General features: G+C 72.5%; 72 protein-coding genes and 1 riboswitch (1 of these 73 cut by a window edge). Of the genes, 37 read left to right on the forward strand and 35 right to left on the reverse strand.

The genetic code is table 11. The features are described from left to right. Positions 1 to 819: the 5' portion of an isoleucine--tRNA ligase gene (ileS, locus tag ACGFI8_RS16270; protein ID WP_392805165.1), read on the reverse strand. Its footprint begins 2,313 nt before the window's first position; the window shows 819 of its 3,132 coding nt (coding positions 1-819); the start codon lies at positions 817 to 819; the stop codon falls past the left edge of the window. Positions 820 to 1,099: 280 nt separating this feature from the next. Between ileS and ACGFI8_RS16275 the strand changes: the two genes are divergently transcribed. Continuing rightward, positions 1,100 to 2,074 carry a hypothetical protein gene (locus ACGFI8_RS16275; protein WP_392805168.1) on the forward strand — a complete coding sequence of 325 codons (975 nt, stop codon included), beginning with the start codon at positions 1,100 to 1,102 and terminating at the stop codon, positions 2,072 to 2,074. Positions 2,075 to 2,078: 4 nt separating this feature from the next. Here the strand turns inward: ACGFI8_RS16275 and ACGFI8_RS16280 are convergent, their stop codons facing one another. The 3 genes from ACGFI8_RS16280 to ACGFI8_RS16290 all read right to left on the reverse strand — a co-directional run bounded on the left by ACGFI8_RS16280 (position 2,079) and on the right by ACGFI8_RS16290 (position 5,302). Further along, positions 2,079 to 2,444, reverse strand: a complete 366-nt coding sequence (locus tag ACGFI8_RS16280) for a hypothetical protein (protein ID WP_392805171.1) — start codon at positions 2,442 to 2,444, stop codon at positions 2,079 to 2,081. 18 nt (positions 2,445 to 2,462) lie between these two features. Continuing rightward, positions 2,463 to 4,238: a hypothetical protein gene (locus tag ACGFI8_RS16285; RefSeq protein WP_392805173.1), complete on the reverse strand. Its 1,776-nt coding sequence runs from the start codon at positions 4,236 to 4,238 to the stop codon at positions 2,463 to 2,465. 101 nt (positions 4,239 to 4,339) lie between these two features. Then, positions 4,340 to 5,302, reverse strand: coding sequence for a hypothetical protein (locus tag ACGFI8_RS16290; protein ID WP_392805175.1), 963 nt, complete (start codon positions 5,300 to 5,302; stop codon positions 4,340 to 4,342). Between the two features lie 125 nt (positions 5,303 to 5,427). Between ACGFI8_RS16290 and ACGFI8_RS16295 the strand changes: the two genes are divergently transcribed. From ACGFI8_RS16295 to ACGFI8_RS16310, 4 genes are all read left to right on the forward strand, one after another. Further along, positions 5,428 to 6,210: a hypothetical protein gene (locus ACGFI8_RS16295; protein ID WP_392805177.1), complete on the forward strand. Its 783-nt coding sequence runs from the start codon at positions 5,428 to 5,430 to the stop codon at positions 6,208 to 6,210. Between the two features lie 82 nt (positions 6,211 to 6,292). Further along, a complete protein-coding gene (locus ACGFI8_RS16300; protein WP_392805179.1) occupies positions 6,293 to 7,021 on the forward strand; it encodes a class I SAM-dependent methyltransferase in 729 nt (242 codons plus the stop codon). 88 nt (positions 7,022 to 7,109) lie between these two features. Beyond that, positions 7,110 to 7,637 carry a sigma-70 family RNA polymerase sigma factor gene (locus ACGFI8_RS16305; RefSeq protein WP_392805182.1) on the forward strand — a complete coding sequence of 176 codons (528 nt, stop codon included), beginning with the start codon at positions 7,110 to 7,112 and terminating at the stop codon, positions 7,635 to 7,637. Next, entirely contained in the window at positions 7,637 to 8,425 is a 789-nt protein-coding gene (locus tag ACGFI8_RS16310) for a hypothetical protein (RefSeq protein ID WP_392805185.1), read from the forward strand. The genes ACGFI8_RS16305 and ACGFI8_RS16310 overlap by 1 nt, the downstream gene beginning before the upstream one ends. Positions 8,426 to 8,530: 105 nt before the next feature. On the opposite strand, the gene ACGFI8_RS16315 is transcribed toward ACGFI8_RS16310, so the two are convergent. Genes ACGFI8_RS16315 through ACGFI8_RS16325 form a run of 3 tightly spaced genes read right to left on the reverse strand, consistent with a single transcriptional unit; the run spans position 8,531 to position 9,606 of the window. Continuing rightward, positions 8,531 to 8,962, reverse strand: coding sequence for a hypothetical protein (locus tag ACGFI8_RS16315; protein WP_392805188.1), 432 nt, complete (start codon positions 8,960 to 8,962; stop codon positions 8,531 to 8,533). Between the two features lie 21 nt (positions 8,963 to 8,983). Further along, positions 8,984 to 9,244 (reverse strand): hypothetical protein, encoded by a 261-nt coding sequence (locus ACGFI8_RS16320; RefSeq protein ID WP_392805191.1) that lies wholly within the window; start codon positions 9,242 to 9,244, stop codon positions 8,984 to 8,986. Beyond that, a complete protein-coding gene (locus tag ACGFI8_RS16325; protein WP_392805194.1) occupies positions 9,241 to 9,606 on the reverse strand; it encodes a DUF2089 domain-containing protein in 366 nt (121 codons plus the stop codon). Before ACGFI8_RS16325 ends, ACGFI8_RS16320 begins: the two co-directional genes overlap by 4 nt. Before the next feature lie 713 nt (positions 9,607 to 10,319). Here ACGFI8_RS16325 and ACGFI8_RS16330 point away from each other — a divergent pair. After that, complete coding sequence (locus ACGFI8_RS16330) at positions 10,320 to 10,523, forward strand: cold-shock protein (protein WP_259865589.1); 204 nt, start codon at positions 10,320 to 10,322, stop codon at positions 10,521 to 10,523. 267 nt (positions 10,524 to 10,790) lie between these two features. Here ACGFI8_RS16330 and ACGFI8_RS16335 read toward each other — a convergent pair whose 3' ends face one another. After that, positions 10,791 to 14,138: a DUF4132 domain-containing protein gene (locus ACGFI8_RS16335; protein WP_392805197.1), complete on the reverse strand. Its 3,348-nt coding sequence runs from the start codon at positions 14,136 to 14,138 to the stop codon at positions 10,791 to 10,793. Between the two features lie 122 nt (positions 14,139 to 14,260). On the opposite strand from ACGFI8_RS16335, the gene ACGFI8_RS16340 reads away from it, so the two are divergent. Continuing rightward, positions 14,261 to 15,301, forward strand: coding sequence for an LLM class flavin-dependent oxidoreductase (locus tag ACGFI8_RS16340; protein ID WP_392805199.1), 1,041 nt, complete (start codon positions 14,261 to 14,263; stop codon positions 15,299 to 15,301). Between the two features lie 38 nt (positions 15,302 to 15,339). On the opposite strand, the gene ACGFI8_RS16345 is transcribed toward ACGFI8_RS16340, so the two are convergent. Continuing rightward, a complete protein-coding gene (locus ACGFI8_RS16345; RefSeq protein ID WP_392805201.1) occupies positions 15,340 to 16,044 on the reverse strand; it encodes a Crp/Fnr family transcriptional regulator in 705 nt (234 codons plus the stop codon). 101 nt (positions 16,045 to 16,145) lie between these two features. On the opposite strand from ACGFI8_RS16345, the gene ACGFI8_RS16350 reads away from it, so the two are divergent. Then, the gene (locus tag ACGFI8_RS16350; RefSeq protein WP_392805203.1) at positions 16,146 to 16,814 is read left to right on the forward strand and encodes a TetR/AcrR family transcriptional regulator; all 669 of its coding nucleotides are present in this window, start codon (positions 16,146 to 16,148) and stop codon (positions 16,812 to 16,814) included. A gap of 23 nt (positions 16,815 to 16,837) precedes the next feature. Here the strand turns inward: ACGFI8_RS16350 and ACGFI8_RS16355 are convergent, their stop codons facing one another. From ACGFI8_RS16355 to ACGFI8_RS16365, 3 genes are read right to left on the reverse strand one after another with little or no spacing between them, the layout of a single operon-like run. After that, positions 16,838 to 18,349 (reverse strand): precorrin-2 C(20)-methyltransferase, encoded by a 1,512-nt coding sequence (locus ACGFI8_RS16355; RefSeq protein WP_392805205.1) that lies wholly within the window; start codon positions 18,347 to 18,349, stop codon positions 16,838 to 16,840. Then, entirely contained in the window at positions 18,346 to 18,987 is a 642-nt protein-coding gene (locus ACGFI8_RS16360; protein ID WP_392805208.1) for a precorrin-8X methylmutase, read from the reverse strand. The genes ACGFI8_RS16355 and ACGFI8_RS16360 overlap by 4 nt, the downstream gene beginning before the upstream one ends. Further along, entirely contained in the window at positions 18,984 to 20,084 is a 1,101-nt protein-coding gene (locus tag ACGFI8_RS16365; protein ID WP_392805211.1) for a precorrin-3B synthase, read from the reverse strand. The genes ACGFI8_RS16360 and ACGFI8_RS16365 overlap by 4 nt, the downstream gene beginning before the upstream one ends. A 78-nt stretch (positions 20,085 to 20,162) precedes the next feature. Further along, a riboswitch (cobalamin riboswitch) is annotated at positions 20,163 to 20,295 on the forward strand. Positions 20,296 to 20,354: 59 nt separating this feature from the next. Between ACGFI8_RS16365 and cobN the strand changes: the two genes are divergently transcribed. Further along, the gene (gene cobN / locus ACGFI8_RS16370; protein WP_392805213.1) at positions 20,355 to 23,945 is read left to right on the forward strand and encodes a cobaltochelatase subunit CobN; all 3,591 of its coding nucleotides are present in this window, start codon (positions 20,355 to 20,357) and stop codon (positions 23,943 to 23,945) included. A gap of 3 nt (positions 23,946 to 23,948) precedes the next feature. Here cobN and ACGFI8_RS16375 read toward each other — a convergent pair whose 3' ends face one another. Further along, complete coding sequence (locus ACGFI8_RS16375; RefSeq protein WP_392805215.1) at positions 23,949 to 24,749, reverse strand: class I SAM-dependent methyltransferase; 801 nt, start codon at positions 24,747 to 24,749, stop codon at positions 23,949 to 23,951. A gap of 52 nt (positions 24,750 to 24,801) precedes the next feature. Between ACGFI8_RS16375 and ACGFI8_RS16380 the strand changes: the two genes are divergently transcribed. After that, entirely contained in the window at positions 24,802 to 25,383 is a 582-nt protein-coding gene (locus ACGFI8_RS16380) for a TetR family transcriptional regulator (RefSeq protein WP_392805217.1), read from the forward strand. A gap of 204 nt (positions 25,384 to 25,587) precedes the next feature. Next, complete coding sequence (locus ACGFI8_RS16385) at positions 25,588 to 26,706, forward strand: lytic polysaccharide monooxygenase (RefSeq protein ID WP_392805220.1); 1,119 nt, start codon at positions 25,588 to 25,590, stop codon at positions 26,704 to 26,706. Positions 26,707 to 26,719: 13 nt separating this feature from the next. Here ACGFI8_RS16385 and ACGFI8_RS16390 read toward each other — a convergent pair whose 3' ends face one another. Both ACGFI8_RS16390 and ACGFI8_RS16395 read right to left on the reverse strand, forming a co-directional pair. Next, positions 26,720 to 27,556, reverse strand: coding sequence for a histidinol-phosphatase HisJ family protein (locus tag ACGFI8_RS16390; protein WP_392805222.1), 837 nt, complete (start codon positions 27,554 to 27,556; stop codon positions 26,720 to 26,722). A gap of 95 nt (positions 27,557 to 27,651) precedes the next feature. Then, positions 27,652 to 28,452, reverse strand: coding sequence for a methyltransferase domain-containing protein (locus tag ACGFI8_RS16395; RefSeq protein WP_392805225.1), 801 nt, complete (start codon positions 28,450 to 28,452; stop codon positions 27,652 to 27,654). Positions 28,453 to 28,588: 136 nt separating this feature from the next. Between ACGFI8_RS16395 and ACGFI8_RS16400 the strand changes: the two genes are divergently transcribed. After that, a complete protein-coding gene (locus ACGFI8_RS16400; protein WP_392805226.1) occupies positions 28,589 to 29,176 on the forward strand; it encodes a cysteine hydrolase family protein in 588 nt (195 codons plus the stop codon). Continuing rightward, positions 29,173 to 30,114: a GlxA family transcriptional regulator gene (locus ACGFI8_RS16405; RefSeq protein ID WP_392805228.1), complete on the forward strand. Its 942-nt coding sequence runs from the start codon at positions 29,173 to 29,175 to the stop codon at positions 30,112 to 30,114. Before ACGFI8_RS16400 ends, ACGFI8_RS16405 begins: the two co-directional genes overlap by 4 nt. A 109-nt stretch (positions 30,115 to 30,223) precedes the next feature. On the opposite strand, the gene ACGFI8_RS16410 is transcribed toward ACGFI8_RS16405, so the two are convergent. After that, positions 30,224 to 34,519 carry a discoidin domain-containing protein gene (locus ACGFI8_RS16410; RefSeq protein WP_392805231.1) on the reverse strand — a complete coding sequence of 1,432 codons (4,296 nt, stop codon included), beginning with the start codon at positions 34,517 to 34,519 and terminating at the stop codon, positions 30,224 to 30,226. Positions 34,520 to 35,308: 789 nt separating this feature from the next. On the opposite strand from ACGFI8_RS16410, the gene ACGFI8_RS16415 reads away from it, so the two are divergent. The 3 genes from ACGFI8_RS16415 (at position 35,309) to ACGFI8_RS16425 (ending at position 37,835) form a co-directional block, all read left to right on the forward strand. Continuing rightward, positions 35,309 to 36,586, forward strand: a complete 1,278-nt coding sequence (locus ACGFI8_RS16415) for an ROK family protein (protein WP_392805234.1) — start codon at positions 35,309 to 35,311, stop codon at positions 36,584 to 36,586. A 63-nt stretch (positions 36,587 to 36,649) separates the two neighbouring features. Further along, positions 36,650 to 37,279, forward strand: a complete 630-nt coding sequence (locus ACGFI8_RS16420; RefSeq protein WP_392805236.1) for an alpha-ketoglutarate-dependent dioxygenase AlkB — start codon at positions 36,650 to 36,652, stop codon at positions 37,277 to 37,279. Between the two features lie 178 nt (positions 37,280 to 37,457). Beyond that, positions 37,458 to 37,835 (forward strand): STAS domain-containing protein, encoded by a 378-nt coding sequence (locus ACGFI8_RS16425; RefSeq protein WP_392805239.1) that lies wholly within the window; start codon positions 37,458 to 37,460, stop codon positions 37,833 to 37,835. Positions 37,836 to 37,859: 24 nt separating this feature from the next. Here ACGFI8_RS16425 and ACGFI8_RS16430 read toward each other — a convergent pair whose 3' ends face one another. After that, the gene (locus ACGFI8_RS16430; protein ID WP_392805242.1) at positions 37,860 to 39,251 is read right to left on the reverse strand and encodes a PLP-dependent aminotransferase family protein; all 1,392 of its coding nucleotides are present in this window, start codon (positions 39,249 to 39,251) and stop codon (positions 37,860 to 37,862) included. Here ACGFI8_RS16430 and ACGFI8_RS16435 point away from each other — a divergent pair. The 5 genes from ACGFI8_RS16435 to ACGFI8_RS16455 all read left to right on the forward strand — a co-directional run bounded on the left by ACGFI8_RS16435 (position 39,250) and on the right by ACGFI8_RS16455 (position 44,229). Further along, entirely contained in the window at positions 39,250 to 40,185 is a 936-nt protein-coding gene (locus ACGFI8_RS16435) for a DMT family transporter (RefSeq protein WP_392805244.1), read from the forward strand. The two genes, ACGFI8_RS16430 and ACGFI8_RS16435, sit on opposite strands and share 2 nt — an antisense overlap. Before the next feature lie 35 nt (positions 40,186 to 40,220). Then, entirely contained in the window at positions 40,221 to 40,796 is a 576-nt protein-coding gene (locus tag ACGFI8_RS16440) for an ArsR/SmtB family transcription factor (RefSeq protein WP_392805246.1), read from the forward strand. Continuing rightward, positions 40,793 to 41,683, forward strand: coding sequence for an SRPBCC domain-containing protein (locus tag ACGFI8_RS16445; RefSeq protein ID WP_392805249.1), 891 nt, complete (start codon positions 40,793 to 40,795; stop codon positions 41,681 to 41,683). Before ACGFI8_RS16440 ends, ACGFI8_RS16445 begins: the two co-directional genes overlap by 4 nt. A gap of 26 nt (positions 41,684 to 41,709) precedes the next feature. After that, the gene (locus ACGFI8_RS16450; protein WP_392805253.1) at positions 41,710 to 42,180 is read left to right on the forward strand and encodes an RpiB/LacA/LacB family sugar-phosphate isomerase; all 471 of its coding nucleotides are present in this window, start codon (positions 41,710 to 41,712) and stop codon (positions 42,178 to 42,180) included. Between the two features lie 279 nt (positions 42,181 to 42,459). Beyond that, positions 42,460 to 44,229, forward strand: coding sequence for an ABC transporter substrate-binding protein (locus ACGFI8_RS16455; RefSeq protein ID WP_392805255.1), 1,770 nt, complete (start codon positions 42,460 to 42,462; stop codon positions 44,227 to 44,229). Between the two features lie 229 nt (positions 44,230 to 44,458). Here the strand turns inward: ACGFI8_RS16455 and ACGFI8_RS16460 are convergent, their stop codons facing one another. After that, positions 44,459 to 45,106: an NAD(P)-dependent oxidoreductase gene (locus ACGFI8_RS16460; protein ID WP_392805257.1), complete on the reverse strand. Its 648-nt coding sequence runs from the start codon at positions 45,104 to 45,106 to the stop codon at positions 44,459 to 44,461. Between the two features lie 77 nt (positions 45,107 to 45,183). Here ACGFI8_RS16460 and ACGFI8_RS16465 point away from each other — a divergent pair, with 77 nt between their 5' ends. Then, the gene (locus tag ACGFI8_RS16465) at positions 45,184 to 45,753 is read left to right on the forward strand and encodes a TetR/AcrR family transcriptional regulator (protein ID WP_392805259.1); all 570 of its coding nucleotides are present in this window, start codon (positions 45,184 to 45,186) and stop codon (positions 45,751 to 45,753) included. Between the two features lie 16 nt (positions 45,754 to 45,769). On the opposite strand, the gene ACGFI8_RS16470 is transcribed toward ACGFI8_RS16465, so the two are convergent. After that, a complete protein-coding gene (locus tag ACGFI8_RS16470; protein ID WP_392805261.1) occupies positions 45,770 to 46,858 on the reverse strand; it encodes a hypothetical protein in 1,089 nt (362 codons plus the stop codon). 64 nt (positions 46,859 to 46,922) lie between these two features. Between ACGFI8_RS16470 and ACGFI8_RS16475 the strand changes: the two genes are divergently transcribed. The 6 genes from ACGFI8_RS16475 (at position 46,923) to ACGFI8_RS16500 (ending at position 54,286) form a co-directional block, all read left to right on the forward strand. Beyond that, entirely contained in the window at positions 46,923 to 47,624 is a 702-nt protein-coding gene (locus tag ACGFI8_RS16475; RefSeq protein WP_392805264.1) for a hypothetical protein, read from the forward strand. A 201-nt stretch (positions 47,625 to 47,825) separates the two neighbouring features. Beyond that, a complete protein-coding gene (locus ACGFI8_RS16480) occupies positions 47,826 to 48,152 on the forward strand; it encodes a YciI family protein (RefSeq protein WP_392805267.1) in 327 nt (108 codons plus the stop codon). A 93-nt stretch (positions 48,153 to 48,245) separates the two neighbouring features. Further along, complete coding sequence (locus tag ACGFI8_RS16485) at positions 48,246 to 49,451, forward strand: RNA polymerase sigma factor (protein WP_392805416.1); 1,206 nt, start codon at positions 48,246 to 48,248, stop codon at positions 49,449 to 49,451. Between the two features lie 134 nt (positions 49,452 to 49,585). Further along, on the forward strand, positions 49,586 to 50,959 hold the full coding sequence (locus ACGFI8_RS16490) for an FAD-binding oxidoreductase (protein ID WP_392805270.1): 1,374 nt from the start codon (positions 49,586 to 49,588) through the stop codon (positions 50,957 to 50,959). Beyond that, entirely contained in the window at positions 50,956 to 52,302 is a 1,347-nt protein-coding gene (locus tag ACGFI8_RS16495; protein WP_392805273.1) for a class I SAM-dependent methyltransferase, read from the forward strand. The genes ACGFI8_RS16490 and ACGFI8_RS16495 overlap by 4 nt, the downstream gene beginning before the upstream one ends. An 817-nt stretch (positions 52,303 to 53,119) precedes the next feature. Next, positions 53,120 to 54,286 carry a S1C family serine protease gene (locus ACGFI8_RS16500; protein WP_392805276.1) on the forward strand — a complete coding sequence of 389 codons (1,167 nt, stop codon included), beginning with the start codon at positions 53,120 to 53,122 and terminating at the stop codon, positions 54,284 to 54,286. Between the two features lie 110 nt (positions 54,287 to 54,396). On the opposite strand, the gene ACGFI8_RS16505 is transcribed toward ACGFI8_RS16500, so the two are convergent. After that, positions 54,397 to 55,833, reverse strand: a complete 1,437-nt coding sequence (locus ACGFI8_RS16505) for a wax ester/triacylglycerol synthase domain-containing protein (RefSeq protein WP_392805279.1) — start codon at positions 55,831 to 55,833, stop codon at positions 54,397 to 54,399. Positions 55,834 to 56,006: 173 nt separating this feature from the next. On the opposite strand from ACGFI8_RS16505, the gene map reads away from it, so the two are divergent. Beyond that, complete coding sequence (map, locus tag ACGFI8_RS16510; RefSeq protein WP_392805282.1) at positions 56,007 to 56,786, forward strand: type I methionyl aminopeptidase; 780 nt, start codon at positions 56,007 to 56,009, stop codon at positions 56,784 to 56,786. 1,348 nt (positions 56,787 to 58,134) lie between these two features. Here the strand turns inward: map and ACGFI8_RS16515 are convergent. After that, entirely contained in the window at positions 58,135 to 59,862 is a 1,728-nt protein-coding gene (locus tag ACGFI8_RS16515) for a SulP family inorganic anion transporter (RefSeq protein ID WP_392805285.1), read from the reverse strand. 155 nt (positions 59,863 to 60,017) lie between these two features. Between ACGFI8_RS16515 and ACGFI8_RS16520 the strand changes: the two genes are divergently transcribed. Then, a complete protein-coding gene (locus ACGFI8_RS16520; RefSeq protein WP_392805288.1) occupies positions 60,018 to 61,349 on the forward strand; it encodes an RNA-guided endonuclease InsQ/TnpB family protein in 1,332 nt (443 codons plus the stop codon). Here the strand turns inward: ACGFI8_RS16520 and ACGFI8_RS16525 are convergent. Then, positions 61,241 to 62,539, reverse strand: a complete 1,299-nt coding sequence (locus ACGFI8_RS16525; RefSeq protein WP_392805290.1) for an endo-1,4-beta-xylanase — start codon at positions 62,537 to 62,539, stop codon at positions 61,241 to 61,243. The two genes, ACGFI8_RS16520 and ACGFI8_RS16525, sit on opposite strands and share 109 nt — an antisense overlap. A gap of 311 nt (positions 62,540 to 62,850) precedes the next feature. Between ACGFI8_RS16525 and ACGFI8_RS16530 the strand changes: the two genes are divergently transcribed. Beyond that, positions 62,851 to 63,402, forward strand: a complete 552-nt coding sequence (locus ACGFI8_RS16530; protein WP_392805293.1) for a hypothetical protein — start codon at positions 62,851 to 62,853, stop codon at positions 63,400 to 63,402. Positions 63,403 to 63,423: 21 nt separating this feature from the next. Here the strand turns inward: ACGFI8_RS16530 and ACGFI8_RS16535 are convergent, their stop codons facing one another. The 3 genes from ACGFI8_RS16535 to ACGFI8_RS16545 all read right to left on the reverse strand — a co-directional run bounded on the left by ACGFI8_RS16535 (position 63,424) and on the right by ACGFI8_RS16545 (position 65,433). Next, complete coding sequence (locus ACGFI8_RS16535) at positions 63,424 to 64,164, reverse strand: alpha/beta fold hydrolase (RefSeq protein WP_392805295.1); 741 nt, start codon at positions 64,162 to 64,164, stop codon at positions 63,424 to 63,426. 8 nt (positions 64,165 to 64,172) lie between these two features. After that, positions 64,173 to 65,105 (reverse strand): RNA polymerase subunit sigma-70, encoded by a 933-nt coding sequence (locus tag ACGFI8_RS16540; RefSeq protein ID WP_392805298.1) that lies wholly within the window; start codon positions 65,103 to 65,105, stop codon positions 64,173 to 64,175. A gap of 175 nt (positions 65,106 to 65,280) precedes the next feature. After that, positions 65,281 to 65,433, reverse strand: a complete 153-nt coding sequence (locus tag ACGFI8_RS16545) for a hypothetical protein (protein WP_392805301.1) — start codon at positions 65,431 to 65,433, stop codon at positions 65,281 to 65,283. Between the two features lie 125 nt (positions 65,434 to 65,558). Between ACGFI8_RS16545 and ACGFI8_RS16550 the strand changes: the two genes are divergently transcribed. Then, entirely contained in the window at positions 65,559 to 65,774 is a 216-nt protein-coding gene (locus ACGFI8_RS16550; RefSeq protein WP_392805304.1) for a hypothetical protein, read from the forward strand. Further along, complete coding sequence (locus ACGFI8_RS16555) at positions 65,767 to 66,375, forward strand: TetR/AcrR family transcriptional regulator (RefSeq protein ID WP_392805307.1); 609 nt, start codon at positions 65,767 to 65,769, stop codon at positions 66,373 to 66,375. The genes ACGFI8_RS16550 and ACGFI8_RS16555 overlap by 8 nt, the downstream gene beginning before the upstream one ends. A gap of 1,209 nt (positions 66,376 to 67,584) precedes the next feature. Here ACGFI8_RS16555 and ACGFI8_RS16560 read toward each other — a convergent pair. The 4 genes from ACGFI8_RS16560 to ACGFI8_RS16575 form a co-directional block, all read right to left on the reverse strand. Then, entirely contained in the window at positions 67,585 to 68,445 is an 861-nt protein-coding gene (locus tag ACGFI8_RS16560; protein ID WP_392805419.1) for a carbohydrate ABC transporter permease, read from the reverse strand. Further along, entirely contained in the window at positions 68,442 to 69,350 is a 909-nt protein-coding gene (locus ACGFI8_RS16565; protein WP_392805309.1) for a carbohydrate ABC transporter permease, read from the reverse strand. The genes ACGFI8_RS16560 and ACGFI8_RS16565 overlap by 4 nt, the downstream gene beginning before the upstream one ends. 3 nt (positions 69,351 to 69,353) lie before the next feature. Further along, positions 69,354 to 70,772: an N-acetylglucosamine/diacetylchitobiose ABC transporter substrate-binding protein gene (ngcE, locus tag ACGFI8_RS16570; protein ID WP_392805311.1), complete on the reverse strand. Its 1,419-nt coding sequence runs from the start codon at positions 70,770 to 70,772 to the stop codon at positions 69,354 to 69,356. A 78-nt stretch (positions 70,773 to 70,850) separates the two neighbouring features. After that, the gene (locus ACGFI8_RS16575) at positions 70,851 to 71,876 is read right to left on the reverse strand and encodes an N-acetylglucosamine kinase (RefSeq protein WP_392805314.1); all 1,026 of its coding nucleotides are present in this window, start codon (positions 71,874 to 71,876) and stop codon (positions 70,851 to 70,853) included. 54 nt (positions 71,877 to 71,930) lie between these two features. On the opposite strand from ACGFI8_RS16575, the gene ACGFI8_RS16580 reads away from it, so the two are divergent. Both ACGFI8_RS16580 and ACGFI8_RS16585 read left to right on the forward strand, forming a co-directional pair. Beyond that, entirely contained in the window at positions 71,931 to 72,842 is a 912-nt protein-coding gene (locus tag ACGFI8_RS16580) for a MurR/RpiR family transcriptional regulator (protein ID WP_392805317.1), read from the forward strand. Next, positions 72,839 to 73,729, forward strand: a complete 891-nt coding sequence (locus ACGFI8_RS16585; RefSeq protein WP_392805320.1) for an N-acetylmuramic acid 6-phosphate etherase — start codon at positions 72,839 to 72,841, stop codon at positions 73,727 to 73,729. Before ACGFI8_RS16580 ends, ACGFI8_RS16585 begins: the two co-directional genes overlap by 4 nt. Here ACGFI8_RS16585 and ACGFI8_RS16590 read toward each other — a convergent pair. Continuing rightward, positions 73,726 to 74,367 carry a hypothetical protein gene (locus ACGFI8_RS16590; protein ID WP_392805323.1) on the reverse strand — a complete coding sequence of 214 codons (642 nt, stop codon included), beginning with the start codon at positions 74,365 to 74,367 and terminating at the stop codon, positions 73,726 to 73,728. The genes ACGFI8_RS16585 and ACGFI8_RS16590 overlap by 4 nt on opposite strands. Before the next feature lie 227 nt (positions 74,368 to 74,594). Here ACGFI8_RS16590 and ACGFI8_RS16595 point away from each other — a divergent pair, with 227 nt between their 5' ends. Together ACGFI8_RS16595 and ACGFI8_RS16600 are read left to right on the forward strand one after the other, a co-directional pair. Next, positions 74,595 to 75,923, forward strand: coding sequence for a C39 family peptidase (locus tag ACGFI8_RS16595; RefSeq protein ID WP_392805325.1), 1,329 nt, complete (start codon positions 74,595 to 74,597; stop codon positions 75,921 to 75,923). Positions 75,924 to 75,934: 11 nt separating this feature from the next. After that, positions 75,935 to 77,935 carry an N-acetylmuramoyl-L-alanine amidase gene (locus ACGFI8_RS16600; protein WP_392805328.1) on the forward strand — a complete coding sequence of 667 codons (2,001 nt, stop codon included), beginning with the start codon at positions 75,935 to 75,937 and terminating at the stop codon, positions 77,933 to 77,935. Here the strand turns inward: ACGFI8_RS16600 and ACGFI8_RS16605 are convergent. The 5 genes from ACGFI8_RS16605 to ACGFI8_RS16625 all read right to left on the reverse strand — a co-directional run. Next, entirely contained in the window at positions 77,909 to 78,901 is a 993-nt protein-coding gene (locus tag ACGFI8_RS16605) for a LysR family transcriptional regulator (RefSeq protein WP_392805330.1), read from the reverse strand. The two genes, ACGFI8_RS16600 and ACGFI8_RS16605, sit on opposite strands and share 27 nt — an antisense overlap. Then, a complete protein-coding gene (locus ACGFI8_RS16610; RefSeq protein ID WP_392805333.1) occupies positions 78,898 to 79,974 on the reverse strand; it encodes a (Fe-S)-binding protein in 1,077 nt (358 codons plus the stop codon). Before ACGFI8_RS16610 ends, ACGFI8_RS16605 begins: the two co-directional genes overlap by 4 nt. Next, a complete protein-coding gene (locus ACGFI8_RS16615; protein WP_392805335.1) occupies positions 79,971 to 81,368 on the reverse strand; it encodes an FAD-binding oxidoreductase in 1,398 nt (465 codons plus the stop codon). The genes ACGFI8_RS16610 and ACGFI8_RS16615 overlap by 4 nt, the downstream gene beginning before the upstream one ends. Then, complete coding sequence (locus ACGFI8_RS16620) at positions 81,365 to 82,375, reverse strand: ROK family protein (RefSeq protein ID WP_392805338.1); 1,011 nt, start codon at positions 82,373 to 82,375, stop codon at positions 81,365 to 81,367. The genes ACGFI8_RS16615 and ACGFI8_RS16620 overlap by 4 nt, the downstream gene beginning before the upstream one ends. Further along, a partial coding sequence (locus tag ACGFI8_RS16625; protein WP_392805341.1) for a class I mannose-6-phosphate isomerase occupies positions 82,372 to 83,296 on the reverse strand: 925 nt, incomplete at its 5' end. The genes ACGFI8_RS16625 and ACGFI8_RS16620, both read right to left, overlap by 4 nt.

Here is an 83,296-nt window from a genome sequence, read left to right on the forward strand (position 1 = left end):
CGCCCAGCCCTCGCCGAGCGCCTTGGCCAGCAGCGGCTCGGCGACCACGAGCGACTCGGTGCCGTCGGTGGCCACGACGTACGTCACGTCGGGATGCACCGCGACGGCCGTGTTGGACACCAGCGTCCACGGCGTGGTCGTCCACACCAGCAGCGCCGCGCGGCCCGCGAGGGGCCCGGAGACGAGCGGGAACCGGACGTACACCGAGGGGTCGCTCACGGTCTCGTAGCCCTGGGCCAGCTCGTGGTCGGACAGCCCGGTCTGGTCCCGCGGGCACCACGGCGCCACCCGGAAGTCCTCGACGAGCAGGCCCTTGTCGAAGATCTGCCGCAGCGACCACCACACCGACTCGATGTACTGCGGATCCATGGTCCGGTAGGCCCGGTCCATGTCGACCCAGTAGCCCATGCGCTCGGTGAGCCGGCCGAACGCGTCGGTGTGCCGGGTCACCGACTCGCGGCACTTCGCGTTGAACTCGGCGATGCCGTACGCCTCGATGTCCTGCTTGCCGGAGAAGCCGAGCTCCTTCTCCACGGCCAGCTCCACGGGCAGCCCGTGGCAGTCCCACCCCGCCTTCCGCGCGACGTGGAAGCCCTTCATGGTTTTGTACCGCGGGAAGACGTCCTTGAACACGCGCGCCTCGATGTGGTGCGCGCCGGGCATCCCGTTGGCCGTCGGCGGGCCCTCGTAGAACACCCACTCCGGCCGCCCGGCAGACTGTTGGAGGGTGCGCGCGAAGATGTCGCGGTCCCGCCAGAACTCCAGCATCCCGTGCTCCAGCGCGGAGAGGTCGACCTGGGCGGGAACCGATGCGTACATGGGGTCAGCTTCGCATCTCCGGCGTCCGGACGAGACGCATTAATTTAACGCGTAGCGGTCGCCTCGTCGGCCTGGCCAATGCGGGCCGAACGGACGAACGCGTTCCGGGATGTGATGGGCGCCCGCTCCCGTACGCTCGATGCACGGATCGACCGCGGTGAGCCGAGGGGGCCGTCCTGTGGAATGTCCCTACTGCGGTGCGGATGCGGCCGACACGCGTGAACGGTGCGCCCGATGCGGCCACCGATTGCGCCAGGAGTACACCCGGCCGATCCCGGCCGTGCGTGACGAGGCGGACGACGAGGACGAGCCGGTGCCCGCCGCGTCCACTATGGACAGACCGCAGGGGCTCGGCGAGCACGTGGTCGACGGGGCCGTGTGCGTGGGGCTGCTCGCCGTCACGTTCGTGCTCGCCACAACGATCGCGGACCGGCGCACCGACTACGGCCTGTACGCCGTGGCCGACGGCCTGTCCTGGCTGCACCTGGGCGTCGCGGCGGCAGTGGTTGCCTCGTATTTCGTCCTCGGCCGGTGGTTCCTCGGCGGCACGTTCGGCCAGCGCCGTTCCCGGGCCGCGCCGCGGCGGGGCTCGGCGGTGCAGGTCGCGCCGGTGTTGTGGGCCGCCGCTGTCGCTGTCGTGGCGGGGGCGTTTCTCGTCGGCTTCACCAGCGACCCGTGGTCCAGCACCGCCGGACCGGGCGCCGGAGCGGGTGCCGGGCCGACGTCGCCGGTGCCTACCACGGACCGACCGACCGGGGACCCGGCCCAGACCCGTGCCGGGACGTTGAGCCCGACCCTTGGTGGGACGCCGAGCCCGAGCGGGGACCCGCGCGGCCAGGCGCAGGCCGTCGACGACCTCCTGGCCCGCAGTAAGGCCAGCCGTGGCAGCCTCGGGCCGGCCCTCGACAGGGTGTGCCGCGACCCGGGCGGCGCGGAGGGCACGATCCGGCAGATCGCGTCCGAGCGCGCCACCGAGCTTGACCAGGCCAAGGCGCTGCAGACGGCCGCGCTTCCCCGCGGCACCGAGGTGTATACGTACCTCGTCGCGGCGCTGAGCGCGTCGTTGGAGGCGGACAACGCCTATCTGGCCTGGGCGCAGGACGCCCGGTCCGGCAACTGCCGGGCCAACCCCCACCAGGCCGACGGCGACGCCGTGTCCCGGCAGGCGACCCAAGCCAAGCGGCAGTTCCTGGACGTGTGGAACCCGATCGCCGGAACCTACGGCCTGCGGCAGTGGGTGGAGAGCGACATCTGACGGGTCAGATGTGCAGCAACTGGCGGACCTTCTCGACGCTGGCGACGATCGCGGCTACCGCCGCCGATCGCTTGACGATCCTGTCGAGCGCGGCGTCGATGCGGTCCCGGTCGCGCTCGGCGGGCGGCAGCGCCAGCTCGCCGGCAACTTCCGCGTGGTCACGCTCGACGCGCGCCGCCTCGGGCAGCCGGGGGCGGTGCTCGGCGATGAGCGCGGCGAGGCGGGCCAGCTCGGTCTGCACCATGGGGTTCACGTTCACGTCGCCGGCCACGTGCTGGATCGCCTGGGCCTGGTAGCCTGCCGCGAACGGCCCGCTGAACTGTCCCCCGGTGATGTGGATCTCGCTGTGCTGCGGCGGCTGCTGGGTCATGTCTGGTCTCCCTGTTCGTCAGGCCTGGGTGGCGACGGCGCCCGCCCCGGCGGCCACTGGGCCGGCGAAGGTGCCGCCGGTGATGATGACGCCGGCGTTCAGGACGGCGTTGGCCCTCGTCTCGTACTCGGTGGTGTCCACCTTCTGGTCGGCGAGGAAGTCGAGGATGGCGCCGGTGATTGCCCGTTCGACGAGCTTGTAGTACTTCTCGGCGTCAAGGGCCTGCAGGTAGCTGTCCGGCTCGGCGAGCGCGGCGAGCTCACGGATGCTGATCCGCGCGCCGTAGTCGTAGTAGCGGTACTGCCGGCTGGCCCGGTCGGCCCGGCGCATCCGGCCGCTGTAACCCGCGATCGTGGCCAGCGACCGGGTCAGGCCGTACGGGGCCGCCACGACCTCGGTGAACATCGCGCGCAGGGCCTCGCCGAACGCACGCACGGTCAGCGTCTCCGGCACCCAGCGGTCGATGACGAGATACTCGGTGCGCAGCGGCGGCATGACGCAGGCCACGAACTCGGCGTACAACATGCCACCCTCGACGGCCAGATACAAGAACGTCGACACGGCGATCTGCTGGTCCTGCCGCGACGCGACGGTCCGCCCGTCGGGGCTCATGATTTCGCGGCCCTCGCTGCCGACGACGGCCCGCAGGTAGTGCCGCAGCCGCCCCTGCGGCTGCCGGATGATCGCGTCGATCGCCTCGCGGTTCGCCACACTGTACGGCCGGAGGTGCCGCGGCTCGATGAGCTCGTCGTGTTCGCGCTCGCCCGCCCCGACGACGTGGTCGGACAGCACCAGGCCGGTGATCTTCTCCTCGTCGCGCAGCGTCTCGCCGTACATCTCGCGCAGCCGCTGCCGGACGTGCTGGTGCAGGGCGACGGGGTCGATCGGGATCCGCTCGCCACGGTGCGAGCCCTTGCCGGTCGGCCGCAGGTCGAGGGACATCGACCAGCTGTTCTGGACCGGTCCGGCGCCGATGAACGGGTTGCGGCCGGAGTGCAGGGCGATGTTGCCGTACTGCGCGGCGGCGACCTGCTCGACCCGCTCCCGCAGGCCGCGATAGGGCACATCGGGCGCCACGTGCTCGGTGTTGCCGCGGCCGAGGTCGACGGTCAGCACCCGGTAGACGGTGCGTTTGTACCAGAACAGCACGCCGAGAGCGAGGATGAGCACGACGCCGATGCGCAGCAGCAGGCCGCCGTAGCCGCCGCTGTCCTGAACCGGCAGCGCCGCCTCGCCGGGAACCGGGGCCGGCAGGTACCCACCACCGCTGCCGCCACCGAGCGCATCCTGCAGCCTGAGCATAGCGGCAAGGCCGGCGAAGCCGCAGGAGCACACCAGGTACAGCGCCACGATCGTGAGGATGATCGGCACCGCGCGGACGCGGCGCCTTCCCGCGACCAGGCGGCGCTCGCGCCGTCGGCGCAACACCGAGCGCAGCCAGCGAACCGCGGCGACGACGGCGCCGACCATCAGCCAGAGGGCGACGAACCCCGGCGCGAGCAGGCCGCCGACGGCGAGGACGGCGAGCAGGCCGATGTCACGGTACAGCCGGAGCTGCCGCGCCTGGACGCAGTGGCGCAACACCGGTTCGACGTCGTAGCCGACCGCCGGGGCGACCGCGCGGTGCTCGTCCTCGGCCAGCTCCGCGATGACGGCGTCGGCGAAATGCCTGTCCAGGTATGCGGCCGCGCACATGTACCTGGTGGCATCGGGCAGCTCGACGGGCTCCTCGGCCGCCCCGTCCCGGTGGAGTTGGAAGTGAGTGAAATAACCGGCCGAACCGGTCCGCGCCATGGCATCCCCATCGACCGCGACTGTGGTCTCTCGACCCTAGGGGCCCGGGATGCCCCGCACGAGCCGCCGTTCGGCCCCCGCGTTCCGGTTCGGAAGGTACGTCACCATCCGCCGTCAAAGAAAGCGAGGAGTGCCGGCGCGGGGTCTGCCGCGGAGGTCGTGTTCGCCACCGCGACAACGATCACGAGCAGCGACAACGACACCGAGAGAACACCGAACGCCCCCAGCACACGCCTCGTTCGCCTGTCGGACGACTCCGTACTCGCAAACCTCTTCCACAACACCACGCTCATGCCGATCAGGACGACCGCCACGATCGCGGCAACCACGGCCATCGCCACGTGATATCGGGCAAAGTCGCTGATCATCACCTGGAGGGCGGGCGGGGTTTGGCCACCCGCGTGCTGAGAGTCGGCCAGTCGCTGCCTGACCTGGGCCAGCGTATCGGCGAGCCTTTCGTCCGTTGCGCCGTCCGTCAGCATCGGCAACAGTGAGGCGAACGGCGCCACGGCACCCTGGACGTTGGCCATCACCGTCGTCAACGAGAGCAGCGCGAGCAGCGTGACAAGAACGCCGGCCGATGCGAGGGCGGCCCTCCTTCCCGCCCCGAGGCCACCGGCTCGCAGGAACGCCTTCCAGAGAAGAACGCCCAGGGCAATCAAGACGACCAGCAAGATCGCAGCGATCACGGCCTTGGCCACGTGGTACCGCAACCAGTGATCGACCACCCTCTCCAGACCCGGGGAGAAACCCCGGTCGCCGGAACGCCAATACTCGACGAACGCCTCGCGGAGGGCCTCGGTGAGGTGGCGCATGTCGGCAAAGCCGCCGCCCGACCGGTTCGCCGCCAGCGTGGGCGGGGCGACGACGAAGGCGGCGACGAGGACCGCAGCGAGGGCGACGAGCGTAGCGAGCGCGCGACCGGAGACGCCCGCGGATCGCGACGGGCGTGCGGGACTGTACAAGAAGACCCCTTCGACTCGATCGAGTGTGGACACGGCGCGCCGAGCCGCAGGAGGAACCTGGGCCGCATCACCGCCCCGAGCGGCGGTGGTCGACGTCATGCGCCCAAGCTAGGCGTAGGCGGCCGGCGCGAACCACAACGCTGGATTGACTCTTCTGGTAGTGCTGGCGATACCCGGCTTCCATGCGGGCCCGGGTGTCGCTTCTGTGGCTGTACGCTGCTGGGGTGCTCTCCGCGACCCTCGTCGGCACCGCCCGCCATCCGCGCTTGACACTCGGTGGCGCCGTAGCTGTCGCGGCGAGTCTTGTGGGATTGCAACTGCTGGCGCCATCGGACAGCAACACCAGATACGCGATACCGGCAGTGCTGTCCCTGCTGGGACTCGCGTCAGCCGGGATGGCACTCGTCGCCCTGACACGGCCGCGGCCGGCGGCGTTCGTTGTCGATGCCGATGCACCCGCGTTTCGTGCCCTACCGCATCCGGGCCATGTCTACAGCGCCGCCACGGCCGTCTTCATGACCGCGACCGAGGCCACGTTTCGTGTCATCCTCCCCGATGCGGACCGGGACACGGCATTCGACGATCCCGGCTGGCGCGTGATGACGGGGACGTTCGGCCTACTGACCATCGTGCTGGGTGTGCTGACGGTCCCGCTCATCGCGGCGGTGTGGCGCGACGTCGGTGTGCAACTGCGACCAAGCGGCCTGGTGGATCGAAGCGCACTCGGCACAGTAACCGTGCCGTGGGACGCCCTGTCGGCGAGCTCATTACCGCCAACCACACCGTCGGCCACGTCGGTGCGGCTTACCTACGCCAGGCCGGAACTGGTCCGCGTTCGCGGACTGCCCTTCAGCCGCCGACGAATCCGCACGGACGGCGTCAACGCGTTGTTCCTCGTGCACGCCATCAACCACTACCTCATGCATCCTCAGCGCCGCCAAGCCATCGGCACCGAAGCCGAATACGGCGATCTTCTCAGCGCACTGCATGGCGCGAGGCTGCCCTGAGTCGCGGCGCTGCATGACAGCGAAGCCTGTGGCGGCCGTATTCCTGTCGCCGGGACGCTTCCATGGTGGATATCGTCGCCGCGTGCCCGATGCGATCTTTGCCCACCCTCGCCTCGCACCGATCTACGATGCCTTCGACGCAGGGCGGGACGATCTGCCCGCCTACCTTGCGATCGCCGACGAGCTCGGCACCGGCCGCGTGCTCGATGTCGGTTGCGGCACGGGATCCCTGGCGATCCTGCTCGCTGGGACCGGCCGTGTCGTCGTGGGTGTTGACCCGGCAGAGGCGTCGCTTGAGGTGGCGAGGTCGAAGGATCAGGCTGGAAGCGTCACCTGGATCCACGGCGATGCGGCGACTGTGCCGGCGCTCGATGCCGACCTCGTGACGATGACCGGCAACGTGGCGCAGGTCTTTCTCACCGACGACGACTGGGCGCAGGCGCTGTGTGGCATCCACGCCGCCCTCCACCCGAACGGCTATCTCGTGTTCGAGACCAGACGTCCCGAACGGCGCGCCTGGGAGGAATGGGCCGCGGACACCGACCCCGTCGTCCTCGACATTCCGGACTGGGGACCGGTAGAGCAGCGCCGTGAGGTCACCGACATCAGCCTTCCGCTGGTCTCGTTCCGGTACAGCTACCGGTTCCTGGCCGACGGCGCGGTAGTGACGTCGGACTCGACCCTGCGGTTCCGGAATCGCGACGAGTTGGAATCGAGCCTGATCGCCCGGGACTATCGGGTGCTGGATGTGCGAGAGGCGCCGGATCGACCAGAACGCGAGTTCGTGTTCATCGCCAGGCGTGCTACCTGAGGCGCGGGCTCCGCGGCACACCGAACGACATGCTGAGGCAACCCGCCCGGGCGCCGCACCGGTCTAGGACTGGTGAAAGGGGGTGCCTGTGAACCCAGAGATCGAGTCCGAGCTGCACGAGTACGTCGAGACCCGATACGTACACCTGCGCCGTACCGCATTCCTGCTGTGCGGTGAATGGCACCGGGCCGAGGACCTCGTGCAGACCGCGCTGGCCAAGGTCGTGGTGGCGGCGCGGCGCGGGCGGGTGGAGAGCCTCGACGCATATTCCCGCCAGGTCCTGCTCCGGGTCTATCTGGACGACAACCGGCGCGGGTCGCGGCGGCGCGAGCGGAACTGGGCGGACCCGGCGGGCGCGGCCGAGCCGCCGGCGGCGGCCGGTGACCAGGCCATGGCGCTCACCGTGCTGGCGGCGCTGCGCACCCTGCCGGCCAGGCAGCGCGCGACCGTCGTGCTGCGCTATTGGGAGGACCGCAGTGTTGAGGACACCGCGGCCGTGCTCGGGGTCAGCGAGGGCACGGTGAAGAGCCAGTCGGCCAAGGGTCTGGCCGCGTTGCGCCAGATCTTCGCCGGAAGTCTTGTGGAGCTCATGTTCAGCGATGGAGGTGTGGTCTGATGCCGCTCGATGAACTGCGTACGGCGCTGCGCCAGGCGGTGGAGCTCGACGAGCCTCCGGTCGGTGCCGGACCGGTCGCGGTGTTCGCCCGGGCCGACCGGGTTCGGACCCGGCAACGGTTCACGACGTTGGTCAGCGGGATCGCGGTGCTGGGCGTCGCGATCGGCGTCGCTGCGGTGGCCGTCGACCGATCGGGCGGAGCATCCACGGTCGGCCAGGGGCCGGCGGTGTCGGTGGCCGCCTCGTCCGCCCAGGCCGGCGCGTCGGGCGCGCCCAGTCCGGGTGGTGCGCGGCGATCCGGCGTGCCGGCCGACGTGATGCTCGCGACCTTGCGGCGGCTGCTGCCAGCCGGTGTGGCCACGTCCGAACCGTCCAGTCAGGAGGGGTTCGCCGAGTTGGTCCTCGCCGACGCGGCCGGTAGTGGCAAGATTCAGATCAATGTGCAGCCGGACTTCAAGTCCGCCGTCACGCGTGGCCGCGTGGCTGGCAGCGACCCGATGGATCTGTTCTCCTGCGCCAAGCGGGGTATGCCGGCCGGCACCAGCTGCACCGAGTCGACACTGCCAGACGGCACGCTCGTCGTGCTTACCGACGGCCCGTCGGAGGACGCCGGTCACGACCGGATCAAGCTGCGCATGGCCGACGTCTACCGGCCGGACAACGTGCGCATCGTGATCGGCACCTGGAACGCGGTGGACGAGAAGACCAACACCGCGACCCGGGCCGAGCCGCTGCTGACCGGCCAGCAACTGCAGGCGATCGCCACTGACCCGACCTGGCCGGTCTGAACTGCGGATCAGAAGGCTGGGGGTTCGAGGCGGGTTGCATGCCTGCGGCTGCCGGACGGCCGCCCGATCGCGTGGTCCGGGCGGGCGTCCGGCGCCGTGGCGGTGTCACTCGCAGAATACCTGCACCTTGGCGTCGGGCTGGTCGACGTCGATGGTGACGTCGTCGAGCTGCTCGATGAGTTCCTCGATGTGCTGTGGCTTGAGCTGGGTGAGGTCGATCGGTACCCCTGACTTGCTCAGCTCTTCGTTGACCTGGGTGAGTGCCTGCGGGGGGATGAGGCTGGTGAGCCGTACCCCGGCGCGCAGCAGCTGGAGCGGGACCCGGACGTTGACCCGGCCGGGCCCGTCGCCGCCGAAGTTGTCCGCCGAGCTCACCACCACGCGCAGGTACTTGGGCCGGGGTTTCGGGCGGGGCGCGGCTCCCGGCGGCGGCTCGGGCTGTTCTTGTTCGAGGGCGTCGATCAGCCGCTCGGCCTCGTCGGCGGTGATCTTGCCTTCGGCCAGCATCTGCAGGACCTGGCGACGTTGCTCGTTCATTGTCGTTCCTCCCTGTCTGACTCATCTGACGTTGACCAGCACGGCCGTTCGGCCCTGCTCGACCTCGATCTGAGTGCCGGGTAGCGCCCGCAGGAGTTGCCCGGTGCCGCGTAGCGCGCCGAGCGGGCTTACCCGGGTGGCGAGGCATGCGACCAGTCCGACCGGCACGGCGATCAGCAGCAGTGGCGAGAGCAGCAGCAGTACCGGCAGGACGGGGACGTGCAGCCGCAGCCAGCGGCCGTTGGGACGGCGATGGCGGACGGTCACCAGGTGCGGGATCATCGCGACCTCCCTAGCTCGGCCAGCGCCTCCTGGACGCTGATCTCCCCCCGCCGCAGGCGGTCAACGACGTCGGCGCCGGTGGGTGCCGGGTCGGTGTCGACGAAGTCGAGGCGTTCGGCGATTCGGTTCAGCCGGGACTTGATCGTCGGGTAGCTCACCCCGAAGATCCGCTCCATCTCCTTGATCGAACCGTGTGACCGTACGAACGCGGCGACGAACACCTGGTCGTCGATGCTGAGCTGGGCCAGTTGCGGCGGCTCGAACTGGCCCTCGATCACGACGCCGTTGCTGGCGAGGCGGACCCGCTCGACCGTGAACGGTTGTCCATGCGTCAGGTCGGTCAGTTCCTGCCAGTCCACCATCGGCTCCTTTGCTCTCGGCGTCGTGCCCGCCAATTATTTGTACTTTCATTTTTTCAAGGCGTCAACGCATATTCCTTGATTTTCTTAATTTGATCTTGAATGTGCCGGGTCTGGAGACCGCTCTACGGAGAGGAGCCTGGGTCACGTCCCGGGAACCGCCTCGCCGAGTAGGAACCACGGCCGCGAGCCGGGCGACAAACTCGCCCTGACGTTCCGCAGCGGGCTGATCGTGGCGCCCTCGGCTCGACCGGCGACGAGCGGGTCGTGCCGACCCTGGAGCACCGCGCGCACGGGCCAGGCGTAGCGGCGGCAACCGTCGATTGCCGGGCCTGGCGGGCGTCTCGGCCTGGGTGAAACACGTCCGGTCGCCGGGTGGCCCATCCCCCGTGCGGCCGTACTGTGGCTGGCAGACGGCCCCTCGACTGGAGCCACGACACCCGATTGCGGCATGTCATGGCAGCGCGAGCATTTCCCGCTCGTCATGCCCGGCTCGGCGCCGTGGCCTGACTTGCCCGCCGCCGGAGCCCATGGCGAAGGTCGCAACCGGGCCGCGAACCTAGCCCTCCGGCGTGCGACCGGATGGTGGCCTCCGCAGCTGTTCGGGTGGGGAGCCTGCGACTACTTGCCCTCCCTAAGGGTATTGTCAGTACGGGTGGGAGTTTGTCGCCGGCGATTGGCGACGGACGGGGTCCCGCCATCATCAGGAGGAACGTGTGGCTCGCGGTACCGTCAAGTGGTTCAATTCCGAAAAGGGCTTCGGCTTCATCCAGCAGGATGACGGAGGAGCGGACGTCTTCGTCCACTACTCGGCCATCGCCAGCGGTGGATACCGTGAGCTCACGGAAGGCCAGAAGGTTGAATACGAGGTGACCCAGGGGCAGAAGGGTCCGCAGGCGGAGAACGTCCGCGGCGTCTGACCGGCCCCCGGCAGAACCCATAGCGAAGATTGAGCGCCCGCACCGTCTCGGTGCGGGCGCTCAGTCCGTCTCCGTCGTGACCAACGATCACGGCGAACCGCGCACGCTGGTCGCCGCGAATCGCACGCCTGAGGCCGTCAGGTCGCGCGCCTGTCCTATGAGTCGTTCTCCTTGGCGTCGACCACGACGACCGTGATGTTGTCTTGGTCGCCGGCCATGACGGCAAGGCCGATCAGCTGCCCGACCGCCCTGCGGACCCGCGGGTGTTCATCGCGTCAGGACCTCTGTCAGGTCGCGGAGGAGTTCTGAGGCGGTGACGGTGTCCAGGGTGGCGAACGGGCGGGTCGGGGTGCGTGGGAACCAGGTGCCTGCCGGGTGGTCGTTGATCCAGATGTGGGTGATCTCCTGGTCCGGCAGGGCGTCCACGGCGCCGACCGCGATGCCCGGGTCGAGGTCGAGCACGACGGCGCGGCCGTCCGGGGCCGGGCGCCACATCCAGCACTGGACGCCGGCGTCCTGGGGTGCGCCCCGGCGCCAGCCGCGGCGCTCCAGGGCCAGCAGCTTCGTGGTCGGGACGCTCCGGCCGCGGAACCGCGGCAGGTCGGCGGCGGCGCGCTCGGCGTCGTCCAGCTCGTGCACCGGGCGGGCCAACTGGGCGAACGGCTGCAGGATCTCGTAGTCGGCGAAGACTGCCGACCAGGCGGCCACCGCCTCGGGGCCGAGGCGCACCGGGTGCGCGACCCCGATGGCGGCGCTCGGCGACGGCTCGTAGGTCTCGTCGGCGGCGTCGGCGTAGGTGCGGTCCTCGGCGACGCGGAAGGCGACGGAGGCGGCGTCGCTGGGATCCGCGGTCCACACCAGGCGGCGGGCGATGTGGCCAAGCAGCGGGTGGGCCACGATCAGGTCGCGGAACTCGGCGGTCGTCCAGCACCGCTGCGCGACCATGGCGGCCTCGAGCCGGCGGATCTGGTCGGCGGCGATGGTGCGGACGTCCTTCTTCAGGCCGCCGAAGCGCCGGTAGGCGGCCGTGGCCAGGTGCTCGTTGTCGCGGGCGCCCGGCTTCGGCAGGTCCTTGCGCCGCGCGCCGGTGCCGTCGGTCACGAACGGCCGCAGCTGCTCGTCGAAGCCGACCACGAACCGGCGCGGGCCGTAGTCCAGGGTCAGCGAGCCGTCCGCGTCCAAGCCGAGGTCGGGCACGAGCCGGTCGGCGAGCTGCTCCGCGGTCAGGCCCAGGCCGGCGGCGACCTCGGCGACCTTCTGCGTCGCGCGGTCGCGCAGGCCCTTGAACTTCGCCTGCTGGGCGATGCCGTGCAGGTGCATCAGCGCCAGGTCGGTGCCGATGTCGGCGAGCACGTCCAGGCCGGCCACCGCCTTGGTGTGGCCACCCTCGCCCGGCCAGGCGCGGATCACCGGGGCGAGCCGCCGGACCGTCTCGTCGTCGCCGATCCAGCGCAGCGCGTGCAGCGGCCACGCCTCCTTCGGCGGCGCGCCGACGGCCTGCCATTGCCGGAACAGCGCCCACGCGAACTCGGCGAGCGAGGCGGGGTCGCACGCGGCGCGCGCGAGCCCGACGCCCGCATAGACCTCCCCGGGCTTGGACAGGGCCAGCATCGTGCACAGGTTTCGGGCCGGGCCGTCGCCGAGGGCCGCCGAGCGGTCCGCGAGCAGGATGCGCGGGAGCAGGCCGGGCTCCGCCCAGATCGGCAGCTGCGGGATGCGGGCCGGCAGCGTCTGCAGCGGGTCGGCGTCGAGCAGCGCCTCCAGCCCGGCCTGAGCGGCCGGACCGTAGGCGTCGCCGGCGGCCAGGACGGCGTCGCGGTGCCGCGCCGCGATCAGCCGCAGCGCCTCCTCGGCCGCCCGCCGCTCGGCGCCCGCCGGGCCCAGCGCCGCCGGCGCCAACGCCCGCGCCGCGTAGGCCGCGTGCCGCTCGAACCACGCCATCGCCACCGTGCGCAGCGACCTGAGCCGGGCCAGCGAGTCGGCCATGTGCGCGGCGATCTCGCCGGTGGCATAGGGCATCAGCAGCTCGGTGCCGGTCGTCGGCTGCCGGCGGGCCAGGTGCAGGGCCGCCGGCAGGGCGCCGAGCTCGTGCCGGGCGATGATCGGCGGCATCCACTGCGGACTGTCCCACATCTCGGGCCGCCAGCCGGCCAGCAGCGGCTCGACCACCTTGACCGGCCCGGTCGTCATGAGGACGAACGCGTCCCACGCCGGCAGTCGCCCGGCCCGCTGCAGCTCGGCCGCGACGTCGACCGGGAGGTCGAGCCGCCACTGCGACGCGTGCGCCGGCCGCTTCGCCGCCCACTCCTGCCGCTCGCCGGGCGCCCAGCGCAGGACCGGCCCGTCGGCGAACGCGAGGCCGGCCACCACGACCGGCTTGACCCGCTTCCGCGGCTGCGCCCACGGCGGCGCGACGAGCACCGGCGGGAGCGCCTCCGCCGGCGCCTCGGGCACCGCGTCCGCCACGGTCAGGATCGCCTCGACGCGCTCCCGTGCCGGTCCCGGCAGCGACGGCAGCTCGCCGGCGACGACGTCCCGGTTGGCCAGCACGTGGACCCGCAGCAGCTCGCGCGCGGCCGGCCGGTCGGCGCCGGCGAGCAGGCGCAGCGCGCGGCGCGGGAACCGCCGGGCCACCTCCAGGGCGACCGCCGGGACGTACTTGCGGTCGAGTCGCTCGACCAGCGCCGCGAACGCCTCGTCGGTCGGCAGGTGCGCGAGCGTGCCGAGGACCCGCTGCTGGGCCTCGGCGTCCAGGTTTTCGGCGTCGAACCACGCGACCAGGTGCGGTGCGATCGCGGGCCCGACGCCGTCAGCCACCGTGGCCAGCGCCGCGGTGTCGCGGGCGCCCCACCAGTCGTCGACATACCGCGCGGCGAGGGCCAGCTGTTCCGCTGTGCCGGCCGAGCACCACAGCAGCTTGCCCAGGTCGTGGTCGCCGCCGGCACCCAGCGCGGCACAGTCGGCGTCGACCCACTCGCTCCGGGTGGGCAGCAGGAACGACGTGGCCACCCGCCACTGCGCGGGCCCCCGCCGGAGTTGACCGAGCATGGCGGCGGCCGCGGCCCACTCGTCGTCTGGGGCGATCGCCAGGTGGGCACGGACCCGGCCGGCGAGCGCGACCCAGTGCGGGAAATAGCCCCAGCCCGGGCCGGTGCGCCGCACCACCCGCGGCTCGACCTGGCGGCCGTTGTTCCAATAGCCGCCGAACTCCAGCCCCGTTGCCCGCACCGCTGACTCGGCCGCGAAGACGACGCCGCGCGCCGCAACCCAGGCGTCGGCGAGCCTGGTCATCCGCTCGGTGTCGCGCCAGCCGATGTGGCACGAAATCAGCCCGGCGACGACGCCCGCGCCCGCCGGCGGCCCGGCGGCCGGGTCGTCGAGGTAGGCCCACGCGGCCGCCACCAGGTCGGCGTCGCTGCCCGGATGTGCGAGGCGGATCTCGATCGTGCCCTTCGCCGTCCGGACGAGCTCGGCGCCGCGCTCGGGGTCCACGTCGAGCGGCGGCCCGGCTGTCCCGCCGCGGCGAGGCAGGAACAGCTTGCGCCAGGCGGCGGGCAGGACGAACGCGTCCTCGTCCACCGCCACCGTCGTGGTGCCGTCCCGCCTGCCCGTCATCGCCGCCTCCCGGGTTCCTCGCGTCGACGGCACTGTACCGGCGGGGTACGACAGAAAATTGCCTAATTCATAGCTTACACGTAGGGTTAATGGGCAATTGGCTCGCGCATCCCGGAGGGACCATGAAGTTTCTGGCCATCACCCTCATCGTGTACGACGGGAAGAAGTCGCCGCGGGATCGCCTGCGCGAGGTCGTGGACAACGCCGTCCTCGCCGAGGAGCTCGGCTTCGACGGCTTCGGCGTCGGTGAACGCCACGAGCGGCCGTTCATCTCGTCCTCGCCGCCGGTCGTGCTCAGCCACATCGCGGCCCGCACCGCCACGATCCGGCTCTTCACCGCCGTCACCACGCTCAGCCTGCTCGACCCGGTCCGTGCCTTCGAGGACTACGCGACCCTCGACAACCTCTCGGACGGGCGGCTGGAGCTGATCGTCGGCAAGGGCAACGGCGCGGCGCAGGCGAAACTGTTCCACGTCACGGCCGAGGACCAGTGGGACCGCAACCGCGAGGGGTACGAGCTGTTCACCCGGCTGTGGCGGGAGGAGCGCGTCACCTGGTCGGGCCGGTTCCGCCCGTCGCTGGAGGACGCCGAGACCTGGCCGCGTCCGCTGCAGCAGCCGATCCGGATCTGGCACGGCAGCGCCACCAGCAAGGCCTCCGTCGAGCTCGCCGCCCTGTACGGCGACCCGCTGTTCTCCGCCAACGTGACCAACCCGGTCGAGCCGTACGCGGAGCTGGTCGAGCACTACCGCGAGCGCCTCGCCTTCCACGGCCACGACCCGGCCACGGCCCTGGTCGGCGCCGGCTCGGCCGGACTCTACGTGCACGAGCGCTCGCAGGAGGCGATCGAGACGTACCGCCCGATCTTCAACACCCGCCTGGAGACCTTCCGCCGCTTCGGCGTCGAGCCGGTCTTCCCGACGCTGGAGGACGCGATCGAGCGCAGCTCCATCCTGGTCGGCAGCCCGCAGCAGATCATCGACAAGGTCCACCGGTACCACGACCGCCTCGGCCACGAGGTCATGCACGTGCAGGCCGACGCCGACGGCCTGACCGACAAGCAGCACCGTGCGTCACTGGAGCTGTTCCAGGCCGAGGTCGCGCCCGTCCTGCGCCGCGAGATCCCCAGCCGCCCGTTCCCGGCCGTCCGGCCGTCACCCTGACCGCCGCGCGGTCCGTGCCGGGCAGCGAGGCGCCGTCGTCAGCGGCGGCGCTTGTGCTGGGCGCGGCGGGCCAGCGGGGCGTCGTCGAGGATGACGATGCACTTGTTCTCCAGCCGGACCCAGCCCCGGCTGGCGTACTGCGCCAGAACCTTGTTCACCGACTCCCGGGACGCGCCGACGAACTGGGCCAGCTCGGTCTGGGTGAGGTCGTGCACGACCCGCGTCGCGCCGTCCTCGACCACGCCGAACTGGTTGGCGAGCTGGATGAGCTGGCCGGCGACCCGGCCGGGCACGTCGGTGAAGAGCCGGTCGTGGACGGTGGCCCGGTTGCCGCGGATCCGGCGGGCGACGACCTGCAGCAGCTGCTCGGCGACGCGCGGGCGCTGGGCGATCCAGCGGTACAGGGCGGTCTTGTGCAGGCGGGCCAGCCGCGCGCCGGACACGACCGTCGCGGTGGTGACCCGCGGGCCGCCGTCGAGCAGCTCGATCTCGCCGAACTGGTCCGCCGGGCCGAGCAGCGCCAGTAGCCCCTCGCGGCCGTCGTGGGAGCGGCGGCTGAGCTTCACCTTGCCGTCCAGCAGGACGTAGAGGTAGTCGGCGGTCTCGCCCTCGCGGAACAGCACCGTACGGCGCGGGGCGTGGACGATCTCGAATTCGCGTTCGAGCGACTCGGCCTCGTCGGGGTCGGCGTACTCGAACAGCCCGGCCGTGCGCACGAGCTCGGGTGAATATGTCGGTGACATCGGCCCTCCCGGAGCGGCGCGGTACCAAGTACCGTTATGACGGTACTTGATCCCAGAGCGGCGAGGCAACAGCCAGTCCGACGATGCGCGAGGATGGCACGGTGACCGGAATCCCCGTACGAGAGCGCCTGGTCGACGCGGCGTTGGACCTGTTCGACGAGCGCGGCTACGAGCAGACGACCGCCGACGAGATCGCCGACCGCGCCGGCGTCGGCCGCACGACGCTGTTCCGGCACTACCGGTCCAAGGAGGACGTGATCTTCCCGGACCACGACCGGCTCGTCGCGGCCGTGCGTGAGCGCCTGGCCACCTCCAGCGCCGAGACCGCGCTCGTCGCGGTGACCGACGCGGTACGGCTGGTGCTGCTGCGCTACGTCGAGGAGGGCGACCGGGCCCGGCGCCGCTACGCGCTGACCAGCCGGGTAGCCGCCCTGCGCGACCGCGAGATCGCCAGCGTCGCGCGGTACCAGCGGCTCTTCCGCGAGTTCATCGCCGACTGGATGGGCCCGGCCCCCGGCGCGGCGCTGCGCGCCGAGCTGATGGCCGCCGCCGTGGTCTCGGCGCACAACCACGTCCTGCGCCGCTGGCTGCGCCGCGACGCCGCGGACCCGGCCGCCGAGCTGGACGCGGCCATGGCCCAGGTCGTCTCGCTGTTCACCCGCCCGGACGAGCCCGCGGGCGACGGCGGCTCCACGGTCGTCGTGCTGCGCGACCACCGCGACCCCGAGTACGTCGCGGCCACCATCCGCCGGGTCCTGCAGCAGCCCTGAGGCCTAGCCGGGTGGCGGGGGCCTCAGGCGGGGTAGCGGCGCGGGGTCCAGACCACCGGCGTCGCCGCGCCGCGGTCCTGCAGCCGCGTCTGTGACGAGCCGACGATGAGCAGGGTCCGCATGTCCACCTCGGCCGGATCGAGGTCGGCGAGGCGCACCACGCGGACCGACTCGGCCGGGCCGCCGACGTCGCGGCCGAGCACGACCGGGGTGTCGGCGGCGCGGTGGCGCAGCAGCAGCTCCCGGGCGGCCTCCACCTGCCAGGTCCGCGTGCGCGAGCCCGGGTTGTAGACCGCGATGACCAGGTCGGCGCGGGCGGCGGCCTCCAGCCGGCCGGCGATCACGTCCCACGGCTTGAGGCGGTCGGACAGCGACAGCACGCAGAAGTCGTGGCCCAGCGGGGCGCCGACCCGGCTCGCCACCGCCTGGGCGGCGGTCAGGCCGGGCAGGACCCGCACCGGCACGTCCTTCCAGCGCGGCTCGGCCGCCACCTCCAGCACGGCGGCGGCCATCGCGAAGACGCCCGGGTCGCCGGAGGAGACCACCGCGACCCGGCGGCCTTCCTTGGCCAGCGCCAGTGCGAACTCGGCGCGCTCGGCCTCGACGCGGTTGTCGGAGGCGTGCCGGCGCTGCCGCGGGTTGTCCGGGACCCGCGCCAGATAGGGGCCGTAGCCGACGAGGTCCTCGGCGGCGGCGAGCGCGGCCTGCGCCTCCGGGGTGAGCCAGTCGCGGCCGGCGGGCCCCAGGCCGACCACCACGACCTCGCCCTGCCCCGGCGCGGGGGCGGCCTCGGCGAGCGCGGCCGCGGTCTCCTCGTGCACGCGGGAGGGCAGCAGGGCCAGGGAGAAGTACGGCACCGTCGCCGGGTCCACCTCGGCCAGCGGGGCGATGCGCTCGCCGGGGGTGGTGGCGCGCTCGACGTACCAGGCGTCGCCGAGCCGACCGGCGCGCTCGAGCGCCTCGCGGACCGGGCCGAACGTGCGGCCCAGCTTCAGTACCGCCGCGGAGTCGGTGGCGGCCAGGCGCTCGGCGAGTTCGTCGGCGGGCAGCGTGCCGGGCAGCACGGTGAGGATCTCGTCGCGCTCGACGAGGGGGCGGCCCAGCACGGCCGACGCGCCGGACACGGACGTCACGCCGGGGACGACCTCGGTGGGGTACCGCCGGCAGAGCCGCTTGTGCATGTGCATGTACGACCCGTAGAAGAGCGGGTCGCCCTCGCACAGCACCACGACGTCGCGGCCGGCGTCGAGGTGCGCGGCGAGGCGGGCCGCCCACGCGTCGTAGTGCTCCTCGATGACGCCGCGGTAGTCGGGGGTGTCCTCGGTCGTCACCGGATAGACGAGTGCCTCCTCGATCTGGTCCGCACGCAGGTACGGCGCGGCGATCGAGCGGGCGATGCTGCGCCCGTGCCGGGCGCTGTGGTACGCGACGACCGGCGCCGCGGCGATGAGCCGGGCGGCCTTGACCGTCACGAGCTCCGGGTCGCCGGGGCCCAGACCGACACCGAAGAGCCTGCCGCTGTCCACCGTGGTCATTCCTTCTCGTCCGCGATCGCGTTGACGGCGGCGGCCGTCATCGCGCTGCCGCCCCGGCGGCCGTGCACCACCAGGTGTTCCAGCCCGGAGCCGGCCAGGGCCGCCTTCGACTCGGCCGCGCCGATGAACCCGACCGGGATGCCGAGCACCGCGGCGGGGGTGCCCGCGCCCTCGGCGACCAGCTCCAGGAGGCGGAACAGGGCGGTCGGCGCGTTGCCGATGGCGACGACGGCGCCGTCGATGCGGCCCCGCCAGAGTTCGAGGGCCGCCGCGCTGCGCGTGGTGCCGAGCCGCTCCGCCAGCCCCGGTACGCCGGGATCGCGCAGCGTGCACACCACGTCGTTGTCCCTCGGCAGCCGCGCGCGGGTCACCCCGGACGCGACCATCTCGGCGTCGCACAGGATCGGCGCCCCGCAGCGCAGCGCCGCGCGCGCGGCCGCGACGACGCCGGGGGAGTAGCCGACGTCGGCGGGCAGGTCGACCATGCCGCAGGCGTGGATCATGCGGACCGTCACCTGCGCCACGTCGGCGGGCAGCGCGGACAGGTCGGCCTCGGCCCGGATCGTCGCGAACGAGCGCCGGTAGATCTCCGCGCCGTCGCGGATGTACTCCGCCGGCAGGTCGCTGCGCTGCGTCATACGACCGCGCTCCGGTACCCGGCGGGCGTCGCGAGCATCTCCACGTGCCTTCCTCTCGGCGCGCCGCAGCGCCGTTCGCAGCCGACCCAGTGCACCGGCACCGCGCCGGGCTCCCGTGCGCCGGCGGCGGCCACGGCGGCCCGGGCGTCCGCGCGGACGTCGGCGAGTGCCTTGGCGCAGCCCGGCCGCCCGGCGCACGCCGTCACCCCGGCCCATGGCGAGGCGGGGTCGGCGGTGAGCCCGGCGGCGGCCAGTCCGGCGACGGTCGAGTCAGCTTCTTCCATCGGTACCGCGGGGACGACAACGGTCCGCCAGGGCGTGACGATCATCTCCTTCGCCGCGCCCGCCAGCGCCGCCGACTGGGCGCCCGCGAGCAGGCCCAGCGGCACGGCCACGACCACGCCGTGCGCGGACACGCCCGGCTCGACCGGCCCCGTCGCCGGGAGGTCCTCGCCCGTCAGCACGGCCCGCAGCCGGGCCGCGACCCGCGCGGGCCCGTCCGCCAACTCGGCCAGCCGCCAGGCCCGGGACCCCTGCGCGGCCCGCTCCGCCAGGAAGGCCAGGGCGGCCCGGACCAGCAGCTCGGCGCCGCCGGAGGCGCTGGTCGGGGCGCCGGCCAGGACCAGCCGCGAGCCGTGCAGCCCCACGTCGCCGAGCAGCGGGGTCACGTCGCCGCGGCCGTCGTCGATCGTGGCCAGGAACCGGCCCGGCAGGCCGGCCAGCTCGGGGGTCGCGCACAGCCCGGCGTCGAACGCCTCGACCAGCCGTTGGACGGCGGGGCCGCCCAACGGGGACGCGATGATGTTGCGCACACGTTCGTGCGACGCCGAGGGCAGCAGCCCGGCGTCGGTCAGCCGCGCCGCGAGCTCGTGCTCCGCGCCCGGACGCAGCGCCCTGACCTGCACGTTCCCGCGCGAGGTGAGCTCCAGCGCCGGGTCGCCCAGCTCCGCGGCGGCCGCGCGCAGCACCTCCAGCCGCGCGGCGGTGAGCCGCCCGCCGGGCAGCCGGACCCGCGCCAGCCCACCGTCGGCGGCCTCGTGCACCTGCACGGCGCCGGGGCACCGATCGGGGGCGTCACGTCCGTTGGCAGCCTGCACGGGCCGGATACTACCTGCGCTTGACGCGGCGCACGCTCGTCGCGCAGAGTTGGGCCTGCTGTACCACGGCGACGTGTGGAGGAACCCGGTGCGAATCCGGGACGGTCCCGCCACTGTGACCGGGGAGTGAGCCTCCAGCGACGACGGCCACCGGGGTGCATACCCCCGGGAAGGCCCGGGGGCGAGCGCCGATCCGGGAGCCAGGAGACTCTCCGCCGCCGGACCCATCCCGACCGACTTGGGGCGCGGACCCCGAGGGAGGACCCCGGCGTGATCCTGCTGCTGTCGACGTCCGACACCGACCTGCTCAGCGCGCGCGCCAGCGGCGCGGACTACCGGCTGGCCAACCCCTCCCGCACCGCGGTCGAGGACCTGCCCGGGCTCGCCGGCGGCGCCGACCTCGTCGTCGTGCGCTTCCTCGGCGCGTACCGCGACTGGCAGGACGGCCTCGACACGCTGCTGGCCACCGGCCTGCCCGTGGTGATCCTCGGCGGCGAGCAGGCCCCCGACGCCGAGCTGATGAGCCACTCCACGGTGCCGGCCGGCCTCGCCGCGCAGGCCCACGCCTACCTCGCCTTCGGCGGCCCGGCCAACCTCGCCGAGCTGCACCGGTTCCTCTCCGACACCGTCCTGCTGACCGGCCACGGCTTCGCCGCGCCGGTGGAGACCCCGGCCTGGGGCGTGCTGGAGCGCTCGGGCCGTCCAACTCCAGCCGGCGGCCCCGGGCCGGACGGCCCGACGGTCGCGGTCATCTACTACCGCGCGCACCACGTGGCCGGAAACACCGCGTTCGTCGAGCGCCTCTGCGACGCGATCGAGGCCGAGGGCGCCCGCGCGCTGCCGGTCTTCGCCGCCTCGCTGCGCACCGCGCCGCCGGAGCTGCTCGACACGCTGCGACGGGCCGACGCGCTGGTGGTGACCGTGCTCGCGGCCGGCGGCACCCGCCCGGCCGACGCCCAGGCCGGCGGCGAGGACGAGGCGTGGGACGTCGGCGCGCTCGCCGCCCTCGACGTGCCGATCCTGCAGGGCCTGTGCCTGACCAGCAGCCGCGACTCGTGGGATGGTAACGACGACGGGCTCTCGCCGCTGGACACCGCGACCCAGGTGGCGATCCCCGAGTTCGACGGGCGGCTCATCACGGTGCCGTTCTCGTTCAAGGAGATCGACGAGGACGGCCTCACCGTCTACGTCGCCGACCCCGAGCGCGCCGGCCGCGTCGCCGGGATCGCCGTCGCGCACGCACGCCTGCGCGGGCTGGCCGCCGCAGACAAGCGCGTGGTGGTCATGCTCAGCGCGTATCCGACCAAGCACTCGCGCATCGGCAACGCCGTCGGCCTCGACACGCCGGCCAGCGTCGTGCGGCTGCTCGAGGCGATGCAGCGGCAGGGGTACGACCTGGGCGAGGGCTTCCCCGCCGACGGCGACGCGCTGATCCACGAGCTCATCGCCGCGGGTGGCCAGGACGTCAACTGGCTGACCGAGGAGCAGCTGCGGGGCAACCCGGTGCGCATCTCCGCCGAGCGGTACGGCGCCTGGTTCGCCACCCTCCCCGAGGACCTGCGCGCCGCGATGGAGCGGCACTGGGGCCCGGCCCCCGGCGAGCTGTTCGTCGACCCCGCCACCGGCGACATCGTCCTGGCCGCGCTGCGCCGCGGCAACGTCGTCGTCATGGTCCAGCCGCCGCGCGGCTTCGGCGAGAACCCGGTCGCCATCTACCACGACCCCGACCTGCCGCCGAGCCACCACTACTTGGCCGCGTACCGCTGGCTTGCGGACTCGTCCGATGCTGGTTTCGGGGCGCACGCCGTCGTGCACGTCGGCAAGCACGGCAACCTCGAGTGGCTGCCGGGCAAGACCGTCGGCATGTCCGCCGGGTGCGGGTCCGACGCGGCGCTGGGCAACCTGCCGCTGATCTACCCGTTCCTGGTCAACGACCCGGGCGAGGGAACCCAGGCCAAGCGCCGCGCGCACGCCACGCTCGTGGACCACCTGGTGCCGCCGATGGCCCGCGCCGACAGCTACGGCGACATCGCCCGCCTGGAGCAGCTGCTCGACGAGCACGCCACGATCGCCGCGCTCGACCCGGCGAAGCTGCCCGCGATCCGGGCCCAGATCTGGACGCTGATCCAGGCCGCCCGCCTCGACCACGACCTCGGCCTCGCCGACCGGCCGCACGACGCCGAGTTCGACGACTTCCTGCTGCACGTCGACGGCTGGCTGTGCGAGGTCAAGGACGTGCAGATCCGCGACGGCCTGCACGTGCTGGGCCAGGCGCCGACCGGCGAGGCGCGCGTCGACCTGGTGCTGGCGATGCTGCGCGCCCGGCAGATGTGGGGCGGCCAGGTCGCCGCGCTGCCCGGCCTGCGCGAGGCGCTCGGCCTGTCCGAGTCCTCCGTGGATCGGCTGTCGGTGGATGCCGCGGAGGCCAAGGCCCGCGAGCTGGTCGCCGCGATGGAGGCACGGGACTGGGATACTTCGAACATTTCGGATCTTTCCGATAACCCGGACGTCGTCCGCGTGCTGCGCTTCGCCGCCGAGGAGATCGTGCCCCGGCTGGCGCGCACCACCGACGAGCTGACGATGGTGCTGCACGCTCTCGACGGCGGGTACGTGCCGGCCGGCCCGAGCGGATCGCCGCTGCGCGGCCTGATCAACGTGCTGCCGACCGGCCGTAACTTCTACTCCGTCGACCCGAAGGCGGTGCCGAGCCGGCTCGCGTGGGAGACGGGCCAGGCGATGGCCGAGTCGCTGCTCTCGCGGTACAAGACGGATCACGGCGAATGGCCGAAGTCCGTCGGCCTGTCCATGTGGGGCACCAGCGCCATGCGCACCGCCGGCGACGACATCGCCGAGGCGCTCGCGCTGCTGGGCGTCCGCCCGGTCTGGGACGACGCGTCCCGCCGCGTCACCAGCCTCGACCTCATCGACCTCGCCGAGCTGGGCCGCCCGCGCATCGACGTGACCATGCGCATCAGCGGCTTCTTCCGCGACGCCTTCCCGCACGTGGTGGCCCTGCTCGACGACGCGGTCCGGCTCGCCGCGAGCGCCGAGGAGCCCGCCGAGGACAACTACGTGCGCGCCCACGTGCAGGCCGACCTGAACGACCCGGCCGGGCACGGCGACGAGCGCCGCGCCACGCTGCGCGTCTTCGGCTCCAAGCCCGGCGCGTACGGCGCGGGCATCCTCCCGCTCATCGACAGCCGTAACTGGCGCGACGACCGGGACCTCGCCGAGGTCTACGCCGTGTGGGGCGGCTACGCGTACGGCCGCGGCGTCGACGGCGTCGAGGCGCGCGCCGACATGGAGGGCGCGTACCGCAGGATCAGCGTCGCGGTGAAGAACACCGACACCCGCGAGCACGACATCGCCGACTCCGACGACTACTTCCAGTACCACGGCGGCATGGTCGCCACGGTCCGCGCCCTGACCGGCCGGGCGCCGGCCGCCTACGTCGGCGACAGCACCAACCCCGACGCCGTGCGCACCCGCACGCTGAGCGAGGAGACCGCCCGGGTCTTCCGCGCCCGTGTGGTCAACCCCCGCTGGCTGGCCGCGATGCGCCGGCACGGCTACAAGGGCGCGTTCGAGCTCGCCGCGACGGTCGACTACCTCTTCGGCTTCGACGCCACCGCCGGCGTCGTGGCCGACTGGATGTACGAGAAGCTGGCCGAGTCCTACGTCTTCGACCCGGACAACCACAAGTTCCTCACCGACGCCAACCCGTGGGCGCTGCACGGCATCGCCGAGCGCCTGCTGGAGGCGGCCGACCGCGGCATGTGGGAGCACCCGGAGCCGGCCACGCTGGACGCCCTGCGCGAGGTCTACCTGCAGACCGAGGGCGACCTCGAGGACGACGCCTGACGGTCAGCTCCGCGCCGCGGTGACGGCGACGGTGGTGTACCGCATGGTGAAGGCACCGCCCGCCGCGTCGACGACGGCGCCGAAGCCCGCGAGGATCTCGGCCAGGGTGTCGCTCGGCAGGCGGCTCGCGCCGCCGGACGTCGGCACCTGGTCGAGCCACTCGTCGCGGGTGTACTCGCGCTCCCACGGGAAGCGCCGGTCCTCCGGCTCGCCGAACGCGCCGCCGGCCCGGATCGCCTCCGCCGGCCTGGCGGCGAGCTGCGCATAGTCGTCCCCGCTGAACGACCAGCGGTGCGTCATCGGCAGGTCGGGCACGACCCGGCGGCAGACCGCGGCGAAGCCCTCGGCCAGGTCGGGCGGCGGCTCGAACGCGTTCCAGAACAGCGCCAGCCGGCCGCCGGGCCGCAGCACCGCCGCCGCCTTCGCCGCGCCCGCGACCGGGTCGACCCAGTGCCAGGCCTGGCCGGCGACGAGCGCGTCGAAGCTGCGGCCGGCCGGCTCCCACGCCTCGATGGTGGCCACCTCGACGTCGAGCCCGTGCCGGCGGGCCTCCTCGGCCATGCGCGGATCGGGGTCGATGCCGAGCACCGTGCAGCCGGCCGCCTGGAACTGGCGCGCGACGATGCCGGTGCCGCAGCCGACGTCGAGGACGCTGCGGCCGGGACTCTCCGCGACGATCCGCTCGACCAGGGCATCCGGGTAGCTCGGCCGGGCGCGGTTGTAGCGCTCGGCGTCCGCGCCGAAGGACTCCGCTACCGTTCGAAGGCGATGGGGCTCGGCTTCGGGCGACGATGGAGTGGGCATGCGCCCACACTAGTGGGCAATCGCCCACTCTGCAACGGGAAGGGGCGCCGCCGTGCCGACGGGCATCGCCATCCGCGACGTGCGCGAGCAGCTGTTCGACGCCGCCGACCGCATCCTGCTGCGCGACGGGCCGAGTGGCCTGACCAGCCGCGCGGTCACCGCCGAGGCGGGCTGCGCCAAGGGCGTGCTGCACCGGCACTTCGAGGACTTCGACGCCTTCCTGGCGCAGTTCGTGCTCGACCGCGTCGACCGGATGGACGCCCAGGCCGCCGCCCTGCGCGGCGCCGCCGGCACCGGCACCGTCACGGACAACGTGAGCGGCGCGCTCGCCGCCGTGTTCGGCTCGGTCGCCGTGGCGATTGTCGCCCTGGTCACCTTCCGCGACGAGCTGCGCGCGCGGCTGCGCGAGACCTGGCCGGCCGGCGTCCCGGTGCTCACCGAGGCCGCCGTCATGTTCGCCGGGTACCTCGCCGCGGAGCGCGACCTGGGCCGCGTCGCCGCGGACGCCGACGTCGACACGCTCGGCGCCATGCTGGTCGGCTCCGGCCACCTGCTCTACGCCGACCGCACCGGCACGCCCCCGACCCCCGACGCCGTGCGCCGGGTCGTCGCCACCGTCCTGGCTGGTTGTTAGGCGGCCGGCCCGGGCCTCGAACAGCACGGGTGCGGCCGGCGCCACCATCACCTTGGGATATTCACATTCGTAGCTAAAACGGCTACCCTGCCCGCGGGAGCCGCGCGCGTTGACCGTTGTCCGATCCAGGTCCGATCGGACGTCAGCCGCGTCGCCGCCGCGCTCGGGAGCGTGGGCGGCGGGCGCGCATCCCGAGGAGTACCGATGCAACTTGCAACGACCGCCCGGCGGCTCGCCGTCGGGGCGCTGGTCGTCCTGACCACCGCGCTCGGCCTCGCCGTGCTCGACCGGCCGCAGCCCGCCTCGGCACACGGGTCGCTCACCGACCCGCCGTCACGCAACTACGGCTGCTGGGCCCGCTGGGGTTCGGACTTCCAGAACCCGCACATGGCCGACACCGACCCGATGTGTGCCCAGGCGTGGCAGGCTAACCCCAACACCATGTGGAACTGGAACGCCCTGTACCGCGAGGGCGTCGCCGGCAACCACCAGGCCGCCATTCCCGACGGCCAGCTGTGCAGCGGCGGCCGGACGCAGAACGGCTTCTACGCGTCGATGGACGCGGTCGGGCCGTGGGTCGCCGCCACGAAGCCGAACCGGTTCACGCTCACGCTGACCGACCAGGCCCAGCACGGCGCCGACTACCTGCTCATCTACATCACCAAGCAGGGCTTCGACCCGGCCACGCAGCCGTTGACGTGGAACAGCCTGGAGCTGGTCCAGCGCACCGCGCGGTACGCGCCGGCTGGGCAGTACCAGGCCCAGGTCGACGCCGGCACCCGCACCGGCCGGCACGTCATCTACACCATCTGGCAGGCCAGCCACATGGACCAGTCGTACTACCTGTGCAGCGATGTGATCTTCACCGGCCAGGGCGGCGGCGCGAGCGGCTCGCCGTCCGCGTCGGCCTCGCCGTCGCGCTCTTCGTCGCCGTCGGCGTCCGCCTCGCCGTCGCGCTCCGCCTCCGCCTCGCCCTCGCCCTCGCGCTCCACCTCGCCGTCGGCGTCGAGCCCGGCCCCGGCCGGCGGGTGCACGGCCGCGTACACCAAGACCAGCGAGTGGAACGGCGGCTTCGGCGCGGACGTGACCGTCACCGCAGGCTCGGCCGGGATCAGCGCGTGGACGGTGCGGATGACGTTCGCCAACGGCCAGACCATCACCAGCTCGTGGAACGCCACGCTGACCACGAGCGGGTCGACGGTCACCGCCACCAACGTCAGCTACAACGGCCGGTTGAGCCCGGGGCAGAGTACGAGCTTCGGCTTCAACGGCAGCTGGTCCGGCACGAACAATCCGCCGACCGTGACCTGCTCCGCCCAGTAGCCGGCCCGCCCGGTCACCGGATCCAGTGGTCGTAAGGATGCCGGCCCGGGCGGAACCCGGCGGACTCGGCCATGGTGGCGGCCTCGGCGAAACCGGCCGCCACCATGTCCGGGCGGTGGGCGTCGCTGCCGAAGCTCACTGCCGCGCCGCCCGCCTCACGCCACCAGCGCAGCAGGTCCGGCTCCAGGGTTCGGCGGGTGTTGACCTCCAGGGCGCGCCCGGTGCCGGCGAGGACGCGCAGCACCTCGCGGACCTCGTCCTCGAAGTCGGCGAGGCGGAACTCGTAGCCGGCGGGGAGGTAGCGCACCGGGTAGTCGAGGTGTGTCAGCGTCGAGAAGTCGCCGCACGTCTCGATCATGCGGATCGTCTCGGCGAAGTAGTCGCGCAGGACCTCGGGGACCCCGCGCAGCGCGTACTCGTCCTCGACCAGGCGGTGCTGGCCGTCGACGCTGAGGGAGTGCAGCGAGCCGATGACGCGCTCGAAGGGGGCGCTCGCGAGCAGCGCCGCGCTCTGCCCGGCGAACCAGTGCGGCTCGCCGAGCTCGACGCCGGTGATGATCTTCAGGGAGGGGTACTTCGCGCGGCACCGGTCGACCGCCTCCAGGTATCCGGCCACGTCCAGCGGCGGCGGGGCCAGGTGCGTGGGGTCGGCGAGGTGGCGGGTCAGGCGCTGCGGCAGAAGCGCCGCGTCGACGGTCCAGGACACGAAGTCGGTGTGCTCGGTGAACGCGATCGCCGGCAGGCCGAGCTCGACCGCCCGGGCGCACGAGCCGTCCATGTCCCCGGTCGTGGTGTCCCACGAGAACTGGGTGTGGGTGTGCAGGTCGGCGGGAAGTTGATCTCGGCTCACGGCGAGCATGGTGTCACGCCCTGGTGACCAGGCCCTCCTCGGGCACCCCGTACATCGGGGTCACCATCGCCCGGAACCCGCCGCCGTCGGCGCGGTCAGGCCACGGTAGGGCGGGCCAAGATCTCGCCGTGCAGTATGGACAGCCATCCGTCACCATCGGCGGCCCAGCGCCGCCAGCCGTCGGCGAGGCGGTCCAGCTCCTCCTGCGGTACACCGGCGTCCAGAGCCTGCCGGGCCATCGCCGAGGTGCGCACCCGGTCCGCCCACATGCCGCCCCACCAGGCGCGGTCCTCGTCGTCGGCGAAGCACCAGGTGCTCGACGTGGCGGTGACCTCGGTGAAGCCGGCGTCGCGGGCCCAGACCGCCAGCCGCCGCCCGGCGTCGGGCTCGCCGCCGTTGGCGCGGGCCATCCGCTGGTACAGCGCCATCCAGTCGTCCAGCTCGGGCACCCGCGGATACCACACGAACCCGGCGTAGTCGCTGTCGCGCGCGGCCACGTAGCCGCCCGGCGGCTTGCACACCCGGTGCATCTCGCGCAGCGCCAGCACCGGGTCGGCGACGTGCTGCAGCACCTGGTGGGCGTGCACGACGCAGAACGTGTCGTCGGGGAATGGCAGCGCGTGCACGTCGCCCCGCACGACCTCGGCGTTGCCGACCCCGGCCAGCCCGTCGCGGGCCACACCGACCGCCTCCTCGGTGACCTCCAGCGCGGTCACGTGGGCCACCCGGGCGGCCAGGTCGCGGGTGATCGTCGCCGGCCCGGCCCCGACGTCCAGGACCTTCATGCCGTCGTTGAGCACCGGCAGCAGGTAGGCGGCCGAGTTCTCGGCGGTGCGCCAGCGGTGGGAGCGCAGGACCGACTCGTGGTGTCCGTGGGTGTAGACGTTCGTTGGCATGTCCCGGACTGTAGTATTCGCTTCTCATCATTCGGTACAACAATCCCGTTTTTTGGGATCGTGAATGACCGGATCGGTCCGGTCGGCGGCCGGGGCCGGCCTGGTGCCGGGCCGCCGCCGGGCGCACTATCGGTGCATGCGAAGCGCACTGCTCATCATCGACATCCAGGAATCCTTCCGGCAGCGGCCCAACTGGGCGGCCGTGTCCAACCCCGGCATCGCGGCGACCGTCGCGCCGCTGGTCGCCGACGCCCGCGAGCGCGGCGACCTCGTGGTCTGGGTCCTGCACGCCGAGCCGGGCACCGGCAACGTGTTCGACCCGGCGGCCGGGCACGACTTCGTGCGGTACCAGGAGGGCCTCGAGCCCCGGCCCGGCGAGCCGCAGCTGGTCAAGACCTCCGCGAACGCGTTCACCACGACCGGGCTGCAGCAGCTGCTCACCACCGAGGGCATCCGGCACCTGATCGTGACCGGCATCCAGACCGAGCTGTGCTGCGAGACCACCACCCGGGTGGCCGGCGACCTCGGGTACGACGTCACGTTCGTCACCGAGGCGACCGCCACGTTCCCGATCGCCCACCGCGACGAGCGCGACCTGCCCTTCGCCGACATCCTCGCCAGCCCCCGGACCCTGAGCACGGCGGACGTCATCGCCCGCACGGAATATGCTCTGGCCGGCCGTTTCGCCACCGTCGCGACCGTCAAGGAGGTACTCGCCCGGTGAGGGTCGCCTTCCTGCTCGTGCCGCAGGTGCACCTGCTCGACCTGGCCGGACCCGCGCAGGTGTTCTCCACCGTGCGCGACCTCGGCCTGGGCTACGAGCTGCACTACGTGGCCGAGCGGGAGGAGGTGCCGACGGCGCAGGGCGTGCCGGTGCGCGCCCGCGTCGAGTGGCCCGCGCTGGCGCCGGAGGACCTGCTGCTGGTCCCCGGCTGGCGCGGCAGCCGGTTCGGCACCCACGGCGTGCTGACCGGATCGACCCGCGCCAGGATCGCCGAGCACCACCGTCGCGGCGGCACCGTGGCGAGCGTCTGCGCCGGCGCCGACGCGCTGGGGCAGGCCGGGCTGCTGGACGGGCGGCGCTGCACGACCCACCATGCGCTGCAGGACCATCTGGCCGAGCGCTATCCGGCCGCCCGCGTGGTGCGCGACGTGCTCTACGTCGTCGACGAGCGGGTCGTCACCTCGGCCGGCATCGCCAGCGGCATCGATCTGGCGCTGCACCTGGTGGCGACCCGGCACGGCCCCGCGGTCGCGGCCGGGGTGGCGCGCGAGATGGTGGTGTACGCCCGGCGCAACGGCGACGCGCCGCAGACCAGCGTCATGCTGCGCCACCGCGACCACCTGTCCGACGCGGTACACCGGGTGCAGGACCTCATCGACGGGCGCTTCACCGAGCGGCTGCCGCTGCGCGACCTGGCCGGCGCGGCGGGCGTGAGCGAGCGGACCCTGACCCGCGCATTCGGCGAGGCGACGGGCCTGACGCCGCTGCGCTACCAGCAGCTGCTGCGCCTGGAACGCGCCGAGCACCTGATCGGCCACGGCGCGACCGTGGAGGCCGCGGCGCGGGCGGCCGGCTTCGAGGACGCGCGGATGCTGCGGCGTTTGCGTTCAAGACATCAGGACTCCGGTCCGTGCAACGTGCGACCGTTCCTCCCGTGAGACACCGGTCGACGCTGGCGCGTCTTCCTGCCAGGTCCGCGGTGCCAAGAGCAGACAAACGGCGACGGCCGCCGGGCGGGTGCCCGGCGGCCGTCTGAGTTGGTGCGGGTTACGGGTTGATGGTGATCGTGAACGTGCTGGTGGTGTTGCGGATGTTCTCCGCGTTGTTGGACAGGGTGAGGTGGTTGAACGTCACCGAGCCGACCGCCGGGCCCTGGCCGGCCTCGGGCATCTCGTTGGCCCAGATGCCGATGCCGGACTTCGCGTCGAACGCGTCACCGCTGCGCTTCGCGCCGCTGATGCTCACGTTGGTGAACACCGTGTCGGTGATCGGGTTCTCCGGCGAGCTTCCGGTGTACTTCGTCTGGAACATGATGCCCTGGTAGGTCGGGTCGACGATGTCCACATCGGACACCCGGATGCCGCGGAACACCTTCGAGGCCGAGAAGCACCAGATCGCGCCGAATGCCTGAGCTCCCCAGAAGTGCCCGCCGTCGCGTACGAGCGAGACGTTCTGGATCGTCGTCGGCGTCGAGCCGGGGCCGAAGCCGACGAACGGGTAGCCGAAGTCCAGCGAGCTGATCGTGATGGCGGAGTACGTCAGCATGTCCGCGATGTACATGTTGCGGAACGTGTTGCTGTACCCGCCGTAGACCGCGAAGCCGGCCGCACGCCAGGTGAGCGTGGCGGACAGGTTCTCCCACAGGTTGTCGTGGTTGCCCACCGAGCCGCCGCCGTCGGTCGCGGAGAACAGCGCGAACGAGTCGTCACCCGTGGTACGGGCGTCGATGTTGTTCAGGTGGGTGTTGGTCGTGTCGTTGGTGAAGTTGATGCCGTCGGCGAACGTGTCACGGATGCGGCTGTTGCTGATGTTGATGCCGCTGTTGTGCACGCCCCAGTACATGCAGACGGTGTGCTCGACCCAGACGTTGTCGATCGTCAGGTTCTGGTTGTCCTTGAGCTCGCCCCAGACCTTCCCGGGCCCGTCGATGCGCTCGACGTAGTTGCCGAAGAACGCCAGGTTCTTGAAGGTGGAGCCGTTCGCCGAGGTCTCGACCCGGAAGCCCGCGTCGGTGTTCTGCTGGTCCTGCGGCGTGAAGAACTTCGTGTACCACGGCCCGGCCCCGACGACCTGCAGCGCCTTGCCGTAGATGCTGAACTTGCCGGTGGTGGTGTAGGTGCCCGCCGGCAGGTAGACGCCCACGGCCGTGCTGCTCTGCCGCGCGGTGTCGAACGCGTTCTGCACGTCCTGCTGCGTGAAGCCGGCCGGCGTGATGTAGGTGGCCGGGTTCGGGTTGGCGATCGGGGCGACCTGCTCCAGGTTGATGAAGTCGACCGCGAACGTGCCGCTGTTGGCGGCGTCCTTCTGCAGCTTGATCGTGTGGCCGGCCTGGACGGTGCTGTCCAGCATGATGTTGGCCTCGTCGTAGATGTGCCGCGGGCCGCTGCCGGGGGAGTTGGTCGGCGACGCCTCGTTGCCGTACAACCACGCGAACTTCGACGTCAGCGGGATCGCCTTGGCGAACGTCCCGTCGACGTAGATGTTGAGCGACGAGGTGGTGCCGTCCGGGATCGAGAACCGGACCACCAGCGTGTTGGTGCTGGCCCGGGTCGTCCACTGCACGTACGAGCCCGTCGAGTTCAGCGTGACGGCCTTGCGGCCGGACGCCTCGCCCGCGATGTCGCCGATGGTGCGGTTCGGCCCGACGACCTGCGCGCCGCCGCCGACGGTACCGTCCTCGGCCTCGTACATGTCGTACGGCATGTTCGCGCCGCGCCCGACGAACATCGAGTCGTCGGTGGTGTTATTGGCCTGCTTGACGGACAGCTCGTTGGTGTCCGCGGCGAGCACGGTGTGCACCGTGTACTTGCCGTTGACCGCGGTCCACGTGCCGAGCGTGATCACCGGCGAGCTGGCGCCCGCGTTGATCGTGCCGGTGTAGGAGCCGGTGAGCGTCTTGACCGTCGCGCCGGTCGAGTCCAGCACGGTCAGCGTCACGCCGTGCGCGCCGCTGCCCGAGGCGATGGTGCCCTGGTTCTTGATGACCACGGTGAAGGTGACCGTGTTGCCCGCCGACGGATTGCTCGGCGACCAGGCCACCGGCGCGGCGATCAGGTCGGAGCTCTGCACCGGCGCCACGACCAGGCTGGTGCTGCTGGTGAACGAGTTGTTGGTCTTGTCGGTCTCGATGACCAAGTTGCTCTCGTCGACCTTCGCGCTCACCGTGTACGTGCCCGCGGTGCGCGGGCCGATGTTCGCGGTGAACGTGTTCTGTGCGCCGGCCGCCAGGGCCGTCACGTTCGCGGTGCCGGCCAGGACCGTGCCCTGCGCGTTGGTGAGGTAGAAGTTGACGGTCGTCGCGCCCGAGGCCGCGGTCCCGCCGTTCTTCACCGTCGCGGTGAGGTTCACCGAGTCGGTCTCCACCGGCGACGCGGGCGAGGCCGTGATCCCGGTGATCAGCAGGTCGGGGTTGGGCGCCGCGGTACCGAAGACCTGGAACTCGGCGACCTGGCCCGAGGGGGCGCCGGTGTTGGAGTTGAACTTCAGCTGGACGTCGGCGACGCGGGCGGAGACGGTGATGTCCACCGAGTTGCCGGTCGCCGGGTCCCAGCGGTAGTCCGCCGCCGAGACCAGGTTGGTGAACCCGGTCGCGCTCTGCTCGCGGCCGAGCACCTGCAGGTTCTGGGTCCGGGCGCCCCACGCGCTGCTCGGGTCGAGCTTGAGCGTGATCTTGGTGATGTCCTGGTTGGCGCCGAGGTGGACGGTGAGGGTCGCCGGGTAGCCGGCCGCGCCCTCCCAGTAGGTGGTGACGCTGTTGTCGTTGGCGTTGGACGGCACGAACGTGAAGACCGAGCCGTTGGCGTCGATCGGCTTGCCCAGCGCCACGTTGGTGCCGGGGTTGCCGCCGCTGCCGGTGCGGGTGACCGTGTTGCTGGCCGCGGAGGCGTTGCCGGCGGCGTCGCGGGCCTTCACGTAGTACGACACCGTCGCCGTGTCCGGCTGGTTGTCCGTGTAGGTCAGCACGTTGCCCGCGACGCTGGCGCGCAGCGAGTTGTTCGCGTAGATGTCGTAGCCGGTGACGCCAACGTTGTCGGTGGAGGCGGTCCAGGTGAGCTTGATCTGGCCGCTGGCCGGCTGGGTGTAGGCGAGGTTGCCGGGCGCGGTCGGCGGCTGCGTGTCCGGCGTGGTGCCGGTGCGGGTCACCGTGTTGCTGGCCGGCGACTGGTTGCCGGCGGCGTCACGCGCGATGACGTAGTAGGAGACCGTCGCCGTGTCGGGCTGGCTGTCGGTGTACGTCAGCACGTTGCCGGCCACGCTGGTGCGCAGGGCGCTGTTGGCGTAGATGTCGTAGCCGGTGACTCCGACGTTGTCGGTGGAGGCGGTCCAGGTGAGCTTGATCTGGCCGCTGGCCGGCTGGGTGTAGGCGAGGTTGCCCGGCGCGGTCGGCGGCTGGGTGTCACCCGTCGACGGGCCGTAGACCTCCAGCTCGGAGATCTGCGCCGCTTGCCAGCCGGTGTTGGCCGTGATGTTGACCCGGATGTAGCGGGCCGTGGTCTGGGTGAACGGGATGGTCACGGTGTTCGCGCTGCCGGGAGCGAAGTTGTACCCCATGGAGGCGACGATGTCGGTGAAGGAGCTGCCGGTGGTGCTGCTCTGGACCGAGAGGGTCTCGGTGCGGGCTCCCCAGGAGGCGGGCAGCTTCAGCGCGACCGAGTTGACCGGCACCGCCGAGCCCAGGTCGACCTGCAGCCACTGCGGGAAGCTGTTGTTCGTGCCCTCCCAGTAGCTGTTCTGGTCGCCGTCGCCCGCGTTGGCCGCCACGTACTGGCCGTTGGCGCTGCTGGAGCTGAACGGCTTGCCGGCGGCCAGGTTGGTGGTGGAGGTCGACACGCCGTAGATCTCGAACTCGGAGATCTGCGCGGCCGGCCAGCCGGTGTTGGCGGTGAAGTTCAGCCGGACGTACCGCGTGTTCGTCGCGGTGAGGCCGATCGTGACCGTGTTGTGCGTGGCCGGGTTGAACACGTAGCCGGCCGAGCCGAGGATCGTGGTGAAGCTGGTGCCGTCGTTGCTGCCGGTGATCGACAGCGTCTGCGTGCGGGTCTGCCAGGAGGAGAGGTCGGGCAGCTTCAGGACGATCTGGTCGATGTTCTTGGCGCTGCCCAGGTCGATCTGCGCCCACTGGGGCCAGGAGTTGTTGGCGCTCTCCCAGTAGGTGGCCTGGTTGCCGTCGTTGATGTTGCCGATGCCGTTCGCGCCGTTGGTGCTGCTGGAGGTGGCGGTGCGGCCACTGGCGAGGTTGGGGCCGCCGGCGGCCTGCGCCGGCAGTGTCTGCGCCGTCACCGCGACGAGGGTGGCCACGGCGAACGCCGCGAGCACCCTTCGCGTCACGAGCCTTTTGCTCATCGGGTTCCTTCGTCGTGTCTGCTCATGCGTCCGAGCGGGGGTGTGGTGGTGCGGGGGCGTGGCGACGCGTGCGGACGGACGGTGACTCGACCTGCGACCCGCGATGACGGGGTTGGGCGCATCGGGCGAAGCTTTGGCGTGGGTCGGCGTCGGTTCGCCGGACGGCTTCCCCCACGGGTGGCGGAGGGGTTGGCGGTGCGGTCCGGCGGTGCGGTCCTGTGCGGTGGCGGCCACGTGAACACGGTCGATGGCGGTCGGGGTCTCACAGCGGTCGCGCGGGTGGTGCGCGACCGTGGGGCTGCAGGTGCCACTGCACAGGGGTTGGCCTCTCCGTAGGCGGAGGTGGTGGTGATCGAGCCGGTTGGCGGTACGGCTGCGATCGAGTTGCGGAGAGTAGCGTAAGTCTGTCGAGCAGTTGTAGGAATCTTGCACTGCGTTGCGCCAAATGTTGCAGACTCGCTACCGGCTCGTCAACGGTCTGGACGTTTCGAGTCGCGCGAACAGTGATATCGGTCTTTGGTTGTGTGCCATCCCGTGGGGTTGTTGCGTTGGATCGTGCGCGGCTGCTGTGGACTCGCGCGCCCACTTTCGAAACGTTCCTGATTCGTTGCCCGTAGGTCTGGTGTTGCCGGGATGTTTCGTGGTTCATTCGTCGGACGAACCGACGAATGAGGCGCGTCGATGCGGCTGATTCGCGGACTTTGTCGGAGCGGCCGGCCGGACTTTCGTCGGATCGCTGGAGAGGCGTCAATGCCGCTGCAGACGGCACGGCGCCGGGGGAGGGCTGCGATGGTGAACAAGGAGCGCGCCGGAGCCGGGTCCGCCGAGGAGCCGACCGACCAGCTCGCCCTCCGCCGGACCAACCTGGCCCGCACGCTGCGGCACATCCGCGCCAACGGGCCGCGCTCGCGGGCCGCGATCGCCGCGGCCACCGGCCTGCACAAGGCGACCGTGTCCAGCCTGGTCGACGAGCTGCTCGCCCGGCGGCTGGTCCGCGAGATCGGCGCCGAGCATTCCGGCGGGGCCGGGCGGCCCGGGCGCGGGATCGCGCTGAGCCCCGACGTCGGCGCCGTCGGCATCGAGATCAACGTGGACTATCTGGCCGTGCACGGCAGCGACCTGACCGGCCGTACCGTGATCGAGAAGCGGATCAGCTTCGACGCCATGCACCGCGACGTGGAGCGCTGCCTCGACGACCTGACCGAGGCGGCCCGGCGGTCCCTGGCGGAGCTGGTGCGCCGCGGGGTGACCCCGGTCGGGCTCACCGTCGCGGTGCCCGGCCTCGTCGACGTGGCGCGCGGGGTGGTCGTGCTCGCGCCCAACCTGGGCTGGCGGGACGTGCCGGTCGCCGCCCGGCTCGCGCACGGGCTCGCGCCGGGGCTGTGGATCGGCGTGGACAACGACGCCAACCTGGCCGCGCTCGCGGAGTACACCTGGGGCGTCGCGGCCGGGACCGACGACCTGGTCTACCTCACCGGCGAGGTCGGCGTCGGCGGCGGCGTGATCGTCAACGGCCGGCTGCTGCGCGGCGCCGACGGCTTCTCCGGCGAGGTCGGCCACCTGCCCGTCGAGCCCGGCGGCGACCCCTGCGGCTGCGGCCGGGTCGGCTGCTGGGAGACCAAGGTCGGCCTCGCCGAGCTGGTCCGCCGGGCCACCCCCGACGCCGCGTACGGCCCCGGCGACGGCCCGATCCCCGACCCGCAGGAGCGCATCGCCGAGATCTCCCGCCGCCTCGCCGCCGACGACCGCGCCGCGGCCGACGCCGTCGCCGAGGTGGGCCGCTGGCTCGGCCACGGCGGCGCGATCCTGGTCAACCTGTTCAACCCGCGGGTGATCGTGCTCGGCGGATACTTCGCCGAACTCGCCGACCACCTCATCCCGTCGGCACAGGCCAACCTGGCCCGGCTCGCGGTCGCCTCCACCGCCGCCCGCTGCCACTTCGTCGCCTCGCACCTGGGCTTCACCGCCGCCGCCCGCGGCGCCGCCGGCGTCGTCGTCCAGCGCATGATCGAAGACCCGACCGCCGTGACGCTGACCGCCCCACCCCCACTCGCCGGCGTCCGCTGAGCGGCGGACCCCTTTCGGCGTACCGGCTCGTACGCCTGTTCGAAATCGGGTAGACTTCGAGGCATGATTGACCTCGCGTACCAGCCGTCGATGTTCGACATCGCGGGCCCCTCCCTGGGGTCGCTCACCGGCCAGGTCACGCGCCATCAGCTGAGCCGCGGGGCCTGGGTCGATCACCTGCCGGGCTGGGTGCTCGGCTCCGACGCGATCCTGCAGACCCTGCTGCACGACGTCGACTGGCGCGCCGAACGCCGCAAGATGTATGACGACGTGGTCGACGTGCCGCGCCTGCTGCGGTGGTATCCGGCCGAGGAGACCCTGCCGCACCCGCTGCTCACCGAGGCGCGGCGCCGCCTGACCGTGCACTACGTCGAGGAGCTCGGCGAGCCGTTCATGACCGCCGGCATGTGCCTCTATCGCGACGGGCGCGACAGCGTCGCGTGGCACGGCGACACGATCGGGCGCGGGGCTCGGTTCGACACCATGGTCGCGATCGTGTCGTTCGGGTCGCCGCGGACGCTGCTGCTGCGGCCGCGCGGCGGGGGCGACAGCATCCGGTTCCCGCTCGGGCACGGGGACCTGATCGTGATGGGCGGGTCGTGCCAGCGAACGTGGGAGCACGCGATCCCGAAGACGGCTCGTCCGGTGGGTCCTCGGGTGAGTGTGCAGTTCCGGCCGGCGGGGGTGGCGTAGCGCGGGCCGGGGACCACACAGCCCGGCACCCCGGTCCATAACGCCCGGCGGCTGCTTGCCATCTGGGACATCGACAACCAGCGCCAGCCCGCTCAGAGGCGCGTCAGTTCACGGCGGGTGACTTGGCGGGTGAATGCCCGTATCGTGAGAGCGGCTCGGATCCTGGAAGGTGAGCCGCATGACCGTCGATCGTTTCGCCGTGTTTCCGGAGTTGCACGTCACCGTCGAGCCGTTGCCCGGCCAGGCGTTGCGCGTGCGGGCCGCGGGGGATGTGACGGTCGAGAACGTCGCAGAGCTGCGCAGCGTGCTGTTCCGGGCCATCGACGACGTGCGGGCGCGGGCCGTCGAGGTCGACCTCGGGCTCGTGACGTTCATCGACTCGACCGCGATCGGCAAGCTCGTCTCGGCGCGGGCGCACGCGATCAACAGCGGCAGCGACCTCTGGATCGTCAACCCCAGCCCGGGCGTGCGGCGGGTGCTGAGCCTGCTCGGGCTGCTGGAGACCCTGTGCACGCCGACCGGCACGAGCGGCTGGGCGCCGCCGAAGTCCGCCTGAGCCGCCGCCTGCCGTCGATCGGCGTCAGTCGCGCAGTGCCTGCGCCAGGCGGCGGACGCCTTCGTCGAGCTGGTCCGGGGGAGCGGCGGCGAACGTGAGGCGCAGGTGCGGGGCGTCGGGCTCGGCGGCGTACCAGGGGCGGCCCGGGAACACCACGACCTGGCGCGCGGCCGCCGCCGTCGTCACGGCCACGTCGTCGGCGCCGTCGGGGAGGCGGAGCCAGGCGTGGAAACCGCCGCGCGGTACCGCGGGCGGGGGCAGAGCCGGCAGGTGGCGGCGGATCGCGTCGAGCAGCGCGTCGCGGCGGGCGCGCAGCTGCGAGCGCAGCGTCCGCAGGTGGCGCGGCCACGCCGGGGACGTGACGAAGTCCAGCGCGGCCTGCTGCAGCGGGCCGGCCACGAAGAAGTCGTCGAGCACCCGGGCCGCGCGCAGCCTCGCCCCGGCGACGCCCCGCGCGCCGATCGCGGCCACCCGCAGGCCGGGGGCGGCGGACTTGGTGAGCGAGCGCAGGTACACCACGTGGCCGTCCGGGTCGCCGGTGACCAGCGGCGGCGGGGGATCGGCGTCGATCGACAGGTCGCGGGCGTAGTCGTCCTCGAGCAGGAAGGCGCCGGCCGCGCGGATCTCCGCCATGACCGCCGCGCGGCGCGCGGGAGCCAGGGTGGCGCCGTGCGGGTTGGCGAAGAGCGGCTGGCAGTAGAAGAGCCGGGCGCCCGTGCGGCGCAAGGCGGCGGCCAGCAGGTCGGGGCGTACGCCCTCGGCGTCGGCGGGCACCGGCACGACCCGCAGGCCGGCGGCTTGGGCGGCGGCGAGCGCGCCCAGGTACGTCGGCGACTCGACCAGCACCGCGTCGCCCGGCGCCGCGAGCGCGCGGAACGCGGTCGACAGCGCCGGCTGACCGCCGGGGCAGATCACGACGTCCTCGGCCCGCATCGACCCGCCGGCGGTGCGGGCGAACCACGCGCGCAGGTCCTCCCGGCCCTCGACCGGGCCGCGCTGCCAGCTCGCCGGGTGGCGGGCCGCCCGGGCGAGCGCCGAACCGAGGGCGGCGGCCGGCTGGAGGTCGGCGTCGAGGTACCCGCTGGACAGCGGGATCGCGCCCGGGCGCGGGATCGCCAGCAGCGCCTGCATCGCGTCCTCGCCCGCCGGTCGCGGGCCCAGCGCGATCGACTGCCACGACAGGTCGGGGCGGCCGGCGGAGTCCGGCGGCGCGGCGACGTACGTGCCGCGGCCGGGCTGCGTGTCGAGCAGGCCCTCCGCGGCCAGGGCGCGGATCGCGCGGCTCACCGTGATCGGCGAGGCGCGGTGCCGGGCGGTGAGCTCACGCACCGTCGGCAGCCGCGTGCCCGCCGCCGACCGGGCCGCCAGCGCGCGGAGATCTTGGATAACGCGAAGCGTTGCGTTATCGTCATTCATGAGAGACAAGGATAACGTTACTCGGCGGAGGGCGATAACGGGCGCGGCCCTCGGCGCGCTCGGGGTGCTCGGCTTCAGCATGTCGCTGCCGACCACCCGCCTGGCCGTGGCGCACCTCGACGCCTGGTTCGTCGCGTTCGGCCGCGCGTTCGGCGCCGGCCTGCTCGCCGTGGCCTATCTCGCGATCGTCCGCGCCCCGCGCCCGACCCGCGCGCAGTGGCGCCGGCTCGCCGTGGTCGCGCTCGGTGTCGTCGCCGGGTTCCCGCTGTTCACCTCCCTCGCGCTGCAGACGAGCACCGCCGCGCACGGCGCCGTCGTCATCGCGCTGCTGCCCGCGGTCACCGCCGGCTTCGCGGTGCTGCGCGCCCGGGAGCGCCCGGCGCCGGCGTTCTGGCTCGCCGGCGCGGCCGGCCTGCTCGCCGTCCTCGCCTTCCTGGCGCTCAGCGGCGCGGTCTCCGGCGCGGTCGGCCCGGCCGACCTGTTCCTGCTGGTCGCGGTCGCGCTGTGCGGCCTGGGATACGCCGAGGGCGGCGCCCTGTCCCGCGAGATCGGCGGCGCCCGCACGATCTGCTGGGCCCTCGTGCTCGCGCTGCCGTTCACCACGGCGGTAACGGCGGTCTCGGCACTGCGCCACCCGCCGCACGCCCCGGCCGCGGCCTGGGCCGGCCTCGGCTACCTCACCGCGGTGTCCATGTTCCTCGGATTCTTCGCGTGGTACGGCGGGCTGGCCCGCGGCGGCGTCGCCCGTGTCGGCCAGATCCAGCTCGCCCAGCCGGTGCTGACCCTGGCCTGGTCGGCCCTGCTGCTGCACGAGCACGTCCCCCCGATCGCGGCCGCCGCCGCGGTGGCCGTGCTCGCCTGCGTCGCCCTGACCCAGCGCCTGCGCACCGCCGCGCCTCCCGCCCTGGCCGGCCGCGCTGCCGCCGCCGATTGACAAAAGAACTTTTTACGTACAGGATTGTTTTTGTCATGAGAGACGTCCTGTACCTCGACCGCATCGAGCAGGCGGAAGCCCTGCTCAAGCCGCAGCGCATCGACGTGCTGCGGGAGCTGGCCGAGCCGCGATCGTGCACCGAGGTTGCGGCTCGGCTGGACCAGACGCCCCAGCGCGTCTACTACCACGTGAAGCGGCTCGTCGAGGCCGGGCTGGTGGATCAGGTCTCCGAGCGGCGGGTGCGCGGCATCCACGAGGGGATCTACCAGGCCGGCGCCCGGTCGTACTGGCTGTCGCCGCGCCTCGTCGGGCGGCTCGGCCTGCGCCGGACCACCGACGAGCTCAGCCTCGGGCACCTGCTCGACCTGATGGAGCAGGTGCAGGCCGACGTCGCCGCGCTCGACCGGACCGCGCCGGAGCTGCCCTCGATCGGGGTGGCCGGCGAGATCCGGGTGCGGGCCGAGGACCGACCGGCGTTCCTCGCCGATCTCAAGCAGACCCTGCAGGACCTGTTCACGCGCTACGGCGGCGCCGAGGGGGACGCCTTCCGGCTGGCCGTGGCCTGCTATCCGCATCCGACCGAGCAGAGCGAGAAGGGAACCAAGTCATGACCGACGACAACACCATGCGGGTGAAGGTGCGCACCAGCGCGCCGCTGAAAGAGGTCGCGCACGCCCTCACCGACGCCGCCGAGCTGCGGGTCTGGCTGGCCGAGCACGCCGAGGTGGACCTGCCGCGGCGGTACGCCTTCTGGGGCCGCCATACCCCCGACGGCGCCGAGCCGCGCCAGCGCCCACTGCACGTCGACGAGCGGGCAGTGCGCTTCGCGTGGACGCTCGACGGCGTCGAGACCACGGTCGAGTTCACCCTGGCGGACGAGGACGGCGGCACGGTCGTCGCGCTCAGCCAGAGCGACATGGTCCCGTGGGGCGACGCGCTCGCCGAGCGGGGCGTGCGCAGCGTGCTGCACACGTTCTGGGCGCTGTCGCTGGCCAACCTCGTCGACCACGTGGAGGGCCGCCCGCTCACGCCGAAGGTCGACTTCACCAGCCCGCAGATGCGGGCCGAGGTGCTCATCGACGCGTCGCGCGACAAGGTGTACGCGTCGCTGGTCGAGGCCGAGCAGTTCGAGCGATGGTTCGGCGCCAAGGTCGGCATCGAGGCGCACGTCGGCGGCCGGTTCGCGATGGGCGGCTTCGACCTGGAGCCCAACCCGGCCCGCGTCGTCGCGCTCGAGCCCGGCCGCAGCATGTCGATCGCGTGGGGCGACGCGTTCGTGTCGACCTGGGAGCTGGAGGACAGCGGTGGCAAGACCCGGCTGACGTTCGTGCAGAGCGGGTTCGACCCGCAGCACCCGCCGTACGGCGGCTGGGCCGGCTGGCTGGGCGGCGTCGCCGAGCTGCGGCGTTACCACGAGCTGCCCGGCTGGCGGCCGACCTGGGTGGCGCTGGACACCCCGGGCGTCTCGGAGGAGATGCTCACCATCCCGAAGGGCTGATCGCCGCGCCGCGGCACAGTGGAGGCGTGCGCATCGCCTTCGCCGCCGACGACAGCAACGCGACCACCGAGGCCGTGGTCGAGCACCTCGTGTCCGCCGGGCACGAGGTGCTTCGCGTCGGCGGGCGGGGCGCGGATCCGGCGGTGGCCGCGGTGACTGCGATGGCTGAGATGGCATGGCCGGACCTCGGTGCCGGCGTCGGGCGGGCCGTGGTCGAGGGCCGCGCCGACCTCGGCGTGGTCATGTGCTGGACGGGCACGGGCACGGCGATCGCCGCCAACAAGGTGCCCGGGGTGCTCGCCGCCGTCGCGTGGGACCCGTGGGTGGCCCGCGGCGCGCGGCTGTGGAACGACGCCAACGTGCTCGCGATGAGCCTCAAGCGGCTCGCGCCCGACGTCGCGGTCGAGGTGCTGCGGGCGTTTCTGGAGGTACCGTCGCCGGATCCGCAAGAGGCGGAGAACATCGCGCTGTTGAGGGGCCTCGACGCCGGGCGGTGACCAATCCGTTATCCGGCAATGGGTTTCGGCGTGCAACCGGGTCGCCGAGCCCGAGGTCATTGCTCAGTGACGGCGACGCACATCGCCGCCCACGCGACGTAGCCATCTCCATAACGGTTTCACCGACGTTCGGCGACCCACCATCGGTGGGGCGTGGTGCATGCCCGCGCCCTGTACACATTGGAGGGTACACAGTGGACGACGGCTGATCCGTGCTGCCCGCGTGCGGAGAGCCCGATCCGCGGCACCACAACCGCGGCACCCGGAAAGGTCCGACACGTGAATAAGCGCTCCAGCGCGCTGGTGGCCGGTGCGGTCACCGCGGCGCTCGTGCTGTCCGCCTGCGGAGGCGGCTCAAGCGACAATACCAGTAACAACGGTGGTCAGAAAGGTGCCGGGGGTTTCAACGCCGCGCTCGACGGCGTCGTCAACCCGTCCGACAAGAAGGGCGGGACGCTCAGGCTCACCATCCACGACAACCCGGACTCGCTCGACCCTGCGATCGCGTACTACGCGCAGGAGTGGAACTTCATGAAGGGCTTCTACGTCCGCACACTGCTGACCAACGAGGCCAAGCCCGGTGCGGACGGCCTGAAGCTCGTGCCCGACCTGGCCTCGGCCATGCCGTCCATTGAGGACGGTGGCAAGAAGTACACCTTCAAGCTCAAGTCCGGGCTGAAGTTCGAGGACGGCACGCCGATCACCGCCAAGGACGTCAAGTACGGCATCGAGCGCATCTTCGCCAAAGAGGTCATCAACGCCGGGCCGAAGTACCTCGTCGACGTGCTCGACGAGGGGCAGAACTACCCCGGGCCGTACAAGGACACCGACCCGAACGGGCTCGGCCTCAAGTCGGTCCAGACGCCGGACGAGTCCACCATCGTCTTCACGCTGAGCGACCCGAACAGCGACTTCCTCTACCTGCTGTCGATGCCCGCGGCGAGCCCGGTGCCGAAGGCCAAGGACAACGGCGACAAGTACGCCAACCGGCCCGTCTCCTCCGGCCCGTACAAGTTCGAGTCGTACGACCAGGGTAAGAAGCTGACGCTGGTCCGCAACGACCAGTGGGACCAGAAGACCGACAGTGTGCGCAAAGCGCTGCCGGACCGCGTCGAGGTCGTCTACGGCACGGCCGTCGAGGAGATCGACAACCAGTTGCTCTCCGACGAGGCCGACCTCGACATCGCGCAGACCGGCGTGCAGCCCGGCACGCAGCCGAAGATCCTGCTCGACCCGGACAAGAAGAAGTACGCCGACTCGCCCGTCACGGGTTTCATCCGGTACGTCGCCATCAACACCAAGGTCGCGCCGTTCGACAACATCCACTGCCGCAAGGCGGTGCAGTACGCTACCGACAAGATCGCCATGCAGACCGCCCGCGGCGGCAAGGACGCCGGCGGCGACATCGCCACCAACATGCTCCCCCCGACGATCGCCGGCCACGACGACGCCGACGACGTGTTCAACACCAAGTCGGGCAAGCCGCAGATCGACAAGGCCAAAGAGGAGCTCGCCGCGTGCGGCAAGCCCGGCGGCTTCGAGACGGTCATCGCGACGCGCAACTCGGGCAAGGAGGCCAAGACGGCCGAGGCGCTGCAGCAGGCCCTCGCCGCGGTCGGCATCACGGCCCGGCTCGACCCGCAGGACGCGTCGCTGTACTTCCGCTCGATCATCGGCTCCCCGTCGAACGTGCACGCGAAGGGCTATGGTCTGATGATGGCCGGCTGGGGCGCGGACTACCCGACGGCCGCCGGCTTCCTGCAGGTGCTCGTGGACAGCCGGGCGATCTCGGCGTCCGGGAACAACAACTACGCGGAGCTGTCCGACCCGGCCATCGACAAGCTGATCGACCAGGCGCAGGCCGAGCCGGACCCGGCGAAGAACGCCGAGATCTGGAAGCAGATCAATAGGCTGGTCTCGGAGTCCGCGACCTACCTGCCGTTCACCTATGACAAGGCGCTCAACTATCGCAACCCGCGGCTGACCAACGTGTTCGTCACCGGCTACTACGGGATGTACGACTTCGGCAGCCTCGGCGTCATGAGCTGACCGCTTCGGAAGTGCCCGGGTCGACGAGGGACTTCCCGGGCACGCGGTTACGCCACCGGCCGCTCTTCCTCCTTGGGGCGGCCGGTGGCTGTTTGGTTGGCGCTCGCTTCGCTTGGGCGCGTGTGGGGGGTTCCCACCCCACGCCCCCCATGCCCGCTTCGCGGGCACTTGCTGCGGACGCTGCGCGCCCCTGCGTCCGCGTTGCGGGCGCCTGTGGGCGCTTCGAGGTTCAGTACGCTACGTTGATTCGTCTGTGGATCCAGGTTGGCTCCTCCAGGGCGTGGAGCATCGCGTCGGCGACGTCGGTGCGGGACAGCGTTCGTCCGCCTCGGACGTTTACGTCCATGACCGTCCGGTATGGACGGTGGGGGCCGTCGGTGAGGCGCGGTGGCGCGATCAGCGTCCAGTCCAGGGTGCTGGCGCGCAGGATCTTTTCGGCCTCGGCCAGGTCCTCGAAGCCCTCGCGCAGCAGTCGCTGGAGCAGGGGCTTGACCAGCGTCCGGGTGATCGCGCCGTCGCCCTCGTCGGCGACCCGGCCGGCGGCATCGACGCTGACGATGCGCCGTACGCCGGTGGCGAGCATCGCGGCGGCCTGCGCCCGGGCGCCGTCGGCCTGCACGGTGCTGCGCGCGTTCGCGTCCTGCTTGCGGCGGGCCCTCATCTCCGGCAGCCGCATGCCGAGCGCGGAGAGCACGGCGTCGCGCCCGGCTACCGCCTCCGCCAGGGCCTCGGCGTCGTCGAGCCCGGCCACGACGACGTCGCAACCGAGGTCCACGGGCCGTCGCGCGACCGCGGTCATCGCGTGGCCGCGGGCGAGGCCCTCCCTGATGAGCTGCGTCCCGATCCCGCCGGTCGCCCCGAACACGGTGAGTTTCATGCCGTTCCCCCAAGCGGTTAGTAAGTGCTCACTAACCCCTACAATGACACGTGTGCTGAGGATCCGGAAGTGCCGCCGTGGCCACTCGTGACGTGATCGTGGACGCGGCGGCGCGCGTGCTGCGCGAGCGCGGCCTGGCCAACGCGACGACGAAGGAGATCGCGCGCGAGGCCGGCTTCTCGGAGGCGACGCTGTACAAGCACTTCCGCGACAAACTCGAGTTGATGGTGGTGGTGTTGCACGAGCGGGGCCCGCAGTTCATCCCGATGCTGCAGACGCTGCCGCAGCGCGCCGGCACGGGCTCGGTGCGCGAGATCCTGACCGAGCTGGCGACGGTGTGCATCACGTTCTACCGCGACGGCTTCCCGATGTTCGCGTCGATCTTCTCGGATCCGGCGATCCTCAAGGCGCATCGCGACCGGCTGCGCACCCAGAACCTGGGGCCGCACCGCGCGAACGAGGGGTTGGCCGCCTACCTGCGGGCGGAGCAGGCGCTGGGCCGCATCTCCGCGGAGGCCGACCCGGAAGCGCTGGCCGGCCTGGTGCTGGGCGCCTGCTTCCAGCACGCGTTCATCGCGTACTTCGCCCCGGATCCACTGTCCGACGACCAGGCCGCCGCGGCGTTCGTGGCGCAGCTGAGGCTCTGACCCGAGCGGACACGGGTCAGTAGCGGACGATCAGGGCTATCCGGCCGTCCGCGGCCAGGCTGTCGTCGCCGACGAAGGTCACCTCGCCGCCCTGGCGGGCCACCGACTCGACGACGTCGTCGACCGCGTCGTCCAGCAGGACGCCCGGGCTTTCGCCGTGCGGCTCCTGCTCCGGGGGGTGCAGGTGGTCCTCGTGGACCCACGCGGGGCTGTGGTACCCCTCCTCGACCAGCAGGTGCGCGCCGCGGCCCTGCTGGGCCAGGGACCACACCTCGGGCAGGCCCGCGGCGAACCGGTTGGCGCCCCGCGCGGCGTCCAGCGCCTCCAGGGCCGCCACCTGCTCCATCGCCGTGTAGGCGGCCAGGCGCGGGGCCAGCAGCTGGTACACCTCGTGCGCGCCGGCATGGTCGTAGTTGCCGGTGACGGTGCCGGCGATGCCGCGGGTCCACTCCTTGGCGAAGGCGGCCAGATACCGCTCGACGCCCAGCACGAACACGGGTCGGGTGTCCAGGTTGTCGACCTCGGCCAGGCCGTTGGCGACATCGCGGAAGAACTGGCGGTGCCGCTCGACCTCGTGCTTGCTCGGCTCCTGGCCGTAGTCGCGAGGCAGGCCGATCGTGCCGCCGGGGCCCTCGTGCGTGAACGGGAAGCCGTGCGAGTGGACCTCGACCAGGTCGGAGCCGTCGCCGCTCCACAGGCGGGTCGGCTGCTCGGACAGCACGAGCGCCCAGTACCGGTGGTGGCGCGCGGCGTCGGCGACGATGTCGCGGACCTCGTACGTGTCGGCGATGACGACCCGCTCCTGCACCGGGGTCTCCAGCAGCCGCACGTGCACCTGCCCGGGCGAGGCGAACAGCGCCAGGCCCTCGCCCATGTGCCGCAGGTCGACGCGCTCGGCGGCGGTGGCGATCTCGTCGTACACCTGGTTGGCGACGTCGCGCGGCACCGTCTCGTCGAGATCGAGGCGCCGGCGGGTCTCGGACAGCAGGTTACGCAGGCGGATCGGGTCCTGCTGGTTCCCCGGTGCCTTGCGATGGGTCGGCATCAGCAGCGAGACCGCCGGGTACCCGGTGGGGGTCAGCGTCGCCAGATCCTTCACCGTCATGCGCCCACCGTGCCCCGTCGGCCGACGGCCAGACTCGCCCGCAGAGGATGAGTAGGCTCGGGCGATGGGGAAACGATTCGAGATCGTGCGCGAGGGCACGCTGCCCGTCGGCCAGGTCGAGGTGTTCGACGGCTTCACCAGCGGCACCGGCGGGTGGCTGTGGCCGGTGGAGTACGAGCCGCGCGAGGGCGGCGCGGCCGGCTTCGGCGGCACCGTCACCGTCTGGGATCCGCCCCACCGGGTGGTCTCCCGGATGGAGGGCCCCGAAGGCTGGTTCAACGAGCTCGAGCACGTCGTCACGCCGGTCGAGGGCGGTGCGCACTTCCGGTATGTGCACAGCGGCGTCTTCGTCGACGACTGGGAGCAGCAGTACGACGGCGCGAGCCAGCACACGGACTTCTACCTGCACACGTTCGGCGAGTACCTGCTGCACTTCCGCGGCCGCCCGGTGACGTACGCGACCGTCGACGCGCCCGGCCCGCAGGACTTCGCCGCCCTGCGCAAGGCGGTCGGCGGCGACGCGCCGCAGGGCTCGAGCGTGTGGCTCGACCTCCCGGTGGCGGGCGCGGTCTCCGCGGCCCGCGCGGTCATCGACTACCAGCACCCGCACTTCGTCGGCCTGCGCACCGACACGGCGCTGATCCGCCTCTTCGGCCGCTCCGCCTTCGGCGGCGCCGACGCCGTGGCCGTGCACGACTTCGCCGGCACGGACCCGGCGACCCTGGAGTCCGGCTGGCGCGACTGGCTCGCGGGAGCCCGCGCCTGACGGAAAAACTGACGGAAAATCGGATTTATGGCTCGGGCCGCGTCACCTGCGGACCGTTCCTCCCGCGAGACAACGGGCCGGGGCTGCCTGAAGGGCGCCCCGGCCCTGCCATGTCCGCGGTGCCAAGAGCGGCTGTGGGCCAGGTGTCGGATCCGGGGGGTCCCGTTCGTCGTACGGGTAACGAACGAAGGGAGCGAACCGATGCGCTATCTGATGATGGTGATCGTCGACGGAGAGGTCACCGACGGGCCGACCGGGCCGGAGATCGAGGGCTGGGTCGCGGAGATGGACGGCAAGGGCGTGCGGCTGTTCGGCAACCGGGTCGTGGCGCCCGCCGAGGCCACCACCGTGCGGGTGCGCGACGGCGAGGTGGTGCTCACCGACGGGCCGTACGTCGAGACGAAGGAGCAGATGGGCGGCTTCGACATCATCGAGTGCGCCGACCTCGACCAGGCGATCGAGGTCGCCGCCAGGCATCCGATGGCGCGCCGCGGGATGATCGAGCTCCGCCCGTTCTGGGAGGGCTGAGCGGCGAATCCCAAGGACGCCGAGACCCCCGGAGGCGCCGCGGACACCGGGGACGCCGGGGCCGCCGCGGGCGCCGAGGGCGTCCGGCGGACGATCGCGGCCGTCTACGCCGAGGAATGGGGCCGGATCGTCGCCGCGCTGATCCGGCTCACCGGCGACTGGGACCTCGCCGAGGAGTGCGCCCAGGACGCGTTTGCGCAGGCGCTGAGCCGCTGGCCGGGCGACGGGGTCCCGCGGCGGCCCGGCGCCTGGCTCACCACCACCGCGCGCAACCGGGCCCTCGACCGGCTGCGCCGCCGTGCCGTGGAGGCGGACAAGCTGCGGGAGGTTGCCATGCTGAGCCCGATCGAGGACGTGCCGGACCCCGACGACGAGGCCCCCGCCGTACCGGATGACCGCCTGCGGCTGATGTTCACCTGCTGCCATCCGGCGCTGTCGCTGGAGGCCCGGGTCGCGCTGACGCTGCGCAGCCTGGCGGGGCTGTCGACGGCCGAGATCGCGCGGGCGTTCCTGGTGTCCGAGCCGACGATGTCGCAGCGCCTGGTGCGGGCCAAGAACAAGATCCGGCGGTCCCGGATCCCCTTCCGGGTGCCGCCCGCGCACCTGCTGCCGGAGCGGCTCGAGTCGGTGCTGGCCGTGCTGTACCTGCTGTTCAACGAGGGCTACAGCGGCGGCGGGCGGGCCGACCTCGGGGGCGAGGCGATCCGGCTCGCGCGGGTGCTCGCCGCGCTCATGCCCGACGAGCCGGAGGCGCTCGGGCTGCTCGCGCTGATGCTGCTGCACGAGGCGCGCCGAGGCGCCCGGCTGGATGCCGCCGGCGACCTGGTCCCGCTGGAGGAGCAGGACCGCGACGCCTGGGACCGGGCCGGGATCGCGGAGGGCGTCGAGATCCTCGAGCGCGCGCTGCGCCGCCGGCGCGCCGGGAAGTACCAGATCCAGGCAGCGATCGCGGCGTGCCACGCGTGCGCGCCCAGCGCCGCGGAGACCGACTGGCCGCAGATCGCGCAGCTGTACGCCCGGCTCGCCCGCGTCGTGCCCGGGCCCGTCGTCGAACTCAACCGTGCCGTCGCCGTCGCCATGGCCGACGGGCCCGCGGCCGGGCTGTCGCTGGTCGACGCGCTGCGCGACGCCGGGGCCCTCGCCGGGTACCACCTGCTGCCCGCCACCCGCGCCGACCTCCTGCGCCGGCTCGGCCGCGCCGCCGAGGCCGCCGAGGCCTACCGCGAGGCTCTCGAACTGGCCGGGAGCGATGCCGAGCGCCGATACCTCACCCGCAGGCTGACCTCGCTCACCCCATGACGTCACCCGGAGCGTGAGTTCAGTCACCAGGCGTTGGCTGATCTTGCCACGTGTGCAACTTTGGCTGAGGCGGGCCTCCGTTTACACCAGAATCTGGTGTCAACGGGATGTTGCACAACGGTGAGGTGGTCGAAGTGGAACGCGGTCAACCTGTCGGCTGGGCGGCGCACACTCGCGCCGTCGACGCCCTGCGCGCCTCCTACGCCGCGATTCCGCCCGGCGACACCGTGCGGCTGGCGAAGAAGACCTCGAACCTGTTCCGGCCGCGCGCCGAGATCCGCCACGGCCTCGACGTCAGCGGCCTCGGCGGGGTCATCGAGGTCGACGCGGCCGGGCGCACCGCCGAGGTGCAGGGCATGTGCACGTACGAGGACCTGGTCGACGCCACCCTGCCCCACGGCCTGATGCCACTGGTCGTGCCGCAGCTGCGCACGATCACGCTGGGCGGCGCGGTCACCGGGCTGGGCATCGAGGCCACCTCGTTCCGGCACGGGCTGCCGCACGAGTCGGTGCTGGAGCTGGACATCCTCACCGGCGCGGGGGAACTGCTCACCGCGCGGCCCGACAACGAGCACGCCGAGCTGTTCTCGACGTTCCCCAACTCGCTGGGCAGCCTGGGCTACGCCACCCGGCTGCGCATCGAGCTGATGCCGATCGCCGCCGGGGTGCGCCTGGCCAACCTGCGCTTCGACGACGTCGACGAGCTGCTCCACGTCGTCGGCGAGGTGATGAAGACCGGCGCGCACGACGGCCGGCATGTCGACGTCATGGACGGCGTCGTGTTCCGCCCCGGCGAGTCGTACCTCGTGCTGGGCACCTTCACCGACGAGCCCGGCGCCACGAGCGACTACACCGGGCAGGACATCTACTACCAGTCGCTGCGGGCGAAGGCCGCCGACCGCCTCGGCGCGTACGACTACCTGTGGCGCTGGGACACCGACTGGTTCTGGTGCTCGGCCGCCTTCGGCGCACAGGTCCCCGCGGTGCGCCGGGTCTGGCCGCGGCGGTACCGCCGCTCCGACGTGTACCACCGCATCGTGCGGTTCGAGAACCGCTACGGCCTCGCCGCACGCGTCGGCCGGTGGCGCGGGCAGCCCGACCACGAGCGCGTCGTGCAGGACGTCGAACTCCCGCTCGAGCGGACCGGCGACTTCCTGCGGTGGTTCGCCCGCGAGGTACCGATGGCGCCGATCTGGCTCTGCCCGCTGCGCCTGCGGGAGCGCGAGTGGCCGCTGTACCCGATGCACGCCGGGCAGGCATACGTCAACGTCGGGTTCTGGGGCACCGTGCCGATCGTGCCCGGCGCCGCCGACGGCGACGTCAACCGGGCCATCGAGGCCAAGGTGTTGGAGCTCGGCGGCCACAAGTCCCTCTACTCCGACGCCTACTACGACCGGGAGACCTTCGACCGGCTCTACGGCGGCCCCGCATACCGCGCCGCCAAGGAGCGCTACGACCCCGGTCACCGATTGACCGACCTCTACGACAAGGTTGTGGGGCGCAGATGACCAGCACCTACCGTTCGAGCAACACGCAAGGATCCGTTCCCGGCCAGCCCCGCCGCCGGCCGGCCGTCCCGTCCGTCGCAGACATCGTCCGTACCGTCACCACCGGCGAGCCCCAGGTCCGCATCACCGCCTACGACGGCAGCGCCATCGGTCCCGAAAACGCCGCCATCGGGCTGCACGTCGCCTCCGAGCGCGGCCTGTCGTACGTGCTGACCGCGCCCGGCGACCTGGGCATGGCCCGCGCCTACGTGACCGGCGACCTCGAGGTGCGCGGCGCGCACCCCGGCGACCCGTACGAGGCGATGCGGCAGCTCACCACCGGCCTGCGGCTGCGGCTGCCCTCGGCCGCCGAGGCCCTGCGCCTGGTGCGCGGCCTGGGCTGGGAGCGGCTGCTCCCGCCGCCGCCCCCGCCGCAGGAGGCCACGCCTGCGTGGAAGCGCACCCTGGCCGGCCTCGGCCTGCGCCACGCCCGCGGCCGCGACGCCGAGGCGATCCACCACCACTACGACGTGTCGAACCGCTTCTACGAGATGGTGCTCGGCCCGTCCATGACGTACACCTGCGCCGTCTTCCGCTCCGAGTCCGACACCCTCGAGCAGGCCCAGGCGAACAAGTACGACCTCGTCGCCGGCAAGCTGGGGCTCAAGCCGGGCCAGCGGCTACTCGACGTCGGCTGCGGCTGGGGCGGGATGGTCCGCCACGCCGCGCGCGAATACGGCGTGCGCGCCCTCGGCGTCACCCTGTCGCGGGAGCAGGCGGCCTGGGCGCAGGCCGCGATCGAGCGCGAGGGCCTCGGCCACCTCGCCGAGGTGCGCCACCTGGACTACCGCGACGCGCCCCTGGAGCATTTCGACGCGGTCAGCTCCATCGGGCTCACCGAGCACATCGGGGTCAAGAACTATCCGCGGTACCTCGGGGCACTGCGCGACCGGCTCAAGCCCGGCGGGCGGCTGCTGAACCACTGCATCACCCGCTCCGACAACCGCGCCTCGCACAAGCCCGGCGCGTTCATCGACCGGTACGTCTTCCCCGACGGCGAGCTCGCCTCCCCGGGCCGGCTGGTGAGCGCCGTGCACGACGCGGCGTTCGAGGTGCAGCACGAGGAGAACCTACGCCTGCACTACGCGCTGACCCTGGCCGGCTGGAACCGCAACCTGGTCGAGCGCTGGGACGAGTGCGTCGCCGAGGTCGGGCTGGGCACCGCCCGCGTGTGGGGCCTGTACATGGCCGGCTCGCGCCTCGCCTTCGAGCGCAACGAGATCCAGCTGCACCAGATCCTCGCCACCAAGACCACCAGGGACGGCGTGTCCTCCTACCCGCTACGGCCCGACTGGACCGCCTGACGTTCGTACCGCACGGTTTGTACAGGCCGCGGCCGGTTCCGACCGGCCGCGGCCCCTGCGACCCCCGCTGACCGATTTGCGGCTCTCGGCTTTCTCCCAGGGAGAATCCAGTTTGGCGGAAGCTGGGGTGTGCAATCTGGACACCATGAGTGACCAGGACCGCCAGGGGAGCGTCCCGCAGCACGCTGACACACCCGGCTCCGCGCTACCGCCGTCGCCGTCGGCCTCACCGGAGCCCCCGGCCCCGCCGCAGCCGCCGCCACCGGCCGCGTCCTGGCCGCCGCCGTCCCCGTCTTCGGCCGGGCCGTCCTCCGGCTCCGCTGTGCTGTCTACCGCTTCCGCCGGGCCGTCTCCCGCTTCCGCGCCGTCTCCCGCTCCCGCCGTGCCGTTTCCCGCTCCGCCGGTCGTGAGCGCCCCGGCAGGGTCCTCCGCGTCCCCGGTCTCCCCGGCCGCGGTCTTCCCGGCCTCGGGTGCGCCGGACGCGTACGCCCCGGCCTCGGGCGCGCCGGGTCCGTACGTCCCCGCCTCGGGTGCGCCTGGTTCGTACGTTCCCCCCTCGGGCGCGCCGGGTCCGTACGCTCCCGCCCCGGGTGCGCCGGGTCCGTACGCTCCCGCCCCGGGTGCGCCGGGTTCATACGTTTCCCCCTCGGGTGCGCCGGTTTCGTACGTTCCCGCCTCGGGCGCGCCGGCCCCCGGGTCGCCGTGGAGCCGGCCGGGCACCAACGGGTATCCGCACCTGCCGGCCGCCGGTGACAGCGCGCCGACGCAGCCGCTCGGCACGCCTGGCACCGCGACCGCGTCCTTCGCGACGACGCCGGTGCCCCCCGCCGGATATGTCGGAAATACCGGCTACGGGCAGCCGTATGGGCACGGCGCGCCGCCGCCCGGATTCCCGCCGCCCGGCCACCCGGGCCAGCCCGGGTACGGGCACCCCGCCTACGGCCAGCCAGGCCCGCGGCCGGGGCGCGGCGGGCGGATCGCCGTGATCGCCGTGTGCGCGGTCGTGCTCGCCGTCGGCTCGGCGCTCGGCGGCGGCCTGATCGCCACCCAGCTCGCCGACGACAAGCCGGCCTCCGCGCCGACCGTCGTCACCCGCGACGCGGCGCCCAACCTCGACCGCTCCTCGGTGGGCGGGGTCGCCGCGGCGGTACTGCCCAGCGTCGTGGACATCAGCACCGGCGAGGCCGAGGGCTCCGGCGTGATCATGACCGCGGACGGCCAGATCATCACGAACAACCACGTCGTGCAGGGTGCCCAGCAGCTCACCGTGACGTTCAGCACCGGCAAGACGGCGCCCGCGTCGATCGTGGGTACCGACCCGTCCGGCGACATCGCGGTCATCAAGGTCCAGGGCGTCTCCGGCCTCACCCCGGCGAAGTTCGGCGACAGCGACGCGCTGCGCGTCGGCGACACCGTCCTGGCCGTCGGCAGCCCGCTGGGCCTGCAGGGCTCGGTCACGGCCGGCATCGTCAGCGCCCTGCACCGCACGATCTCGGGCGAGCAGGGCGGCAAGTCGATCGCCGACGCGATCCAGACCGACGCCGCGATCAACCCGGGCAACTCCGGCGGCGCGCTGGTCAACCTCAAGGGCGAGGTCGTCGGCATCAACACCGCGATCGCCACCGCGGGGCAGAACAGCAACGGCAACATCGGCGTCGGGTTCGCCATCTCCGCCAACCGCGCCCGCGCCGCCGCCGGCCAGCTGGCCAAGGGCGGCAAGGTCAGCCACCCGTACCTCGGCGTGCAGCTCACCGACGGCAACGGCGGCGCGCTCATCGGCGGCGTGGTCGCGGGTGGCCCGGCCGACAAGGCGGGCCTGAAGACCGGCGACACGGTGACCAAGTTCGGCTCGGCGACCGTCACCGACGCGACCTCGCTCATCAACGCGGTACAGGCGGCGAAGGCCGGCGACCGCGTGCCGGTGACGGTCGATCGCAACGGCAGCGAGCAGACCGTGACCGTGACCCTCGGCGAGGCGCCGTAAGGACTTCGATTCCCCTCGCCGCAGCGGCCCGCGTTCGCCACGACGCGGGCCGCTGCGTGTGCTCAGCCCCGCAACGCGGGCTTGGATGTGTGGTCGAGCGGGGGCCGTTTTCAGCGGTCGGCGGTGCCCATCAGCGCTTCGGCGGCCCGGCCCGCGCCGTCGGCGAACGCCCGCAGGTCGATGCCCGGGCCGGTGTTGACGCTCAGGCAGAGCGTGCCGTCGTAGGACAGGACGGCCGCCGCGACCGGGACCCCGGCGGAGACGGGCGCGATCGGAAACACGGTGTGCAGCCGCGCGCCGCACAGCCAGCGCGCGTCCGCGGGGCCTGGCACGTTGGTGAGGTACAGGTTGATCCGGCGCCCGGCGTATCGCCGCAGCCAGGCGACGGCCAGGCGCACCAGGAACGGCGGCACCCCCGGCGACTGCGCCGGCCCGGCGTAGCCCCGGTCGCGGCCGGCCTTGGCGGCGCGGCTGTCCCGCCCGATCCGCCGCAGGGCCGCCGCCGGGTCGGGCCCATCGACGGGAAGCCCGAGCACGAACGGCAGCGTGCCGCCGGCGTTGCGGTTACCGGCCGGCGCCGCGACCGGGACGGACACCCGCAGCGTCAGGCCCGCCAGCGGAAGGCCCCGTGCCAGGAGCAGCCCGCGCATGCCACCGGCCACGGCGGCGAGCATGACGTCGTTCACGGTGACCCCGTGCTCGCGCGCGGCCCGCCGGACGCCGTCGAGCCGCCAGCACAGCCCGGCCGCCCGCCGCTCGGTGCTGTCCGGCGCCGGGAGTCCCAGGTCGGGCGCGGTCACGGCGAGCGCGCTGCGGGCGACCCGCAGCTCCTTTCGCAACCCGTCCGATTGTCGCGGCGCGGTGGTCTCGCCCGGCCCGGTCGGCGGCTGCGGCCGGGCCGGCCCGCGGGTCAGCGCGCGAAGGCGCCGGGTCAGCGCGCGGAGCCGGTCGGTGGCGGCGTCGCGGGCCAGCGTCCAGCCGGTCGGCGGTGGCGCGGGCGTCCAACGGGTCGGCGCGGGCGCCGCGTCCGGCGCGGTGTCCAGCAGCGCGCCGGCCAGCGCGACCCCGGTGAGGCCGTCGGCGAGGGCATGGTGCATGACCAGGAGCAGGCCGACCTCCCCGGAGTCCAGCCCGGTGACCAGGGTCATCCGCCACGGCGGGCGCCCGTCCGGCAGCGGCGCGGCGGCGCGGGTCGCGGCCCAGGTCAGCAGCGCGTCCACGCCGATGCCGGGCAGATCGGCCGCGTCCACGTGGCGGGCGACGTCGAAGGAGCCGTCATCGGCCCACACCGGTCGCCCCTGGCCCGCCCGGGTGCGCCGGATCCGCCGCCGCAGCGCGGGTGCGCGCCCGAGCCGGTCGGCGACCGCCGCCCGCACGGCCACCAGCCGGACCGCGCCGCCCTCGTCCACGAGCGTCGGGGCCGGGGCCAGCAGGCCGAGCATCGCGATGTTCATGGGCGTCGCAGGGGTCTGCGCCCACAGCGTCATCAGCTCGCCGATGCTGAGCCGCTGCCAGCCCGGCGCGATCGCGTGGTGGTTTGCCGGCACGCATGCATCGTCCGCCGGGCGGCCGCGCGATTGGCAGGGCCGCAGGACCGCGGGCGAGGGCCCGGACGGCCCTACCCGTAGCCGCGCTCATGCACAGGTCCGATATAGTAATCCCGGTATAGTAATCCCGGTATTGTTATCCGACCACTGCGAGTGCCACCCAGGGGGATGCCTTGATCGAATTGCTCTCACCTCGTCAGATCGACCAGATGCGTCCCGCCGGGCGTTTCGTCGCCGACGTGCTTCAGCAGCTACGGGGTCGCGTCGAGCCGGGAGTCAACCTCCTCGACATCGACGCCTGGGCCGGCGAACTCATCGCCCGCCGCAACGCCCGCTCCTGCTACGTCGACTACGCCCCAGCCTTCGGTCGGGGCCCCTTCGGCAAGGTGATCTGCACGTCCGTGAACGACGCGGTCCTGCACGGGCTACCGCACGACTACACCCTGCGCGATGGGGACCTACTCAGTCTCGACTTCGCGGCGTCTGTCGATGGATGGGTTGCCGACAGTGCGATCACCTTCGTCGTCGGCGATACCATCGACCCGGCCGACCAGCGCCTGATCGACACTACGCGGACGGCCCTCGACGCCGCCATCGGCATGTGTACCCCTGACCATCGCATCGGGGACATCTCGGCCGCCATCGGCGCCACGCTCACCGGCGCCGGCTACCGCGTCAACAATGAGTTCGGCGGACATGGCGTGGGTCGGACCATGCATCAGGACCCGCACGTATCCAACACTGGCCGGCCGGGCCGGGGCTTCGGGCTACGCCCGGGACTCGTGCTCGCTCTCGAGCCCTGGGTGATGACCGGGACCAGCACCCTCGCCGTCGATCCGGACGGCTGGACGCTGCGCAGCAGCAATCACGGACGCACTGCGCACCATGAGCACACCGTGGCCATCACCGAAGACGGCCCCCTGGTGCTCACCCTGCCGGACGAGCAGACCTGAGCCCCCCAGCTCGCTCTGGTCGCCAACGTCGTGGAACGCTACGCCGTCCGCTGGGCCATCGAGGCGGCTGGCCTCCGCGCTTCTGATTTTTGTCGTACCCCTGTTCTAAGTTATCAGCATGAGTGAGGTGCTGACAGCGATCGACCCGGCGGAGTGGCGCAACCGGCTGGATTCGATGCTGGAGGAGCACCGCCGCCGCCACGCCCGCCGCGCCGCGATCAGGTCCGAGTTCGCCGAGGCGCGCCGCCGCGGCCTGGACCGACGCCACGCGGAGCGACTGGCCCGCCTGGACCGCGAGGCCCGCACCGCGGAGATCACCGCCCACTGGGCCGAGCGCGACGCCCGCACGCCCCGCCCCCACACTCCCACCGCTGCACCCGCATCGTGTCCTCCGACCGCTTCACCCACGTCCCACGTAGACGCCGCTCCGACTGCTTCACCCACGCCGTGTCCTCCCACTCCTTCACCCAGGTCCCGCGGAGACGCTGCTCCGACTGCTTCACCCACACCTGGCCCAGACGCCGCTCCCACCACCGCTCGGACGTCGCCACCTGCGGCTCCTGCCCCGGCTGCCGTTCCGGCGCCTCCGGCCGCTGCCTCTACTCCCGTCGCCGACGCTGCTCCGCTGTCATTGCCCGTAACTCCTGCTCCGGCCCCTGCTCCCGCGTCTCCGCCGCCTGCTCCCGCGTCTCCGGCCGCTGCTCCTGTTTCCACTGCCGGTCCGGCGCCCGTCTCGTTGCCCGCTCCTTCTGTCTCTGCTCCTGCTCCCGCGCCGGCCCCTGTTCCAGCCGACGACGGCCGACGCCGAACTCGACCTGCAACCGTGTGTCGCACTGGGCGTCCCGATCGGCATCGCGGAGCCTGCCATCGTGCCGCGCGCCGTGTGCCCGGCGGCTATCCAGCTGCCCGACCGCCGTGACCGCCAGGATGATCCGGCCGAAACACGGCAGATCCCTCGCGCTGGATGAGCCATTGCGGATCACCAGCGGCGACGTAGCCGCCGAGACGCAGCACGGCGGCGCAGCCGATGAGGGTCTGCGTGAAGCCGTCGATCAGATCAGTTCGGCGTGCCCCGCGTGACGAGGTTCACGGCGTCCGCGCCATACGGGTAGCTGTCGGCTCCGGGAAAGTCGATTTCGGCGGCGTCGGTGACCCGGATCTCGCGGATCACCATTCATGGCCTGCGGCCATGGCTGGACCGAGGCCGTCTGCCTATCCGAACGTCGATGCTCAGCCGCTGCCAGCCTGGCGCGATCGTTCCGTGGCTTGCCGGCACGCGGGCATCGGCCGTCAGATGGGCGTGCGGGTGGCGGGGCCGCAGGGTTGCGGGTGAGGGGCCCGGACGGCCCTACCCGTGGTCGTGCCCGTGGTCGTTCCCGTGGTCTTGGTCGCGCTGCCACTGTCGGTAGGCGGTGACGGCGGTCGGCAGGGTGGGGAAGATGCGGTCCGTGCCGACCGAGGTGGTGAGACCGAACGCGTCGAGCTCGTCCTGCAGGTCGCGCTTGACGCGGGCCAACGCGAACACTATCCCGCGGCCGGTCAGCTCCCTGCGGACGCCGTCGAGTGCCTCCAGCGCGGTGATGTCGACCTCGACGTTGGCCTCGGCGTTGAGTACGAACCAGCTGGTCGGGGCGCTGTCGGCGGCGGCGAGCGCGCGGCGCCGGAAGTCCTCCGCGTTGGCGAAGAAGAGCGGGGAGTCGTACCGGTATATCAGCAAGCCGGGGATCGTGGTCGCCTGCGGGTAGTCGTCGATGTCGTGCATGCCGGCCAGGTTGGGCACGAGACCCTGGATCGCGTCGTGCGGGCGGGCCACCCGGCGCAGCAGATCGGCGACGGACAGGCCGATGGCGAGCAGCACGCCGTAGAGGATGTCGAGCACGAGGACGCCGGCGCAGGTGGCGAGGGCGAGCAGCAGCTCGCTGCGGCGGAACGCGGCCAGGCGCCGGAAGCCTGCGACGTCGATCAGCTGGACGGCGGCGTAGACCACGAGGGCGCCGAGCGCCGCGACCGGGAACAGCGCGAGCAGCGGCCCGGCGAACAGCAGCACCGCGACCACCGCGACCAGCGAGACCAGCGAGCCGAGCTGGGTGCGCCCGCCGGCGGCGAAGCCGATCGCGGTACGGCTGCCGCTGCTGCTGATCGGGAAGCCCCGCAGGGCGCCGGTGGCCACGTTCGCCGCGCCCAGGGCGAGCAGTTCCTGGTTGACGTCGATGCGGTAGCCGCCGCGCGCGGCGAACGAGCGCGCGGTGAGCACGGTGTCGGTGTACCCCACGACCATCAGCCCGACCGCCGGCAGCACCAGGCCGGTGAGGTCGCCGAGGCCGGGCAGCGACGGCACGGGCAGGCCCCGCGGGATCGGGCCGACGACGGCGATGCCGTGCTCCCGGAGGCCGAACACGGCCACCGCCGCGGTGGCGAGGAGCACGGCCAGCAGAAGCCCCGGCAGCCTCGGCCACCGCCACTTCGCGACGAACAGGAAGCACAGCACGGCGAGCGAGAACAGCAGCGTCGTCGGCTGCACCCGGCCGAGCTGCCGCGCGGCCGAGAGCACCTGCTCGACGAGTGTGTCGCCGGTCACCGGTATCCCGGTCACCTTGCCTAGCTGGCTGATGATCATGATGACCGCGACGCCGGCCAGGTAGCCCACCAGGATGGGCTTCGACAGCAGGTCCGCGAGGAAGCCCAGCCGGGCGGCCCACGCGACCAGGCAGAGCAGCCCGACGACCACGGCGAGCGCGGCGGCCAGCGCCGCGTACCGCGCGGGATCGCCGCCGGCGAGCGGGGCGATCACCGTGGCGGTCATCAGCGCGGTGGTCGACTCCGGCCCGACCGACAGGTGGCGGGAGGTGCCGAGCAGGGCGTAGACGGCCAGGGGCGCGAGCATCGCCCACAGCCCCGTCACCGGCGGCAGGCCGGCCAGGGTGGCGTACGCCATCACCTGCGGCACCAGGTAGGCGGCGACGGTCAGGCCGGCCAGCACGTCGCTGCGCCACCAGGACCGGCGGTACCCGCGCAGCGCGGCGACGCCCGGCAGCAGCGGGACCTCGCGCCGCCCGGCCCGCTCCGCGTTGGTCATCGGATTCCTTCCGTGGAGACCCCGGCCTTCAGGCGGGGGAGGAAACGGAACCCCTGCGGAGCAGGACGGGGAAAGCTGATTCGCCGCCATGGCGGATCGGCGTCTGCCCGCGTGTCACCGCAGGTCCACAAAATAGAACGGCCAAGATGTGAGGCATGTCCAGGACGGTGAAGCGGGCGTTCAAGTACCGCTGCTACCCGACCGGCGCGCAGGCCGCCGAGCTGGCGCGGACGTTCGGGTGTGTCCGGAAGGTCTACAACCTGGCATTGGTCGCCCGCAGCGAGGCGTGGACGCTGCGCCAGGAACGGGTCAACTACAACGCCACCTCGGCGATGCTGACCGCGTGGAAGCAGACCGAGGAACTCGCGTTCCTCAACGACGTCTCCTCCGTGCCGTTGCAGCAGGCCCTGCGGCACCTGCAGGCCGGGTTCGTGAACTTTTTCGCCGGCCGGGCCCGCTACCCGAGCTTCAAGTCGAAGAAGAAGTCTCGGCGGTCGGCGGAGTACACGACCAGCGCGTTCCGGTTCCGTGGCGGCAGGCTCACGTTGGCGAAGATGGCCGGGCCGCTGGACATCGTGTGGTCGCGGCCGCTGCCGGAGGGGGCTTCGCCGTCGACGGTGACCGTGTCGCAGGACGCGGCCGGGCGCTGGTATGTGTCCCTGCTCTGCGACGACGTGATCCCCGACGCCCCGGCCGTGGACACCGCTGTCGGGGTCGACGCCGGGCTGGACAGCCTGCTCACGCTCTCCACCGGGGAGAAGATCCCCAACCTGCGGCACGAGCGCGCCGACCGGGCGCGGCTGGCCCGCGCCCAGCGGAACCTGGCCCGCAAGGAGAAGGGTTCCGCGAATCGGGTGAAGGCCCGGGTCAAGGTCGCCCGCGTCCATGCCCGGATCGCCGACCGGCGCCGCGACCATCTGCACCAGCTGAGCACTCGGCTCGTTCGTGACAATCAAACGATCGTGATCGAGGACCTGACCGTCCGCAACATGGTCCGCAACCACACCCTGGCCCGTGCCATCTCGGACGCGGCGTGGCGGCAGTTTCGCACCATGCTGGAGTACAAGGCCGACTGGTACGGCCGCGAGGTGATCGCGGTCGACCGCTGGTACCCGTCCTCCAAACGCTGCTCGGCCTGCGGCGCGCTGGCCGAGCACATGCCGCTGCACGTGCGGAAGTGGATGTGCCGGTGCGGCACCGTCCACGACCGGGACGTGAACGCGGCACGCAACCTTCTGGCCGCCGGGCTGGCGGTGTCTGCCTGTGGAGCTGGTGTAAGACCTCAACGGGAATCCTCCCGGACGCGGCGACCGGCGGTGAAGCAGGAAACCCCTGGGGCGACCCAGGGAATCCCCTCCCCTTTAGGGAGGGGAGGATGTCAACCGATCACGATAGGACCGGCGGCGGGAGGCCCGGCGTCAGACGTGCGGACCGTCCGGGTGGTGCGGCCGGGGGCGATGTTGAACGGGGCGCCGTCGACGGTGTAGTCGCCGTGGAAGCCGCGGACGGTGAGCGTGCCGTCGGGGCCGGTGCGCATCCCGGTCGGCGGCAGCCACCACTCGCCCTTGATGAGGCCCTCCAGGGCGTCGTACGACGGCTTGCGGGTGCCGTCGGAGCGCACCAGGCCGGCCGGCGCGCCGAGCCAGGCGCCCTGGTCGGTGAGACCCCAGTAGTTGACCGCCTGGACCGCCGGGTGCGCGAACAGCGTCCGGTAGTGGCGCGCGACGTCGTCGGCCTGGCGGGCCTCGCCCTCGGGGGTGCTCGGCCACTCGGGGATCTGGTAGTCGTTGAGGTCCTCGATCTCCGGCGGCATCAGGTGCCCCGACACCAGCGTGGTCTCGGTCAGGTGCAGCGGCAGGCCGTAGCGGGCGAACCGGTCGAGGACGTCGCGGGTGTACTCCTCGCCGCGGTACCCCTGGTGCATGTGGGTCTGCAGGCCGATCGCGTCGATGCGCACGCCGGCCTCCAGCACGCCCTCGATCAGGCACTCGTACGCCGAGCTCAGGTCGAAGTCGTTGAGCACGAGGGTGGCCGCCGGGTTGGCCGCGCGGGCCTCCTCGAACGCCATGCGCACCATGTGGATGCGGCCGCGGGCCCGGGCGAGCCGCGTGACGGCGTTGTCCCCGTTGGCGAAGACCGGCATGATGACGGCCTCGTTGATGGCGTCCCAGGTGTCGACGAGACCGGCGAACCCGCCTGCGAGGTCGCGGATCCGGGCCCGTTGCAGGCGTTCCACCTCGTCGAGGCCCTCGGTCCGGGCGAGCTCCAGCAGCCACGGCGGCTGGACCGTGTGCCACACGAGCGGGTGGCCCTTCACGGTGACGCCGCGCTCGGCGAACCACCGCGCGGTCCTCGTGAGCCGCTCGGCGTCGGGCCGGCCACGGCGCGGTTCGTAGCCTCCCCAGTAGAACGGCAGGGTCGCGGTGTTGAACAGGTTGAGCCACAGCTCGCCGAGCCGGTCGAGGTCCAGGCCGCCCGGCGCGTCGCCGAAGTCGCCGTCGACGCCCTCGGGCGTGGGGCCGCCGACGAGGTCGACGAAGTCGAAGCCGATGTTGCCGAAGGCGAAGGCGTGGCGCGTCTGGGCGACGGTGACGGCCCGGTCGGCGAGCGGCCGGTCGTCCGGGCCGAGCAGGGTCAGGGCGACCTCGCCGGTGCGGTGCGGAAGGCTGGTGGTCATCGGTCCTCGGCTGTGACGTGGCAATGGCGGGGTGGGTGCGGTCGAGCACGAGCGTAGGCCCGGTCGGCCGGTTCGGCGCGGTCGGCCGGACGTGCATCGACCGGCCCGCCGCGGCGGCGTCGGCGGTGGCATGCTGGCCAAGGGCCTGCGGCAACAGGCGCGGTATGCCCGCGACGGGCGCGACGAGCACGACGAGCCGATCGCCGCGGCGACGCCGGCGGTGGCATGCTGGCCAAGGGCCTGCGGCAACAGGCGCGGTATGCCCGCGACGAGCACGACGAGCCGATCGCCGCAGCGGTGCCGGCGGTGGCATGCTGGCCAAGGGCCTGCGGCAACAGGCGCGGCATGCTCGCGCCGAGCACGACGAGCCGACCGCCGCGGCCGTGATGCGTGCGGCCGCCGCCCGGGCAGGGGTGCCTCCGGCGGCGGCCGCACTCCATTTCGTACTGCCCGCCGGGCCGCTGCGGCGGGTCGGGCAGAATGGCGGCATGGATGATCAGCGGTATTGCCGGCTGCGCGTGATCGGCGAGAACCTCGACCTCGCCGGGTCGCCCGCCGCGCTGCGCGCGCTCGCCGCGGTGCTGCGCGGCGCCGGCCCGGCGATCGAGGTGCCGATCCGCAACGGCGCCGTGGCGCAGGAGCGCGCCGCCGGGCCCCTCGCCATCGCGCTGCGCGGCGCGCCCACGCTGCATCTCAGCGGCGGCGACGACGGGCTGGCGGCGGTGTGGGCGGCGCTGGAGGCCGTCGCGGACGAGACCGAGACCGCGGAGCCCGGCGGCACGGCGCCGCACCGGCACGTGGAGCCGGACGGCAGCCGCCCGCTCGTCGTCACGGGCGAGCGCGAGGACCCGCTCGGGCTGTAGAGCCGTCGACGCCGATCCTCGTCATCGACGGCTGGAACGCCGTATCGGCATCATCGGGGCCGTCTCGCGCCCGGAAAGGAAGTCCCGGACCAGGGCGGTGACCCGGTCCGGGGCCTCCAGCAGTAGCAGGTGCGAGGTGCCCGGCAGCACCGCCAGCCGCGCGTCGGGCAGGGCGGCCAGCAGCGTCGCCGTGTGCTCGAGAGTCACCAGGTCGTCGTCGGCGGCCACGATGAGCGTGCGGCAGCCGATCCCCGCGAGGTCCGCCGGGGTGAGGCCGGGCTCGGTCGCGACCGACTCGGCGAGCTTCGCCTGCACCACCGGCAGGTGGTCGGGGCCGTCGGGGGAGACCTCGGCGTAGCGCGCGACGACCGGCGGGGGCAGCGGCGCGTCCGCGGTGGGCGTGAACAGCAGGCCGTCGACCGCGTACGCGGTGCTGATGAGCACCAGCGCCCGCACCAGGTCGGGCCGGCGCAGCGCGGTGTGCAGGGCGACCGCGCCGCCCGCGCTGTACCCGCACAGTATTGCCGGCCCGCCGACCACGCGGGTCAGGAACTCGACCGCGTCGCCGGCCAGCGCCGACATGGTGATCGGGCCCTCGACGTCGGGGGTGCGGCCGTGGCCGCGGCGGTCGTACGCGTACACCCGGTAGGCGTCGGCGAGCGCGGCCAGGCTGGTGTCGAAGTCGCGGCTGTCGCTGAAGCCGCCGTGCAGCAGCACGAGCGGGTCGCCGGAGCCGGACGCGGTGTGCCAGAAGTTCGTCATGCCCGGTACTACGCCGAGGTGGCCGCCGGCTCATCGGCGTAGCGGGAGAAGAGCTCGAGGAGCCGCGGCGCCTCCAGGAAGGTCTGGATATGTCCGACCTTTCCGTCGAGGGCCTCGACGACCACCACGGCGAACGGGCGGCCCCCGCGGTACTGGATGAAGGATGAGCGACCGCAGCGGACCAGGGAGGCGCCCGCGCAGGCCCCGGACGCGGACATCGCGCGCAGCAGCGGCCCGCGGCCGCGCAGCCAGAACGGCAGCGGCGGCATCGACATCGTGGCGTCCTCGTGCAGCACCTCGACCAGCGCGTCGATGTCGTTGTCGGTGAACGCCCGCACGTAGCGGCGCAGCAGCGCCTCGTCGACCGGCTGGGCCCGCACCGGCGCCGCGAGGCCGGCCCGCGCCCGCTGCAGCGAGCTGTTCACCGCCGCCACCGACGTCGACAGCAGCGCCGCGACCTCGGCCGCGGACCAGGCGAGCACGTCGCGCAGGATCAGCACCGCGCGCTGGCGCGGCGGCAGCAGCTGCAGCGCCGCGACGAACGCGAGCCGGACCGATTCGCGCTGCACGGCCAGCTCGGCGGGGTCGCCCTCGGGCGGCACGACGAGCCCGTCCGGCGCCGGAAAGACAAGATCAGAAGCCGGATATGGTACCCCGAGAGCCGCGCCCGGCTCGGCCGCCGGCCCGAGGTCGACGGTGCGGGCGCGCCGCCGGGCGGTGCGCAGGGCGTCGAGGCACACGTTGGTGGCGATCGCGAAGAGCCAGCCGCGCAGGGGCGCCCGGCCGGGGTCGAAGCGGTCGGCGTTGCGCCACGCCCGCAGCAGCGTCTCCTGCACCGCGTCCTCGGCGTCGAACGGCGAGCCGAGCATCCGGTAGCAGTACCCGAGCAGCGCGGTGCGGTGCTCGTCGAGCTCAGCCCCCTGCACGGCGCTCTCCGACATCGCGATCAACACTAGGCGGACCGGGCGGTCGAGGTCGAGCAGCAGAGCGCACCCGCGGGCGCGCTGTTCCCGAAAACCCGAAGGTCAGAACGGTAAGTCACGATAGTTCTACTGTTAGTGAGATGCGGTGGACGGTCTACGGCATCGTGGTGCAGGCCGGCGGCGCCGTGCACATCTACTCCGAGCCCGTCGGCACCACGATCACGATCCTGTTGCCGGCCAGCGATGCCGAGCCCCGCGCCGAGGCTTCGGGGGGCACCGCGCGGCCGCCGGGCCGCGGCCAGACGGTGCTGGTCGCCGAGGACGAGCCGGCGCTGCGCGAGGTCACCACCCGCAGCCTGCGCCGCGGCGGCTACACGGTGCTCGCCGCCGCGGACGGCCTGGCCGCGCTGCGGCTCGCCGCAGCGCGGGGGGCCGATCGACCTGCTGCTCACCGACGTGGTGATGCCGGGCATGCTGGGCCGCGTGCTGGCCGATCGGCTCCAGCGCACCCGGCCGGCGACCCGGGTGCTGTTCATGTCCGCCGAGCTGCCCGGCTACCTCGCCGAGCGCGGGCTGCGGCTCGCCGAGGACGTCTCCACCCGCGACGCCGCGGCGCGATACCTGGCGCCGCTGGGCCGCGACGAGCCCACCGCCGCCTTCTACCGGGTCGCGGTCGCCGATGCCTAAGGTCGCCGAGGAGCACTTCGCGGCGCGGCGGCGGCAGATCCTCGACGCCGCCGCGGCCTGCTTCGCCCGCGAGGGGTTCCACCGCACGTCGATGCAGGACATCGTGCGCGAGTCGGGGATCAGCGCCGGCCTGATCTACCGGTACTTCACCGGCAAGGACGACATGATCGCCGCGATCGTCGCGGAGTGGCACGAGCGGCGCACCTCCCTGCTCGGCGAAGACCCCGCCGCCGGCTTCCTGCAGGTGCTGCGCGCCGTCGGCGACCCGGCCAACCGGGCCGAGCTGAGCCTGGCCGTGCAGGTGTGGGCGGAGACGGTCCGCTCGCCGCACATCCGCGACGTGGCCCGCGACAACGTCGACCGCCCGCGCCGCTTCGCCGCCGCGGCGCTCGCGGGCGCCGCGCCCGAGCCGGACGCGCTGGCCCGCGTGCTCATCGCGATCTACCAGGGGCTGGTGCTACAGACCCTCTGGGACGACGGCGTCGACCACGCCGCCTACGTCCGGGCCGTCGCCGCCCTCCTCGCCCCGCTCGGCCTGCTGCCGGCGGACACGGCCGCGCCGGAGTCCGTCGCGCCGCAGGAGGCGCAGCGCCCGGGGTAGCCAGGGCGCGGCGGCCAGCAGGACCAGGGCCAGGGTCAGCGGCGCCTTCCACAGCGGTCCGACGACCGCCGGCGGGCGGTCCGGCAACGCGGCCACCCACGGCTCGGCGGTGCGCGCCCAGACCAGGAACGCGTCGCCGATCGGCAGCAGCCCGAGCGCGTAGCGCTTGGTGCGCGGGGTGTCCAGCGGCACGCCGGCCAGCTCGCCGTAGCTCGACAGCGCCGCCGCCAGGGAGTCGTCGCCCTCGACCCGCGCCGCGCCGATCGTCACCACCGTCGCCGACAGCGAGACGCCGAGCGGCAGCGGCCCGCTGTCGACATCGCCGGGCCCGTCCGTGCCCCGCGGGTACTCGCGCACCGCCGGCCCGATACCCAGCGGCCGCACCACGAACAGCTCCCGGAAGCGCAGGTACTGCTGCCGCGCGAACGCCGGATCGACGTCGGCCAGGAAGCGCTGGATGACGCTCTGCGAGCTGGCCCGCGCCCCCTGCAGCGGCGCCCCGGTGCGCGCGTCGGTCACGTGCGGTAGCAGCCCGGTGGCCGGGTCGAGCCGCTCCCGGGCGCCGTCGAGCCACCGTCGGACGGTCTCGCCGTATCGCGCCGGCAGGAGCGCGTCGTGCAGCCGCAGCGAGGCGATCGCGACGGTCGAGTCGACCGGCCACGACTGACCCGGGTACGCCTGCAGGAACGGCGTCGCCGACGCGTCGAACGCCGCCGCGAGCTCCCGCGAGTCCCGCTCGAAGCGCTCGACCTCCGCCGGGTCGCGCGCGGCGGCGTCCTGCAGGCTCAGGAGCCCGCCGCGCAGCCAGTTGGTCCACCCGGCGTAGAAGACGCCGTACCGCGGCGCGAGCCCGGCGCTGAACGGCGCCGTCCCCTGCGGACCGTCCAGCCTGGACAGTGCCCACCGCGCCTCGCGCAGCGCCTCGGCGCGATCCGCGCGGTGCCGCCCGACGTCGACCCAGGCGAGCCCGTAGAGGGCGTGCAGGAAGAAGTATCCCTCGGGGAACATCGCCTGCGCCGCGTCGCCGGCCCCGCCGTCGAGCTCCGCGCGCAGGAACCCCAGTTGCCGCACCGCCGCGCCGCCGGGGCCGAGGGTGGGGGAGTGCAGCCGGGCGAGCCCGCCGAGGGCGCACACGGTGACGAGCGCGGCGAGGACGAGCCGCAGCACGCGCACCACCCGCCGCACGCCGGCGAGCCTATCCCACCGGGGCTACTTCAGCTGGCCGGCGGTGAGGCCGCCCTGCACCTGGCGCTGGAAGACGACGTACAGCAGCAGCACGGGCAGCATCGCGATCGTCATGCCGGCGAACAACCCGCCGAAGTCGCCCGCGTAGCCCTCGTTGATCGCCAGGGCGGTGAGGCCCTGGGGCAGCACCCAGCGCCGCTCGCTGCCCTCGCCCTGCAGCAGCACGATCGGGAAGATGTACTGGTTCCACTGGGTGAGGAAGTTGAAGATGCCCACGCTGATCAGGCCGGGCCGCGCCATCGGCAGCATGATGCGGAAGAACAGGCTCCAGTGCGAGCAGCCGTCCACCAGCGCGGCCTCGGCCACCGCGGTCGGCAGGGTGCGGAAGAACGCGGTGAGGAAGAAGACCGTGAACGGCAGGGAGTAGGCGGTGTAGACCAGCATCAGGCCGGGCAGCGTGCCGAGCAGGCCGAGGTTCTTCACCACGAAGAACAGGGGCACGAGGGCGAGGACGACCGGGAACATCATCCCGCCGGCGAACGCGTAGTACACCAGCCGCATCCCGCGCAGCTCGTAGCGGGCCAGCACGTAGGCCGCCATCGCGCCGAGCAGCATGGTCAGGGCCAGCGCGCCGGCCACGACGACGGCGCTGTTGAGGAAGTACCGCCCGATGTGCGCCTCGTTCCAGGCCCGCACCCAGTTGGAGAAGCGCAGCCGCGACGGCAGGCCCCACGCGTCGGTGAGGATCTCGTCGTCGCTCTTGAACGAGCTGACCACCGCCCACAGCAGCGGGAAGGTGGTCAGCAGCGCCCAGCCGGCGAGGAAGATGTGCGAGAAGGCGTTGCTGACGCGCGGCCCCTGAGTCGCCAACGGCTTGCCTTTCAGTACTCGACGCGATCGCGGCGGGTCAGGCGCAGCGAGGCGATCGCGACGGACAGGACGACGAAGAACATCGCGACCCCGATCGCCGAGGCGTAGCCGAACTTCGCCTCGCCGAAGGCGGTGCTGAACAGCCGCAGGCCGACGACGTCGGTGCTGAACTCGGGCCCGCCGTTGGTGATGATCTGCACCAGCGCGAAGCCGTCGAGCGCGATGATCGCGAGGTACACCCAGGCCACCTGGATGGTGTCCCACAGCAGCGGCACGGTGATGCGCACCAGCGTGGTGAACCGCCCGGCGCCGTCGAGCAGCACGGCCTCGTAGATCTCGCGCGGGATCGAGGCCATCGCGGCGCCGAAGAGCACGACGTAGAAGCCGACGTTGCTCCAGATCATCACGACGAGCACGGCCCAGAACGCGAAGTCGTGGTCGCCGAGCCAGGGCCGGGCGAGCGCGCCGAGCCCGACGGCCCGCAGCGCGCCATTGACGAGGCCGCCGTTGGGGGCGTACATCTCCCGCCACAGCACGCCGATGATGGCCACCGACAGCACCTGCGGGAAGAAGTACACGATGCGGTAGAGGCCGCTGCCGCGGATGCCGCGCACGCCGGCCCGCCCGCCGTGGCCGCCGACGCTGAGCATCGAAGCGAAGAACAGCCCGAGCGCGATGGTCGCGACCGGCAGCACGGCGAGCAGGACGGCGTTGTGTTTCAGGGCGTTCCAGAAGTACTCGTCGTGCAGCAGCCGGGTGAAGTTGTCCGTCCCGACGTAGTCCCACTCGGGGCTGAGCCCGCGCCAGTTCGTCGCGGACACCTGGAACGCCTGCAGATACGGGGAGATCACGAACACGGCATAGACCGCCACCGCGGGCATCAGGAACGTGATGGCGAACAGGCGCCGGCCGTGCCGCATGGGTCAGCTCCGCCGGTACTTCTTGATGGCGTCGTCCTTGGCGATCGAGTCGGCGCCCTTCTGGCACTGCTCGACGAACTGCTTCGCATTGATCTGCTTGGTGAACAGCGCGCCGCAGGCGGCATCGACGAGCTCGCGTTCCAGCTTGCGGTAGTAGGAGTTGTACACCCAGTTGAAACCCTTGTCGCCGGACGCCTTGAGCGCCTTGGTGACCGACGACAGCCCGGGCGGCAGGTTGACGCCCTGGTCGAGGCCGGCCACGCAAGTGAGGCTCGCGACCCGGTTGGTGAAGTCGATGGCGCCCTTCTTCGACAGCATGACGCGCAGGTACTCCAGGCCACCGTTGAGGTTCGTCGCCTTGGCCGGCACGATGAACGGCTCGCCGGTGGTGCCGCGCAGCGCCTCGAACGGCAGCTTGTCGCCCGTGGACAGGCTCGGCGTGGGCGCGACCGTCATCTGAAAGTCGGCCGGCGTCACCGACTTCTGCTCGCTCTCCAGCCACGAGCCGCACGAGATGAACACGGCCTTGCCCTTGCACCACTCGGTCTGCGACTGGATGTGGTCCAGCCCCTCGGAGCCGGGCATGATGTAGCCGTCGACGGCCAGCTGCGAGTAGGCGTCGGCGGCGGCGAGGATCGCCTCGTGCTTCCAGGCGTTGGGCTCGAGGTTGTCGATGGCGACGAGGACGTCCTGACCGGCCATCTTGGCCGCCGCCGACAGGATCGGCCAGCTCATGTACCGCGGGTGCTTGCCCTGGTAGGTCCAGGGCGAGATGCCGGCCGCCTTGATGGTCTTGCACAGGGCGATCATCTCGTCCCAGGTCTTCGGGTAGGCCCAGCCCTTGTCATTCAGCAGCTTCGCGGAGTACCAGAGCCCGTAGACGGTGTAGGTGTAGTTGAGCGCCATGGTCTTGCCGTCGTAGGTGCCGGGCAGCAGCGAGCCCGGCAGCAGCGTGTCGCGCACCTTCTTGTTCGGGTCGTCGATGCTCGGCGAGTCCAGCAGCGGCGCCAGGTCGGCCAGCGCACCCTGCGAGACGAGGCCGTTGAAGTCGATCTGGCCGGCGCCGGAGTTGTCGATGACGTCCGGCGGGCTGCCGTCGACGAAGCGCGGCTGCAGCGTGGTGCCGATCTGCTGGGTGGCCGAGTGCTTGATCTGCGCCTTGGGGTACTTCTCGGTGTACATGGCCTCGTGGGCCTTGGCGTAGTCCTCGCCGAACCCGCCGTTGAAGATGACGATCTCCAGCGGCGCGTCCTCCTTCACGCCCAGGGGGTTGGCCGAGTTCTTCGCGCCCTGCGCGGAGTCGTTCGTCTTGTCGTCCTTGCCGCCGGACAGGGCGCAGGCGCCCAGTGCGGCGGTCGTGGCGGCCAGGACGCCGGAGCCCGCCGCCGAGCGCAGCAGACTCCTGCGGGTCATCGTGTTCATCGCTGCTCCTTCGGGCCGAGGGACGCTCGTCGATGAGGATGAAGGTTTCCAACGTAACTTGCAAGACCTGGAAGATTGTTACCGATCTTCCGGAGCGCCTCGCAGCCCCGCCCGGGTCAGCCGCGCGTGCGTCGCGGCGTCCACGGGCACGCCGCTGACCTGCAAGATCGCCAGCCACGCCGCGCCCGCCGCGCCGTCGCGGGCCTCGACCGGCTCCGCCCCGAACTGCTCCCGCACCCCGGCCCGGACGCGCTCGGCGACCGGCCCGGGCGACAGTAGGACCGAGCCGGCGAGCATGACGGCCGGGCCGGCCCCGATCTCGCCCGGGCCGCCGCGCCGGGCGACGGTCGCCAGGGCGTGCAGGAGGTGCCCGGCGGCGTCCGCCGTGAGCCCGCGGGCGACCGGGTCGCCGGCCGCGGCGAGGTCGCTCACCACGGGCGCGAGCGCGCCGAGGGCGGCCGGCGGCCGGTCGAACGCGGCGCGCAGCAGGCGCTGGGCGTGTGCCTCGGAGTCCTCCGCGAGCCCGGGTCCGGCCGGCACGCCGAGCGCCGCGCTCAGCGGTTCGGTGAGGTCCGTGCGCGGCCCGCGGCCGTCCAGCGCGCGCATGACGGCGCGCAGCCCCTCCCGGCCGAGCCAGACCGCGGAGCCCTCGTCGCCGAGCAGCCAGCCGTACCCGTCGCAGCGGTGGGTGAGCGCCCCGCCCGCGAACGCGGCGGCGACCGCGCCGGTGCCGGCCAGCAGGAGCAGGCCGTCCGGCGCGGGGGTGCCGGCCGCGAACCCCACCTCCAGGTCGGTCACGGCGAGCACCCGGCCGGGCAGCCCGGCGGCGCGCCACGCCTCGCGCGCGGCCGACTGCGCCGCCTCCCGCCCGCCCGCGCCCGCGCCGGCGGCGCCGATGACGCCCAGCGCCACCCGGGCCGGGTCGGCCCCGGCGACGGCCTCGCGCAGGGCGGATGCCAGGGCCGCGCCGGGCGGCGCGCCGCTGGAGTTCTGGTTCGCGCCGCCGGCCGCGCCGCGCGCGAGAATGTTTCCGTTGAGGTCGCTCAGCACGCATCGGGTCGTCGTGGCGCCGGCGTCGACGCCGATGACCAGGGGTTCGCGCATTCCGGACACCGTACTCCATTGACGAAATCGAGATAGCAACGGAAACTTTTCCACATGAAGGGCAAGGAGACCCCCGACGAGAGCCGCACGATCTCGACGGCGGTGAAGATCCGCGGGCTCCTGCCCTCGCTGTCGCGCGCCGAGCAGCGAGTCGGGAAGATCATCATCGATGAGGCCGCCACCGCCGCGGCGATGACGATCACCGAGCTGGCCAAGCGCGCCCACACGTCCGAGACCACGGTCATCCGATTCTGCCGGGCCATCGGCGTTTCCGGCTACCCGGAGCTGCGCCTGCGGCTGGCCGCCGAGGCCGGCCGGGTCCAGGACGACCAGGCCCAGGAGGCGGTCGGCAGTGACATCAGCCTGTCCGACGACCTCGGCCAGGTGGTCAAGACCATCGCGTACGCCGACGCCCGCGCCGTCGAGGACACCGCCGCCCAGCTCGACCTCGACGCCCTCGGCCGGGTCATCGCCGCGATCGCCGAGGCGCGCCGGGTCGACGTCTACGGCGTCGGCGCGAGCGCGTTCGTGGCCCAGGACTTCCAGCAGAAGCTGCACCGCATCGGCCTGACCGCCTACGCATGGTCGGACCTGCACCTGGCACTGACCAGCGCGGCCCTGCTGCGCGAGGGCGACGTCGCGGTCGGCATCTCGCACACCGGCACGACCATGGACACCATCGAGGCGTTCGCCGAGGCCGGCCGCCGCGGCGCGACGACGGTGGCGCTGACCAACTTCCCCAAGTCGCCGATCACCCGCGTCGCCGACCTCGTGCTGACCACCGCCGCGCGTGAGACCACGTTCCGCTCCGGGGCGATGGCCAGCCGGCTGGCGCAGCTCACCGTCGTGGACTGCGTCTTCGTCGGCGTCGCGCAGCGCACGTACGAGCGGACCAAGTCGGCGCTGGAGGCGACCCGCGACGCGGTGCGCAGCCGCCGTACCAAGTCCGATCGGGGCCGCTGGTGAGCGTCTCGCCCACCGAGGAGCGCAATCCTCACACCGTCTTCATCGACCAGCTGCCCACCCTCGACATGCTCCGGCTCATCAACGCGGAGGACCGCAAGGTCGCGCCCGCGGTCGCCGCGGTGCTGCCGAGCCTCGCCGAGGCCGTCGAGCTCGCCGTCGCGGCGCTGCGGGCGGGCCGGCGGATGCACTACTTCGGCGCCGGCACCTCCGGCCGCATGGCGGTGCTGGACGCCGCCGAGCTGCACCCGACATTCGGCATCGGCACCGACCAGGTGGTGGCGCACATCGCCGGCGGGATGCCGGCGCTGCACAACGCCGCCGAGGGCGCCGAGGACGACGTCGAGCTGGGTGCGGCCGCCGCCGAGATGGTCGCCGCGGGCGACGTGGCCCTGGGCGCGACCGCCAGCGGCGGCACCCCCTACGTCGGCGGCGCGCTGCGCGCGGCCCGCGCCACGGGGGCGAGCACCGTGCTGCTCTCGGCCAACCCGGCGGCGCCGCTGGCCGCGCTCGCGGACGTGCACATCGCCGTGGACACCGGCCCGGAGGCCGTCACCGGCTCCACCCGCATGAAGGCGGGCACCGCGCAGAAGCTGGTGCTCAACGCGCTGTCGACGGCCGTGATGGTGCGCCTCGGCCGCACCTACTCCAACCTGATGACCGACATGGTCGCGAGCAACAGCAAGCTGCGCGGCCGGCAGGTGCGCATGCTCGCCCAGGCGACCGGCCTGCCGGAGCGCGACTGCACGGCCGCCCTGGCCGACGCCGCCGGCGAGTCGAAGGTGGCCCTGGTGGCCCTGCTCGCCCAGACCCCGACGGCCGAGGCCCGCCGAGTCTTGCAACGCTCCGGCGGCGTGGTGCACGCCGCCCTGCGCGAACTGAGTTCCTAGAGCTGTGACCACAAACGTTTACCGGGTTGGGTTGGGGTTTGTGGTTCCTCGCCGCGGGGTGCGGTCGAGCGACTCCCCACCGCTGTGTGCGGTGGGGCGGGCCTCAGCTGGCCAACCGACCCCATGACCGCCGCGCCGGCCGCCACCGCTGGTGCGGGTGGTGGTCGGTGTGGTCGGCGGGGGTCACGCCGGGACGGTCCGGCACCGGGGAGGTGCCGTCCGGCTCGACGGTGCGTGATCACGTGCGGCAGGACCGCCGCCGTGCTGCTGTTGCCGCCACCGGCAGGGGTGCGGGTGGCGATGGTGGCCGCCGCGAACAGGTCACGGTGCCCCGAGGTGTGGCAGGTGGTGCAGGTCATGGTCCGCCCGGCCGGTTTGCGGATGCGGTGCCGGCAGGTGCCGCCGGTGCCGGCCCGCTCATCCCGATCGACGCCGGTCGCGGCGAGATCGGCACCGAGGCGGGCCTGCCACACCCCGCGATCGGTTTCGCTGGCGTCCAGCACGTGTTCCACGTCCGTCCGGCCGGTCAGCCGGCGATGCAGCATGTCACGCAGGCCGACATAGGTGTCGGTCACCGCCGTCTTCGCGGCGTCCTGCCCTCCGGCGGCAGCACCGGCAACCAGCGCCGCCAGGATCACCTCAACACCCGTCACGAGACCACCCTCCGTCAACGACGCCAACCGATCCTGTCGCCGCCGAGTCGACAGAGTGCTGTCAACTACCCGTCAGCGGGCTGAGATCGACAGTCGGCGCGGAGGTAAGAAACCTTCAGTATCGACGGAATTGGCGGAAGGTATCGACATGGGCCGCGATAAAGGTATAGCGTTCCGTCAATCAATCGCCATCGGTTTCCCCTGGAGGAGCAGTGGCACGATTCCCGGCTGTCGCATCGCTCGCCGCCCTCGCCTGCCTCGCGGCCCTCGCGCCGGGCGCGCCCGCGACGGCCCACGCCGAGCCGGTCGCGCACGACGAGCAGATCTCCTTCCACCGGTGGCAGACGTTTCCGCAGTGGCGCTCCGGAGACCGCAACGGCACCGTCGCGGTGCCCGGGCCGCGGCCGTTCCTGACCATCGGCCGGGCCGCGGGCACCACCGAGTTCACCGACCCGCACACCGGCGCGACGCGGACGTGGGAGTACGCGACCTGGACGTCGCCGGTGCGCTCCATCGGGTTCGGCGCGAGCGAGCTCGTCGCGTCGTGGAACGCAGACACGCCCGCGGGGACCTGGCTGCAGGTCGAGATGCAGGGCACGTACACCAACGGCGAGGCCACCCCGTGGTACGTCATGGGTCGCTGGGCCAGTGGCGACGGCGACATCAAGCGGTCCTCCGTGGACGGCCAGGGCGACCCGTACTCCACGATCTGGACCGACACGTTCTCCATCGACGACGTCACGCGCGGCGTGCTGCTGCGCGACTATCGCCTGCGGCTGACCCTCTACCGCGCGCCCGGCTCCCGCGAGGCGCCGCGGGTCTTCCAGGCCGGCGCGATGACCTCCTACGTCCCCGACCGCTTCACGGTCGCCTCGAGCGCCGGGCACATCGCGTGGGGCCGGGAGCTGCCCGTCCCGCGGTACTCCCAGAACATCCACGTCGGCCAGTACCCGGAGTACGACGGCGGCGGCGAGGCGTGGTGCTCGCCGACGTCCACGCAGATGGTGGTGGAGTACTGGGGCCGCCGGCCGAGCCCGGCCGACCTCGCCTGGGTCGAGGAGTCCTACGCCGACCCGCAGGTCGACCACGCGGCCCGGTACACCTACGACTACACGTACGAGGGCGCCGGGAACTGGCCGTTCAACACCGCCTACGCGGCGACCTACGGGCTCGCCGGCATCGTCACCCGGCTGCACTCCCTCGAGGAGGCCGAGCGCTTCATCGCCGCCGGCATCCCGGTCGTCACCTCGCAGTCGTTCCTGGCCTCGGAGCTGTCCGGGGCGAACTACTCGACCTCCGGGCACCTGTTCGTCATCGTCGGGTTCACCGGCACCGGCGACGTCATCGTCAACGACCCGGCGTCCTCGTCCGACGCCGCGGTGCGCAACGTCTACCGGCGGGCCGAGTTCGAGCAGGTGTGGCTGCGCACCAAGCGGCACCGCGCGGATGGCTCGGTCGCCTCCGGCAGCGGCGGCGTCGCGTACGTCATCGCGCCCACGTGGAAGCTGCTGCCCCGCGTGCCCGGCTCGGACAACTGGTGAGGGGAGCAACCATGCGCAGGATTGCCGCAACGACGTTCGCCGGGATCGTGCTCGGCGCCGCGATCGTCCCCGCGGCGGGGTCCGCGGCCGAGGTGAACGGCCGCCGGCAGGACTTCGCCGACGCGTCGGTTTCCGCAGGTGTACCGAATGATGTGCTCCTGGCCGTGTCCTACCTGGAGTCACGGTGGAACACCAACCACGGCGCGCCCAGCACCGGCGCGGGCTTCGGCCCGATGCACCTGACCGACGCGGCCGCCGTGACCCGGGGCGGCACGCATCACGACGAGGGCACCGAGGACGCGCGCGGCGAAGACGCCGGCCCGGCCCGCCCGGCGCGCGTCGCGGGCCCGGCGGCCGCGGCGGCGCCGGCGCCGGCCCTGCAGACGCTCGACCAGGCGGCCGCGCTGACCGGCGTCGACAAGGCGCGGCTGCGCACCGACGCGCGGGAGAACATCCGGGGCGGGGCCGCGCTGCTGGCCGCCTACCAGCGCGACCTCGGCGCGCCGGGCGGGGCGGGCAGCGACCCGGCCGCCTGGTACGGCGCCGTCGCCCGCTACAGCGGCGCCGACACCGCCGACGCGGCCGCGCAGTTCGCCGACGAGGTCTTCGCCACCATGCGCGAGGGCGCCGACCGGGTCACCGACGACGGGCAGCGGGTCACCCTGCCGGCCCACCCGGGGCTGCGCCCGCAGACGGCGTGGCTGGACCGGCTCGCCGATCGACTCGGCCTGCGCCGCCCGGCCCGCCCCGACGGCCTCGAGTGCCCGCCGGACCTGCCCTGCGAGTGGATCCCGGCGCCCTACGCGGACCTCGGCGGCGGCGACTACGGCAACCACGACCTCAGCGACCGGCCGGCCCGGCAACGGGTGCAGTACATCGTCATCCACGACACCGAGGCCACCTACGACACCACGATCGGCCTGGTGCAGGACCCGGCGTACGTGAGCTGGAACTACACGATCCGCTCCGCCGACGGTCACGTCGCCCAGCACGTGAAGACGAAGGACGTCGCCTGGCACGCCGGCAACTGGTATGTCAACGCCACCTCCGTCGGCATCGAGCACGAGGGCTTCGCCGCGGAGGGCGCCTGGTACACCGAGGCGATGTACCGCTCGTCGGCGAAGCTGGTGCGCTACCTCGCCGGGCGGCTCGGCATCCCGCTGGACCGCGGCCACATCATCGGCCACGACAACGTGCCCGGCACCGTGCCGTCCACCGTGCGCGGCATGCACTGGGACCCGGGCCCGTTCTGGGACTGGGGCCACTACTTCGACCTGCTGCACGCCCCGTTCCGCGCCACCGGCACGGCCCGCACCGGCCTGGTCACCATCGACCCGGACTACGACGCCAACCGGCCCGCCTTCACCGGCTGCACCGGCGCGTCCGGCAACCCGTGCCCCGAGCACGGCGCCTCGCAGCTGATCCTGCACACCGCGCCGGACGCGGCCGCGCCGCTGCTGCTCGACCCGGGCCTGCACCCGGACGGCGGCCCGTCGACGATGCTGCTGTCCGACCACGGCTCGCGGGTCTCGGCCGGGCAGACCTACGCCGTCGCCGGGCGGCAGGGAGACTGGACCGCGGTGTGGTACCTCGGCCAGAAGGGCTGGTTCTCCAATCCGCCCGCCGCACCGACGGCGAAGTGGGCGACCGGCCTGGTCGCCGTGCCGAGGCCGGGCCGGGACACGATTCCGGTGTACGGCCGGGCCTACCCCGAGCAGGCGGCGTATTCGCCCGGCGTGCCGTACCAGCCGATCACGCCGCTGCAGTACACGTTCGCGGCCGGCCAGCGCTACGCGGTCACCAACGTCGTGCAGGGCGAGTACTACCGCGCGGTCACGTTCGACGGCTCGAGCCCGGGCGACTGGACGGTGATCCGCGGCGCCACGTGGTACGCCCAGATCCAGTTCGGCCACCGGGTGATGTACGTGAACCTCGACGACGTCCAGATCCTGCCCTCGCTTCCCGAGGCGACGCCAACACCGGGGTCAGATCGGGAGCACGCCGGGCGGTAGCGGCGCCCGCTCCTGGGCGTCGAGGAACGCCTTGACGACCGCACTGTCCGCCCGTCGGCGCATCCAGAAGAGCGCGACGTTGCGATGGGCGGTGGGTGAGTCGATGGTGCGGACGGTCAGCCCCTCGGTGCTGGTGGTCTGCAGCGCGAGGCGGTTGATGACGCCGATGCCGAACGCGGCGCGCACCAGCGCGACCAGGGTCGTCGGCTGGTCGGTCAGATAGACGATGTTGGCGCGGGCGGCGGCCTCGCCGAGCGTGTTGCGAACGTCGAATCCGCCGCCGTCCTCCTCGGAGCCGGCCGGGTTGCCGATCAGCGGCCGGGCCAGGACGTCCTCGACGCTGACCGACGCCCGCTGGGCAAGGGGGTCGTTCTCCCGCATGACCACGACGATGTCCTCGCGCCAGATCGTGCGATGGCACAGTGTGGTCTCGCGCATTTTCGGCAGGAGCGGCCGGAAGGCCAGATCGACGGTTCCGCCGGCGACCATCTCCTCCAGCGTCGCGGCGGTTCCCTCGTGCAGTTCGACCGTGACGCCGGGGTGTTTGGCCTGCAGCTCCTGCAGCACGGCGGGCAGGTAGGTCGAGCTGACGCTGGGGTAGCTGCCGATCGTCACGTGCGCGACGACGTTGTCGAGCGTGCTGCGGACCGCTTCGATGCCGCGCTGCAGTTCGAGCATGGCCGCCATGGCGTGGCCGCGGAACAGTTCCCCGGCCGCGGTCGTGCAGATCGGCCGTGCCTTGCGATCGAACAGGGAAACGCCGAGGGCGTGCTCGAGCGCCGCGATGTGGGCGCTGACCCGGGACTGCGACAGGTGCAGCGCGAGGGTGGCGGCGCCGAAGCCGCCCTTGTCCGCCACTGCGAGAAAGCTGCGCAACCAGGCGGTCTGCAGCGACATGGCGTCCCGGGGGTCGCGCTGGGTCAACGCGACCGGGTCGAGGTCGTCGGGTTCCTCGGGGGTGCTCATCGGTGGCCGTCCTGTGCCGAGGCGACGAGCTCGGCCAGGTGAACCACCTTGGTGCTCAGCCCGGCGCGACGAACCGCCGTCGTGAGCTGGCGCTGGCATCCCGGGTTGACCACGACCAGGAAGTCTAGGTCCAGATCGGCCAGCGCGGCCATCTTCGCGGCGAGGACCCGCTGGCTGTCGCGCCGGCGGAGGATGGCGTACGTGCCGGCGGCGCCGCAGCAGTCGCCCGCGCCGGGGATCTCGACGTAGTCGCCGAGCATGTCGAGCACTGCGCGGGGCGCGTCGCGGACGCCCAGCCCGTTGCGAAGGTGGCAGGAGTCCTGCAGGCCGATGCGGGCCGGCCGGCCGTCGATGAGGATCGGGCCCGGCACCGTGCCGCGTTCGAGCAGCGCCTCGGAGTAGTCCAGGACCCGGTCGCGGCCCGCGACCGCGGCGAGATGGGCGGCGCAACCGCCGGCGGTGGAGACGATCCGCCCGGGCCGGTCGCCGAGTTCGGCGGCGAGCCGCTCGCCGCGGGCGAGGTCGCCGTTGTGGGCGTGCAGCGCGCCGCAGCAGCCCTGGTCGGGCGCCACCCGTACCCCCGGCAGCGTGCTGATGGCGGCGCGGCTCACCGCGGGGAACAGGACGCGCTCGAAGCAGCCGAGCATCAGCGTGTCGCCGTCGTCCCGCGATGCCGCCGGCGGAGTCGACCGTGCGTGCCGGCGGACGCTGCCGATGAGCCGGATGAGCCGGCGGCTCCTGGCGAACGCCAGCAGGGGCCGGACCCGCAGCGGCCGGCGCCTGCCCTTCCACTGCGCATCGCGGAGGTGTTCGAGGAGCCGGCCGTAGGGGACCCCGGCGGGGCACGCGGGCTCGCAGGCGCGGCAGCCGAGGCAGAAGGAGCCCTGGTCGCGGGCGGCGGCGTCGAAGACATCGACGGTCCCGTCGTCGATGGCGCGCATGAGCGCGATCCGTCCGCGCGGCGACGATGCTTCGTCGCCCGTCAGCTTGTAGGTGGGGCAGGAGGGCAGGCAGAACCCGCAGGAGATGCAGGTGCCGAGATCCGCCGGGTCGAAGATGCGGCCGGCGGTCATGATCCGAGCTTTCCGGGGTTGAGGATGCCCTCCGGGTCGAACGCCCGTTTGATCCGGGCCAGCAGCGCGGTCTGCCGGTGGCCGAGTTGTGCTTCGAGGTACGGCAGTTTCGCCGCGCCGACGCCGTGCTCGCCGGTAATGGTGCCGCCCAGGTCGACCGCGGCGGCGAAGATGTCGTCGAACGCGGCCGCGACACGTGCGCGCTGTTCGGCATCGCCGGGGTCGAAGCAGCCGACGGGATGCGCGTTGCCGTCGCCGGCGTGGCCGAAGGTCGCCATGGTCACCCCGTGCCGTTCGGCGATCGCGTCGATGCGGCGGACCAACTCGGGAAGGCGCGAGCGCGGCACGCCGACGTCCTCGAGCATGGTCGCCCCGCCAAGCCTGGACAGCGCTGGTAGCGCGCAGCGGCGTGCCGCCAGCAGCGCGTCCGACTCGGCCGCCGCGGTGGCGACCTGCACCGAGGAGGCGGCGTGGTCGCGCATGACCGCTGCCATCGCCGATACCGTCCGCCGCACCTCGGCGTCGCTGCCGTCGTCGCCGAACAGCAGCATCGCCCCTGCCGTCGTGTCCAGGCCGAGGTGCGCGTATGCCTCGACGGACCGGATGCACCTCGCGTCGAGGAACTCGAGGGTCGCGGGAAGGATGCCGGCACCGATGACGCCACGCACGGCGTCGCTGGCCGACTCCAGGTCGGCGAAGTACGCCAGTCCGGTGGTGCTCGCCGCCGGTGCCGGGCGTAGGGCCAGCGTCATCTCGGTCAGCACCGCCAGCGTGCCCTCCGAGCCGGTGAGCAGGCGGACGAGGTCGTACCCGGCGACGTCCTTGATGAGCCGGCCGCCTGCGCGAATGACCTCGCCATCGGCGAGGACGGCCTCCACGCCCAGGACGTAGCCGCCGGTGTTGCCGTACTTGAGCCCGTGCAGGCCGCCGGCGTTGGTGGCGACGTTGCCGCCGAGCGTGGATACGCGCTGGCTGCCGGGATCGGGCGGGTAGTGCAGGCCGTGTTCACCAGCCGCGCGTGCCAGATCCTGGGTCGTGACGCCGGGTTGCACGACCGCCACCAGGTCGACCGGGTCGATCGACATGATGCGGTTCATGCGGGTCAGTGCGAGCACGATGCCGCCGCGGATGGGGACCGCACCGGCGGCGAGGCTGGTGCCCGCGCCGCGTGGCACGACGGGGACGTGACGCTGGTTCGCCCAGGCCAGGATCCGCGACACCTCCGCCACGCCGGCGGGCCTGACGACGGCCCATGGTGTGCCGGAGAAGCCGAACGTGGCATCCGTCCGGTAGGGCACCAGGGCCGCCGGGCGTATCTCCACGTTCGATGCCCCGACGATGCGGCCCAGATCGGCGGCGATCGCGGGGGAGCCGGTGACTGCCGCGGCGGTCATCCCGCAATCATCCCCTCGTCGATGACAAGGGCCGCTCCGTTGATGAACCGGCCCTCCGGACCGGCGACGAAGGAGACCATGGCGGCAATCTCGTCCGGTGGCTCGTGCATCCGATCCAGGTAGGCTGCGCCGAGCAGGGGCGCCTCCGTGGGGTGACGCGCGGGTTTGAGGGCGATGGGAGCGGTTCGGGGATCGGCGTCGGTGAGACCGGATCGCAGTGGTGGGGCCAGGAGGTCCCACGCGGCGGCGATCGATCCGCCGACGACGAGAACCTCTGGGGCGAATTCCGCCAGGTGTGGGCCGAGTACGGTTCCCAGGGTGTGGAACGTTCGTGTGAGGATCTCGGTCGCTGCCTGGTCGCCTTGTCGCGCGTGTTGTGTGATCTCCCGGACGTCAGGTGCCGGGGATTGGCCTGTTGCGTGGGCGTAGGCTCGCCTGATGGCGCGGCGGGACACGGTTTCCTCCAGGGGTGTGCCGTCGTGGCGTAGGAGGTCGGCCCGTCCTTGCGGTGGTATGCCGGGCCCGTGCTGCAGGATGTGCCCGTCGCGCAGGAAGGCGGAGCCGACGCCTGTTCCGAGGGTGATCGCGGCGGCTGAGCGGTGTCCGTTCGCGGCGCCGGCCCACCATTCGCCGATGGCGAAGGCGTCCGCGTCGTTGTGGAAGCTGATGCTTGCGGCGCCGGGCAGGTGCGGCATCAGGGCGGTTCGGAGGTCGACGCCGTTGAGCGCGTCGAACTTGCCGACGCCTGCGTATCGGGCGATGCCGGGTTTGTAGTCGAATGGGCCGGGAACGGCGATGGCCCAGGGGCGGGCGGGCCGGGTGGGCAGCCGGGCGGCGCAGGTGATGATGGCGGACAGGATTTCTGCCGCGTCGCCGTTGCCGTTCAGCGGTTCGCGGAACCATTGTCCGTTGAGGATGCCGCGGGTCGTGACGTCGACTGTGGCCGCGGTGACGTGTGTGCCGCCGACGTCCATGACGGATACGACGTTCGTGTCGGCGGGGTTCATGGGACGAGTGCCTTGACGTAGCGGACCTTGCCCGTTCCCAGGGCGTGTACGCGGTAGGAGCCGACTGCGGCGGGGACGGTCAGGGTTTCGGCGTAGGTGAGGTCGTGGCGGTGTCCGTGCTTGGTCTCCAGCATGATGCCGTCGCCCTCGACGACGTTGAGGACGTGGAATCCGTGGCTGGTGGTGTCCTCGACGACGGCGTCCGGGGCCAGTTCTATGCGGCGTACTTCGAAGAACATTTCGGGGAGGCGGCCGATGACGTCCTCGTGCCAGTTCTCACCGGAGCGCAGCGTGTGCGGTTGCTGGACGAGGTCACGGGCTACGGCGTCGCCGGCCCGGGCGGTGTCGAGGTTGGTGAAGGCGTGTCCGACGTGGACGGGTCGTTGTCTGCCGTCTGTGTCTTTGCGTAGCCAGTCGTAGAAGCGCAGGCTGTACAGGTAGGGCGTTGCGCTGATTTCCAGGACGACGTTGCCCTCGCCGCTGCCGTGCGGGGTTCCGGCGGGGATGAGGAAGAGCTGGTGCTGGTGGGCGGGGAAGGTCTGGACGTAGTGCTCGATGTGGAAGGGCACACCGTCGTGGACGGCGCGGTCCGCGTCGCGGCGGAATGCGTCCAGGTCGGCGTCGTCGTGCAGGCCGAGGAAGACTCGGCGGTCGGCTCCGCCGACCATCATGTAGTAGGTCTCGTGCTGGGTGTAGGGCCATCCGAAGACCTGGCGCATGTAGTCGGGTTGCGGGTGGCAGTGGACGGACAGGTTCCCGCCGCCGACGGTGTCGAGGTAGTCGAACCGGATGGGGAACGAGGTGCCGAATGTCGTGTGTGCGTTGCGGCCGAGGATCTGTTCGGGATGCTGGGCGACGACCGCTTGGAGGGGGATCTCGACGCGTGCGCTGCCGGTGTCGCTGACGAGGATGCCGCTTTCC

It is taken from the genome of Dactylosporangium sp. NPDC048998 (assembly GCF_043197855.1).
In the GTDB taxonomy this organism is placed as follows: Bacteria; Actinomycetota; Actinomycetes; order Mycobacteriales; family Micromonosporaceae; genus Dactylosporangium.

Excerpts from the sequence above, each read along its gene's own strand:
- ACGFI8_RS16280 (WP_392805171.1), bottom strand. The coding sequence starts at position 2,444 with ATGACCCAGCAGCCGCCGCAGCACAGCGAGATCCACATCACCGGGGGA.
- ACGFI8_RS16285 (WP_392805173.1), bottom strand. The coding sequence starts at position 4,238 with ATGGCGCGGACCGGTTCGGCCGGTTATTTCACTCACTTCCAACTCCAC.
- ACGFI8_RS16290 (WP_392805175.1), bottom strand. The coding sequence starts at position 5,302 with ATGACGTCGACCACCGCCGCTCGGGGCGGTGATGCGGCCCAGGTTCCT.
- ACGFI8_RS16310 (WP_392805185.1), top strand. The coding sequence starts at position 7,637 with ATGCCGCTCGATGAACTGCGTACGGCGCTGCGCCAGGCGGTGGAGCTC.
- ACGFI8_RS16315 (WP_392805188.1), bottom strand. The coding sequence starts at position 8,962 with ATGAACGAGCAACGTCGCCAGGTCCTGCAGATGCTGGCCGAAGGCAAG.
- ACGFI8_RS16320 (WP_392805191.1), bottom strand. The coding sequence starts at position 9,244 with ATGATCCCGCACCTGGTGACCGTCCGCCATCGCCGTCCCAACGGCCGC.
- ACGFI8_RS16325 (WP_392805194.1), bottom strand. The coding sequence starts at position 9,606 with ATGGTGGACTGGCAGGAACTGACCGACCTGACGCATGGACAACCGTTC.
- ACGFI8_RS16335 (WP_392805197.1), bottom strand. The coding sequence starts at position 14,138 with ATGACGGGCAGGCGGGACGGCACCACGACGGTGGCGGTGGACGAGGAC.
- ACGFI8_RS16340 (WP_392805199.1), top strand. The coding sequence starts at position 14,261 with ATGAAGTTTCTGGCCATCACCCTCATCGTGTACGACGGGAAGAAGTCG.
- ACGFI8_RS16345 (WP_392805201.1), bottom strand. The coding sequence starts at position 16,044 with ATGTCACCGACATATTCACCCGAGCTCGTGCGCACGGCCGGGCTGTTC.
- ACGFI8_RS16355 (WP_392805205.1), bottom strand. The coding sequence starts at position 18,349 with ATGACCACGGTGGACAGCGGCAGGCTCTTCGGTGTCGGTCTGGGCCCC.
- ACGFI8_RS16360 (WP_392805208.1), bottom strand. The coding sequence starts at position 18,987 with ATGACGCAGCGCAGCGACCTGCCGGCGGAGTACATCCGCGACGGCGCG.
- ACGFI8_RS16375 (WP_392805215.1), bottom strand. The coding sequence starts at position 24,749 with ATGCCCACTCCATCGTCGCCCGAAGCCGAGCCCCATCGCCTTCGAACG.
- ACGFI8_RS16385 (WP_392805220.1), top strand. The coding sequence starts at position 25,588 with ATGCAACTTGCAACGACCGCCCGGCGGCTCGCCGTCGGGGCGCTGGTC.
- ACGFI8_RS16395 (WP_392805225.1), bottom strand. The coding sequence starts at position 28,452 with ATGCCAACGAACGTCTACACCCACGGACACCACGAGTCGGTCCTGCGC.
- ACGFI8_RS16400 (WP_392805226.1), top strand. The coding sequence starts at position 28,589 with ATGCGAAGCGCACTGCTCATCATCGACATCCAGGAATCCTTCCGGCAG.
- ACGFI8_RS16410 (WP_392805231.1), bottom strand. The coding sequence starts at position 34,519 with ATGAGCAAAAGGCTCGTGACGCGAAGGGTGCTCGCGGCGTTCGCCGTG.
- ACGFI8_RS16415 (WP_392805234.1), top strand. The coding sequence starts at position 35,309 with ATGGTGAACAAGGAGCGCGCCGGAGCCGGGTCCGCCGAGGAGCCGACC.
- ACGFI8_RS16420 (WP_392805236.1), top strand. The coding sequence starts at position 36,650 with ATGATTGACCTCGCGTACCAGCCGTCGATGTTCGACATCGCGGGCCCC.
- ACGFI8_RS16425 (WP_392805239.1), top strand. The coding sequence starts at position 37,458 with ATGACCGTCGATCGTTTCGCCGTGTTTCCGGAGTTGCACGTCACCGTC.
- ACGFI8_RS16435 (WP_392805244.1), top strand. The coding sequence starts at position 39,250 with ATGAGAGACAAGGATAACGTTACTCGGCGGAGGGCGATAACGGGCGCG.
- ACGFI8_RS16430 (WP_392805242.1), bottom strand. The coding sequence starts at position 39,251 with ATGAATGACGATAACGCAACGCTTCGCGTTATCCAAGATCTCCGCGCG.
- ACGFI8_RS16440 (WP_392805246.1), top strand. The coding sequence starts at position 40,221 with ATGAGAGACGTCCTGTACCTCGACCGCATCGAGCAGGCGGAAGCCCTG.
- ACGFI8_RS16445 (WP_392805249.1), top strand. The coding sequence starts at position 40,793 with ATGACCGACGACAACACCATGCGGGTGAAGGTGCGCACCAGCGCGCCG.
- ACGFI8_RS16460 (WP_392805257.1), bottom strand. The coding sequence starts at position 45,106 with ATGAAACTCACCGTGTTCGGGGCGACCGGCGGGATCGGGACGCAGCTC.
- ACGFI8_RS16470 (WP_392805261.1), bottom strand. The coding sequence starts at position 46,858 with ATGACGGTGAAGGATCTGGCGACGCTGACCCCCACCGGGTACCCGGCG.
- ACGFI8_RS16475 (WP_392805264.1), top strand. The coding sequence starts at position 46,923 with ATGGGGAAACGATTCGAGATCGTGCGCGAGGGCACGCTGCCCGTCGGC.
- ACGFI8_RS16480 (WP_392805267.1), top strand. The coding sequence starts at position 47,826 with ATGCGCTATCTGATGATGGTGATCGTCGACGGAGAGGTCACCGACGGG.
- ACGFI8_RS16495 (WP_392805273.1), top strand. The coding sequence starts at position 50,956 with ATGACCAGCACCTACCGTTCGAGCAACACGCAAGGATCCGTTCCCGGC.
- ACGFI8_RS16515 (WP_392805285.1), bottom strand. The coding sequence starts at position 59,862 with ATGACCAACGCGGAGCGGGCCGGGCGGCGCGAGGTCCCGCTGCTGCCG.
- ACGFI8_RS16520 (WP_392805288.1), top strand. The coding sequence starts at position 60,018 with ATGTCCAGGACGGTGAAGCGGGCGTTCAAGTACCGCTGCTACCCGACC.
- ACGFI8_RS16525 (WP_392805290.1), bottom strand. The coding sequence starts at position 62,539 with ATGACCACCAGCCTTCCGCACCGCACCGGCGAGGTCGCCCTGACCCTG.
- ACGFI8_RS16530 (WP_392805293.1), top strand. The coding sequence starts at position 62,851 with ATGCTGGCCAAGGGCCTGCGGCAACAGGCGCGGCATGCTCGCGCCGAG.
- ACGFI8_RS16535 (WP_392805295.1), bottom strand. The coding sequence starts at position 64,164 with ATGACGAACTTCTGGCACACCGCGTCCGGCTCCGGCGACCCGCTCGTG.
- ACGFI8_RS16540 (WP_392805298.1), bottom strand. The coding sequence starts at position 65,105 with ATGTCGGAGAGCGCCGTGCAGGGGGCTGAGCTCGACGAGCACCGCACC.
- ACGFI8_RS16550 (WP_392805304.1), top strand. The coding sequence starts at position 65,559 with ATGCTGGGCCGCGTGCTGGCCGATCGGCTCCAGCGCACCCGGCCGGCG.
- ACGFI8_RS16555 (WP_392805307.1), top strand. The coding sequence starts at position 65,767 with ATGCCTAAGGTCGCCGAGGAGCACTTCGCGGCGCGGCGGCGGCAGATC.
- ACGFI8_RS16565 (WP_392805309.1), bottom strand. The coding sequence starts at position 69,350 with ATGCGGCACGGCCGGCGCCTGTTCGCCATCACGTTCCTGATGCCCGCG.
- ngcE (WP_392805311.1), bottom strand. The coding sequence starts at position 70,772 with ATGAACACGATGACCCGCAGGAGTCTGCTGCGCTCGGCGGCGGGCTCC.
- ACGFI8_RS16575 (WP_392805314.1), bottom strand. The coding sequence starts at position 71,876 with ATGCGCGAACCCCTGGTCATCGGCGTCGACGCCGGCGCCACGACGACC.
- ACGFI8_RS16580 (WP_392805317.1), top strand. The coding sequence starts at position 71,931 with ATGAAGGGCAAGGAGACCCCCGACGAGAGCCGCACGATCTCGACGGCG.
- ACGFI8_RS16600 (WP_392805328.1), top strand. The coding sequence starts at position 75,935 with ATGCGCAGGATTGCCGCAACGACGTTCGCCGGGATCGTGCTCGGCGCC.
- ACGFI8_RS16605 (WP_392805330.1), bottom strand. The coding sequence starts at position 78,901 with ATGAGCACCCCCGAGGAACCCGACGACCTCGACCCGGTCGCGTTGACC.
- ACGFI8_RS16610 (WP_392805333.1), bottom strand. The coding sequence starts at position 79,974 with ATGACCGCCGGCCGCATCTTCGACCCGGCGGATCTCGGCACCTGCATC.
- ACGFI8_RS16615 (WP_392805335.1), bottom strand. The coding sequence starts at position 81,368 with ATGACCGCCGCGGCAGTCACCGGCTCCCCCGCGATCGCCGCCGATCTG.
- ACGFI8_RS16620 (WP_392805338.1), bottom strand. The coding sequence starts at position 82,375 with ATGAACCCCGCCGACACGAACGTCGTATCCGTCATGGACGTCGGCGGC.